Here is a 101,989-nt window from a genome sequence, read left to right on the forward strand (position 1 = left end):
TGAAAGTGTTGGGGAGCGTGACCTGCCCTCACTTGGAAAAACAAATTAGCCCTGATGAGTGCATCAGTTTTCGTGAACGTAATGCACCTACTCAGAACCCTGCTGAAATGCGTCACTGGAGAGCATGTCAACAATGTCCACATGCCTGCATTAGAAAAAGAATTACCTAGGAGTGACTATGGATATTAATGAGATTGTCTGGACAATTTGCGGAACGTTAATAATTTTAGCAATTATTTGGAAAGTATTGTGATGGCTGATTTAGCAGATATAGCAAGTGAAATTACAGATGAGCGATTAGCTCAAACGCTAAGTAATCGAACGTCTTACGACATGGCAAGTGAATATGAATGTCTTGAATGTGGAGAAAAAATCCCTGAAAAGCGTCGTGCTCTTGGTGGTGTAACACGTTGTATTGGTTGCCAATCGGCAATTGAAATAAATAATAGACTCTATCGTTAATGGGAAAAAAATGAACGCAATTATAGAAATTCCAGAAGGTTATCGCCTTGATGCTAAAGGTCGTTTAATACCAAGTGATCAAGTTAAAGCAATTGATATTGAGCGTAGTGATCTCGTTGAGCGTTTAATTAAAGATGCTCAACAGCTACAACAGCAAATGCTGGCATTTAAAAAGCTATCTTTTGAAGATATTGCTGCCTTTATCCAACTCTCAGCAGAACAACACGGTGTTCATCTTGGTGGAAATAAAGGAAATGTCACTTTATTTAGCTTTGATGGGAAATATAAAATTGTACGTCAGAGCCAAGAAAGCATTCGCTTTGATGAAAGTTTACAAGCTGCAAAAGCTTTAATTGATGAATGCATATCTGAATGGGCAGCAGATTCTAACGATAACATTCAGGTATTAATTAATGATGCATTCCAAGTGGATAAGGAGGGGAAAATTTCAACAGGTCGTGTTCTCAGCCTACGTCGTTTAGATATTCGGGATGAGAAATGGCTAAGAGCAATGGATGCCATTAGTGACAGCATTATTGTCACTGATAGTAAGAATTACATCCGCTTTTATCAGCGTGATGAAGATGGCAAATATCAAGCAATTTCGCTCGATTTTGCAAATGTTTAACACCCCCTAAACCTATTTTAATTGGATATAAAACCATGAACAAATCTGAACTTATTAAACACATCGCAACAACTGCTGGACTTACTCAAGTACAAGCTACAGCAAGCCTTCAAGCGTTAGAAACTGCTGTGATTGATACCTTAGCTAATGGTGGAGCAGTAGAGCTAAAAGGCTTCGGTACTTTCAAAGCAACTGATCGTGCTGAACGTCAAGGACGTAATCCTAAAACTGGTGAAGCAATCACTATTGCAGCTTCAAAAAACCCGACATTCAAAGCCAGCAAAGCATTTAAGGATGCTCTGAATTGATGAGATTTTCATCATAAGGTTTCACAAAAAACAAAAGGCCCACCTTTTGGTGGGTTTTTTTTGACCCAAATTTTAGGAAAAACAAGTAAATGAAAAAATGTACTTTAGGTGTACGCCATAAATGGGAACACATTAAAAACGTTCAAGTCACTAGCAGAACGACACGTACCGTATCTATTAGCCTGAAAGGTTTCTACAAATGTGCTTGTGGCGCAAAAAAATTAGGATTTATGAAATGATCAACCGTGAAGATTTAGACAAATTACCACCTGAAGTGATTATCAGCATTGGGGAAACATCATGAGTTTAAGCAAAGAACAAAAGTCATTAGTAATAAACGAATTGGAAATAGGCAACCGTATAGAGCTTAAATGTGATGATTATGAAATCTCACTTCGTATTCAACGGCATAAAATGAAATTAGTGGTTGGTGTATTTGTAGATGGCACTGTTAAAGGTTGCTGGTGTACTAAAAGCAACCAATATCCTGAAGCGAAATATTTAGCACCATACTTCGTGAATAAATATAAACCTTCCTTTAAAAATAAGCTTTTAAAGCTATATGGCAAGCGAAAAGCCTATCAAGAATATCCAGATTTGGATGATAAACATGAATATCGCTTACCTTATTTTTCTAATGTCACCAAAGCGATTAATCACCTCATCAAGGTGAGCCACTCAATTGAACTTTTGGGAGAGATGGCCGCATGAAAAAAGCTTCTCGTAACCAACGCCTAGCAGCCATTCATATGGGTAAAAAGACATTAGGTTTAGATGAGGATACTTACCGTGACATGCTTGAGCATGTTACTGGTAAACGATCTGCCAAAGATATGAGTATGGATGACCTGCTCAAAGTTATTCAGCATCTAGATCATCTCGGTTTCTCTAAGCGTAATTTTGGTACAAAGCCTAAAGTGAAGCTTTCAAAAGAAGCTTTAATCAACAAAATTGAAGCCCATTTAACGGAACACAAACTACATTGGAATTACGCAAAAGGTATTGCTAAACAAATGTTTCAAAAGGAAGCGTTAGAATTTTGTACTGAAAATGAACTATGGCGTATAGTAGCAGCATTGGAGTACAAATCTAAGCGAGCTGACAATGAAACAAGACGAGTATCTAGATAAATTACCTGAAAATTTACGACTTATTATTCAATTAACCGACTACAGAACTGCCATGATTTTGATTAAACATTATGGTGGTTCTGATTATAGCTTCCCTCCTCTTAAATCCATTTCAGAAAGCCATGAACTCGCAGAGCTTCTTGGCTTCAACAACCTTAAAAAACTATGCCAGTTTTGGAGTGGTGGTACTGTTTATATTCCTAAGTCTGATCGTTATTTAGGTATTTTACGTGACAAGCGGATTGAGCAAGACTTAGAAGAATTAGGAGCTGACTCTAAAATTCAACGTGAACTTGCTAAAAAGTATAATGTTACGACTCGTTGGATTCGTTCTGTCCGTAAAAATCAACTACAACCCTCAGCCAAACCCAAATTTAACAACCAACTCGATATGTTTGCATAAGCTTAGAAATTGTCCTCCACCGCCTTCGGGCGGTTTTTTTATGGAAGTAGTTCCGCAACGATAAAAATTATAAATAGTCAAAACTAATAAGATGTTAAATAAGAGTTCATTCAAATGTCTTTAAGTTTTGAAGAGGTTTTTGAGCGACTAATCGGTCATGAAGGTGGCTATGTCAATCATCCTAAAGATCCTGGGGGAGAAACCAATTGGGGAATCACTCTAGGCACAGCACGAGCAAATGGTTATTTAGGTTCAATGCGCTCTATGAGCCGTAATCAGGCAAAAGAAATCTATCGAAGTGCCTATTGGGATCGTGCTAAGTGCTCACAATATGATGCCGCTATTGGTTATCAAATGTTTGATGCTGCTGTAAATCATGGCATTGGTAATGCAATTCGTATGCTTCAACGAGCTGTTAGTGTCGCTGACGATGGGAAAATTGGCTCATTAACTTTAAATGCGATTAAAGCAAAAACTGTCGATGATGTTTTGGTTTTATTTAATGCCGAACGGCTTGAGTTTTATACGAAGCTGAACACCTTCCCTACATTTGGTCGGGGTTGGACTCGTCGTGTCGCTGGGAACTTACGCTATGCCGCTGGAGATACGCCATGAGTCATAAAAAATCAAAAGTACCCCATGCCTTAATTCAATCTCGTATCCAACAAGGGGTTCAAGTGCAGCTTGAAAAACGTGGTAATGCCGACTTTAAAAATGGCTATGAAACAGGTCAAAAAGACTTACAAGCGTTAGTGAATATCAAAAAGTCTGAAACCATTCAGAAATTACAGTTATCTGTTTCTAACGCTGAAAGCCAGTTAGATCATCAAGCTCTAAAACTGAGTGATCAAAGTCGCTTACTGTCGGAAGCTAAACAAAAAATTCTAGATAAGAATGAAATCATCACTGGTCTAAATCAACAATTAGCCGATGTGAAAGTGACTTTAGAAACAACTAAAAGCCAAGTGGCTCAAGGTTGTGGGGATAGAACAATACTCGTGAATAACTGGCAAGAATCTTGGAAATGGATCAGTAATTGGTGCTTTGGCTTAATCGTATTTTTTGCAACAACGCCAATACCACCAGAACTATTGTCTGTCCTTCCTAGTGATTTCCGAACCTACTTAATTGCCTTTACTGCTTTTTGTGGTCTTGTTGGTCGTTATATCAATCAATCGAAGAAATAAGGAATAACGTTATGTCAAAAGTTACATTTTCAAAAACTGCGATTGTGAGTCTTGCTGACTTTATTCTAAAAAACTATGGGCATATTAGTGAAACCGTAGAAGCAGGAATTGAGCTGACTAAAAAAACCTTTAGTAATGTGAAACTAACCTCTTTAGCCATATATGACATGTTTCAAACAACAGCTAAATATATGCAAGCTGTTGAAAATGAGGGTGTCTTAAAAGGCTTACAAAAAAAAGAAGCTGTCCTTGAGTTCATCATTAAAGAGTACTTAGAAGCTCATGCTGAAATTAAAAGAATCTGGGCAGACTGGCGTACTACTGTTTCATGGTTCATTGATCAGCTAATCACTATGTTGAATAGTGGCCGCTCAGTTCTGCAAACCTTTGCAGGTTAAGGAGGTAGTGTGTCGATTCAGCTTGAAGCATATCAATGGATCATGATTCTAATCACGATTATTACCACTGTTGTAACGACAATAAAAATACTTTGGGGACGTATTGAAGAGAACTTAAATAGCAACTTTCAAGTTGTGCAAAACAAGCTTGAAGATGTTTCTAAGCAGTCTGAACAGAACCAATCTGAGATTCGTGATTTAGAGCGAAAATTCTATAAATTTCAGATTGATTTACCCCATGCATATGTTGCTCGTGAAGACTACATACGAGGTCAAACCGTCATTGAAGCCAAGCTCGATGCTTTGGCTTCAAAAATAGAAAATGTTCAAATTCGCCAAGGGATGAATAAAGAATGACTGATCTGGTAAAAGCACGTCGTGAAAGCATGCGTTGGTTATTGTTAAATGCTTTGAACAATGCTCGGCCATTGGGTGCGATGGATGTATTAGTTTTAACTGTAGTACAAGCAATTTACCCTGATGCAACAGCAAATGAACTCCATGCTCAACTTGCATATTTAGAAAATAAAGCATTAATTGATATTACTCGAAATCCTGATGGGCATTGGCATTCAACGCTTAATTCTAATGGGATTGATATTGTTGAATATACAGTGAATTGCGTTGCTGGTATTGCACGTCCTACAAAGTACTGGGGGTGAGCATGGCAAAACCATCTGTAATTGATCAGCTTAATCCTGAAGACAAAGCATGGCTAGATGCTCGTTTTAGGGATCATGGTTTTTGTGGTTATGTAGAAATAGCAGAACTCTTAGCAGAACGTGGTTATAACGTCAGCAAATCAAGCATCCATCGCTATGGTCAAAAGCTAGAGCAAAAAATGGCTGCGGTTCAAGCCAGTACTCAGGCCGCAATGCTTATTGCAGATGCTGCACCTGATGATGCAGATATGCGTTCACAAGCGGTTATTTCATTAATGCAAACGCAACTTTTTAACAGTTTAATTCAACTGCAAGAAGCTGGTGATGAAGCCGATCCAGCTAAACGTTTAGCGTTAATTGCAGGTTCTGGTAAAGGTATTGCAGAAATTATGAAAGCCTCTGTAAATCAAAAGAAATGGATGTTGGATGTCCGTGATCGTGTTGAAAAAGCTGCTCAAGCGGTTGATAGCATCGTGAAAAAAGGTGGTCTATCGGCGGAAGTTGCTGCTGATATTCGTGCTCAAATTCTAGGAATTTCTAAAACATGACAAGTAACCCTGTTGATCTGTTAGAACCTGACTTTGACAGTACTGTTCCAGCAGTACTCCTACCTTATCAGCAAGAATGGATTGCAGATAAAAGTCCGCTAAAAATTGGGGAAAAGTCTCGTCGTATTGGTTTAACTTGGGCTGAGGCTGCCGATGCAGCGTTAGAAGTGGCTAGTGATCGTTCTGCTGGTGGTCAAAATTGTTATTACCTTGGTTATAACAAAGATATGACCGTTGAATTTATTCAAGCCTGTGCAATGTGGGCACGTGCTTATAACCTTGCTGCTGCTGAGATGGAAGAAGGCATTTGGGAAGATGGTGATAAGGAGATTAAAACTTACATTATTCGTTTTCCTAATTCGGGCTTTCGTATCGAAGCACTGACTTCACGACCTTCTAACTTACGTGGTCGGCAAGGACGTGTCATTCTTGATGAAGCAGCATTCCATGAAGACTTAGATGAGCTTTTAAAAGCAGCTATGGCTTTATTAATTTGGGGTGGTTGCGTCCGTGTCATCAGTACTCATGATGGTGAAGATAATCCCTTTAATGAATTGATCAAGGAAATTCGTGCAGGCAAACGGAAAGGCACAGTACACCGTACAACATTTAATGAAGCTGTCGCACAAGGCTTATATAAACGTGTCTGTTTACGTAAAGGCATTCCATATAACCCAACTGAAGAACAAGCTTGGATGAATGATGTCTATAGTTTTTATGGTGATGCAGCCGATGAAGAGTTGGATGTAATTCCAAGTAAAGGCGGTGGTCGTTGGCTCAGTCAGGCATTGTTAGAACAACGACAAAAAGAAATTCCTATCATTCGTTGGTCTGCACCTAAAGGCTTTGAAAAATGTTCTGAAGAAGCACGACATGAAGAAATTAAGGTGCTTTTTGAGACAGTCATTCAACATTTAATTGATTCATTACCCAAGAAAGTAAAAAGTTTTTATGGTCTAGATTTCGCTCGTCGTTCTGATCTTTGTGTGTTTTGGCCTTTGGTTGAACATCAAGACACTCGGAAGCACTGCCCTTTCGTTTTGGAGCTTTCTAACATGCCATATAAACAACAAGAGCAGTTGTTCAAGCTGATAGCAAAAGCATTACCTAACTTTAGCAAAGGCGCACACGATGCAACTGGTAATGGTGGTTATCTTGCTGAAGCAATGCAACTCGCTTTTGGTGAAAAAATTGAAGCCATTCATTTATCTGAAGGTTGGTATCGTGAGCATACGCCACATTTTAAGGCAGCGTTAGAAGATGGGGATATTGTTGACATTCCAAAAGATAAAGATGTTTTGGATGATCATCGTGCCTTTATCTTAGTCAATGGTGTAGCACGTATCCCACAAAAGAGAGCGACAGGATCAGATGGTCTTAAGCGACATGGCGATAGTGCAATCGCTCATTTACTTGCTGATTACGCAAGTAAGAATCCAAGTGCCCCTATTGAATTTATTGCTATTCCGAGTCGTGAAAGTAGTGCATCTTCATTCGATGAGAATATGAATACAGGTGAGCGTAACTTTATTTAACAGCTTGAGTTTGTCCTCAAAGTGTTGTTGAATCAACCATACTTTTGGGGAAATAAGAGTAACATCATGACTGAATATAACGAAAATAAAACCAATCCTATTGCATATATTGTTTGTGTGATACTTGCATTCATTGCTTTTTTTTATGGTTCTCAAATCTTTTCTAATTACAACATGATGAAAAAAGCCAATGATAAAGTTGAATTCTTACAACAGAACAATGCCCCACAATATGAAGTATGCAGAGCTTTGAGCTGGGCTTTAAGTGTTTCCAAACAAATTCAAAACCAAAAACAATTCGATGTGATCACAGCAAAAATCCGTCAGGAATGTTAGGAAGTACTTCCACACCTAATCCATAGAGAAGTAAACCAAACTAAGCACAGTATCCGTATTGTGCTTTTTTATTATGGCTAAAAAGATAAATCTCAGAAACAAGCGTTAGAAACGACTCAAACTGCTGATGTCACTTGGCTTACTAATCAGTGGCAAGAACACCCAGTAATCGGTTTAACCCCTGCTCGACTGCATCAATTGCTTATCAGTGCTGAACAAGACAGTTTCTCTGATTAGTCAGATTATTAGGAACCAAGACTATGGAAACACGCTTAGATCAAACAGCTAAACTTGGAGAGATGAAATGACAAACTTAACTCCAGAACCGAGTTGGGCTGATGTTCGTGAAATAGGAGTAGAATTTGCTACTGGTGGCCCGAATGGCAACATGAATGAACAAGCTAGAGCTTTAGTTGCGAGAACTGAATTCCTAAATGAGGAAAAAGCAAATAAAGATTTCTCTAAAAAAAATAATTACGTGTTACAAGGATATTTAACAAAATTCGAGTTTGTATCATCAAGTAATTCTTATTTAATCAGTCATACTAATTTAATTTTACGACGAGGTGGGGGTCGTGGGTATGTACTTGTCGAAGCTGTCACTGACTTACTTATTCCGGCAAACTGTGCGTATTATATTGATCTAACTGACGTGCCTGTTAGTTCAACAAATCAAACAATTTCAGCACAAATAGCTACAGGTTGGACAAGCGGAAACTATGGAACTGGAGCATTTGTAGATGATTTAAAATATCCGTTAATTGCATGGAATGACAGCCAAAGCCGTGTAGGTGGTTATTTATTTAAGCAGGGACTATATAACGTTATTAAACCAGTCACAGATTATTTAGATTTACGACTGAATGTAAATAATTATGTGTTGCAGGGATATTTAACAAAATTTGAATACTCAGGCAGTAACAGCACATACACAATTAGCCATACAGATTTAATTTTACGACGAGGTGGGGGTCGTGGATATGTAAGAGTTGAAGCAGTAACGGATCTTATTATACCTGCTAATTCTGCATATTATATTGATCTAACTGACGTGCCTGTCAGTTCAACAAATCAAACTATTTCAGCACAAATAGCTACAGGTTGGACTAGTGGAAATTACGGGACTGGTGCTTTCATCAGCGATTTAAGATATCCATTGTTTGCGTGGAATGACGTTAAAGCTCGAATCGGTGGGCGACTAATACAAAATGGTCTTATAGCGACGTTAGATACCAAATTTTCAGATTTAAAAATTCAAGATAGAAAAAATAGTTATGTGGTCTTGGGACGTCTATCAAAAGCAGTTTTCGACTCAACAAACATTCAGTATACGATTTCACACAGTGCTTTTCGTGTTTTTTTAGGTGCTGGACTTGGGATGATTACTGTACAAGCTCAGACAGATTTAATCATTGCAAATAATGCATGCTATTACGTAGATCTCGGCTCTGCAAAAGACGGTGATACGTTAGTTGGTCAAGTTGCTACAGGTTGGACAAGCGGAAACTATGGAACTGGAGCATTTGTAGATGATTTAAAAATTGCAATGTTTACATTTCGCGGAACAGCAGGTACAAGCTATGGCGGTAAACTTGTGCAAAACGGTATGCCGCAGACGAAATTTGATACGTCAAATACAATCAAAGTTGTTAAGACAGAAAATAGATTAGAGTTTTTTATTAAAGGAACTGGCAGTAATTACCTGCGTTACCTAATGAGTTATATCAATAATCCTGCATTAGAACTAACAAATAAGTATGGTCACATTAAAATGTGGCGATTTACGAGAGTTGATGAAGTTAATTCAAGCTTTTTTTCAATTTTAAATAGCATTGTTGGTAACGGTGAAAGTGAACTGGCAATTGCTGGAGGTTGGTCTGATGCTGTTGGAGGATTTCATGGTGATGAAATTCAAACTAAGGATGCTATTTTTATAGCGGACGGTAAGTACTACGCTCAAGACTCAGTATTTAGTGGTGACTTTAAAGAAATTCGCTTTATGCAAGAAACTGATGTATTCATTTGTAATACAGAGACCGTTTTTGCAAAACATATAAAAGATTATATTTTTAATAAAGACGGATTATTCGTTAGACAGCAATTGAAATTCACTCAAACAATCCAACTGACAAATGTTTATTTTGGCATGCTGTGTTGGGGGCGTGTTGTTAGCTCAAAACAAGTCAGTAAAACAGCAATTTATCCAGATCTTACGCTTTTGGACGTAACAACTAATGACTTCACTAGATTGCCAAGATCAATATCAAAAGGAGAATCTATAACACTAACAGGTGATATGGGTTTATCAGCAGAAGTTAAAGTGCTTGATACAAATCTTTATGATTATCATGTTCATATTAGTAATCGTGAACAAGACAACAAGATATATTTTACAGCGACTGAATTTTTTGCAAATGATGAAAATGATAAAGTTTTTGTTGAGTATAAAAAAGGTCAGATTCTAGAATCCACATTGCATTATAAATTGAATACTACGAATTAAACGCCCAACAACCCTATACCCCGACTTTTAATAAAGATCATGGTTTACCCACAGTAGTAGATATTTGGAAGTACTTCCATACTTAAACTTGTTAAATGACATTCAAACTAAGCACAATATCCGTATTGTGCTTTTATTATGGCTAAAAAAGATAAATCTCAGAAACAAGCGTTAGAAACGACTCAAACTGCTGATGTCGCTTGGCTTACTAATCAGTGGCAAGAACACCCAGTAATCGGTTTAACCCCTGCTCGACTGCATCAATTGCTTATCGGTGCTGAACAAGGAAATCTACAGGCACAAGCAGATCTATTCGCAGATATGGAAGAACGAGATGGTCATATTTTTAGTGAAATGGATAAGCGCAAAAAATCTGTTAATAGCCTAGATTGGGGAATAAATCCTCCTAAAAATGCATCAGATCAAGAAAAAAAAATAGCTGAAGAAGTTAAAGAATGGATAGATGAAATCCAAGATTTTGAGATGTTTCTTTTTGATGCAATGGATGCAGTCGGTCATGGTTATAGCTGTCAAGAAATCAAGTGGCAACGCTATGGATCACTTTGGTTGCCTACAAGCTTCCAACATCAGCTTGCACGAAACTTTATGACACCTGTTTCTCAACCTAATGAACTACGTTTAAATACGGGCTTATTAGATGGTGCAGAACTTTGGGATTTTGGTTGGTTTGTTCATTACCATAAAGCAAAATCGGGTTATATCTCTCGATCTGGATTACATCGTGTTTTAACATGGCCTTTCCTTTTCAAGAACTATGGTGTCCGTGATGTTATGGAGTTCTTAGAAATTTATGGCTTACCTATTCGTATTGGTCAATATCCAGAAGGTGCGACAAATGATGAAAAAATGACGCTATTACGTGCTGTCATGAGTATCGGTCGTAATGCTGGAGGAATCATTCCCAAAGGTATGAGTATTGAATTTGAGAATGCAGCCAATGGTGATACAGATAATCATATGGCAGTCATCAAATGGTGTGAACAAACTCAATCTAAAATCATTGTAGGTGGAACACTACTCAGTCAAGCGGATGGTAAAACCAGTACCAATGCTCAAAGTAAAACCCATGAAAATCAATTTGAAGTCATTGCTAAGTCTGATGCTAAACAATTAGCACGTTCTATTAATGACTCACTTGTTACCCATTTAATGCGCTTAAATTATCCTGATATATCATCAGATCGCTATCCTAAGTTCTATTTTGATTTAACAGAAACAGAGGATTTAAAAGCATTTAGTGAGTCAATTAGTGCGCTTGTTGATAATGGAATGAAGATTCCTTTACGTTGGGCACATGAACGTACAGGTATCCCTTTACCAACTGATGATCAGGATGAAATTCTACAAAAGCAGGTTGTTCAATCTAGTCAGACTATTCCTCACCTAGCAGCAAATACTTTTTCACCTCAGCTTCTAACGCAAAAACTAGCAGCAAATAATCGTAATATTCCATTAGAAGATCAGGCAATTCAACTATTGCTGAATGAGCAAATTGAAAGTAGCCAAGCAATATCAGAACAATGGATGTCAGGATTAATCAATAAAATACAGACAGGAAAAGAAGAAGATGTCTTGTTACTTTTATCAGAGTTAAATCCAAATGATGATGAGCCAGCACTTCAAGAAAAGCTAACTCAGCTTATTTTTGCATGTGAAGTATTTGGCCGCTTAAGTATTGAAGCAGAGGTTGAGTAATGCCTACACCGCATAGACCAGAGCTAAATGCCCTATTTCATAAGCCACCGAAAGAGGCAGTTCAGTACTTAAAGAGTAAAGGTTATAAGTTTGGATGGGATTGGCATCAAACATTAGATGATGCCCATAGTCGAGCATTTACCGTTGCTAAAGTTGCAAAACTCGATCTTCTTCAGGACATCAAAAAATCACTCATCACCGCTTTAGAACAAGGCCAAAGCTTTGAAAGGTGGCAAGCTGACATTACCCCCATACTACAAGAAAAAGGTTGGTGGGGTAAAAAGACTGTTGTGAATCCAGCTGGACAAGAACAAGAAGTTCAACTTGGATCTCCAAGACGATTACGCACGATTTATCATACGAATATGCGTTCTGCATTTAGTGCTGGTCGTTATAAAACCATGATTGAGTCTATGGATACACGCCCTTATTGGGAATACCGCCATATTACGATGACTAATTACCGTGAAGAACATAAGGCTTGGAATGGTCGAATTTTAAGGGCAGATGATCCTTTTTGGACAGTTGCCTATCCTCCTTCTAAATTTGGATGCAACTGTCGTGTCATTGCTAGATCAGAAAGGGAAATAGAAGGAAAAGAGATTTTAAGTAGTCAAGGTTATCAAAGCCAATATTCTGAAAAAATTGGTGTAGATAGCTTTACGGGTGCAGATATTTATGCAACTCGACAGCAGTTTGATATCCCGACTAAAGATGGTGTGCTGACTTTTAGTCCAGCCGCTGGCTTTAATAACTCCCCTGCCACCAGTTACACAATAGATCAAGTCCTCACTGAACGGGCACGAAAATATATAGGTGATGCTGAGGGTCTCAAGCAAGTTCAACAAATTTTAACGGCTCCACTTCGTCAAAAATCACATCTAGCCTTTGTTGAAAACACCATAAATTTTAGTAAGGCACAAGGTAAAACCACTACCGTTGGTGTACTTCAGGCGAAAGAGATCACGTTTTTATTGAACAAAGGACAGAGCCTTGAAAGTCCGATCATGATTATTGATGATCGTTTACTCATTGGTAAGAAAGCAAAGCGTCATCAAGAATCTGACAATGCACTGAGCATGAGCGAGTGGCAAGAATTACCGCTTCTTGTTGCCCAGCCTTTGCATGTGCTTTGGGATGCTAAAAATGAAAGTATTCTCTGGATCACTTCAAGTTTAAATACAAATAATCATCAAGAAGTGATTAAATTGGCCGTTCGCCCAATGAATGGCGTAATGCAGATTGTGAGTGTTTTTAAGGTTTCACTCAATTCAATACTTGGCAATGTGAAGTCTGGACTATATGAAACAATTCAAGAAGAGTGAGATGGTGGACGACTTGCACGTCATAATGCCAAGACTGATGTCCCGCAACCTTTCTATTTGGAAACTACCATCTCAAGGATCAGTATAGATTATGAGCATTATACAAATCAACAACCATGAGTTGGTTCAGCGACTTACTCAGGTTGCTACAGGATTGAATCAACCTAAGGAACTGAGTTCAGCGATTGCTGGTAGTTTTTTGACGATTGTCGAGGATAACTTTGATGCTCAAGGTCGCCCAGCTTGGGCAGGACTTAGCCCTGTAACGGAGGCAAGACGTAAATCAGGGAAAATTTTAAATCAATCAGGTCAGCTACGTGACAGCATTCAAACTGAAGCGAGTGATACTGAAGTCAGTATCGGTACATCTGATCCTAAAGCTCCTACACATCAATTTGGAGCAAAGCAAGGCCAGTATGGAAAATCTTCACGTGGTGGCCCTTTACCTTGGGGAAATATTCCTGCTCGACCTTTTATGCCTGTAGATGAAAATGGTAATTTGCAACCCGAAGCAGAGCATTCAATTTATGACGATGTTGATTATTTCTATCGAAGGTTGTTTGATTGATATAAATATAGCGTTAGATAGGCGTTAGATTGTTTTAAATCTGCTTTTAAAATTATTACCGATGAATCTTATAACTTATATTTTAAATCGCTTATAACGAATTACAAAGCCAAATAGAAAAATCATAAAAATAAGGAAGTTCTTCCAACTCTCAACCACTGAATTTTTTTTCATACTCAAAACTCATTAGTTAGATGCAGAAGTATGAACCGCAAACTATTAGTTGCTGCTTGCTCTATGAGCTTGATAGCGCAATCAGAACATTTTGTGATTATACCTGAAGGTGAATTCAAAGGCATTGACGGTCGTCCTACGGATGCACCTGCATGGATTCTAACGCCAGAAAATGGTCAACAAATTGTTGCTGCATTGAATCAACGTACTGTTGCCATGGTGATCGACTATGAACACAGCACTTTAATTGCTAAAGAAAAAGGTGAACCTGCTCCTGCTGCTGGATGGTTACAACCCAGTGGATTTATCTATGTAGAAGGAGTTGGAATATGTAGTACTCAATTTGAATGGACTGATAAAGCAAAGGATTTTATTGAGTCGGATGAATACAAATATATTTCCCCTGTTCTCTTTTATGACAAATCAGGTGCAGTTCTTGGGCTACATAGTGTCGCTTTAACAAATACTCCAAATTTAGACAGCTTACCTGAAGCCAAGCTTGCAGCAGCTGCTCAAGAATTTTTATCAACATCTCAGGATTCAGAAATGAATGAAGAATTATTAGAACGCTTGCGTTGGATGTTGAATCTGCCTATTTCAGCAACCGCTGAAGATATTATTGCAGAACTCAACAAGTTGATTGTTCAACTCAATGAAAAAACAGGTACAGCAATTGCTGCAAATAGTCAAAACTTATTTGATGCAGTGTCTGCAATTGAGAATCTTAAATTAGCTGCAAATGGTCAAAATGAACCAGATCCTATGCTCTACGTTCCAATGGCAGTGCATAAAGAAGCTCTCTCGCAGGCAACGTCAATAAGTGCGAATGCTCAAGCAAAAGAAATTGATGATTTAATCGTTGCTGCTTGTTCAGATGGTCGTCTAACAGGTAAGGCAACAATTGATTGGGTGAAGAATAAAGCGCAATCCAATCCAGACTTTGTTAAATCATATTTAGGCGATTTACCAAAAATTGCAGCACTGAGTCAACAACAAACCCAAACGCTGAATATTACAGCCAACCATCAAAAACAAACCGTAGAAGTAGATGCAACACAAGCAGCTATTGATTCTCAATTCGGTCTATAAGGGGTAAAACAAAATGGCTAGAGCTGATGTGGCGATTGTCACTGAAATGAAAGATGCTGAACTCATTCATATCCCTTTAAAAGCAAATGCAGTTGTATTACATGGCACATTCGCCCTTGTTGATGCAGCAGGTTTAGCTGTTGCCTACAACACAGCGATTGTAGGGACACAAAAATGTTTAGGTGTTTGGGATGCATCATATGACAACACGGGTGGTGCTGATGCTGATCGCTTAGGTCTGGTACGTCGTAAAAAGGCGTTTTTATTTAAAAACTTGTCTTCTGATGCTGTTGTACAAGCGGATATTGGTGCAAGTGTTTATGTTGCTGACAACCAAACTATTGCAAAAACACACAATACTAATGCACGTCCAATTGCAGGTACGTTCTTAGGTTTTGATACTCAATTTACTGATCATGTTTGGGTGGAGATCGCATAATGATTTTTAATGAAACAAATGCACAAACCGTTCTTACAGCGATGTCTACAAGCATTAAAAAAGTTTTTGATGCAGCTTTTGAAGCAGCTGAAAGTAATTGGAATCTAGTCGCTATGGAAGTGCCTAGTAATGGGGCTTCAAACTCATATGCATGGATTGAAAAGTTCCCTCGTCTACGTAAATGGATTGGTGATAAGACTGTTAAACAATTAAAAGGTCATGCTTACACACTCCAAAATGATGACTTTGAAGCGACTGTTGAAATTGATCGTAACGATATTGAAGATGACAATCTTGGTATCTATAAGCCACAAGCTGAAATGGCTGGTGAATCATCAAAACAATGGGCTGATGATCTTGTCTTCCAAACCTTAACAAAAGGTTTTGAAGAAAATTGTTATGACGGTAAAACTTTCTATGCAACAAATCATGTTGTTGGGGATGGAAAAGGATCTAAATCAGTTTCTAATCGTCTAAATGTAGCTTTAAGTATTGAATCTACAGCAGCTGCAAAAGCAAGTTATGGTACTGCACGAACCATGCTTAAAAGTATTAAAGATGATGAAGGTCGTCCTTTAAATCTTAAAGGTACGTTATTAGTTGTCCCTCCAGCACTTGAGGATGTAGCCAATGCGTTAATGACCAATGAAAGACTCGAAGATGGAAAACCTAATCCATATAAAGGTACAGCAAAAGTCTTAGTATGTGGTTGGTTAGCAACTGATACTGAATGGCATTTGTTGGATACAAGCAAAGCTGTGAAGCCAATTATCTTCCAACCACGAAAAAAACCTGTATTTGTTCAGCAAACTGATACGTCAAGCGATGCAGTATTTATGCGTAAAAAGTTTAAGTTTGGTGCGGAAGCTCGTGGTGCAGCTGGCTATGGTTTATGGCAAATGGCTGTCGGTTCAACTGGCGTATAAGGACTTAGAATATGTTTGCAACCGTTCAGTCTATGCTTGAAAAATTTGGTGAACGTGAGTTGATTCAACTTACAGATACACAAGAACCCTATACCGATCAAATTAATTTGATAAAGATGCAAGCTGCGCTTGATGAAGCGAATAGTGAAATCGAGGGTTATATTGCAGGTCGCTATTCTTTACCGTTGCAAACTATTCCCCCTTTTCTTCAATCCTTAGCGTGCCATATGGCACGTTACCATGCCTGCACTGGGGCAATGTCTGATAATGATCCAATTAGAACACGATATGAAAATGCCATTAAATCTTTGAAAGAAATTTCAAAAGGAGCGATTGCGCTAGGTGGCTCACCTGCTGGCGAAAGTGAACCTTTAAAAACTGCCAACAATAGTGTTGTGATGACGATTGGTCGGCATGATTTTGGAGGAAAAGGATGGTGAATCTTGATCTAGGCACGATTGAACAAGCCATCAAAGCAGCAATGGCTGAACAAATTAAAAATGGGCACTGGCGTTGGGTGAAAGAAATCAAAACATATGGTGGTGAATTTGATGATGACCTACTAGAGATCGTCAAGATTTTTCCTGCAATTTGGATTTCATTTGTTGGCTCTGGATCACCAGAGAAAATCAGCTATAACAAAATACAGTACCCTATTACATTTGTTGTTTTAGTTGGCTCAAGATCAGTCAGAAATGAAGAGTCACGTCGTCATGGTGCTGGTACTGATATTGGTACTTATACCATGCTGAAAAATGTTCAAGAACTTCTGATTGAAAATGATTTGTCATCTCAAAATATCCAAGGCCTAGCACCGTTAAAGCTCGGTAAGACCAAAACCATTTTTAACACCAAAACTCGTGGTCAATCTATCAGTGTCTTATCTCAAGAATTTACCACTCAATATGTGATTACAGCATCTGAAAGAGATAGAGAAGAAGCACTTACCGATACCATCATTGAAAGAATTAATTTTGACTATGTCTTTGAACAATCAGGTGTACCTATTGCAAGTGATTTAGTTGAATTAAAAGAAGGAAACTAATATGTCATCAAGCGTTCAAGCAGGTATTCGTACTCCTGGTATTTATACTGCTGTTAATATTAATACACAACGAACAGGCTTAATTCCAAATGAACAAAAGGTTTTATTTGTAACCAGTGATAGTGCTGCGTTAGATCAGCCGATTGCGATTTATGATACTGCTGATGCCGATGAAAAAATCGGTACAAATAGTAAAGTCACTCGAATGATTAAAGCAGCTGTAAAAACCAATCGTTTGGTTGATGCTTATGCCTTGCCTATCATTATTGATAAAACAGTACCAGCTTCGCCAATTGCAGATATTGATGCAACTTTAGAAATCATTGAGCCGTTAGGATTTACCATCCTTGCTACAGATAAAGCACCTGAATCACTTGATACTGTATCTGCATGGATTGATCATCTCAACTTTGTGAGTGACGCAATTGAGCAACGCCCTGCGATTTTAGTGGTTCCTTTTACAGATATCGACGAAGCCATCGCTTTTACAGCACAAGCACCTGTTGAAACAAGCTATCGAGTGATTGCGACTTGCTATCATGGTGCTACAGGTCAAGAGGCTGAAATTTCGGGTGCAATGGCTGCTGCACTTGCTGATTCTAATGACCCTGCTGTCCCATTTAACGGAGTTAATCTCGGTGGTGTTTCACCTGTTGAGAATAAGTATAAACTCACCTTTGAACGCCAAGAACGAGCATTAAAAGCTGGCGTATGTGTCATCGCAACAGGTGCAGATGGTAATCCTGAAATCATACGTGCTGTTTCAACTTTCCGTAAAAATCCAGATACGGGTTTAGCTGATGACATTATGTTAGATATTAATGGTGCTTTAGTTATTGATTATGTACGTAAGGTAATGCGTACTGCTGCATCTAAAGAACGTCGTCGTAAAAATACAGCCGCACAACGTCGGAATCTACGTTCAATCTTTTTAGCTGAAGCTAAGAAATTAGATGATGCTGAGATTTTACAAAATGTTCAAGAAACAGCAGATCAACTTGTTGTAGAGCAAGATGATACTGATCGATATCGTGTTAATGCAACCATTCCTGCTGATTGGGTACGGGGTATGCATATTGTGGCTGCAACTTTAAATGTCTACTGAGTTTTTATAATTCAATTTCCCCCTTAATTGGGGGATTTTTTTTGGAAGTAGTTCCGCATCATCTTCTCGTACAATTGTGCAAAATTAAGTCATCTTTAATAAGAGGCTTAAATAATGGCTGAAGTAGCTGTTGGAGCAATCGTACTCATTGTCGATGGCAATGAGTATGATTGTATTAGTTGCGAAGCACAAAAAGGCACTGGTCGTAAGCCTATCGCAACAATGAATCGTAAACGTGAAAATAAATATCGAACTCAAGGGGTTAAATCTTATTCCCTCAATGTCACTGTTGTCATTCCAAATGGTAAAGACACAATTGACTGGGATAATATCGAAGATGCTCGTATTACCGTTGAAAATCCTGAAGGTGGTTTTCGAGAAACCTATTTAGATTGTAGTTCAACTGAAGTAAGTGACTCTTTTTCTGTTGAGGGTGAAACTCGTCGTAGTTTATCTATGTTTGCACTTAGCATGATGAAGGAAACCATGTAATGGATCGCATATATGTCGAAGGTGAATTACCTGTTGCACTCAAGCTGATTGTAGGTCAAACAGAACATGCCATCAAAAAAGTGATGATGCGGCAAATGACAGCAATTGAATATGTTCAGTCACAAGCTGCATTAGAACCTGATTGCTATATCGGTATTGCAGATGTGGCTGCGATGACCAAGTTAATCGATGAAGATAATCATGAACACATCATCACTTATGACATGTTAGGAAATTCTAGTCGTTCAAACTTAGACTACTTAAATAAATTAAAAAATCAGCTTGAGGCAAAGGAGAAAGCCGAGAGCTAAAGCGGAGGGCACGATTAATTCGTGCTCTCATGCATATTGGAATCCCTTATGCAGATGCCTTGCAAATGCCATTGTATTTAGCAGTGGCATTACTTAGTGATGAGCGGCCAGAGAATAATACTCATCAAAATACAACCAAAGAACCTAATATCTCATCATCAAGACCACAGCATTCATCTGAAAATGTGAAGAAATATGTTTCTACAGTAAGACGAAATTCAGGAAAATAAGATCATGAGCACTAAAAATACGACTGTATCCCTTACCCTGCAAATCAAAGGTACAGCTGGTCAGGAATTAAAGCGTATTTCTGATGATCAAGTCCGCTCTACATTAAAACTCAATCAACAATGGACGCAAGTTCAAAGTACTCAAACGAAATTTACGCAAACTGCAAAAGCAGGTCATCAAGCAGTACTTTCAACTGCTCGTGTAGGTGATCAATTACTAAGAACTAATCGAATGCTTGATGGGGTGTTACGCCAACAATCATCACAAACCAAATTACAATCACAGCAACTAAAAAACCAAGCAACATCAGCAAAAAACATCGCTGACTCTATGAGAAAAGTTGAACAATCAAGTCGAAAAACGACACAAGAATCTGGACTTACAGTATCTAATTGGCAAAAAGTCGCAGCATTAGGCGGTGCTGCTATTGCTGGTGGAGCTGTCGTCTCAAGTGCTCTTCAAAAACCTCGTGACTACCAACAACTTATGACTTATATCACCTCTACTGCTACTGGTGGTCAAGGATTGAGTACTGCTCAACGTCAGGATCAAGGAAATTTACTTCACCAATATGTAAAAGATGCTGTTCGTAATGGTGGGGGTACACGTGAAGATGCAGCAGCAGCTTTAAATGAATTAATTGCTTCAGGTAAGTATGATGTTTCCGATGTTGCACCTGCTCTAAATGCATCTACACGAACAGCGTTTGCAGCAGGTGCTGATAGCGTTGATGCTGCCAAAATGACACTGGCAATGCAGAACTTTGATGTAAAAGACTTATCACTTGCTCAAGATAGAGCACTCAGAGCTGGGCAAGTTGGCTCATTTGAATATAAGGATATGGCTAAATTTCTACCAGAACAAATGGCAATGGCTCGTGCCTCTGGTTACAGTGGAGATGATGGACTCGTTAAACTACTAGCACTGAACCAAATTGCAAAAACTACTGCATCTGATAGTGCTACAGCTGGAAATAACGTTGTGAACTTACTGCAAAAACTGTCTAGCCGAGAGTTTAGCGATTCAATGGCAAAATCAGTAGAAAATACGCAAGGTTTACCGACAAAAGGAATAAAAAATAAAAAAGGGAAAATTGTTGGTCAAGAATTTGACTGGTCAACGTACTCCATTCAGCAACGTGAAAAAGGTGTTTATGGTGTAGAAGCATTTGTGCAAATTTTAGAGCGTCAATTAGCAGGTAATGCCCAATATACAAACCTACAGAAACAAGTTCAAAATGCTAAAACAAATGAAGAACGGAAATCTTTACTTTCTGATATGAGCAATATTGCGATGGGATCTGAAATGGGTCAAATTATTGCAGATCGACAAGCATTAATGGCGGCTATGGCAGCCGTCTATAATAAGAATGAAACTAAAGTCCTTGAAGGGAAAATTAGCAATGCCAAAGGTACAGTATCTAACGAGTTAGATTATGTGAAAACTCAAGAATGGGTAAAAGATCAGGCGATGAATCAAGAGAAGCTATTTTCTCAATCAAAAGCCTATGATGCTGTATCCGAATCATTAGGCAACGTTAAAGATAGTATTACTGAATGGGCACAACAAAACGAAGCTTTAGCAGCCTCAGCATATGGAGCATCTGTCGCATTAGCAGCTGTCGCTACAGCTGGCGCAGTAGGTACACTTCTTGGTGGTAAAGGCGGTACTATAAAGAATAAAGTTGGTGGTGGCTTGGCAACTGCAACAAATGCAGCAGCACCGATTGCTAAAACTGTTGGTGTTGCGGCAGCAGCATATACAGGCTATGAACTCTTCAAACCTGTAGATGATTATTTATATGGAAAAATTTCTAAACTTTTTGGGGGTTTTGGTGATCGACCAGACTTTTTACAACAAGCGATTGATAAAAATATTGAGCAACAAAATCAAAAAAATAATGAATTAATCGCAAAACAAGAACAAAGTAATCAGTACAGTAGAGAGCTAATCAGTAATATCAAAACATTAATTGGTGTTACTCAGAATAATAAACCCATCATTAATTTTCCTATGCCGACCATACAACAATCAATATTAGGTACTCCTGCTCAAGAGGAAAATAGACACGGTGCAATTCCACCATTTTTACAACGTAAGTAAGGAAATCATTCCCAGATTCATGATGCCCAATTATTGAAAAAATAATATTTCTCATATTTATGGAATAAGATCATGCCTGTAAAAGATAGCCGTTTAATTGTAGAAATTAATGGTGAAGTCGTTTTTTCACAATTTGATATAGAAGGTCAAACAGGTGGTGTAAACACCCTAGATTATGATGTTTTATCTCAAGTAAAAACTTTATTAGAAAATGCCATTGGCTTCATTGATCTATGCCCTATTCATAGATCAGAAAAAGCCCCCTTATAAGGAAACTTTTCCACATCAATTTAATGCACCTTTATCTAATAATCACCTCACAATACGTGGGGTTTTTTTATGGCTTGGGAAAACGAATTACAGGATGCAAGTTTTAGAGGTGTACTTTTCGAATGTATTAGTACTGATGACACGCATTCTAAAACTTTAGCAATTCATCAATCCCCTTATTCAGATGATGCTGAAATTGAAGATATGGGTAATGATCCACGTAAGATTTCAATCCAAGCTGTATTTGCTGGGGACTCCTATCTTTCAGACTATTACAAATTGGAAGCAGCATTAAATGAACGAGGCTCTGGTGAACTGATTCATCCAATTTTCGGGATAATGAATGTTCAAGTTATTAATCATACAGTACGTCATGATGAACAAAATTATGATAGTTGCATGATATCGATTGAATTCATCAAGGCCAAAACTGAAAAAAAAGAAGTCTTTTTAGATACTGAACTTACTGAAGAAATTGACTTAGAAAGTGTTTTAACCAACCCCACAACAGCGTTAGATTTAGCATTAGAAAAGTTAAAAATACTCGATAACAATAAATTCGTATCAACCATCAATAACATTCGTACCAGTCTACAAAATGTTTATAAACACATGGGGATTGGAAAGGGATTTATTGAAAATATTCTATCACCACATACTTGGGCTGTCGGTCTAATTGATGACATTACTAATATTTTATCATTTGATACGAATATTTCAGCAATGTCCAAATGGCGTGATCTGAATAATCGAACTAAAACAATTAGCTCTTTTTTTGATTCGGATGACGATACACCCAATGAAGTCAAGGATTTAGCAACGACATTAAATACGGTCAGTTCAATAGCAGTAACACAATCTGTCATTAAAAACACTCAGCGTGAAATGACTGAAAATAAAACCAATACATCTAGCAATAATACATCCTCAGACACTTCAAACACATCCAATAAAGAAACAAGCCTAACAGCGGAAGATTTAGCTGTTGTTCGTCAGCAAAGTCGTAATGCGATTAATGAGCTAATCAGCTATGAAAGATCAAAAATCAATAGTATGGAAGCTGTTGCTCAAGTTAAGGAATTAAAAACATTAGCTGATCAAGTTCATCTACAAATTCAGGCTCTCATAGACATTCGACCAAATTTAACCAAAACCACAATATTAGTCCCTTGTACGGTACATTGGCTTGCACATTATTTATATGAGGATATGAGTCGTGCATCTGAAATTAGACGCTTAAATCCATTGATTCGAAATCATTCTTTACTTGAAAATGGAATGGAGGTAGCCGTCTATGCAAGATGAGGAAAAAGTCATTCGTTTAGTCATTGGCGGTGTTGAAATTAGGTCATGGGACAGTGCCTCTATTGATTCCTCAATAGATACACCAGCTGATAGTTGGAGTTTTTCTTTATTTAGCGAACAAGACTTATCACTTCCTGATTCAGTTAGAGCAGGAGCAAAAGTTCAAGCCTATTATGGTGATGAACTTATTCTAACGAGTGTTGCAGATGCAGTGAATGAGAGTTGTGATCGATCTGGTTACGGGCTAAAAATTTCAGGACGTGATTTGGCTGGACAGCTCATTGATTGTTCTGTTCCTATCTTCAATGGTCGTCAAGTCAATCTTGATGTATTGCTCAATCAATATGTATTAGGTGGTGAGCTAAAATCACTATTCCCTAAAATGCAAATTCAAAATAATGCATGGCTCAAGAATAAAGTTTCTGTTGAGCCTGGTGAATCACTCTGGGATGCAATTACCAAAGCTGCAATGGTAACAGGTCAACACGTATGGCTAGATCCTGATGGAACAATTCGTGTCGGTGATCCATTTGCTTCACCTATTTTGGTGAAAACTGCCTTAAAACTTCACCGTGATGGTTTAGAAAATAATGTATTGGATGCCAGTTATGATGAGGATATTTCTAACGTCTTTTCTGATATTCGTCTTCTTAGCCAAGATTCAAAAGCACAAAATATTCTTTCCTCTACCAAGGCAGAAACGCAGTTTAATTTTAATCGACTTAAATTAATTACCCTTCCAGATGCAGAAACTAAAAGTGAAGCAGATGCAGCGTTAGAAAAGATAAAAAAGGATAACAACTTACAAGCCTACGCCTTGATGATTAACACGTCTGGATGGGATATAGATAACAGAATCTGGGCAACAGGTATGTATCTTAATTTTGAAACAGACCGTCTAAATCGAGCTACAGCAAAATGGGCTGTTTACGGTCGAAAGTTCACGTTTTCACGTATGGCAGGGAAAAGAACAACACTTAAACTTCATCGGCAAGGCGACTGGGCACAACCTTTAAAACATAAGGAAAAAACAAAACCTATTGCGAAAAAGTCGAAGAGTAAAACATCAACTTCTAAGGTCAATACCAATGAGTAATATGGTCGGTGCAATTCGGTCTCAAGTTGCCAAAGGACTTGGACAAGTACGTCAAGCATTTTTTGGAATTGTGGCTCGTGGCAGTTCCAAAGCTTTACAGCTAACAGGTTTCGCAGATGAAACATTACAAGAAGTTGAAATTATTCAACAGGTCGGCTTCTCTTCATTCATACCTAAGAATGCAAAAGTTGTGGTCATTCCATTAAATGGAAAAACAGCCAAATCTGTTGTTGTGGCAACATCTAATGGTGCAATTTCAATCGAAGTTGGTGAAGGTGAAACCTGTATCTATGATCAACATGGTCATAGCGTTTGGCTTAAAGCAGATGGTACTCATGTTAGCAGTGACTTATTTGTGGATGGAAAAATTATAGCGACACAAGATATTCAATCTACAAGTGGCGATATTTCTGATCAGACAGGGAGTATAGAGAAAATGCGTCAAACCTATAACGTCCATACTGGTCATGGCAGTGGTGGTACACCATCACAACAAATGTGAGTTTGCTATGGGAATCATAACTGCTGAATCAAACAAAGACTACATTCTAAAGAGTCTTGATGATGTCTTTACCCAAGATGAAGTTCAATGTGTTTATAACCGTTTAAGTATTGAACGATACCAATATTGGGCAAATACAAATTTAGGAAGCCGACTATATCTCTTAAAGCGTTCAAAAGATGTAAAGCGTAATCACTTACTGGCAAAACAATATGCTGAGGAAGCCCTTGCAGACTTGATTCCACGTCGTTTTGAAAGTTTAGAAGTTACAGTTCAGCAAAATGAAACTGGCCGCATAGAACTATTAATTGAAATAACACGCCTGAATGGTCAAATCGGCAAAATATTATATTTTGTACCCGTTGGAGGATAACGTATGTACCCAATTCCATCATTTAATAAACTTTATCTTACGATTGTTCAAGAAATACGGAGCTTAACGGGTCTAACCATTACAGATGATAGTGATGCTGGTATTCGCGCATCAGGCACAGTCGCCATTGTTGAGGGCTTATATCATCAACAGCAATATATTCAAAAACAATTATTTGTTGCAACTGCCGATGAGCCATTTTTATATATTCATGCTGAAGAAATTGGACTTCCTCGACAAGGTGGTACTTTTGCATCTGGTCAAATTCAAGCAATCGCAAATGAAAACCTAAGTATCGTTGCAGGCCATAAATTAACAAATGGTAAAGGCTATTACTGGACAGTTGTTGAAGATATTCTTTTACAAGAGGATATTCAAACTGTAGTCAGCGTTGTTGCCGATCAAGCAGGTACATCATGGAACATGACGGATGGCTCACTCCTTTGGGTCAGTCCACCAGCTGGTCTTGATGGTTCAGCCACTGTTATATCGATTGGTGGAGGCACTGATCAAGAGCAGTTAGAAGTTTGGCGTTTACGATTACTAGAAAGAAAACGTTTAGGGGAATATAAAGATCGTCGTGATGATATTGAATTTATGGCACGTTCAACAGGTGATGTAGAGCATGTCTATCATTACCCTAAACGACGAGGTTTAGGCTCTTATGATATTGGTATAACAGCAAAAGGTACACCTCCAACTGTCCCCTCGCCTGACTTGCTTCAGGAAGTACAAAGTATCATGGATGCATATATTGGTGATCTTACGGATTGTCGGGTATTCAGTCCTACTCCACAGCTTGTGAATATCAGCGTTGTACTCACTGGCGGTAACATTGAGGATGTTAAAGAGCTTATTAACAATTATTTTGCTGAATTAGCACCGTCAGATCCTTATCAATATGCGATTCTATTATCACGAATCATATCCATTGGTGGCGTAACAGATGCCACTCTCACACCTAACTTCAATATTGTTCCTGAAGTAACTTGGCAGCATTTATATTGGTTGCGTCTTGGTAGTTTGGAGATTTCTAACGCATGATGAATCTCCAAAAACAAACTGAAAAATATACAGGGGTACTCCTTCAATTATTACCTCAAGGCTTGTATGACAATGCTTTAGGAACAAATATCGCTAAAGACATACAAGCACATGCAAAAGTATTAGCTCAAGCCGATTATGATGCTCAACAACTTTTGGAAATAATTCCAAGTGTACAACCTGAACTAATCGAAGAATATGAGGTAGATTTCGGCTTACCCCTAAAATGTACTTTATCAACGACACGTCCTATTGAAGAACGTATTCGTATGGTGAAGTGGGTTCAAACTAAATTACGTGGTCTGGAATATTATCGTGAACTTTTTTCATTCTATGGAATTGAGTTAGTTGACTATATCAAGCCCAAACCATTGCAATGTATTCAAAGCTGTAATGTACCAGTCAATACAGAGCTATTAAGATTCAAGATTAAGTTAATTGTCTATAACCCCGAATCTATAGATACGGAATGTATTATTAATAGTTACTTTCCTGCATTTTTTGAAGTTAATGTCATTAAAGAATCCTTTACTGGATTCCTTTTAGATGGCACAACAAAATTAGATGGAACAACTAAATTTGGACGGATTAAATGACACATACAATCCCACAACAACGTTGGGCTGATGTTCGTGAAATAGGGATAAAGTTTGAGACTGATGGCTCTGATGGGGATATAACAGAGCAAACAATAGATGACACAGAGGTTTAAATGAAACGTATTGATACAACTAATGTTCGTGAAAACCTCTTTGGTGCAGGTAAGCATGGTTTTCATGATAATGCTGATTTACCAGGACACGATGCAACATATTTAAGCCCAGAGTGGTTTAATAACGTTCAAGAGGAATTATGCAACCTTTTAGAATTAAATGGTATTTCACTAGATACAACCTCAAAAAGACAAATCTATGACCTCTTAACTACACAAGTTGATCTAGAAGCTCTAGCTAGTGAAATTGAAACTAATTTCATTCGTAAGAACCAAATTGTTGATGACTTAACAACAAGTGATGCAACTAAGCCAGTTTCTGCAAAACAAGCAAAATATTTACAAGATAATAAATTAAATAAAGAAGATCTAAAAGATTCAACCACTACACAAAAAGGTGTTGTTCAACTCAACAATACGTTAAACAGTAACAGTACTGCTCAAGCTCTAACTGCTATTCAAGGTAAAATTTTAAATGATCAGGCTTTTGGTATAAGGCAAACTTGGAAAGATATGTCATCAAATCGTGTATTAGGAACTACATACACAAATACATCAGGAAAGCCGATTCAACTATATGTATCAACATTTAATACAAGATCTGGTGTATCTGCTGAGGGGTTGAATGTAACTATTGATGGTGTAGCAATGTTGTTTCAGAGCGGTGGTCTTGATGTCGATGGTGCTGTAAAAGAAGCATCTGCTAATATTGTCATACCAATCGGCTCAACATACTTAGTTACATCTTTAACGAATGGGACTAAACGAATGTGGTGGGAGTTATCATAATGCAAAAATATCTTAAAAAAGATTTATCAGAATCACCACGATACTTTGAAGATGATATTAATATCAGGGATTGGATTGATTTAAATGAATATCGTTTAATGACAGAAGATGAAATTGATCGTCATGAAAACCCTATTAAATATTGGACACAAGAACAAATTGTAGACTATGAGCGTAGTTTTTTACCACCACTAACTAAACGCCAGTTCTCCTTATATCTTTTTGATATTGGTAAATATGATCTAGTAATGAATGCTTTAAATACCAACCCACGGTTTAAAATTGAATTCGATACAGTTTCAACTATTGAACGCAGCAGTCCAATAGTAAGTACTATGGGACAAATACTAGAGTGGGATGATCTTGTAATTGATGAAAAATGGAAACAGGCTATAGAACTTTAGTGCAAAATAACTGCAAATATTTAAGTGCAAAATAAAAAACAAAACAGTGCAAAATCAGCCGAAAACTTACATACTCTTTGTCTTTTTATTTAATCTTCTTCTTTTTAATTTTATAACCCGATCTTGACTGAAGAAGAGCATTAAATATACAAATCATCTAAGTACTAATTCACAAGCAATAAGCTAAAAAATAGCTCATCAATAAGAATCTGATTATTTTCATTTTTTAAAAACAAAAAAAGACCACATTTAGGAATGTGGTCTATAAAAATGGTGGCTATGACGAGACTTGAACTTGTGACCCCCGCATTATGAGTGCGGTGCTCTAACCAACTGAGCTACATAGCCGTAAACTGTGCGCGCATTATCTTATCTATTCAAAACAACGTCAAGACTTAATATGCACTGTTTGTACAAAATTTAGTGAAGTGAACCGATAAGCCGGGTTCTGTCGTGAACGATCATTCCTCTAGGCGCACAATCACTCATGCGCTCAAGCGACCTACCCGAATCCAGTATGGGCCATACCTAAAGGATTCCTATTTGGTCTTGCTTCCAGTGGGGTTTACCATGCCATGAACTGTTACCAGTCATGCGGTGTGCTCTTACCACACCCTTTCACCCTTACCTTCTATTTCTTAAAAAGAAATAATAATGAAGGCGGTCTACTCTCTGCTGCACTTTCCGTCGGCTTACACCGCCCAGGCGTTACCTGGCACTTTGCCCTATGAAGCCCGGACTTTCCTCCCCCACTTCAGTCACGAAGACCTCCACAGCAGCGATCGTCTAGTTCACTCCGTGGGCGCATCTTAACAAAAAAATAAATTAATTGCTCGTATTTTTTTGAGCAATTATTTTTTTATACTTTTCCATTAAGTCTTCATCTGTCTCAACATGATCTGGATCGAGAGGAATACAATCTACTGGACAAAAAATTTGGCATTGAGGCTTATCAAAATGCCCAACACATTCGGTACATAAATCTGGATGAATCTCATAAATTAATTCACCCATAAATATTGCTTCGTTTGGACAAACAGGTTCACAAACATCACAATTAATACATTCATCAGTAATATATAACGACACGCTACCAACCTTGTTGATGTTTATACTCAAATGCAGCGACAACGGCAGGAGGAACAAATTTTGTCACATCACCTTTTAAACGCGCAATTTCACGTACAAGCGTTGAAGAAATAAATGAATATTGCTCCGAAGGTGTAAGAAATACAGCTTCAAATTGTGAATCTAATTGACGATTCATATTTGCCAATTGAAACTCATACTCAAAGTCTGAAACAGCACGTAATCCACGCAATACCGCAGTTGCATTTTGTTCATGAAAAAAATTAACCAATAATCCATCAAATCCAACAAATTCGACATTTGGCAGATGTTCCAAAGACTTTTGAGCTAAATCAACACGTTCAGCCAAAGTAAACACAGGATTTTTATGGTGCCCAATCGCAATGGCAACAACAACTTCATCAAACATTTTTGCTGCACGAGTAACTAAATCAACATGACCATTGGTAATTGGATCAAATGTACCTGGGTAAATCACACGTGTTTTAGACATCCATTCTTCTCTGGTTTAATTGTATCAACCTACATTTTAGCAAAAAGTTGTTTTTTTAGTGACTAATAGTCGCAAATTTATCTGAAATTTCTGTAAATATCTTAAATATTCACGACATAACATTTATCAATTGTCTTTAAACCTCTATTTGAGGCACAATATGCCTAAGTTTGGAAGTATTTAATTATGGCGAAGGCAATAGTAGTTAAAAAAAATACCAGTGGTACGATTGCGCAAAATAAACGCGCTCGACACGATTATTTTATTGAAGAAAAGTTTGAAGCTGGTCTTTCTCTACAAGGCTGGGAAGTTAAATCTTTACGTGCAGGTCGTATGACACTCACTGAAAGTTACATTACTTTCAAAAACGGTGAAGCATTCTTATTTGGTGCTCAGGTTCAGCCCTTACTTAGCGTATCTACGCATGTTGTGCCTGAAGCAAGACGTACACGTAAGTTACTCCTCAGTCGTCGAGAAATTGAAAAACTATTGGGTGCTGTGAATCAAAAAGGTTATTCATGTGTCCCCTTAGCGTGTTACTGGAAAGGTCCTTTAGCAAAACTAGAGATCGCATTAGTTAAAGGTAAACAGTTGCATGATAAACGTGCAACTGAAAAAGATCGCGATTGGCAACGTGATAAAGCTCGTATTTTTCATAAATAAATTTAAATTAAAAACCTCCCGTAATTGGGAGGTTTTTAATTTAAACAGAAAATTATTCACAGAAAGCGTAAATGATCAATTTTATCTCAGCTTATTTACGCAAACCGCATTAAAATATCCATTGCCGAAACACGCTCGCCACATGTTAAGTTACGTACATTAAACTTAGCTTACTGACTTAAAAAAACAAATGTTGCCATTCTTCCTGTTTGTGCATGACGCCGATATGAAAAATATTCATCATTTTGCAGGAATGTACATTGATCTCCGCCTAAAATATTGTCTATTCCATGCAATTTTAAAATAAGGCGTGCAATAGCATATAAATCTGCATAGAACTTTCCTGATTTTTCACCTGCTTTAAATGCCGTTTCAAGTTCTGGATATTTACAACAGAATGTGTCTTTCACTTCTGCACCTATTTCAAAACATGGCTGACTAATTGCAGCACCTAACCATGCCCACATCGGTTTTGTTTTCATTTCTATAATCGTATTTTCTACAATTCCATGCGCTAAACCACGCCAACCTGCATGAAGATTTGCAACTTCTGTTCCCTCAGCATTGCCCAATACGATAGGTAAGCAATCAGCAGTCATCATCATCAAGGCATGACCTTTTTTCTGAGTAACTAAACCATCCCCTTCTTGTGCATGAAAATTCATTTGATCATTCACTGTCAGACAGATTGTGCTATGGGTTTGTGTCATCCACGTCATCTGTTTTACACCCAATGACCGAAAATCTTCGAGCAGTCGAATACGATGATGCTGGACGCGAATTGGATCATCATTCACATGCAATGCCAAATTAAATCCAGTTAATTCGGCTGTTGGTGAAGGTTCAACCTGTTCATGAAAAACTTTTGTTTGTCCAACATAAATACCTTCAGGTAAACCTTCAACAAATTGCATATTTAATCTCAAAATTAATAAGCTGCATTTTCACTACGTAACACATTGACCAATTCAGAGAAATCTTCTGGCCATGGTGCTTCAAACATCATCTCTTTTCCAGTTTTAGGATGCTGTAAGCCAAGTTGAACAGCATGTAAAGCTTGACGTCTGAAGCCACGTAATGTTTCATTTAATAATTCGCTTGCACCAGCAGGTACACGCACGCGTGGCATATAAACTGGATCACCCACCAAGGCATAACCAATATAACTAAAATGTACACGAATTTGATGCGTACGACCTGTTTCTAAACGTGCTTGAACACGTGTGAAATGCTGAAAACGCTCTTTTACATTATAGTGAGTCACAGCATCTTTGCCGCCAGGTAATACCGTCATTTTAACTCGGTCTACTGGATGACGCTTAATTGGTTCATCAATGGTGCCGCCTGCAATAATATTGCCATAAACCACCGCATCATAGACACGATATACCGACTTCTCTTCGAGTTGTTTGCTCAGTGCAAATTGAGCTTCTAAGTTTTTTGCAACAACTAAAAGCCCACTGGTATCTTTATCTATACGATGTACTAAACCAGCACGTGCCAATTCAACAGATTTTGGATAATGGAATAGCAAGGCATTAACCAATGTTCCCGATGAATTTCCTGCACCAGGGTGAACAACCATTCCAACTGGCTTATTAATGATGATAATATCATCATCTTCGTAAACAATATTTAATGGAATGTTTTCGGGTTGACTGGTCGTTTGTGCTTCCAACTCCACATCTAATGTGAGAAGTTCAGTACCTTCGCACTTATACTTCGGTTTAACAATTTGGTCATCAACACGTAAATGTCCATCTTTTAACCATTGCTTAAGCTTTTCACGAGAATAGTCATTCCAAACCAAGGCTGCGACTTGGTCGATACGTTGTCCTAAAAATGTATCATTTAACTGAAATTGCAACGACAAACGTGTTGCAGTAGAGTCCAAAGTATGGTTATCTGCTTCCTCGGAATCTTCCAGTAAGTGAAAGTCAGTTTTAGGGATATTTGAATCAGAAGATTGTGCTTGGGTCATTTGATCATTCAGACAAAAGTGGTTTAATAGCGCAATTGTAGCTCATTGCCCGCAATAACAGAGGAATTTTTATGTCGCTACCACGTTATAAAATTACAGTACTTGCTCTAGCGATTGGTTTAGCAACAACATTCGTTGGTTGTAGTAGTAATCCAAAAAAAGAAGTGGTCGATAAAGGTCCGCAATCTAGTGAAGAAGTGTATATTCAAAAAGCAGAAAAAGCACTAGCTGATGGACATTATATAGATGCAGCAAAAAACTTAGAAGCAATTGAAACATATTTCCCAACTGGCGAGTATGCTCAACAAGCTCAGTTAGAACTCATGTACGCCAAATTTCAACAAAAAGAATATGAAAGTGTTATCACGCTTGCTGATCGCTTTATTCGACTCAATCCACAAGCTGCAAATGTCGATTATGCATACTATATTCGTGGTGTTGCCAATATGGAGCAAAATTACGATGGTTTAATGCGTTATACATCATTAAAGCAATCACATCGTGATGTAAGCTACCTAAAAGTTGCGTATCAAAATTTTGTTGACTTTGTGCGTCGCTATCCCTCGAGTACTTATGCTGTAGATGCTGCACAGCGTATGCAATACATCAATACTGAACTTGCTGAAGCTGAAATAAATGTCGCACGTTTTAATGTAAAGCGTAAAGCATGGGTTGCAGCTATTGAGCGTGCGCAATGGGTCATCGAACACCATCCAAATGCAATACAAACGCCAGAAGCATTAGCCATTATCGCTTATAGCTATGACAAGCTTGGGGATAAAGCAACAGCTCAACAATATATTGATGTCCTTAAGCTCAACTATCCAAATTTAGTGAAAGCTGACGGCTCTGTAAATTTACGTGCTGCTCAAAAAGAAGCGAGTTGGGTAAACAGAGCAACTTTAGGTTTATTTGGTCGTGATGATACAGCCAAGCAGAAGAATAGTATTGCAGCACCTGAAAGTATTCAAAAGCGTAGTTTGTCAAATCGCTTGAGTTTCGGCTTACTCGATAAACCTGAAAAAGAAGAAAAATAAGAGCAATCTGTATTCTACGCATCCACCTATCACGTAGAATATTCGCATTTTTTGAAAGGGCAAGTTATCATACTTGCCCTTTATACATGCTTAGACGTTTAATCTCTTGGCGCAAACTTCAGATGAATTGCTCGATAAACTGTGTTGATATTAAAAACACAAAGCAATTATGATGATATTTCTGATAAATTTACATTCAAAGCAGACTAGAAATTAAGCACTATGGCGATTCCTCAGCATACAATAGATCAAATTTTAGATCGCACAGATATTGTCGATTTAATTGGTCAACGTGTGAAGTTAAAAAAGTCAGGCCGTACTTATTCAGGCTGCTGCCCTTTTCATCAAGAAAAATCTCCTTCTTTTCATGTCTACCGCGATAAACAGTATTATCATTGTTTTGGCTGTCAAGCCAATGGAAATGCAATTCGTTTTCTAATGGACATCGATAGTCGAAATTTTGTCGATGTAATGAAAGATTTAGCGAGCCAAACAGGCATTGAATTACCTAAAGATAATCAAAATACCAAAAAATTAGTTTATAAACGAGAAGCGAAAAAAACTACCCCAACGGTAAGTGATGTATCAACACCTTCATCTGAAACGGTTATCCCACCCCAAACTTCTCAACATTTTGATCCTTTTGAGGAGTTTCAAAATCAAGATGATCCATTTTTAAATTTTGAATCTTCTGCTTTTTTGACTGAAGATGTAGTTCAAGATGGAAATTTATTCGACTTATTGGAAAGTATTGCACAATTTTACGAACAGCAATTACCCAAAAGTCAAACGGCTCAAAAGTACTTTAAGCAACGCGGCTTAACAGATCAAACACTACAATTTTGGCGACTAGGTTATGCACCTGATGATTGGCAGCATTTAGAAAAAGCCTTTCCTCAAGATATTGAAGGATTAAAACTCCTCGGTCTTATTCGTACAAGTGATAGTGGGCGCGATTTTGATTTACTCAGAGATCGAGTCATTTTTCCCATTCGAGACAATAAAGGAAGAGTGGTTGGTTTTGGTGGTCGTGCCTTAAATGATGACATCAAACCCAAATATATCAACTCTCCAGATTCTGAAATTTTCCATAAAAACCAATTACTTTACGGTTTATACGAAGGTCGTAAACAAAAAGCTCAAGATTGGCTCATGGTGGAAGGTTATATGGATGTCATTGCTTTACAGCAATATGGCATATATGGGGCTGTTGCAACATTAGGAACTGCAAGTAACACTGAACATTTAAATATTTTATTTAAACAAAATCATCGAATTACCATTGCATTTGATGGAGATATGGCTGGTCAAAAAGCAGCGCGGCGCACATTAGAAATCGCACTCCCCCTGCTCAATGATGGTCGGGAACTTAAATTCTTTGTATTACCGAATCATCATGACCCTGACTCGTTAATTCGCAGAGAAGGTGTTGAAAATTTTCAAAAACTGCTCAAAGATGCACCATTACTTTCTGATTTTATTTTTGCGTATATTAGTCAAAATCATAATATTGCAACGCCTGAAGGTAAAAGTCAGGTCATGGCTGAATTACGCCAACTGACAGAGTTATTACCCAAAGTCGGCTCTTATCGATATCTATTACAGCAGTTCTTTAAAGAAAAACTTGGCTTCAATCGTAAGTGGCAGCCTCATGCCAATAATGATGCGTCATTAAGCTTTAGTACTAAAATTGATGCTGAAGAGTATGCCATTGCCATTTTGATTCACCATCCTTATTTGTATATACACTTTGAGCCACTACGCGCTCTAATTCCACAAGATCTGCTACTTTTTAAAATTTTAAATACATTTAATCATATTTTTGAAAATTTACCCGATGATCCTGAACAAGCAAAATACTATGTACTTGGCGCTTGTGCATCATATCACTACGATCTACATCGGATTTTATTACAATCGAATGTGAGTGATTACACGACATCCCCAGAAAAAGTTGAAAAATTAGCTCAAGACTTTTCAATTAAACTTCAATATGATTTTTTAACCCTAAAAATGCGTTCTAAAAAGTTTACTAGCATTGCTGAAATGACGAACTTAAAACATCAACTCTATGAAATGGATAAAAAACGTTCTTTAACATTAATTGAAGAGTAACTATATTTTTATTTTAATATTTTCCGTAATGAACAGTTAAATAAAATTCATTTAAGGTTTTAATTTACGCGTATGTTGAGCAACATCTTCTAATTCAATTTGTATCATTTCTAAATAAGTTGGATCTTCCACTTTTGCAGCCTGTCTTAATAAAATAGAGGTTGGATGAAGAAGCTTTTGAGTAAGACGATGTGCAAACGTTTTTAAAATATCCTCTGCATTTTCACCACTTTCAAGTTGACTTAATGCCAATTGTAATTCATCTTGCGCCAAGCTTTCCCCATGTGCTCGATAAGCTTGTATGGTATGCCCTGCACCTTTTACTCGTTGCTGAGTCATTAACTCGGTTGCTAATTGGTTCACCATGATTTCAGCTTCAACAGCGGCTTGTCGTCGCTGAGATAAATTCTCTTCAATCACAGATTGTAAGTCATCAACACCGTAAAGATAAACACCGTCTAAGGACTCTACTTTAGGATCAATATCACGAGGTACAGCCAAATCAACCAATAACATTTGTTGATAGCGTCGTTTTTTTAATGCGGCTTTAACATCATTAAAATGAATGACCTGATACAAACTTCCCGTACAACTTGAAATCACATCAGCACGATATAAGTTTGCAGCCAATTGATCAAAATCAATAATTTCCACATCAACACGATGAGCAATTTCTTGTGCTAAGTTTTCAGCACGCGCCCGAGTTCTATTACAAATTAAAACTTTTCCCACACCCATTTCGGCTAAGTGTTTAGCCACCAAGCTATTCATTTCACCTGCAGCAACAATTAAAATCGTTAATGTTTCAGGTTTGCTAAACACCTGTAGTGCGAGCTGTGCAACCGCATACCCCATTGAAACTGCATGACTTCCTACTGCTGTTTCCGAACGCACACGTTTTGCAGCATAAAAAGCATATTCAAATATTTTGTTTAATTCAGACGAAACAGTATGTGCGTCTTTGGCTAAAAATAATGCTGTTTTCACCTGCCCCAAAATTTGAGGTTCGCCCAACATTAATGAATCTAAGCCACTTGCAACACGCATTAAGTGTGTTATCGCTTGTGCATTTTCATAACGATAAACATGATTCGATAACTGTTTTACATCAAGACCATTTACATGAGCAAGCCAATGCAGCACGATATCTACATTTTCAGACATCGCATAAACTTCAGTACGGTTACACGTAGATACAACCACCAGATCATTTAAACCCTGATGATGGCTTTGTTGTTGAAGCAACTCACTTAACTTTTCAGCGTTAAATGCAATTTGCTCTCGCAACTCTACTGAGGCTGTTTGATGGTTGACACCCAATGCAAAGAAAGACATATCAGATCATCATTTAGTTAAATTTATGTTATTGTGCATTATCGGTGTCATAAAAAGCATTACTTGGATAAAGAAAAAATTGCGTCAAACGATTAGCCGACTAACAATTAGTTCGACAATTAGACTCTATTCTACCACATTCTTACTTGTTGGTAGCATCTCATCTAGCGCTCATATTCTAGCAGCTGGATTAAACACTTATACACAAAATAATGTGAATAATAAAGCGATAGAACTCAGTATGATTGCTGAATTTGCTCTTGCATACAGAGAACCAGAATTAGCACTTAAAAATTACACCACGCTTGCGACCCAAAGCAACTCCACAATGGTTAAACAACGTGCATTAAACATTGCTATTGAGCTTGAAAATATACAATCTGCGTTAAATATTGTCACCAATTGGGTTCAACAAGAACCTAAAGATGTTCCTGCTTTATTTTATTTATCACATATTGCCTTAAAAGCACATGAATACGAGCTTGCTGCTGAAACATTAGATAAAATCTTAAATTTTGACCCTAATGCAGATTTAGAAAAAATATTAGCAGGTATTTCCCCAGAAACAGCAGAAGATCGAAGCTATTTAATCAATGCTCTACGTACCAGCAAAGAACAAAATAATCCTTCTATCTTAGTGCTTGTTGCAGGTTTAGAGGCACAAAACAATCAATTAAAACAAGCACTTTCAACCATTAGCTCCGCTCTAAAAATCAGACCAAGAGCAACCAGTTACATCTTAATGAAGGCTAATTTACTGAATGCGTTAGGTGATACCAAGGAAACACTTAAATGGTACGAAAAAGCCAGTAAAAAAAATAAAGACAATGTTGAAATACGTTTGTCTGAAGCTAAGTTTTTAATTAAACAAAATCAATCTGAAGCAGCACTTCAAAGATTAGAAAAAATAATAGACAAATGGCCAAAAAATGAAGAAGCATTGTTTATTGCAGGCTTGACCAGTATTGACTTAAAGCAATATGAAAAAGCAGAAAAATATTTAGTTGAACTCAGAAGCTCAGCTCAATATCAGAATGAAGCTTATTATTATTTGGCTGTCAATGCAGAACGAAAAGAACACTATGAAACAGCAAAAGCTTATTATCGTTTGGTCGATGGCAGCCTCTATGCCGTATCACGTAAAAATATGATTGCTATTTTTAATAAACAAAATCAACTTCATGATGCTTTACGCTTTTTAACTCAAGAGCGTGTGAATTACCCGCAATATGCAAGTTTTCTATACCAAATACAAGCCAATATACTGATTCAAATGAATAATAAACGTGCAGCAATTCGTTTACTTGATGAGGCGATTCAAAATTTACCAGATGACCCTGAGTTAATTTATACCGAAGTCCTCTTGCTTGATGCGCATATTGATAAAGATAAGCTCAATGATCGTCTTACGACTTTACTTGAAATTGAGCCCAATAATCCAGCTTATCTCAATGCCTATGCTTATACTTTGGCTTTACAAAACCGAAATCTAAAAGATGCAAGGAAAGCTGTAGAATTAGCGTTAGAACTGGCACCTGACCAAGCCTCAATTTTAGATACACTTGGCTTTATTACCTATTTACAAAATGATTTTGAAGCATCCACGCAGGCTTTAGAAAAGGCATATGCGCAAAGCAATAGTGTTAAAATTGGGGTTCGTTACGCACGTTCCTTATACATGTTAGGCGATATTGAAAAATTCAATCAAGTATTGCTACAACTTAAAACTAGTTTCCCAAATGACCCTCAACTCGATTCTTTAAACTCACTCTTACTGAATAAACAATTGAAAAAGAGTTAAATAACTTATGCATTTCTACCCTAAACAAAGTCTCATCGTACTCTGTTCTAGCATGATGATTTTAACAGGTTGTCAGTCTTTACCTATATCGCAAAAATTGCCTCCCCTAGTAGAACAAAATATAAAAAATACAACAACTTCAAGTACAAACCAGTTTAATCTACAAGGTAAAATTGGCATAAAAACACCACAGCAATCTGGCAGTGCTTTTTTTACCTGGGTACAACAGCAAGATCAATTTGATATTGAATTAAGCGGAATTTTAGGCATCGGTAAAACACAAATTACGGGTGAACTTGGTAAGGTAGAATTAAATAGCTCCCGTACAGGTTTAATCAGTGCAGAAACGCCTGAAGAGCTTCTTGAAATTGCCACAGGCTGGCAAGCACCAATTACTTACATTATTGACTGGGTTCAAGCAAGACCAGCAACGTCTCAAGCTGAGATATCAACAGATAGCTCAATGCGCCCCACGCAATTTATTGAAGAGGGCTGGGTGGTCGATCTAAGTTATAAAGATCAAACAAATCTCCCGAATCGTCTTGTGTTAAAACAAACACTTGAATCAGGAAAAGAAAATCGTATTACTATGGTCATTCAAAATCGTTAATTCATCAAATGGTTCAAATCTATGATTCGTGTTCCTTCGCCAGCTAAACTCAACTTGTTTTTGCATATTACAGGCCGTCGTGAAGATGGATATCATGAATTACAAAGTATTTTTCAGCTTATCGATTTATATGATTGGATGCAATTTGAACAAACAGATTCAAATGAAATTCAAATTAACGGCTTAAACCAAATCGATTTACAACACAATCTTATTTTTCGTGCAGCCGAACTCATTAAACCATTTGCAAAAAGTCCAACAGGAATAACGATCAATATTGAAAAAAATATTCCAATGGGAGCAGGTTTAGGTGGAGGTTCATCGAATGCAGCGACCACACTGATTGTGCTCAATCAATTATGGCAATGTCACTTAAATAGTCGCCAACTTGCACATTTAGGGATCAAGCTTGGTGCCGATGTTCCCATTTTCATTTATGGAAAAAATGCTTGGGCTGAGGGTATTGGTGAACGTCTAACATTCATAGACTTAGATCAAAAACAATTCATTGTGCTAAAACCTGATTGTTTTATCAGCACTCAACGCCTTTTTTCACAAAAAACATTGACAAGAGACACGAAGCCTACTAAATTTTGCGCCTATCAGTTAACGCCATCTAATTTTAGAAATAACTTTGAGCCTTTAGCAAGAAGTCTTTATTCTGAAGTTGATGAAGCGATGCAATATTTAGATCAGTTCGGTAATGCAAAGCTTACAGGTACAGGTGCTTGTGTTTTTATTGATGTAAATGAAAAAATGAATATTTGTGATATTCTACGAAATGCACCATGTAAAGCTTATATGGTTAACAGTTTGAAAGAATCACCATTACTTCATTTTAAAATTTAATAGGGGTATCGCCAAGTGGTAAGGCACCGGGTTTTGATCTCGGCATCCGTTGGTTCGAATCCAGCTACCCCTGCCATTTTCACCTGTAGATGTATGTATTAGGGGTATCGCCAAGTGGTAAGGCACCGGGTTTTGATCTCGGCATCCGTTGGTTCGAATCCAGCTACCCCTGCCATCTTACATCATCCAATAGGGGCGTCGCCAAGTGGTAAGGCACCGGGTTTTGATCTCGGCATCCGTTGGTTCGAATCCAGCCGCCCCTGCCATTTACTAAGTACAAGACAGAGCATTTGTTTACTAACTTCATGTTAATTCAACTTGACAGAAAGGCGTAAAAATATTAAAGTTCTGCCGCATTAGGGGCGTCGCCAAGTGGTAAGGCACCGGGTTTTGATCTCGGCATCCGTTGGTTCGAATCCAGCCGCCCCTGCCATTTATTTCCATACATTATCAACCGCCAAGGGTGCTTCATGCCCAATCTTGTCGTTTTTAGTGGAACCGCGCATCCACAATTCGCCCAAAAAGTCGTAAGCCACTTGCATATCCCTCTGGGAGCTGCTGCTGTAGGTAAATTTTCTGATGGTGAAATCACTGCAGAAATTACTGAAAATGTGCGTGGTAAAGACGTGTTTCTCGTACAACCTACTTGTGCCCCAACGAATGATAACCTAATGGAAATCTTAGTGATGGCTGACGCATTGCGTCGCGCAAGTGCAGGTCGTATTACTGCCGTGATTCCTTACTTTGGTTACGCTCGTCAAGACCGTCGCCCTCGTTCAACTCGTGTACCAATCACAGCAAAAGTTGTTGCAGATATGCTCACAACTGTTGGGATTGATCGTGTTGTAATGATCGACTTACATGCTGACCAAATTCAAGGTTTCTTCGATATCCCTGTAGACAACATTTATGGTACGCCAGTATTACTTGCTGATTTGCGTCAACAGTCTTATGACAACTTAATGGTTGTTTCTCCAGACGTTGGTGGTGTTGTCCGTGCTCGTGCTGTTGCAAAACAAATGGGTGATATCGATCTTGCGATTATTGATAAGCGTCGTCAAAAAGCAAATGAATCACAAGTGATGCATTTGATTGGTGATGTTAAAGATCGCGACTGTGTCATTGTCGATGACATGGTTGATACCGCAGGTACCTTATGCAAAGCAGCTGATGCATTGAAAACTTTCGGTGCTCGTAAAGTAGTTGCTTATGCAACTCACCCTGTTCTTTCAGGTAAAGCACTTGAAAATCTTCAAAATTCAGTCATTGATGAATTAGTCGTAACAGATACAATTCCATTGTCTGATGAAGCATTAAAACTGGGTAAAATTCGTCAAGTTTCAGTTGCAAGCATGGTTGCTGAAACAATTCGTCGAATTAACAATGAAGAATCTATTAGCGCGATGTTTGATTCTTATCTATAATTGATCGCTAAATTTCAAGACCCTGCCCCTAGGCGGGGTTTTCTATCACTGAACTGGTCGCAAGTTCAGTCTATCTAACTTAAATAGGATGTCTATCATGGCAAACTTCGTATTAAATGCAGTAGCTCGTGAAGAAGCAATTCAAGGGAAAGGTTCGAGCCGCCGCCTTCGTCTTCAAGCTAAAGTTCCAGCAATCATCTATGGCGGTGAAGCTGCTCCTGTTGCTGTAACACTTGAACTTCGTGAGCTTGTTAAAGCTTTAGAAAACAATGCTTTCTTTGAAGAAGTAATTGAAGTTAAAATTGGTGATAAAGTAGAAAGCGTTAAAATCCAAGCTTTACAACGTCACCCAGCAAAAAATACACCAATGCACGCTGACTTTAAACGCGCTTAAGTGTTAAATGGTGTAAATTAGTGTCAAAAATTTCACTGATTATTGGTTTGGGCAACCCTGGTAAAGAGTATGCTCAAACCCGCCATAATGCAGGTTTTTGGTTCGTTGAACGCCTTGCAGAACAATATGGCATTTCTCTCAAAACTGATCCTAAATTCAATGGAATTAGTGGTCGTGGCAACATAGAAGGGCAAGATATTCGCCTTCTCTTACCAACAACATTTATGAATCTTTCTGGTAAGAGTGTTGTACCTTTCGCCAAATTTTATAATATTCCTCCTGAAGCAATGCTGATTGCGCATGATGAACTAGATATGAACCCTGGTATTATTCGCCTTAAAACAGGCGGTGGTCATGGTGGTCATAATGGTTTACGTGACATTGTTCCTCATACTGGTCCTAATTTTCATCGTTTACGCATTGGAATTGGTCACCCTGGTTCAAAAGAACGCGTATCAGGCCATGTATTGAGTAAAGCTTCAAATCAAGAACAGAACCTAATGGATGATGCACTTCATCACGCATTAACTCAGGTCAAACTTTTGGTTGAAGGCAATACGCAACAGGCAATGAATCAGATCAATGCATATAAGCCCAACTAAAAACCTACTGGTTAAGTGATTCTGCTTGCAATCTTGTATATTACAGATCAAAATGCAACGCTTTTTGAAATATGTTCAAAGATGCAATTGATTTAACACAAGATAAAAATCTTAAGTCAACTAAAGGGACGCAATTCATGCTATCTCGTTTACTCAAAGCAAAAATTCATCGTTGTGTTGTTACACAAGCAGAACTTCATTATGAAGGCTCATGTGCAATTGATGGTGTATTACTAGATTTAGCTGGTATCCGTGAATACGAAGAAATTCACATGTGGAATGTGACGAATGGTAAACGTTTCACAACGTATGCAATACGCGGTGAAGAAAATTCGGGCATTATTTCTGTCAATGGCGGAGCTGCTCTTCAAGCAGATGTTGGTGATTTGATGATTATTGCAACGTTTGGTGATTTTACCGAAGCAGAAGCAGATGCGCACCAACCACGTTTAGTTTATGCAAATCCAGATAATACAGTAAATCACACGGCAAATTGTATTCCTGTACAAGTTGCTTAAGCATTAAAAAAAACTCGCTTAAAGCGAGTTTTTTAACTCTATTAAAAACTTCTACTGAACACTTGTCCTTGATAGTTTAAACAATCTTCTACACGAATTCGTTGCACTGCTGTTAATTCACTTAAATTAAACCATTTAAATGCTGAATGTTCTGCACTTAACTGAAAAACTTCTGACTCATCTTTTATTGAGCATCTAAAAATAAAAGCATGTGATGTAACTGCTGCATGAAAATAAACTCCTGATAGATACTCAACTTGAATATGACAGTTTAACTCCTCAAAACACTCTCTAATTAACGCTTGATGAATTGTTTCCCCCATATCCAGTGCACCACCAGGTAAACCCCAAACACATTCAGCATAATTGGCTTTTAATAATAAGACTTGATTTTGCACATTCGTAATAACCGCATGTGAACTTAAACGATATAAATCATGAAATGCCATTTCACTTTAACTCAAAGAGAAAAGTCTTATTAAAATTCAATGTCTCATTGAAATCAAAAATTAATATGACTTTTCTAAGTTTTGTGGAACAGAAATATGCTGATGTGCTATTTTCCATTTTCCATGATTTTTTTGAAAACATAATGTTGTTCTACACCAAGGTAAATTTAAGAGCTTATCTGACTCAGCATGATCAACTTTTGCATAGCAATGCATAAAGGCTAAATCAGATTCTACAAAAATTTTAATTTCTTTTCGGTATACACGCACATTATTCGCAAAATATGGCTTATATTCCTGCCATAAATTCTTAAACTCACTAACCCCTTCAATTTGTGAACTTACATCAAATACTTGCATATTTCGTTCACATAGATCTGAAATTGCATATATATCTAACTTCGCAATTGCATCATCCCATTGCTTTATTTTGAATAAAACTTCCTGTGCTAGATGCTCATCACCAATAAATACGACAGACATAGCCCTTTCCTTGAAATGATTGACCTACTTTATACACTTATCACTAAACTTCATTTATAATTATACATATTAATATACACTATTTTAATAAAAATGATAAATAAATCACACTTTTATTATAAAATATCATTTATCTTCATAACTGTATGTCAATTATTTTCCATTTTAGCCACTGTGGTTCCAGCAAGACGTTAATTGAATGTGTTTGATTGACGTCAATCATCACGGCAAATTGATTCCAAGAAAAAAAATTCCCATGTACGGTATTCTCTTTATTTACCTCAGTACTGGTTACTTTCTGAGATGAAGTATTTGTACGACTTTGCTTCTCTAAAGAGAATAAACCAATATCTTTTTGATACTTATTCACTAAATCTGATTGATATAATGCTTTTCCTTGTAAGAGCAAACCAATTGTGGCTGGCGTAACAACCGTTTCAATTAATTGTGCTGAAATAACTTTATTTAATTTTTTTCCTAAAATTTCCGAATGATGATTTAAGTTATTCAAGCCCATATCTTGAGCAAATTTTTTCTCAAGTTGGATTTTTAAGCTTTTTTGAACACGAGGGAAATCTATATATCTTGCAATTTTTTGCTCATCATTTTGTTCAATGGCTTGTTTAATTTGATAAATAGACCAATAAGCAGAGCCAACCCAACAAAGGGCAAAAACAACACTACATAAAAGTATAACCGTTATAAATTTTTTCATAAATTACATCTAAAAATATTAAAATCAAGAATACAGCGAATGCTATAAAATCGTTCTACAAGCATTCTATGAAAAATAAATTCTTTTGATGGTTAAATCTTGTATCAGAATGAAAGATTAACTTATTTGATAACTTATTTTATTTTAATGATCTTCGCTTAAATTCAAGCTTCTATATGATTTCACAAAAGTTTTAAAAATTGTTTATTCTATGTTTTTAAAATTCTAAAAATTTTAATTTGTACATTCGCTTCAATTTTAATCACTTCAACTCAAGCTTTAATCTATTTCAAAAATGTCGTATAGCATTTTACTATACGACTTTGAATATTATGCTTTTTTAACATATTCCGATTTTAATTTCATTGCACCAAAACCATCAATTTTACAATCAATATCATGTCCATCCGCAGCATCAAACAATAAACGAATATTTTTAACTTTCGTTCCCACTTTAACTACAGATGATGAACCTTTAATTTTAAGATCTTTAATTACGGTGACTGTATCACCATCCGTTAAAACATTACCATGTGCATCTTTAATGATTTCATTTACTTCTTGCTCTAAAATCTCTCCCTCTTTCCATTCATATGAACATTCAGGGCAAATTAATAATGCTCCATCTTCGTAAGTATATTCTGATTGGCATTTTGGACAATGTGGTAAAGACATAAAAACCTCAAAAAAGGCAAATAATAGAAAATAAAGATTGAACTATAACATGATTTGGATATCCTATAAAAAAACCATATTTTAAATATGGTTTTTAGTATTAAACATCATAAAGTCTGTTTGATCGTTTCTTTTATTTTAAATTAAATAGGTTGTTCATTTTCATCTAAATCATCATCATAAACATAGGCCATACATCCCCAACCGTCATACTCTCCTTGGAATTGAGTCGCGATTTTCGTAAACCAATCTTCTAAATCAACAATATCTTCATATTCTGGTTCCATATAGACATAAATGGTAATGAACCACTCATTGGTATCTTCATCTTGAAATAACGTAATTTTTTGTTCTTCACGTAATAAAAATAAAGCACATGTTTCAGCATTTTCTTGATTTTGAAATGCAATCGAATATTCAATTTCATGTGCTTCGGTTAAATCATCGCCATCTTCATACATTTGCCAAAGTACATTACCATTGTCATCATCTGGAAATTGTTCATAATCACGTGTCATCATTTTTCCTTGTTTTTGGTTCCATATTGCTTTAAGAATAAACTAGCTTAAAATTATGTCAATTTAACGATAATCTCTCCAGAGATCAATACAGATTAGTAAATCTCACTATCCATATGTTTTTATTTAAAATAATTTAAATCTTTCATCATAATTTATATTTTAAAATGGTACTTGAATATTAATTTCAACTGGTAATCCACTTAAAGGCTGAGTGAATGCTAAATAATTAGCATGAAGCGCCATTCTATTTAATCGACTCTGCTTTGGGTCTGGATGATAAAGTTTATCCCCTGTAATTGGATGACCAATATGCATCATATGCACACGAAGTTGATGTGATCGTCCAGTTATTGGAGTTAATAAAACACGTGTAATCGCTTCAATGTGATTATATTCTAAAGCTCGATACAAAGTTTTTGCAGGTTTTCCTAATTCATAATGCACGATTTGCCTTGGTCTATTTTCCCAATCTGTAATTAAAGGTACTTCTACACTTCCCTCATTTTCAAGTTGCCCTTGTACCAATGCCGTATAATTTTTGCTTACAGTCCGTGCTTGAAACATTTTACTAACTGCAACCTCTGCATCTCGATGTTTTGCAAACATCAAAATGCCTGAAGTTGCCATATCTAAACGATGAGTGATTTTTGCCAACGGATATTTTTCTAATACTCTTAAATAGGCACTATCATGATGTTCTGGTAAACGTCCTGGTACTGACAATAATCCTGCTGGTTTTTCAATGACAACCAAGTCTTCATCCTCATAGATAATTACTAAAGGTTCTTGAGGTGGCATATACACAAAATGATCATCTAATGACATGAAAAAAACAGCATAAAATAGAAAGATGGCAAAGTATCAAGAGCATGAATGCCTGTCAAATGAAGAAGTAAAAAACATGGTTTTAGAGGAAATATAAATTGATATTTTAAAAGTAGATATGTTGTTATAAGTAGTTAATTTTTAAAGGTGTTGGGAAAAACGTTAAATTTGTTTACTTCAACTATCATCACTTTGTAAGTTATGATCCTATTGCCTATAAACTTCTGGTTTATAGCGTTCTAAGCCGAATCGAGACCTTTTGGGTAAGTACTGCTCTCGCGTTTTGCGCCGCTCACAGCATGCTACTCTTTTCGATTCCCGTCACACCCTTGAGATATATAATAACGAGAGTCGATTGGAATTAATTACCGAAGATTTAGATTTTTTTGTTTTTTTTAATATTTTTTTCCCAAAAAAATAAATATTGAAGAATTATTTTTCATATTCAAAAGATATTTAATAATATTTTAGATATTATCGCTCATTTAAAGAAATTTTATTCAAAAAAAATTAAAAGCCCTATGGGATACATAGGGCTTTAATTGAAAAACAGGATTTCTGTTTTTTTTATTCGTGTTATTTAAGCAACCATATTTTTATATTGAGTGCATAAACATTTGGTACACGGCGGTAAGCGGTCTGTACCAATTTCTAGGTAGACACGATGTCCACATTTCACACAAAAATAAAAGCCTGTTCCGGGTCTTTCGCCAGCAGTTACCATCTTTTTTCTCCATGTGGTTTAGAAATGGTAGAGCTAGTATATATAATTTATGATGAATGTCTATTGATCATTTCGACAAATGATAATGAAATTTCGGCTAAGTACTATTTCGTAGAGAAATTAATCTATCAGAAAGCTTTTTAGATATAAACTAAATAAAAAACCAAATACTACTCCTCTCATGTCCCCCATATTAAAAAAAACATATAAACCACTACAAAAAAAATAAAGCCATATTCAAAAGATATGACTTTATGCGTGTTATCAATAATACTATTTATAATTAATCAATACTTCCTTCTAAAAAATCTTGCGCGAAGCGTTGCAATACTCCACCTGCTTCATATACATGTACTTCTTCTTCCGTATCCAGACGACAAGTCACAGGAACTTCAATGATTTGGCTTTTCCCATCTTCCGTTGAACGCTCTATCACCAATGTTAAATCTGAACGTGGTGCAATATTTCCAATGACACTATAAAGCTCTGTACCATCTAATTTTAATGTTTTACGATCTGTACCTATTTTAAACTCTAGTGGCAATACACCCATTCCAACAAGATTCGTACGATGAATACGCTCAAACCCTTCTGCCACAATAACTTCTACCCCAGCTAAACGCACTCCTTTAGCTGCCCAATCTCGACTTGAACCTTGACCATAATCTTTCCCTGCAATAATAATTAATGGCTGTTTGCGATTCATATAAATTTCAATCGCTTCCCACATTCGCATGACTTCACCTTCAGGCTCTACACGTGCTTTAGAACCTTGTTTTATGGTGCCATCCGAACGAACCACCATTTCGTTATAAAGTTTTGGATTGGCTAAAGTTGCGCGTTGTGCAGTTAAATGATCACCCCGATGTGTTGCATATGAGTTGAAATCTTCCTCAGGAACTCCCATTTTCGCCAAATACTCTCCCGAAGCACTATCCAATACAATTGCATTTGATGGCGATAAATGGTCAGTGGTAATATTATCGCCCAAAATAGCCAATGGCCGCATATTGGCTAAGGTACGTGGTGCAGCCAAAGCGCCCTCCCAATAAGGAGGACGGCGAATATATGTACTTTGAGGTCGCCAGTCATATAGTGGGCTTGCTGCTTTTTTATTTTGCCCTAAATCAAACATTGGAATATAGACTTTACGAAATTGCTCAGGTTTTACTGAGGTCTTAACCAGAGCATCAATCTCTTCATCAGATGGCCAAATATCTTTTAAATAAATAGGCTGACCATTTTGATCTGTGCCCAATATATCATTTTCAATATCAAAACGAATTGTCCCCGCAATCGCATAAGCAACAACCAATGGTGGAGAAGCTAAAAATGCTTGCTTGGCATAAGGGTGAATTCGACCATCAAAATTACGGTTACCAGAAAGTACGGCTGTTGTATATAAATCACGATCGATAATTTCTTGCTGAATTTGTGAATCAAGTGCACCAGACATCCCATTACATGTGGTACATGCATAGGCCACAATGCCAAACCCAAGGCGTTCTAAATCTTTTAATACTCCTGCCTCTTCTAAATACAGAGCAGCAGCTTTAGAACCAGGTGCAAATGAAGACTTGACCCAAGGTTTACGTATCAGTCCAAGTGCATTCGCTTTACGTGCCAATAAACCAGCCGCAACTGTATTTCTTGGATTAGAAGTATTCGTACAAGACGTAATAGCCGCAATAATAATTGCGCCATCAGGCATTAAACCATCTGTTCGATTTTCTACAATTCCTGCGATGCCGTTTGCTTTTAAATCTGTAGTAGATACACGTGCATGTGGATTCGAGGGACCTGCAATATTACGAGTTACAGTTGATAAATCAAAACGTAATATTCGTGGATATTTTGCTTGAGTCATCTGACTTGCCCAAAGCCCAATTGTTTTCGCGTAAGTTTCAACTAATTTTACTTGTTCAGCATCACGCCCTGTTAGCGTCAAATAATCGAGCGTATTCTGATCGATATAGAACATAGCTGCAGTTGCACCATATTCTGGGGTCATATTCGAAATTGTAGCGCGATCACCCACAGACATACTTTCAGCACCTTCGCCAAAAAATTCTAAATATGCCCCGACCACACGTGCTTTACGTAAAAATTCAGTCAATGCTAAAACGATATCCGTTGCAGTAATTCCTGCTTGTCTTTGACCAATTAATTCGACGCCTATCATATCTGGTAAACGCATCCAAGATGCACGTCCAAGCATCACATTTTCTGCTTCCAGTCCACCAACACCAATGGAAATAACACCAAGTGCATCCGTATGCGGCGTATGCGAATCAGTCCCTACACATGTATCCGGAAAGGCAATACCATCGCGACTTTGTATCACAGGAGACATTTTTTCTAAATTTATTTGATGCATAATCCCATTTCCAGCAGGAATCACATCTACATTTTCAACTGCTGTTTTGGTCCATTCAATAAAATGAAATCGATCTTCATTACGACGATCTTCAACAGCACGATTTTTTTCAAAAGCCTCGGGATCAAACCCACCATACTCAACAGCTAAAGAGTGATCTACAATTAACTGGGTAGGCACCACTGGATTGACCTTCGCTGGATCTCCACCTTGATCGGCAATCGCATCACGTAAACCTGCTAAATCGACCAAAGCAGTTTGACCTAAAATATCATGGCATACCACACGAGCGGGATACCATGGAAAATCATGATCCTGCTTTTGATAAATCAATTCTTTTAATGATTGCTCTAAAATTTGAGAGTTACAGCGACGTACTAATTGCTCAGCAAGAACCTTTGACGTGTAGGGAAGTTTCTCATATGCGCCTGGTTGAATATCTTCAATGGCTTGATGGACATCAAAATATTCTAACTGGGTTCCTTGCAGTGGTTTACGGTAATTGTTATTCATAGCTTTCCTGCCCTCTATTCATCAAAGTTTGATGTTCACTATTTTTGTGACTCAAGCAGAATACTACACTGCTCAAACAACATTTCCCAAATTATATATATTTCAAATAGTTATTATATTTTTTCATTACTTTGAAGCTTTATATGTCCTAAATAATAAAAAAATCATTGAAAAACTGTATTTTTTTTTAAAATAGCGGAAAATAGATTCCATTCTTTAGTATTAGATATCGTGATAGAGATTAAAAAATGAGCGCACTCACATTTTCTTCGTTTACTCTGCAAGGTGTAGATGCACAAAAATTTCTTCAAGGACAAGTAACCCTCAATGTGGAACAACTTGCTGAAAATGAAACACGTTATACTGGTATTTGCAATTTAAAAGGTCGTTTACAATTTGGATTTTGGTTAAAAAAAATCAATGCTGAACACTTTGAAATTATTTCAGTCTCAGACTTAGCTGAAGAACTCGCTAAACATATTAAAAAGTTTGGCGCATTTTCCAAAATGAAACTTGAAGAATCTGGATTCGTCTATCCTGTCATTCAAGGTTTACACACCGAATTCTCAGCAACCCAAACTGATATTCAACATTGGCAATTACAAGCGATTGAATCTGGTCAAGCATGGATTAGTGCAGTTACTTCTCAAGAGTTTCAGCCTCAAGAATTACGTTTGCACCAACGAGAAGGTGTACATTATGACAAAGGCTGTTATTTAGGACAGGAAATTGTTGCTCGACTTTGGTTTAAGGCGAAACCAAAACACTGGCTACACCTGATACAAGCACAAGGTGATGCTCCAACACCTGCAACAAAGTTAAGTAATGACGTTGAAATTGTAAATAGCATTTCAATTGATCATGGATATAAAGCACTCGTTATTGCAAAACCTGCTGCGCTTGAAGCACTTGATTTACAAATTTTAGATTTACCTGAAGCCTTAAATGGTGATGTTGCAAGACCACAAACTTAAATTAATCACAATCAATGAAGCAATAATGATTTTTGAGATATCATTATTGCTTTTTTATTTCACCACCATTTTCGCACATCAATCAGTATAATTTCACTACGCCCACCATAAGGTAATCAATCCACTAGCTACAATGAAACCTAAAATTGTACTCATCAATAAGGGCGTTAATGCTTTTTCATTTAAACCATACAACTGCCCCAACATTGCAAAAATCGTTGGCATTGGTAAGGCTGCAATTAATGTCCCTGCATATACCATTTCCAAGCTGACATCGGTAAGATAATAAAGCCCTAAAAATACCAAAAGTGGCATCATAATATTGTTTGAAAAAACAATGTAACAGCTCTGTAAGTTCACATATTTCAAAGACAATCCTACAATTCCACCACCAATAGAAAAAAGTGCCAAGGGGGATGCCGTTTTACCCAGTAAAGTTAAAACTTCATCTAAATAATGTGGAATGTGTATTTTAAAAATGGCACATAATATTCCAAGTACAACACCCATAAATAAAGGATTTTTGAGCAGCGTTAAAAATGTATTTTTGACAATTGCAATAAAATTAGTCTTTTCTTTAGTACCTGCCTCCGCCAATATCAAGACCAAAGGAATGAGCAAAACACTCTCGATAATGACAATTAGCGAAGTATACATCATCGCTTTTTGTCCCATCAATAGTGTTAAAACAGCAGTTCCTAACAACCCCGTATTAGACATAGAAGCGCCTAATGATAGTACAGAGGTTTCGGAAATATTATGTTTGAAGTGCTTAAAAATGATTAGAAATGCAGCTGCATACAAACTAAATGTCACAGTTGCATAGACCAAGAAATATTCAGGAAACCATATCTCTGCTAAATCTTTTGAGGCCAAAGATTGTAAAAATAATGCAGGTAAAGCAATTTTAAGAACAAATGCACCGATTGTTCCCACTTGAAATTGGTTCAGTAAAGATAACTTTACCGATAAATATCCCAATAACAGTAAGAGAAAAATAGGAATAACGACAGCCAATACCATTAAAATGGAATCCTTAAAAGAAGCTAAGTATTAATCTACGTTTAACTTAATACTTGACTAAAAAAGCTTAAAATGCAGTAAATAAATCTTTAACCCCATGTGGCTGACTTCTCAAATACTGAGGGGCAATCTGAATTTTTTCACCTAATGCTGCTGCTGCATGCCATGGCCAATTTGGATCATATAAAATTGCACGTGCCAGTCCAATAGCATCTGCCTGTTCATTCTGTAAAATCTCTTCAGCTTGTATCGCGTCAGTAATTAAACCAACAGCAATAACAGGAATTTGCACATGTTGTTTTATGGCTTGAGCAAAAGGAACTTGATAACTACTTTGTATCTTAATTTTTTGCGCTATATGTAAGCCTGCACTGGATACATGAATATAAACAGCACCTAATTGTTCAAGTTGTTCAGCCAATTTAATAGAGGATTGCACATCCCAACCTCCTTGTTCATCCATCCAATCTGTTGCCGAAATTCGAACACCAATCGGGAAGTTTTGAGGAACTGCGTTTTGAATTGCCTTAAATACTTCTAATGTTAAATGTAATCGATTTTCAAGGCTTCCTCCATATTCATCATCTCGCTGATTTGATAAAGGCGATAAAAACTGATGAAGCAAATAACCATGTGCTGCATGTATTTCAATTAAGTCAAAACCTGCATCTACAGCACGTTTTGCTGCTGTTGCAAAATCAGCAATCACTTTTTGAATATCTGTATTATCTAAGGCTAGTGGCGTAACATCTTCTGAACGAAATGGAAGATCACTTGCAGATACTGTTTGCCAACCTTTTGTATCTGTCTGTGGAATTTGTTGCCCACTCTCCCATGGCTTACTGACCGATGCTTTTCTTCCTGCATGAGCAAGTTGTACCGCTATTGGCATTGGTGAAATAGATTTTACTTTTGTGATGATTGCTTTAATTTTATTCGCCTGAAAATCATTCCAAAGTCCTAAATCTGCATAACTGATACGACCTTCAGGTTGTACTGCCGTGGCTTCAATAATATACAACCCTGCCCCAGACAAAGCATATTTCGACCATTGTTGTTCATGCCAAAAGGTTGGTTCGCCTTGTTCTGTTGCAGAATATTGACACATGGGTGCAATAATAATTTTATTGGCCAATTGAAGCTGTCCAAATTGAATCGGTTGAAAAAGTAATGCCACAGAATTTTCCTTATTAAAAATTTCCTATTGTTATAAAGTCACTTAATGGTTTTATTTAAGTCACTTCATACATAGATGATATGTGATATATTTACCATAAAGAAGTTTACTTTTCTTATTAATTATACAGATAAGTAAATAGACTACATTAAAAGCATGAAATAAATACCCACTCTTTAATATCCCAATCACCATGTCGCAAATTAAATAATTGACTTATCTGCCTGTATTTTATCTTCAACTCATCATTGCTTAAAAATGTATAGGTTAATCTCTTGTATTTATAATGTAATAACCCGATATTATGGCTAATACTGACGATATGCCTATTTATTCATTATGCCCGAGTTACCAGAAGTTGAAACCACCAAAACCAGTTTACTTCCTCTTTTAAATGAAAAAGTACGCAATGTAATTGTCCACCAACCCAGTTTACGCTGGCCTATTCCAGATAATATTCAAAAACTGGTTGGACAAAAACTTCTTCAGCTTTCCAGACGATCAAAATATATTTTGGCTGAGTTTGAACAAGATACAATGCTCTGGCACTTAGGTATGTCTGGTAGTTTTAGAATTTGTGAGTCTACTGAGGCAGTACGTAAACACGATCATCTTATTATTCAATTTGCAGATATTGAACTACGCTATCATGATCCACGTCGTTTTGGCTGTATTCTTTGGTTAGATGATCAATCTCAAACAAAATTAATTAATACCTTAGGGCCTGAGCCTTTAAGCCCAGAATTTAATACCGAATATTTAGCAAAGAAATTAAAAAATAAAAATACTGCTATTAAAGTGGCAATCATGGACAATCATCTTGTCGTCGGTGTTGGAAATATTTATGCAACAGAAAGTTTATTTAATCTAGGGATTCATCCTGCTCTTCCTGCATCGTTATTAACATATCAACAAATTGAAAAATTAGTGATAGAAATAAAACGAATTTTAAAGCAAGCCATAGATTTAGGGGGTTCAACACTGCGAGATTTTAGCAATGCCATCGGTGAGAATGGTTATTTCCAACAAACCTTATTGGCTTATGGTCGTGTGGGTGAAATGTGTGTGAACTGTGAAACAACTTTAGAAAATATTAAACTGGGACAACGTGCTAGTGTCTTTTGCCCTGAATGTCAAAAAATACCAAAGAAACCTGCACTTCTACGAGGTAAAAAATGAAAACTGCTATTGTTCGCCATATATTGGTGAAAGATAAAGATTTCGCAGCCCAGCTCAAAAAGAAAATTAAAGATGGTGCCGATTTTTCACAAATTGCCAAACAACACTCAACCTGTCCTTCCGCTAAAAAAGGAGGAGAATTGGGTGAAGTCAAAAAAGGGCAACTTGTTGCACCTATTGATAAAGCTGTATTTTCTTTAGCTGAACGTGAATTACATGGCCCCATTAAGAGTCAATTTGGTTGGCATTTATTAGAAATTAAATTTCGTATGGATTTTTAAAACCTATACACAATCTATGTTTACCTTTAAGGGAAACACTTAAAGATTAATCATCTAAAGTAATGTTATCTTGATTTTGTTAACGATATATTTCTCATAAAAACGGTGCTAATGCACCGTTTAATTTTTTCACTTATGAGCGTTTTTTCAATTCATCACGAATTTCACGTAATAACTCAATGTCTTCTGGTGTTGGTGTAGCTACTGGTTCTACAGACTCTTCCACTTTTTCACGACGTAATTTATTCATAAATTTCACAAGGCAGAATACAACCCAAGCCAGTAAAATAAAATTAATTAAAATTGTAATAAAATTACCATATGCGAAGATATTTAAACCTGCTTCTTTCGCAGCGACCAAATTCGTAATATTATTTGGATTATCACCTAATACCCAGAACCAGTTTGAAAAATCAACTTGCCCCCCTAAAATCCAAGAAACAAATGGCATAATTAAATCTGCAACTACAGAATCTATAATTTTTCCAAATGCTCCCCCAATAATAACCCCTACAGCTAAATCCATGACGTTGCCTTTAACGGCAAATTCTTTAAATTCTTGAACGATACTCATGTTTTCTCCAGTATTAACTATGGAATAGATCACTATCTATTTCACATTTTTATTCATAGTTTCAATCATATGAATCTACTTGGTTTAATTCATTAACTAAATACATTTCAAATAATTAATACAAAAAAACGCCAACCTATTGTTGACGTTTTTTATTGTTTAATTATGCAATTTATTTGCTACGATTACGCTTACGTTCGTTTTCAGTTAACCAACGCTTACGAATACGAATTGATTTAGGCGTTACTTCAACTAATTCATCATCTTCAATAAATTCAAGTGCTTGTTCAAGCGTAAATTCAACAGCTGGTGTTAAAGTTAATGCTTCATCTGTACCAGATGCACGTACGTTTGTTAATTGTTTTGCTTTAGTCGGGTTAACAACCATATCGTCTGAACGAGAGTTCATACCAACGATCATACCTTCATAAACTTCTAACTGTGGTTTAGCAAACAAACGACCACGATCTTGTAATGTGAATAACGCATAACCAAGACATACGCCTTGAACCATAGAAATCAACACACCATTTTGACGTTTCGCAACAGTACCTTGTTTAGCAGTACCGTAATGCGCAAAACTTGAAGTCATGATGCCTGTACCAGAAGTCATTGTCATGAATTCTGAACGGAAACCAATCAAACCACGTGAAGGAACAGTTGCTTCAATACGGATACGACCTTTACCGTCAACTTCCATATTGGTCATTTCACCTTTACGATGACCCATTTGTTCCATTACAGAACCTTGATGCTGTTCTTCAACATCAAAAGTTACATTCTCGTAAGGTTCTTGTAATTCACCGTCAATTTCTTTCATGATCACTTGCGGACGAGATACACCCATCTCGAAGCCTTCACGACGCATTGTTTCAATTAGAACTGAAAGATGAAGCTCACCACGGCCAGAAACTTTAAAACGATCTGGACTGTCAGTATCTTCAACACGTAGTGCAACGTTATGAATTAATTCACGATCAAGACGCTCACGAATGTTACGTGAAGTCACAAATTTACCTTCTTTACCAGCAAACGGTGAATTATTGACCTGGAAAGTCATCGATACTGTAGGTTCATCTACAGACAATGGTGGTAAAGCTTCGACTGCTTTTGGATCACAAATCGTGTCAGAGATGTTTAATGCATCAATACCTGTGATACAAACGATATCACCAGCACTTGCTTCATCTACATCAACACGCTCTAAACCGTGATAACCCATAATTTTTAAGATACGACCGTTGCGTGTCTTACCTTCTTTATCAATAACAGTCACTTGAGTGTTTAATTTCACTGAACCGCGTTGAATACGACCAACACCGATAACACCAACAAAACTATTATAGTCAAGTGAAGATACTTGCATTTGGAATGGGCCATCTACATCAACAGCTGGTGGTTCAACAATGTCTACAATTGTTTGGAACAATGGAGTCATGTCTTCAGCAAGCTCTTCTGGAGAAGGACCAGCAACACCACGAAGACCTGATGCATATACAACTGGGAAATCTAACTGTTCATCACTACCACCAAGATTATCAAACAAATCAAAAACTTGATCAATAACCCAATCTGGACGTGCGCTTGGTTTGTCTACTTTATTAATAATAACAATTGGTTTCAAACCACGTGCGAACGCTTTTTGCGTCACGAAACGAGTCTGTGGCATTGGACCTTCTTGTGAGTCTACAAGAAGAAGTACACAGTCAACCATAGACATAACACGTTCAACTTCACCACCGAAGTCCGCGTGTCCTGGGGTGTCCACAATGTTAATACGGTATTCTGTATCGGTACGTTTATCTAACCATTTAATTGCTGTGTTCTTAGCAAGAATAGTAATACCACGTTCTGACTCTAGCGCGTTAGAATCCATGACACGCTCAATCTCGCCCGCTCGGTCACCGAGAGCACCTGATTGTTGTAAAAGTTTATCTACAAGAGTAGTTTTCCCGTGGTCAACGTGCGCAATAATTGCAATGTTACGGAGAGTTTTAATATCTGACATGTAAATTCAATACGCTTTAAATTTGAGGCAAGATTATATAGAAAAATATGAACTTTTTATAGTGGCTATTTATTGACAACATCATTTTTTTATTTAAGTTGTGCTCTTTTCATTTTATAAATCATCTAATCAGATTAGAATACAGCCATCTAGCCTCAATTTTCTGTAACTCATGTCAGATTTAAATCAATCTCCCAATCCAAAAGACCAACTTGATCTTGTCTATGGATTAAATGATCGTCCATCACCATTTATTGCATTTTTAGCCGCATTTCAACATCTTCTGGCCATTATTGTACCGATTGTAACGCCCGGCTTACTCATTTGCTTAGCATTAGGCGTTTCAAAAGAAGATACCAATATGATTTTGTCTATGTCATTGGTGATTTCAGGCATTGCGACTTTCTTACAATGTAAAAAAGTGGGTCCATTTGGTGCAGGTTTATTAATTGTTCAAGGAACAAGCTTTAACTTTATTGGTCCAATTATTGGAATTGGGTCTGCAATGGTCGCTGCGGGAACCCCTGTTGAATCTGTCATGGCTGCAATTTTTGGTGTTGTCATTGCCGGTTCTTTCATTGAAATGGGTGTTTCACAAATCTTACCGTGGATTAAAAAGCTCATTACACCTTTAGTCACAGGGATTGTCGTACTGTTAATCGGTCTTACTCTGATTAAAGAGGGCTTAATCAGTATGGGTGGTGGTTATCAAGCAATGAGCAATAATACCTTTGCAACGGCAGATAATCTCATCATGTCGTGTACAGTATTGGCGCTCATTATTTTACTTAACCGTATCCGTATTACTTGGGTAAAAAGCTCTGCCATTTTAATTGCACTTGTTGCAGGCTATATTCTAGCAGGCTTTATGGGACATTTAGATTTCTCTGGCCTACAAGACTCCCCTCTTGTTCAAATTCCTATGCCTATGCATTTTGGTTTAGACTTCTCATGGAGTCTATTTATTCCTATGGCATTTATTTATTTAGTCACCTCTTTAGAGGCGATTGGAGATATTACAGCAACATCGAAACTGTCGAATCAACCTGTAGATGGGGCTAGTTGGATGCAAAGAATCAAAGGAGGGGTACTCGTCAATGGTGCCAATTCTTTCCTTGCAGGAATATTCAATACTTTTCCAAGTTCAGTCTTTGCCCAAAATAATGGTGTCATTCAATTGACAGGCGTAGCCAGTCGTTATGTTGGTATTTGGATTGCAGCTTTACTTATTATTTTAGGTTTACTGCCTGCTGTTGCTGGCATTATTCAAGCGGTTCCTCAAGCCGTTCTGGGTGGTGCAGTTATGGTGATGTTTGGTGCAGTTGCAGCATCAGGCATTAACATTTTATCTGGTATTCAACTTGATCGCCGCGCATTATTAATTATTGCTATTTCATTGGCACTCGGTCTTGGGGTTGCACAAGTTCCACAAATTCTAGAGCATCTACCTGAATTATTTAGAAATATTTTTAGCTCAGGGGTCGCAACTGGCGGTATTACAGCGTTAATTCTAAATATCGTTCTTCCTGAAACAAAGAAGTAATTTCATTTATAATAGAACACTGTCTAATTTTCCTTAGACAGTGTTTTTTCATGTGAGTTCAATATGGATCCAAGAAGTGAAGTCGTCATTCGACAAAAAGATCATCTTCAAGGTCGAGTATTATTTATTAATGCCCCAAATGATCAATTACTTAATCATTTAGATTCTGACATACAAAGTTACATTTGGACTTGGAATTATGCAGATTATCTTTCGTTTGAAAAAAATAGTTTTAATAGACATTTTGGTATTGAATTACCTGAAGAAATTTTTGATCAAGTTATTGTCTTTATTCCAAAATCAAAAGAGCTTTTAAATTACATACTCGATCAAATTTCAAGTAATTTCCCATTAAATACACAAGTATTTCTTGTCGGTGAAAAAAAAGGGGGCATAGAACGTGCTGCTAAACAATTACAAGCATTTGGAAAATGTATTAAGCTAGATAGTGCTCGTCATTGTCAACTTTGGCAGATGAGCTTAGGGATAATAAAAGAAAAAACTTCTTTAGAAAAATGGACTAAAAACTATGAAATACAAATAAATAATCAAATAATTAAAATTATTGCCTTACCTGGAGTATTTAGCCAAGCAAAACTTGATGTTGGCACTGCTGTTCTTTTACCATACTTAGATCAAGTAAAATCGGGTAAAATTGCTGACTTTGGTTGTGGATCAGGAGTTATTGCTTGTTACTTAGCAAATCTCAATAAACAAAATTATGTTTATGCTTTAGATGTTGATGCGTTTGCACTACGTTCTACACAGTTAACTTTTGAACATAATAGCATTGACTCTGCTCAGTTTACGATTCTTCCGGTTGCAAATTTTAGTGATGCGCCTACTGAACTTGATGCCATCGTGAGCAATCCTCCTTTTCATCAAGGAATTCATACTCATTACGATGTAAGCGAAAATCTTTGTAAAAAATCAAAGCAACATCTTAAATCGAATGGTGAATTATGGGTTGTGGCAAATCGCTTCCTCAACTACCCCATTTTAATTGAACAAAATTTTGGTCAATGCAAAGTTTTAGCTGATCAAAATGGTTTTAAGGTGCTTTATGCCTGTGTTTAATCATATAAAAAAGGAAACACCATGAGCGAAACTCAATCTGCTCACTTAAAGCGAAAGCTTAGCGCACGTCATTTGAATATGATCGCCATTGGTGGTTCCATTGGTACTGGTCTTTTTCTTGCATCTGGCGCAACCATTGCCAATGCAGGTCCTGGCGGTGCATTACTGGCTTATTGCCTTATTGGCGTCATGATCTATTTCTTAATGACAAGTTTAGGCGAATTAGCGACTCACAATCCAACTTCTGGTGCTTTCTTCACATATGGAACTAAGTATGTTGAAGGTGGGTTTGGCTTCGCGCTGGGTTGGAACTATTGGTACAACTGGGCAATTACTGTTGCCTTTGAACTTGTTGCAGTCCAATTTATCATGAAATTCTGGTTTCCTGATATTCCAGGTTTTTATTGGAGCGCTATTTTCCTCATTATTATTTTTGGGATTAATGCACTGACCGTTAAAGGCTTTGGAGAAAGTGAGTTTATTTTCTCTTTAGTTAAAGTTTTAGCCATTATTGTCTTTATCATTATTGGTATCGCCACCATTGTAAAAATGATGCTCACTCCAAATGTTGCAGCATTTGGAAATTGGACGATAGGTGAAGCTCCTTTTGTTGGTGGCTTATCTGCTCTTATTGGTGTTGCAATGATTGCAGGATTCTCGTTTCAAGGAACTGAAATGGTCGGTGTTGCGGCAGGAGAATCAAAAGATCCTAAGAAAACAATTCCTGTTGCAATTAAACAAATATTCTGGCGTATCTTATTATTCTATATCGTATGTATTTTTATTATTGGGACATTAATTTCCTATAATGATCCATTATTATTACAAGCAGCTGAAACAGAAAATATTACCTTATCCCCTTTTACATTATTGTATGAAAAAGCAGGTTTTGCTTTTGCAGCCAGTATTATGAATGCTGTCATTTTAACCGCTATTCTTTCTGCGGGTAACTCTGGGATGTATTCATCTACGCGTATGCTCTTTGATATGGCACGTAAAGGAAGTGCACCTAAAATTTTCGGGCGATTAGATACACGTGGTGTACCAATGAATGCACTGTATGCGACCACAGTGATTGCTGCTCTTTGTTTTTTAACTACATTTTTTGGTGAAAAAGATGTATTTAATTGGCTTTTGAATATGTCAGGCATGTGTGGTTTTATTGTTTGGCTAGGTATTGCTATTTCCCATTATCGTTTTCGCAAAGGCTATTTAGCACAAGGCTATAAACTCAATGACCTCGCATATCGTGCCAAGTTTTTCCCATTTGCACCTTGGTTTGCTTTCATTCTGTGTAGTATTGTCGTTTTAGGTCAAGACTATAAATCTATCTTAGATGGAAATTGGCTCTCTGTACTTTCAACATATATTGGTATTTTCTTATTTTTAGCAATTTGGCTTGGATATAAATGGAAATTCAAAACAAAGCTCATTTCATATCAAAAAATGGATGTTAAACCGATGGATCTTAACCAAGATTAATCACTTTCTCATGTTTATTTTATAAAAAGCAGCCTAAGGGCTGCTTTTATTATTTCTATATCGAAATTATTTAACATAGACTGTCGCAGTCACTCGCCGATTATTTGCCCGCCCTTCTGCTGTCTTATTATCATACAGAGGATTACTCGCCCCCAAACCAATGGTCATAATTTGATCTGGATTCACATGATATTCCTTAATTAGTTTATCTTTAACCGCATTCGCACGCTCTAAGGAAATCCTTTTATTTATACCAGCTAAGCCAACATTATCGGTATGGCCTTCTAATCCAATTAGTAAGTTAGGTTGAATTTCTAACATATGGGCTGCGGTTTTTAAATATAAATTATATTTTGTCTCAATTTCACTTGAACCTGTATCAAAGTAAATTGATACACCATTTTGTAAGTCTGAAATTGCTTTTGAAGTTTCTTGGTTAATGATCTGCTCTTTCGTTGCTGTAGTAAGAGAAGGACGTGTAGTACACCCGACCAATAAAAATGCCAACATACTCGCTAAACTTATTATTTTAATCATTTATTTCTCTTTCGTATAATAATTTAATGCGAATCATATCACAAATTTTAAAAATAAAAAAACGACCCCTTAGGATCGTTTTTTATAAAATTATAAAATTACTCAGCTACAACACGGCTACCAGTAATTGTCGCGAATACACGACGGTTCATAGCACGGCCTTCAGCTGTATTATTGTCTGCAATTGGTTGGAACCAAGCAAAACCTTTCGTTGTTAAACGAGAAGGATTAATGTTGTATTCATTTACAAGTGCAGTTTTAACAGAGTTAGCACGAGCTAAAGATAAACGCTCATTCAATGCTAATGGACCTGTATTATCTGTGTAACCATCAATACGTGCAGTTGCATTCGGGAATTCAACTAATGCTTCAGCAACTTTAGCAATTTCTGGTTGATATTGCGGTTTGATGTTTGATTTGTTCGTATCGAAGAATACGCGAAGTTCCATTTGAAGATCTTCAACTTCTGCTGGAACAACTACTACAGGCTCAACCACTACAGGCTCAACGATTACAGGCTCAACAATTACAACTGGTGCAGCTGGCTTTAAGTGACCACCAAGAACTACGTTAAGACCAGCTAAAGCTGTGTAATCCCAGTTTTTTACTGCTTCGTTATATGATGCACGAGCTTCAGTACGTAAAGATAAAGCATCATTTAAACGCCAGAAAGCACCAAGACCCGCGTTCGCGATTGTACCTTCAGATGAACCATAAGCTCCATCTTGTCCTTTAACTTTAGAATGTCCAGCACCTAACAATACATAAGGCTTAATTTTGCTGTCATAGTTTTTAGTGATTAAGTCAGATGTAACATAGAAGTTACCCGCAATGTTGCTTTGCTTATACTTACCAACTTTATCAAAATCACGAGTAGTCGCTGATTTTTCTTCTAAATCACCTTTAATTTGGCTATATTCAGCTTCAAAACCTAACCATGGAGTCAATTCAACACCAAGTGCAGCACCTACAAACACATCGCCTTTAAGTTTTAAATCAGCACCTTCGCGCTTATTATTAAAGTCTTTTAAAGAGTCTTGAAAAGTATAACCAAGTAATAGTGGAGTTACAGTTACACCTGCATTTGCAGCAGCTAAAGGTGCAGCTACGAGCATTGCTAAAGCAATACGACTCATTTTCATGGATTTATCCTCCAGAGATAACATTATTGTTCAAGTCCAAGCCTAAATAAAATCTATCCAGAGATAGGCTTTTACCCCAGTTCATTAAAACTAGTCACTGTGAATGATACAAACACTTTCACAGTTTTCCAAGTGCTTGATAATTTTAATCATGCAAATTATTGACAAAATTACTTACAATTTCCGTTGTAATTGAGTAAATAATGCTAATTTTTTTACAGCGAATAGCTTATCCTTTTTGATGGCTTAATTCTAACATTTTTTACACACTATTAAGCAAAAATATTTATAAAATCACTCTAACAATTATTTAAAAAAATAAAATTATGCATTACAAAAAAAATTTTGGCTTCAGTTTAGTTGAAGTTTTGTTCATATTAACAATATTCTCTATAATTGCTAGTATTTCTATACCTTATTTTAGTAATTTTTTTGCACGCCAAGAAACAAAAAAAACATTACAAATACTTAATAGCTTTCTAAAATCTGCAAAAAATGAAGCTGTAGTACGACATACAAATATTGTTATTTGTTCATCCACCAATGGAAATCAATGTGAAAGTAATCAATGGGGTAACTACCTCTTACTCTTTGTCGATTTAAATGCCAATCGTAAAATCGACGCGAATGATTTAATACTTTATTCTGAACAACTTAATTTAAAATATGGTCAATTAACTTGGAAAGGTGCACTTAACTCTCCTAGTATCGTCTTTAATAAAGAGCTTGGTCTACCCATTGGATATAATGGTAGTTTTTATTATTGCAATACAACAACATTGACTTCTCATAAAGTCATTTTAAGCAAAATGGGACATATACGATCAGAAACCACACCATTCTGTTAGAACCCAACAGTCTAAAATTCAAAAGCATTTGAACTGTATTCCTTATCATTTTTTCATATACTATTTTAAGGTACAAATCAAAATAGCAATAAATTGGAGATAACAAATGACTGATATTGTGATTGTTAGTGGTGCTCGAACAGCAATGGGTGGTTTTCAAGGAAGTCTAACAAATGCCACAGCCCCAGATTTAGGTGCAATAACAATTAAAGAAGCAATTACTCGATCAGGTCTTCAACCATCAGATATTGAAGAAGTTATAATGGGCTGTGTTTTGCCTGCTGGTTTAAAACAAGGACCTGCACGTCAGGCTATGCGTAAAGCAGGTCTACCAGATTCAACTGGAGCCGTCACTATTAATAAACTATGTGGCTCTGGCATGAAAGCAGTAATGCAAGCTGCTGATACGATAAAAGCTGGTTCAGCTGAAGTCATTGTTGCTGGTGGAATGGAGTCTATGTCTAATGCTCCTTATTTACTTCCCCAAGCACGTGCTGGCTATCGTATGGGTCATCGTGAAGTCAAAGACCATATGTTTTTTGATGGTCTTGAAGATGCTGAAACTGGTCGCTTAATGGGCTCATTTGCACAAGATATGGCGAATCATAAAGGTTATACACGTGAGCAAATGGATAATTTTGCTATTCAATCATTAAAACGTGCCCAAACTGCAATTACTGAAGGTTATTTTGCTGAAGAAATTGTTCCAGTTACAATCTCAACGCGTAAAGGTGATCTTGTCATCGACAAAGATGAACAACCCTTTAATGCAAATATTGATAAAATTCCTCATTTACGCCCAGCTTTTGCCAAAGATGGTACGATTACTGCCGCAAATGCTAGTTCTATTTCTGATGGTGCTTCTGCACTTGTCATTTCATCAGCAACTCATGCAACAGAAAAAGGTTTAAGCCCTTTAGCTAAAATTATAGCTTATGCATCAAATTCTCAACATCCGTCTGAGTTTACCATTGCACCTGTTGGCGCGATTCAAAAAGTTTTAAACAAAAGTGGCTGGAATATTCAAGATGTAGACTTATGGGAAATCAATGAAGCATTTGCCATGGTCACCATGTGTCCAATTGATGAGTTTAAACTTGATCCAGAAAAAGTAAATATTCATGGTGGTGCATGTGCACTTGGACATCCTGTTGGCTCTACAGGATCACGTATTATTTTGACACTGATTCATGCTTTAAAACGTACAGGAGGAAAAAAAGGAATTGCCTCTTTATGTATAGGTGGTGGAGAAGCAACTGCAATCGCGATTGAAATTTTATAAAAGAATTTAATTTTGAACTCTCTATTTGTTTAGTAGAGTTCAAAATTTACGTTGGAGCTTATGCATCGTGAGTAAAGCAAAAAAATATAAATAAACTTTCCTGTTTTCCGACTTAAAATTTATAAAATAAACTGCTAAATTAAAACTTGATTACTTTTTATTATAAATAAATGCAGAAGGATACTCATGCAACTTAATCATTACTTAAATTTTAGAGGACAGGCTTATGCTGCCTTCTCTTTTTATCAAACAGTTTTTGGTGGTGAGTTTAGCTTTATAAAATATTATTACGAACTTAGCGATATTCAAGTCCCAGAAGAAGAAAAAGACTATCTTATTCATATCTCGCTTCCAATCAATACATATACAACTCTCATGGCTTCAGATATTACTAAAACTTTCTGTAACACCCAGACACCATTCATTATTGGCTCAAATCATTATATTTCTATCAATTTAGAGGCACATGAAGAAACCGAAGCGCATCGCTTATTTAATGAGTTGTCAGTCAATGGTCAAATAGAAAGTTCACTTCAAAAAACTTTTTGGGGTGCACTCTATGGCGCTTTTACCGATCAATTTGGTATTAAATGGATGATTAATTGCCAATTAGAAGCTCCTACTTCTTAAATTTAACAATATAAAAAAGCCTCCTTTAGGAGGCTTTTTTATATTGTTAATATTCTCTATTACGCACCTGTTTGATAATGTGCTTTAGGTACAGCAGTCGAAGCTTGATATGGATGAGTAAAATCGCTCAATCCTGCTGCAGCTTCAGTAATATCTTTACCTTCTTTAATGACAAAACTATCAAAACCTGAACGTTTCATATAGTTTAAAACATCTTTAAAAACATCACCTGTTGCACGAAGCTCCCCAGCGTAACCTTGTCTGCGCAATAATGCAGCAAAAGAATACCCTCGCCCATCATTAAATCCAGCAAATTCAATAAAAATAGTATCGAATTGCTCAAGTGGAAACTCGTGTGTCTCTGGCGAAGCATCAACTGTTAGAAATAATGCTTTTTTACCAATAACATGGGGCAACTGCTCCAACTGATCCACAGTTAAAACAACATCACTCTGTGGCAAAATACCATCTTCACCAATCAGTTGATAAGTATTATCTAAAACAGTGCCATCTTTAAAAAGCACTTGTAATGCGGGATTAAGCATAAGCACGTTCCTTAAATGGTTGAATACCAACACGACGATAAGTATCAATAAACTCTTCACCCTCAGAACGAAGATCAAGATAAGTATTTAAAATCTCTTCTACAATGTCTGGAACAATTTCAGCTGCAAATGATGGTCCTAAAATATCGCCAATAGAGGCATCATGATCAGCATTTCCACCTAAGGTAATTTGATAAAATTCTGCGCCTTTTTTATCAACGCCTAAAATACCAATATTACCAACATGATGATGTCCGCAAGCATTCATACAACCCGAGATATTTAAATCCAGTTTACCCAAGTTATAAATGGTATCAAGATCATCAAAACGACGTGAAATTGCTTCAGAGATAGGAATTGATTTAGCATTTGCCAGTGAACAAAAATCCCCGCCCGGACAGCAGATAATATCGGTAATAAAACCAATATGTGCACGTGCAAGATTATTTTTTTCTAAAATTGTCCACAACTCAAATAAATCTTTTTGCGGGACATCGACAAGTGAAATATTTTGCTCATGTGTCGTACGAAGTTCACCAAAAGTATACTGATCTGCTAAATCAGCAATTAAATTCATTTCGTCAGAAGACATATCCCCTGGTGCGACACCTGTTCTTTTAAGTGAAATTGTAACAATACGATACCCTTTCACTTTATGTGCATTCGTATTGATATTAAACCATTGCTTGAACTTTGGATATTCTGAAAATTGTGCAGTAAAATCTTCGTTTGAATAATTTTGATAATCAAATGGTGTAAATTCTTCATCCAATTTTTTCAAAATTTCAGGTTGGATTTTTAAACTTTGAATTGTGTGTGCAAATTCTGCTTCTACTTTTTCTGCAAAAACTGCAGGTGTCAAAGCTTTCACTAAAATTTTGATACGTGCTTTATATTTGTTGTCACGGCGACCATGTAAATTATAAACGCGAAGAACAGCCTCTAGGTAAGCGATTAAATCTTCACGTGGTAAAAATTCACGAATAAAACTACCTATGACTGGAGTACGACCTAAGCCACCACCCACTTTAATTTTATAACCAATTTCACCTGCTTCATTTTTGACAATATACACACCAATATCGTGAAAAGAAGTTGCCGCACGATCTGTTTCTTCAAGTGCTGAAACAGCAATTTTAAATTTACGTGGTAAAAAAGCAAATTCTGGATGAAATGTTGACCATTGACGGATCAACTCACATGTTGGACGTGGATCTGCGATTTCACCTGCCACAACACCAGCATATTGATCTGTAGTAGTATTACGAATACAGTTACCAGATGTTTGGATAGCATGCATTTGAACAGTTGCCAATTCTGCCAACATATCTGGAACATTTTCTAATGCAGGCCAGTTAAACTGAATATTTTGACGAGTTGAAACATGGGCATAACCACGATCATACGCAGTCGCTAATTCAGCAACTTTACGTAATTGCTTAGAATTCATTAATCCATAAGGCACTGCAATACGCAGCATAGGTGCATATCTTTGAACATATAGACCATTTTGCAGACGAAGTGGACGGTATTCGTCTTCAGTCAATTTTCCGGCTAAATAACGTTCCGTTTGATCACGGAATTGTGCAACACGTTCATTAATCAGTTGCTGATCGAAATCAGTATATAAATACATGGCGTACAGCTAGTAGTTTCTATTATATCAACGCAAGAATAGCGAGAATTGCACTATCTATAAAACACATTTTTTACATATTTTATAGCGATTTTATTGATAAGCCAACTTCCCCCCCTTTAAAACTAAAGCTTTCAAACGATTTTGATTCATTTTTTCTGAATTAATATATTTTATTCAATTGTTATCATAATTATTCATAAGAACTATTCTTATTTAAACTAGTACCTACTTCAATTTATAATTCATTTTAAATACGTTATGTTTATTCATTGTATTATTTTAGGTTTCAACGTCTTTATACAGCTACATTGTCAATTTAATATAGATGCTCATACATAAATAAGTTTTATTCATTCACATTGGCATTTTAAATGTGTCTCCCTCTTCTCATTTTTTATTTTCTGGGTTCTCATGATATTAAATCATCTATTTTTACTGAGAGATATTTCTTAGATTACAACATTTACACATCTGCATGATTTAATATATACACCTTCACCATTTCTACTTTTCAGTAAATATCCAATATGGAATCTATAAATATAATAGTAAAAACTATTATTTTCAATAAGATATAAATATAAAAACTCTTAAAAATCAGCATCTTTAGTTTACAATTCAACCAATATAATCATTAAAATTATCATCACAATGTAATCTTAAGCCATTTACCTTGATCGTTTCGGCAATTTACCATGTACTAAATTGGTAAAATTACTCATGTAAATCGCCAAAATAATATTTTTTAAGTCATTTGGGTCAAAAATACGTGAATATAAACTTTAAAGAGACTGAAGGGTTAATCGTGAGTAGAGATACTATTAGCATCCATTTCGTCAATGCCGCTCTTACTGGCGTAAAACGTCTTGGTATGGATGTCGAAACACTCTTGTCTCATGTTGGCATTGAAGCTGAATTACTGCGTCAGCCAAAGGCACGTATTTCACCAGAACAATATACACGTTTTATCAAAATGCTATGGATGGTCACTCAAGATGAGCATGTTGGCTTTGATACTCAACCACGAAGATTAGGTACATTTGCCATTATGTGTCAATTGATTGTTCATGCAAAAACCCTAGGTGATGCACTTGAACTTTCAACTCAATTTTATAAATTATTTGGTGATGAATGGTGCGTGACCATAGAGCGTGATAAACATGAAGCGCGCCTTGTTCCATTAGTACCGCAAGCAATGGACCCTGATCATTATATTACTGAAAGTATCTTAATGATTTGGCATGGATTAGCATCATGGTTAATCGATCGCAGATTACCGCTAGAACGTGTACATTTTGGCTATGAACGACCAAGTCACGCAGATGAATATGATGCTCTCTTCTTTGCTCCCGTCATGCAATTTGATGCGCCAAGAACAGAAATTACATTTGCAGCAGACTATCTAGATCTACCCATTCGACAAACTGAAGAAACACTTGAGGAGTTTTTAAAGACTGCACCAGCACAATTATTGGTTAAATTTAAAAATACTAATTCATTAACATCACGTATTCGGGACGTATTAAAAAGCCAAATTGGTGAAGAAATGCCAACGCTTAATGATGTCGCATCAATGCTCTATTTATCGCCACAGACTTTACGTCGTCGTTTAGCTGCTGAAGGTAAAAGCTATCAAGGCGTGAAAGATGCATTGCGTCGAGATGCCGCCATTCATTTACTCCTTAATCCACAGCTAACGCTTGAAGATGTGGCGCAACAAGTTGGATTTAGTGAAACCAGTACATTCCACCGTGCATTTAAAAAATGGACAGGTGTTACGCCAGGTTTATACCGACAATTACATGGTTATCACTAATACAATCACCTATAAAAAAACCCCATGAATCAGGATGGGGTTTCTATTTTTAAATATTAAAAATTCGTCTTTCTTATTTTTTGCTTACTAGAAGCGTCAAATTAAAATTTAACAATATTTTAATTTTCTTATTTTCTGAATTCACTTTTTTTCACGCTATTTCATATTTTTTATGATATAACACTCATCAGTTTAAATGTTTTATCAAGATTGGTGCGTTATGACTATTGATCATTCTTCTCCAGAACAATCTCCTTGGGGATGGAAAGCTCTCATAATTTCAAGCATTTTGGGTGCACTTTTTTTAGGATTCTTCTATTTAGCTGTGACCAATGATGCAGACTATATGCCTAGTCAAAAGAATAAAGAAAATACGCAACAACATGCATTCAAAACTGCACCTGCAATGTCTCAAGAATCTTTAGAAAAAGCACAAGAAGATAAAGCTAAACGTGAGGCAATTTCTGTCCAAAATGCTACTGAAACCTCTCAGACAGAACATACAAATTCAAATGATACTCAAACGACTCAGCATGGTCATTAGTAGATAAATCATAAAAGCCCTTTTCGTTAAGGGCTTTTATTGATTATATAAAAATAAACAATTGATATTAGATTTTATTTTTCAGATAATTAATTACATAAATTGTATCTTTATTTTACATAGGTAAAATAAAACCTAAGAAATTTGATATCTTATAATCCATTTTCACGCCAACTCAATTGGTCGCATATTAACTCACCTATGCCCTATATTTTATGGACACATAAACATTAAAAAATTAGGAAAAAATATGAGTACTCCTAAAACAACAGTACATTATGTTGAAGATAAAATTAACAGTTGGCAAACACGCTCCCCATTCATTATTCTTTTTCTTGCAAGTTTAGTTGGCGTTGCAACAGGTCTGATTGGTTCTTTATTTCAAATCGGAATAGCTCATATTATTTCTTGGCGAATGGGAATTGCAGATTCAGAGTTTTCAAATATTTATATCAAATGTTTGGTCATTTTTCTCATTACTGCTGCAATGGGTGCTTTTTCATATTATCTCGTAAAAAAATATGCACCTGAATCTGGTGGCTCAGGTATCCCAGAAGTTGAGGGTGCCCTTTTAGATCTCAGACCAGTAAGGTGGAAGAGAGTTTTGCCTGTAAAATTTTTTGGTGGGCTGACTGCTTTAGGAAGTGGGATGGTATTAGGCCGCGAAGGTCCTACTGTACAAATGGGATCTAGTCTTGGGAAAATGCTTGCAGATACGACTAAAATAAAAAATAAAGAATCTCAACATACATTGATTGCGACAGGAGCTGGAGCAGGTATTACGACTGCATTTAATGCTCCTTTAGGCGGTATTCTATTTGTTATTGAAGAAATGCGTGGAGAGTTCTCTTATACGAAGTCATCTATAAAGGCTGTCTTTGTTGGTTGCATTTCTGCATGTATTGTTTATCAACTGATTATCGGTTCATCTCCGATTTTAAATATTGGTACATATATTTCAGTACCTCTTAATTCAATTTGGATATATATTTTTCTCGGAATATTTGTCGGAGTGATCGGGGCTTTATCTAATTTTCTAATTTTATCTACTCGAAAGTTTTTAGATCTGTTTTATCAGAAAAAAGAGTATTTTTTTGTCCTTACTGGTGCATTACTTGCTGGTTTCTTTGGCTTACTTACGATATTTCTCCCTGATATCACTGGTGGTGGTTTTTTAATTATTCCGAATGTCATTGATGAATTATATAGTTTTTATCCATTGCTCATTCTATTCTCTCTTCGCTTGATTGCAACCGTAATCTGTTTTGGGTCGGGTGCACCCGGAGGTATTTTTTCACCCACAATTGCTTTGGGTGCAATTTTAGGTGTTTTATTTGGAATTTGTGCGAGAACTATTTTCCCTGAATATGATATTCACTTAGGTACCTGTGCCATTTTAGGCATGGCAGGCTTATTTGCAGCCAGTATCAGAGCGCCTCTCACAGGAATTGTGATTGTCATTGAAATGACCAGTAGCTATATATTAATTCTTCCATTAATTTTAACCTGTGTAACAGCTACATTTATTGCTCAAACCTTAGGTTCAACATCCTTATATTCAGAGATTCTTAATAACACACTAGATAAGCTAGGCATTCAACGTAAATAATGACTGTTATTGATCATAAAATATTTCGACCATTCATAAAATAATATGCAATGGTCAAAAAAAGCTCCACAATGTGGAGCTTTTTCAAAAATAATTAGCGTTTTGGTAAAGGTATAAATTGTTTATTTGTATCATTGGTCACTTTTTTGAGCTCACCAATAACAACTTCTCTAATCGCTTCTTGATTTCCACGTTTTACCAAAATTGATGCTTTACTATTCGGTGCTTGCTGCGCAATATAATTTCTTAAATGAGAGGGTGACGTAATCACTTCTTCATTTACTTTTAAAATAATATCACCCTTTTCTAGACCACCTAAATCCGCAGGTCCTTGTGACTGTACCTCAGCAACTTCAACGCCAATTTGTTTTGGTGTTAATAAATTTTCATTTTTGATTGCCTGTAAGCCAATTCCTAGCCAACCACGAACGACACGACCATCTTTTAAAATAGAATTTAATACCTGTTGGCAAACCTTTGCAGAAATCGCAAAACCGATACCCATTGAACCACCAGATTGAGAAAATATTGCCGTATTTACACCAATCAAATTACCTGAAACATCAATTAATGCCCCACCAGAATTACCTGGATTAATGGCTGCATCTGTTTGAATAAAATCTTCATAAGTGCTAATGCTTAAATCAGAACGTCCAGTTGCTGAAATAATACCTTGCGTCACCGTTTGTCCAACACCAAATGGATTACCAATAGCAAGTACAACATCACCGACTTCATTTCCACTCAATTTGAATGGTAATACAGGTAATTTATCTAAATTGATTTTAATAACAGCTAAATCTGTATCTGGATCTGTACCCACCACTTGTGCTTCTGCCGTACGTCCATCATTTAATGCTACAATAATTTTATCAGCTTGGGCAATCACATGATTATTCGTTAATATATAACCATCTGGTCTTACAATTACACCTGAACCTAAACTATTTTGATCTGGTCCATGCTGAAATTGTTCTGGTAGTTGATCACCAAAAAACTGTCTAAATGCTGGATCATTTAATAATGGATGTTGAACATTTTGAATACTTTGCGTGGTATAAATATTAACCACTGCTGGAGCTGCAACTTTAACAGCAGCATGATAAGAAACGACCCCACCCGTACGAGTTGTATCTATAAGTGGTTCAACTTTTTCAGCTGGTAACTTTACTCCATCAGGTGAAATTGGAGCTTTAGGTTTGGTCATTTGTTGCCATCCCATAAATCCAACAATCACAATAATAAGTAGTATCCAAGGCAACCAGGTAAAGGTCCTTCGCACGATTTATACCTCTATAAAAAGATTTTAATTCGTTGATGAGTAAATGATTTATTCGCTATTTTAAATGGAAAATCAAAGTTAATCACAAAAAAAACAAAAATATTTGTCTTTCTTTAGTTACAATTCAAATATGTTTTATATATTTTCATTTAATTTCGAGGAACGCTATGGCCAATCTCAATGACATTATTTTATGGTGCAATCAAACCTTGAAATCTCATGAATTTAAAGATTATGCACCAAATGGTTTACAAATTGAAGGTCAACACAACGTCGATAAAATTTTATGTGCAGTGACTGCATCTCAAGATGCAATTGATGCAGCAATTGAACAAGGTGCTGATCTACTCTTGGTACATCATGGTTATTTTTGGAAAGGTGAAGCTTATCCAATTACGGGGATGCGTGGTAAACGCATTAAAACCCTCATTCAACATAATATCTCTTTGGTTGGGTATCACCTTCCTTTAGATTCACATCCAAGTTTGGGTAATAATGCTGCTATTGCAGACTTACTTCAATTAGAAAATATAGAAGCATTAGATCCAACCGAAAAGCACCCAATTGGAAATATTGGATATTTATCTGAAAGTTTGTCACCTGAAGAATTCAAACGCTTGTTAACCCAACGTTTAGGTTTCAATACAATACATTTAGCTGCTGAAAAAAAACAAATTCATAAAGTCGGTTACTGCACAGGCGCCGCTCAAGACTTTATTCTTAAAGCGGCTGAACAAAATTGCGACGCTTATATTTCTGGTGAGGTTAGCGAGCGCACTTTTTACGAAGCAAAAGAGCTGAATATTCATTATTATGCATGTGGTCATCATGCAACTGAAAAATATGGCGTACAACGCTTAGCTAAAGCAATTTCGGAACAATTTGGTATTGAATACAGTTATTTTGAGTTAAATAATCCAATTTAAATTGAAGTTTCAATATTTTTTGTTTGCTTTATCTGTATAAATTCGAGCTTTATTCTGTAATGTTATTTACAACTAATATCCAAATTAACGCGAGAATCTATTACAATAGAGCCACTTAATGTTATAACCCAGCACAATGCAAGGAATTGAAATCATGACAACGATTACATTACCAGCTTTACCGTACGGCTACGAAGATCTTGCGCCACATATCAGTAAAGAAACTTTAGAGTTTCATCATGACAAACATCATAATACTTATGTTGTTAACTTGAATAACCTGATTAAAGGTACAGAGCTTGAAGGTAAAACTTTAGAAGAAATTATCACGACAACTGCTGGTGATACTGCTAAAGCTGGCGTATTCAATAATGCTGCTCAAGTTTGGAATCACACTTTCTATTGGAACTGTTTAGCGAAAAATGGTGGTGGTAAGGCAACTGGTGCTTTAGCTGCTAAAATTGATGAAGCTTTTGGTTCTTATGAAAAATTTGCTGAAGAGTTTGCTGCTGCTGCGACAACTCAATTCGGTTCAGGTTGGGCATGGTTAGTTGCTGATCAAGTAAATGGCAATCTTTCTATTGTTAAGACATCAAACGCTGATACACCACTTGCACATGGTCAAGTTGCTGTATTAACAATTGATGTATGGGAACACGCTTACTATATCGACTTCCGTAATGCTCGCCCTAAATATATTTCTACGTTCTTAGAAAGCTTAGTAAATTGGGACTATGCAAATGCAAAATATGCAGGTCTTGAAGCAGGTGTTGAAAAGTAATTCGTTATTTTTCTAAAAGAATCACCCGATAAGGGTGATTTTTTATTAACTCAAATATTGTGCGTCTTTGCAGAAAAGTTCACCATAAATACGCTGTGTAATTTTTACCTTTAGCGATAAAAAAATAAAACCGTATGTTCGATAAAAATTTATATTTTTTTTCATTCTAATTTTATTTGTTATATTTCAATTTTTCAGTTATCCAAAATTTAAAATTCAAACAATATATAAACATTTTTTAAATATTGCCTAATAAAAAAACATTTAGTTATCTTTTCCTTCAAATAGACTTGACCACTTGCACTTTCACCCCTAGAATGCGCATCAGATTCTCCAATAGCTCAGTCGGTAGAGCGACGGACTGTTAATCCGCAGGTCCCTGGTTCGAGCCCAGGTTGGAGAGCCATTCTTCCATAGCTCAGTCGGTAGAGCGACGGACTGTTAATCCGCAGGTCCCTGGTTCGAGCCCAGGTGGAAGAGCCAAATTTTTAAAAAACCCACGCATCATGTCGTGGGTTTTTTATTAGATAAATATAATATTTCGAACAGTTAAGCGCTATTTAAGAATATTTTTTAAATTTAACCAGATCTTTACTTCGTTATCATAATTTTATAAATCACAAAGATTATTTCCAATATATCAGTCTTAATGCTGCATTTAATGGAATAAACAACGATATTTACTTTACTTTACCCACCCAACTGCGTAAGAATTTAAGCCTTGAGATCATACCTTTTCGTCAAGATTATAGATTTTGCACGTTTAATTTTACCGATCAGCCTTAGATCAGTTTTTTGGAGTTTTGAATGAAAAAATATCAATGCATCGTTTGTGGATGGATTTATGATGAGGCTGAAGGTTGGCCACAAGATGGTATTGTGGCTGGTACAAAGTGGGAAGATATTCCAGATGATTGGACTTGTCCAGATTGTGGTGTGACTAAAATAGATTTTGAAATGATTGAAATCTAATGAATTTTAAAAGACCATTTTAATGGTCTTTTTATATATGTGACACAAAATCATTATGGAGAAATGAATATGCACCCTATCGTCATTATTGGTTCAGGAATGGCAGGCTATACGCTTGCGCGTGAATTTCGAAAATTAAATACGGAATCTGAACTTGTTATGATTAGTGCAGATGATGCGATCAACTATGCAAAACCAACACTTTCAAATGCATTAGTTGGAAAAAAATCACCTGAGCAAATCGCTTTAGGGGATGCTGAAAAAATGAGTGCTCAACTCAATATTCGCATTGTAAAAAATACTTGGGTAAAATCTATTGATTCACATACTCAAACGCTTACCCTTGAAAACAATCATGATCAATCTACCCAACAATATTCCAAACTTATTTTAGCGATAGGCGCTCAACCAATTCGTTTGGCGATTTCTGGCACAGGTAGTGATGATATTCATGTGATCAATCATATTGATGACTATCAAGCATTTCGAAAACAACTCGAACAAAAACAAAATAAACGTGTTGTAATTCTAGGTGCAGGACTAATTGGGTGCGAGTTTGCCAATGATTTACAAAGTACCCAACATCAAGTCACGGTAGTTGATTTAGCAGAACAACCACTTGGGCGACTATTACCAAAGCATGTTGCAGAGAAATTTAAAAGTAATTTAAGCAATGCTGGAATTCACTTTGTATTAGGTACAACAGTAGAGAAAGTTTCAAAAACTGATACGAATGCTTACATTATTTCATTGACGAATGGTCAGTCTTTAGAAGCAGATGTGGTTTTATCTGCAATTGGTTTACAACCGAATACATCTTTAGCACAGCATACGGGTATTCAGACCAATCGCGGTATTATCAGTAATGGTTTATTAGAAACTAACATTCATCATATCTATGCGATTGGAGATTGTGCCGAAGTTAATGGCACACTTCTTCCTTATGTTATGCCCATCATGCAGCAAGCACGTGCACTTGCAAAAACATTAAATCATGAGATTACTCACGTGCATTACCCAGCCATGCCTGTCGCAGTAAAAACCCCCTCTTCACCATTAACTGTTTTACCTGTTCCCAATGGCATTGAAGTAACTTGGCAAACAGAAGATTTAGAAGATGGTCTAATTGCAAAAGCATTCGATCGTGATAATATTCTACGTGGCTTTGTTCTACTCGGTGTTACTGCAGGAAAACAAAGACTTACTTTAACAAAACAAGTTCCAGACTTGATTCCAATAAATAATTAAGGTTTTAATAGAAAGGACGTTTTTAGCGTCCTTCTTTTTAGAGACATCAGATGAATAGTGCCTTAAAATTTCAGGATTCACCTTATACTACCTTTATGCAAGAAACGAAAATTACTTTAAGTAATGGTCTTGAATTGCATGTTGAAATTGGCGGAAAAAGTACAGATCCAACCATATTATTAATTATGGGTTTAGGTGCTCAAGTTCTTTATTGGCCAGATTTTTTTTGTAAATCTCTGATTGATCAAGGTTTCCAAGTCATTCGTTTTGATAATCGAGATATTGGTTTATCCAGTAAGATTCATCATGCAGGTCCACGATTAAATACCTTTAAAATGATGGGTCGTTTTAGTCTTGGGCTCAAAAATCAAGGTGCTCCATATACACTATATGATATGGCTGAGGACTGTGCTTTACTGATTGATCAACTTCAACTTGGTAAAGTTCATGTTATTGGTGCTTCTATGGGTGGAATGATTGCACAAATTTTAGCGGCAGAATATCCTGAAAAAGTTCAACGTTTAATTTTATTATTCACGAGCAATATTCAGCCGTTTTTACCTATTCCTCGACCTAAACAATTATTTAGTCTGATTGGCAAGCCTAAATCTAATGATGAAAATGCGATTATCAATCATACTTTAAAAGTTTTTCAAATAATTGGCTCACCAGGCTTAGTCAATCCAATAGAAACTTTACAAGTCGCAAAAAAATTATATCAACGAAGTTATTATCCAATGGGTATACTTCAACAATTTTTAGCAATATTATGTACAGGTTCTCTGCTACAATTAGATAAGCGAATTAAACAACCGACTCTCGTTGTTCATGGCGCATGCGATCGTTTATTACCACCTGGACATGGTAAAGCGATTGCAAAAGCAATCCCAGGTGCTAAGTTTGAATTAATTGAAGGAATGGGGCATGATATCCCTCCGCATTTTATTCCATATCTTAGCGGACTATTTGCACATCATTTTAAATCGTAAATATTAGGACACTATGGCTGCACTACCATCCCTAAGACAGCTGTCATATTTAGTAACACTGTCTGAAACGCTGCATTTCACCGAAGCAGCTCGCCGATCTTTTGTCACTCAGTCAACTTTGTCTGGTGGTATTATGGAGTTAGAGCGACTTTTGGGTGGCGTACTCGTTGAACGTGATCGCCAAAACGTACGTTTAACTCCTCTAGGAGAACAAGTTGTTGCTCGAGCCCGTGTTCTTTTAGCGGATGCCCAAGATTTGATGCGCCTAAGCCGTGAAATGAGTGAACCACTCACTGGTGATTTACATCTCGGTATTATTCCAACCATTGCGCCCTTTATTTTGGCTCAATTATTAAACGAAGTACATAAACAATTACCAAAAATTCAATTACATTTACATGAAGCTCAGAGCGAAAGGATTGTAGAAAGACTTGAACATGGTAATTTAGATATGGTTGTGCTGGCATTACCATTTGATACCCGTGGTTTAAAAGTTGCTGAAATCAAAAAAGAGAATTTATTCTTGGTATGTCATAAATCTGACCATGTTTCCATGAATGCAAACTCTTTAGATCAACTCGATCTTTCACATTTGATGTTGCTCGAAGAAGGTCATTGTTTACGTGATCATACTTTAAGTGCATGTCCTATTGGTGAACGTAAAAATGATCATCGTTTAAAAGCAAGCTCATTACCTACGTTAGTTGAAATGGTTTCTGCAAATCTTGGTTTTACGTTATTACCAGAAATTGCGTTACATACCAATATGATAAAAGCCAATCCAGATTTAGTCATAAAATCGATTAACTCAGCACCAAGTCGTACGCTTGCTTTAGTTACCCGTAAAAGCACGCCACTTCATAGCGAATTTGATGTTCTTTTACAAATTTTGCAAAAAATTACGCAAGATTTATAAATACAAAACGAAAAAAGGAGTCAATATTGACTCCTTTTTTATTGTTTCATTTTTAAAGAATTGTATCTAATAAAACGCGTTGTGCATTATGTGGTTTTTGACCCTCTGCCACTTCAGCTCGAATCCAGCTGCCATCACTTTGCAATAACCATGCTTGCTGATTATCTTCTAAATAGTTAATTAGTCCTTGTTGATAAATCCGTTTTTTCAATGCAACATCTTGAATTGGAAAACATGATTCAACGCGATTAAATAAATTACGATCCATCCAATCTGCACTAGAACAATACACGCGAGCATCGCCATTATTGCTAAAATAGTAAACACGAGTATGTTCTAAAAATCTGCCCACAATTGATCTTACGCGAATATTTTCAGATAAACCTGGTAAACCTGGGCGTAAGCAACAAATAGATCGAATAATTAAATCAATTTGCACGCCTGCTTGAGATGCTTCATAAAGTTTATTAATTAATTGCACTTCAGTTAATGCATTCACTTTCACAATAATTCGAGCTAACTTACCTGCTTTCGCATTGGCAATTTCATCATCAATAAAGTTAATTAGCTGTGCATGAAGGGTAAATGGAGCATGAAGAAGCTTTTTGAGCTTCGCCATTTTCCCCATTCCTGTTAATTCTTGAAAAATACGATGAACATCTTCACATAATTCTTTTTCAGTTGTCAGCAAACCATAATCTGTATAAATACGAGCATTACCAGCATGGTAATTCCCTGTGCCTAAATGGACGTAGCGAACCAACTTATTATTTTCACGACGCACTACCAAAATCATTTTGGCATGGGTTTTATACCCCACAATGCCATAAACAACAACAGCACCTGCTTCTTGCAATACATTTGCAACTTCAATATTGGATTCTTCATCAAAACGTGCACGAAGTTCAATCACAGCAGTCACTTCTTTCCCATTTCTGGCAGCTTCCGCTAAAACTTGTACAATTTCTGAATCTGGTCCACTACGATATAACGTTTGCTTGATCGCTAGTACTTGGGGATCACGTGCGGCTTCACGTAATAAATTAATAACTGGAGCAAAAGATTCAAAGGGATGGTGTAATAAAATATCTTGCTTCTTCATCGCACTAAAAATATTTTCAGATTTTTTAAGTACTTTCGGAATCACAGGAATATGTGCATCATAACGTAAATGAGGACGTTTAAAGTTAGACAGTAACCGAGCAAGATTTACAGGGCCATTAACTTTATAAAGCTGTTCTTCATCTAAATCAAACTCATCCAGTAAGTAACGATAAATATGTTGCGGACAATTTTCTGTTACCTCTAAACGTACAGCTCGACCAAAACGACGAGAACTCAGTTCACCTTTTAATGCTTTCGCTAAATCCTCAACATCTTCATTTAGCGCTAAATCAGCATTTCGTGTAACACGAAATTGATAACAGCCTGTTGCGGTCATACCTGGAAACAAGTCAGATACATGTTCATGAATAATCGCAGACAGCATAACATGATGCTCTTTACCATCGGTAAGCTCATCAGGTAAACGGACTACACGTGGTAAAGAACGCGGTGCTGGCACTACCGCTAAATCGATTTGACGCCCAAAAGCATCTTTCCCTTCCAACGTCACAATAAAGTTTAAGCTTTTATTCACTAAGCGAGGAAATGGATGTGCTGGATCTAAACTAATAGGTGTGAGTACAGGTGCAACTTGTTCCTGAAAATATTTCTTAACCCATGCAGACTGTGCAGGTGTTAGTTCACCTCTGCGAAGAAAGCAGATATCTTCTTCGCGTAATTTTGGCAAAATTTCTTCATTTAAAATACGGTATTGTCTTTCAATTGCAATATGCGCAGTTTCCGAGATTTTTTCTAAAATTTGTTTTGGTGTTAAACCATCTGGGCTACGACTTTCATTCCCCAACCCCAGTTGCTCCATAACCCCAGCAACACGAATTTCAAAAAATTCATCTAAATTTCTAGAAAATATAAGTAAAAAATTCATCCGTTCAAGTACTGGATGTAAAGAATCTACAGCTTGTTCTAATACACGTAAGTGAAAATCTAATATAGATAACTCACGATTAATATAGCGATCGTTATAGGTGTATTCCGCTTGCAATGGAATTGTGCTAACTGCATTATTCATAATTCACCTAGATATTAAAAATATTCGTTATATACCTAAGTATGCTTCAATTTAATGAAAAATTCATAAAAAAAGCCCAATTTTTTGGGCTTTTTCAATCTTTTATTTGATTATTCAGGAATACGGCTATAACGCATATATTTTTGTACAATCCGTTTTTTATATGCCAGTTTACGATCATTTCTATTCTTTTGATAATACTTAGGATTCGTTAAAATAGCGGCGAGGAATGAGGCTTGTTCTTTACTTAAACTTTTAGCAGATTTTCCAAAATAATACTGAGCCGCAGCTTCAACACCATATATATGATCACCAAACTCGACCGAATTTAAATACACCTCTAAAATACGCTGTTTTGACCACATCTTTTCCATCATCCAAGTGGCAATTGCTTCTTCACCTTTTCGAATGAATGATCTTTTATTATATAAGAATAAATTTTTTGCCAATTGTTGAGAAATCGTTGAACCACCAGCAACAACGCGACCTTTATCTTTATTTCGTTCTAAAGCAAACTGTACACCAGCCCAATCAAAACCATGATGTTGCAAAAACTTACCATCTTCAGCGGCAATTACTGCTCTTTTTAAATTGTCACTAATTTGGTCATAATTCCGCCATTCATGCTGAATAGGTTGTGATCGATCTGAAAAATATGCAATCCGCATAAACATCGTCGTATCTACCGGATGTGTCCGCCACCATGCTAAACTTGCAAAAATCCAAACTTGTACCAAAAGGAATAATCCCACCAGTATCATTAAGACGCGAACAATAAAAGCCTTCATATGGGAGACTGACCCCTAATTAATCTTTGCTTGACCATGTTAAAATTTACCGAGCAAGAAAAAAAGTCTTTCCTGTCATTTTTAAACGTAAATATCAATTAAGAAGTATTATGACAACTCCAACGCCTACTTTTGTAAAATCTAAATTTGATCTGCATTTATGGTGGGTAACTGCGCTGCTCATTACCATTAATGTAGGATTGTTTGTTTGGCAAGTATTGCATGGCATGAATATTAATGCACCACATACTTCTGACGCAATACATTGGGGCGCAGATTTTGCCCCTCTCACCTTTTTAGCTGAGCCAGAACGTCTATTGACCAGTATGTTTTTTCATTTTGGCTTAGTACATCTTATGTTGAATATGTGGGCGCTGTATATTTTTGGTAGTGTTACTGAACAACTTTATGGTCGTGTTTATTTTCTAGGGTTATATATTTTAGCGGGTTTAATGGGAAGTTTACTCAGTGGATATATAGCCATTCAAGACAGTTATGAAATTCTTCAACGTGGTCAAGTCGAACAAAATCTTTTGCCAAGTGTAGGGGCGGGCGCATCTGGCGCAGTTATGGGTTTAGGTGCGTCATTAACTATTTTAGCAATTCTTCCACAACTACCACAGCAACGCTTCTATTTAGATCGTAAAACGCTCATTATTGTCATGGTACTCAACCTTGCGATAGGTTTTACCATTAGTGGTATTAATAATGCCGCTCATGTGGGCGGCATAATCATGGGTGTTATTCTAACCCTCATTTGGTACATAGGTGAGAAGTTGAAGCTATCACCTGTATTTAAAACAATTGGAATACTGACAGGAGCGATACTTTGCTATTTCTTCTATCAATATTGCCAATCGCTCATTGTGAATATTCAACCTTTCTGGCAAGAACTGATTCAATGGATGATTAAAGAATAAAATTCAACCAATCAATAGCTCATAATGAATCAAGATTGATTCATCTCTCTTAAGCTTTTTAGTGGTGGAATATGACTTAAATATCCTAATCGATAACGACCAATGAGCATACATAAAAGCGTCATACAAATTGGTAAAATAAACCAGATTTCCCCGTGTAATTGAATAGGTAAATCCATTCTATAACTTGCAATTGCACTCACAACTTCAGCAAAAACACATGAAACAATCCCTGCTATAAGTCCCATTAAACCAATCTCGAAGGTCATCATATTTTTGAGTTGACGTTTTGAACCACCAAAGGAGCGTAATAAAGCCACTTCTCTTTTTCGTTCATCCATCAATATATTTAAACATGCAATAAGCACTAAAACTCCAGAAATGCTCACCAATACTGCCAATAGACTGATAATTTTGACTAAAACGCTTACTAAACTTTTTATTTCATCTAGAATAAGGCTAACATCAATAAATACAGTATTAGAAAACTGTTGAATAATAGGAATGAGCTGATTTTTATCAGACTCTGGAACATAAAAGCTGCCTAAATAACTACCTGCATTTTCATCCATTGTCATCGGTGAGAAAATGAAAAAGAAATTGGGACTAAAGCTTTCCCATTCAACTGTTCTCAAGTTTATAACCTTTGCATTGAGTATCCCTTCAGGCAAACTAAAGCTCAACTGATCTCCTATTTTGATTCCTAACTCTTCTGCAGTTTTAGCCTCGACTGACACCTCTCCCAATCCTTGAAAATTTGATCTGCCCTCTACAATTTGATTGTTTTCAGGATATTCATTGGCTTGGGTTAAATTAAGTTCACGACGCAGTGAATTATTTTGTTTAATCAATTCATCAGAAAAAGGTTGATCATTCTTTGCAATTAAACGCCCTTTAACATTTGGATATAAAGGTGTACTTTTCCACTTCTGCGCTACAATTTTTTCTTGAAATTCAGGCATATCAAAAGATGGTAGTCCATACACAAATTGGTTTGGCGTTCCTTCAGGAAGTTGTTGCTGCCAACGTTCCATTAAATCTGTTCGTAAAACCATTAATACGGTAATAAGGCTTAATCCCAGTGCTAAAGCTGTAATCTGAAAAGCGGTTTGATAAGGCACGCGAACATAAGTCGAAAGTTGTGATTTTCCTGCCCGAATTAATTTTAAGATGAACCAAATCACAATATATAAAGCAGCACACAATACAATAATTGAGCCAATAACCAATATACTTAAAACTAAATTTTCAGTTAAAACAACACTGAATATAATCAGACTTATGGTACCTGTCAGCAGCATCCATAACCATGAACTCGCTGATTTATCTTGCTGACGAATCACACGAATCGGTGCAGTATTCAACAACTGTAATAAACTTGGTAAAACAAATCCGAGTAACACAATTGTGCTGGTCAGTAATGCAATTGGTAATGGCCCTAACAATAAAGCCGCTGCGGAAAACTGCAATTGTAAATGGGGTATAAGTTGCAGCATTAACTGCAATAAGGCATAACCTAATCCAATACCAACAACAGATCCAATGAACATAGCGATAATTAACACTAGACCCAATAACGCCAAATATGCAGTTAAAATTTGCGATTTTCTAGCACCAGTACAACGTAATAATGCAATATGATCTTGATTTTGTTGTACATATCTTTGTGCTGTTAATGCAATTGCAATTCCACACAGTAAAATCGTTAAAATATTAGCAAGCTGTAAGAATGTATCTAAATTCTCAATTGGCTTCATCAATCGAGTGTTACCCTGATTCGCATTTCTAATTTTTAAACTACTTTGCTCTTCAATTTCGTGCCCATCTACTTGTGCAATATGTGGATGTTGTTTGAGATAAGTTCTAAAATTTCGTTCAAAAGATTGCAGCTGATCAGATTCACCAGACAATAGTAGTCGATATTCAATACGGCTTCCAATTTGAATAGCATTCGTGATTCCAATATCAGCTTGAGAAATAATAACTGTAGGAGAAAATGCTGAAAAACCTAGTTCTTGGTTAGAATCTTGTTCAATCACTGCTGCAACTTTAAATTGACCATCTGCAATATGAAGAACATCGCCAATCTTGACTTTTAATAAATCCATTGCACGCTGACTCAGCCACACATCACCCTGTTTGACTGAATTTTGCTGTGGGCTTACTTTAATTTGACCACGTAAAGGAAATGCTTGATCTACAGCCTTAACATTGACCATCACAAACTCATCATCTGTGTGTGCCATTGAGCCAAAAACTGTGACTTTAGATTGCTTTAATGATGCTTCATCTGCCTTTTTTTTCCACAATGAATCGATTGGTTGATTATCATTAATGACTAAATCTGCGGCTAGCATTTCGGCAGCTTGTAATGCTACAGCATGTTTAATTTGCTCATTACTAAACTTCAATGCCGTTGTCGCACTAATGGCTAGCGTTAACGCAATAATAAGTAAATAAACACCTGTTGTTCTAAAGCTTTGCGTAAAAATCGGACGAAATAAATGATTCATTTCATCCTCCTTGCTGATGTTCAATCAATTGCCCATCAAGCAACTCGAAATGTCGCTGACAATGCTTTGCCAACTGTTGATCATGGGTAACTAAAATCAGTGTAGTACCTAATTCGCGATTTAGCTGAAAAAGTAATTGTTCAATTTCTTTCGCTGTTTCACCATCTAAGTTTCCTGTTGGTTCATCAGCAAAGATAATTTTAGGCTGACTGATTAATGCACGTGCAATTGCAACACGTTGTTGTTCTCCACCAGATAAAACCTTAGGTGTTTGTTGAACTTGTCTTTCAAGTCCAACCTTTTTTAATAATTCAATCGCGGTTTGTTCAGCTTGCTTATAATTAAATTTTGCCTCTAAACGCAAAGGAAGCATGACATTTTCTAATGCACTTAAATGCGGTAACAATTGAAAAGACTGAAAAACAAATCCAATATGCTTCAATCGTATGAGTGCTCGTTGCTCTTCATCTAAATGCTGAACGTCTTCGCCACAAACCGTTAATTGTCCACTGCTCGCTTGATCTAGCGTTGCTAAAATCCCCAATAAAGTCGATTTTCCTGAGCCAGATCTACCTGTAATTGCAACTTGATCGCCAGCATAAATTTCAAGACTCAAATTTTTAAAAATAACCAACTCTTTATTGGCCAGTGGAATCTTTTGTGTCAAATGCTGGGCAGATATAATTGCTTGTGGCATGATTAAGTCGTCATTATTAAATGTGGTCATAGCATCCTTATGCAAAAAAGCAATCTCTTAAAATCTAAATTCGTGTGTTGTCTTTTATTCTGCATCGGCTTATTTCCAATGCTAGTGTCTGCCAAAACCATTATGATTCTAGGCGATAGTTTAAGCGCAGGTTACGGAATTCAAAAACAACAAGGTTGGGTTCATTTATTACAAAACAGATTAGACCAACAGTATCCCAAACAGCATAAAGTGGTCAATGCAAGTGTCAGTGGCGAAACTACCAGTGGTGCTGTTGCACGCTTACCTAGGCTTTTACAAACACATAAGCCAGATGTTGTCGTGATTGAATTAGGCGGTAATGATGGGCTTCGTGGTCAGCCACCTCAAATGATTCAGAAGAATTTAGCCCAATTAGTCCAACAAAGTCAAAACAGTAAAGCTACTGTCATACTTTTTGGCATGAAAACTCCACCAAACCTAGGCACAGCCTACAGTAAAGCATTTGAAAATACCTATAAAACAGTGAGCCAACAATATAAAATCAAGTTACAACCTTTCTTTTTAGAGGGTGTTGCAGGACATAAAAATTTGATACAAGCTGATCAAATTCACCCGAATGCAGAAGCACAACCTATTCTTCTAAAAAATGCTTATCCTTATATCAAAGAAGCACTGTAATTTTTTGTAATTCGTAAAATAAAAAGCCAGCAATTGCTGGCTTTTAAATCATGATGTCTTTTAAAAGTCGTAAATCAGTACTTCACCTGTTTCTAATGAATATTCAGCACCAACAACTTGTAATCGTCCTTTTGCAATCAAGCTTTCTAAAACAGCTGATCCATGACGTAATTGATTGACTGATGCAAAAACATTGGATCGTACGGCATGTTTAGATAATTTTTCTAGATCATCTTTCAGTTCTGTTTGCATTAAAATTTCAACAGATGGGCGCACACGATTAACGATGGACATCAAGTTTGCAGAAGATGGCTGACTTGGGTTCATTAAAGCATTAATCGTTGAGTGAATTGCACCACAATGCGTATGACCAAGCACCACAACAATAGGGCAATTAAAACTTTCGGCAGCAAATTCAACACTACCAACTTGAGATGGCGCCACAATATTACCTGCAACACGAATCACAAATAAATCCCCCAACCCTTGGTCAAATACCATTTCAGCAGGTACTCGTGAATCAGAACAACCTAATACAATTGCAAATGGCTCTTGATTTTCTGCCATTTCCGCACGCTGAGCATGTGTTAAAAGCTTAGGATGATTGGTATCTCCATTAACAAAACGTTGATTTCCCTTCTTTAAACGTTCTAAAGCTTCTTCTGCTGTAAGCATTTTATTCACCTTAATTGGAAGTTGAAATATTTTAATCCTTGTCTTGCAGAATGTCACTTGCAAATAAATAAGTGATTGATTATTTTCTTTAAATGAAAAGTATTATAATACTTTATGTTTTTGTGCTTAATATCACGCTTTATATTCATGTATTTATACGTAATATGAAAAGATTTAGTGACATTATAAATAAAATATTTAGAATGTAATCAATAACATTTAATTCATTATTTAACGATTTTCGCTTATAAAAATAAACTAATGAATTCTGTAATTTATAACTGTTAAGGAAAATGAAATATGGATCAATTATTACAACGTCTTAGTGTTTTTGGCAAAACATTATGCCTTGGATTGGTCTTGAGTATTTCTACCCCCCTTCTTGCAATACCCAGTATAATTCCTACGAATAATAGTTTTTCAGCTTTGCAAAATTTTTTAGAACTCGAACGTCAAAATGCTGGGTTAAAAAGTAAAGCACTGACCATTGGTAATGTCACTTGGAAATATAGTGAAGGCGGCTCCTCCCAAAAACCATCGGTACTCTTAATTCATGGTTTAGCTGGAAACCGTGATAATTGGAATAAAGTAGCGCAATATCTCACTCCTTATTACCATGTCATTATCCCAGATTTACCGACCAATGAAGATATTCAAATTCCTAAAAAACTTGATATGTCTGTGCCAAGTGTCTCATCAGAACTCAGACAATTTGTTGAAGCTATTCATATAGAAAATAATTTAAATATTGCAGGTCACTCATTGGGAGGGTCTATTGCGACTTATTATGCCTCACAATATCCTTTTGATACTCAAAGCTTATTTTTATTAAGTAGTGCGGGTATTTATAAAGAAGCAAAAACTAGCTATGCATTAAATCCATCCACACTTAAAAATTTAGTGATTACTAAACCAGGTGACTTAGATCATGTATTATCCAAATTAATGCAATCCCCTCCTCGTGTGTCTGCAGATATTAAATCGGCTCAAGAAAAGCTCCTTATTTCACAAGCTTTACAAACCACACAATTGATTGATCAAATTATTAAACTGAATCAAATTTATACACCTGAAACTTTTGCTCGTTTAACACGTTCAGTTGAAGCACCCACATTAATTTTATGGGGAAAACAAGATCAAATTATTAACTATGAGGTTGCAAATGAACTACAACATTTATTTAAACGCGCTGAAACACCGATTATTTTAAATAATGTGGGACATATGCCAATTTTGGAAGCAGAAAATTTAGTCGCTCAATCTTATTTACCTTTTCTTTCAAAGACACAGAACCTAAAAAACCCACTTGCTGATAAACTAATTCCTTTAAACTAATTCTTGAATATCATATGCAGAAAATAGATCAGATTGAACAACTCATAGAAGCTCATCTTCATTTTTTAGATCAAGAATTCTCTCACCCACAAACAATAAAAAATGAGTTTATTCATTTTTATCAGTGGTTTCAAAATAAAACATTACAAGATATTTGGACATTTGAGCAAATCAATCAACTCATTCAGCAGCAAGTTTTATCTACACCTGCCAGTGATTTTCTCATTGAACAAATTTCTGAACAGCTACATTTTGCGTTAGTTCATGACCTTAATGACACCACAAAAATAGCAGATATTATTCCTGTCTTAACCATTGATAAAATTGCACAATATGTTGCAAGTAAAAGTGGGCATCGACAACGTTTAATCAGAACAATAGTGAATAATCCTGCTTTTTCAGCAATGATTACTCAGTTAATTCAACATTCCATTCAGGATTATTTAGACAATTCCGTCATGGTTAAACACGTTCCAGGTGTTTCAAAATTCATGAAAATGGGGAAGTCAGTGCTTGAATCTGTGGCTGATTCCAATTTAGAAAATACCATTCAAAATTATCTTCAAAAAAATATTCTAAAACTCAGTCAAATGAGTGAACATGTTTTAAATCAAAATTTTAATGAGCAAAAGCTTTATCAATTTCAAGCAACCCTTTGGCATAAAATTAAAGACCTTCCACTTTCTGTATTAAAAAATTATATTGAAGTTCAAGATCTTCCCCAAACCGTAAATTTAGCAAATGAAATTTGGGAACATGTGAAACAATCTGAATATACACAAAAGCAAGTCCATGATGGTGTCTATACATGGTATATACGAAACCAAGAACGAACTTTTAGCCAACTATTTCGTGATTTAAACATCAACGAGGCTTTAATTGAAAATGAACTTCAAAACTTGCTTGAACCAATTGTGCAAAGTATGGTGAGTTCAGAATATCTACGTCAACGCACTCGTTTATATTTAGAGAAATTTTATTATTCTGAACAAGTCACTCAAATTCTTCGTATTCAACATTAATATCCTTTATAAAATAAAAAGCCGCTTTACGCGGCTTTTATTTTTACGTTAGAAGCTATATTTTACATTAACGTAATATGCACGACCCGGCTCATTATATGTTTGGTTGATTAAGGTATCACGTAATTTCTTTTCATCAAACAAGTTACTTATACCAACACGAGCACTTACATTTTTCGTAAATTTATACCCTGTATTAATGCCTGCAATACTATAACTCTTTACTGCCGTTGTATTTAAAGTTGTATTACGTGTTTCAGCAAATTCGCGTGGTTTTTGACGTCCATATTGGGTATAAACAAAATTAACATCCCAATCATCGGTCAAATTATAGTTGAAAATCGAGTTAATCGTATAATCTGGTACGATGGATAATGGATTACCCGTTGATTTGTTCTTTGAATCCTTCATATACGTAAAATTGTTTGTCCAACTTGCATTATCAAATGTAAGTGTAATACTCCCCTCAAACCCTTGAATTAATGCTTTTGGAATATTCACCCACTCCAAGACATGATAAGTTTCCGCCCCAACCTTGGTTGTACCAATGACTTCATCTCCAGACGTAATTTTATTTTTATAATCATTACGGAACCAAGTTAAACTTGCATTTACCATATCTTTTTCAAATTGGATTCCCAATTCTTTATTGATTGATGTTTCTGGTTTTAAATGATCATTTCCGACTAAATAACAACTTCCATTTTGCGTTAATTCAGTATCTGGACAACCATTCCCTTTTGTAAACAGCAAGTAGCCTTCTGCATTTTGGTACATATTCGGTGCTTTATATGCTTTGGCAACACCACCTTTTAATGTCCAATAATCACCTATTTGTTGTGTCACAATTAAACTTGGACTCCAACTCGAACCTGATTTATTGTGATCATCAAAGCGTAAACCTAATACCAAATCTGTGGAATCCGTAACTTTAAGATTATCTTCTACATATACCGATCTGATCTCAGACTTCATGCTTGAACGGTCTTTCGGTAATTTAATAATTCCTGATGCATCTGCTTGAACTGTAGATGCCGTATCTTTAAAGTCATCTTTAACCCATTCAGTACCCACAGTCACGTTTTGTGGTATAACCACTTCAAATGGAATACTCGCTTCTGCATTAAAGCGATACGACTTTAAATCTGAAACTGGTCTGTCTTGGGCAGAACTAATACTCCCTTCTGGACCGCCAGCTAAATCTTCTTTTAAACGTTTATTTTTAGTTCGATCATACTGCGCCACAATTTTACTACTTCCCCATGACCAAGAACCGTCATGAGTAATTGCATAACCATCGCGATACATCGTATTAGTTTCTTTGCCTAGCAAACTGTTTAATAACTGTGTTTTTGAATCTGTTGCATTATTATTACTCGGATCGTAATTGCTGTTTTGTGTATCACCAGTGTAAATATTTCCTTGTCTGCCAGATGAAATATCAAAAGTTAAGCTTTGTTCATCATTAACTTGCCAAGCTAAACGCCCACCAATATCTTTATTTTTTACGCCTTCACGACCTGCAGCTCGTTTTCCCGCTGCTGTCGGAGGATTAATATCTGCTGCATCTGCTTTTGTTTTATTATAATTTCCATATAAACGATAAGACAAAACGTCTTTAAGAATTGGACCACTTAAGTTAAAACTTTCACGATGACTACTGCCTTCTTTTGAGTTCTCTGGCTGATTCATGAATGCTTCAAAAGTACCATGTGTTTCATTGGTTACTTTTTTCGTCTTAATATTGACTACACCACCCATCGCGCCTGAGCCATAACGTGCTGCTGCTGGACCACGCAGAACTTCTATCGATTCAATAGCATCTGCTGGAACCCAATTGGTATCACCACGTGTATCACGCTCCCCACGCCAACCATAGCGCACTGAGTTACGTGAATTGACGGGTTTACCATCAATTAAAATTAGGGTGTTTTCTGGCCCCATACCACGAATATCAATTTGCCGATTATTTCCTCGTTGCCCTGTTGAGCTATTGCCCGTTAAATTAACCCCAGGCATACGACGTATATATTCCGCAACATCATTGACAACAGGTAACTGTTCTAATTCTTTTTCTGTAATGATAGAGACACCCAGTGCCTGCTTAATTTGTTCTTCTGCCGTCAATACAATTGTTTCTAACTTTGTTGTATCTTGTAGATTACTTGGTGATGAAACGTCATTTGCATGTGCAATGCTGCCTAATATCGAAATAACAGCAAATGCCAACGAATTTTTTAAAAATATTCTATTCATAAAATAACCTACGAAGAATAAGTAGATGATGTATCTAAATTGTTGCCAATTGTAACCAACACAAATGTTATTGCAATACATATCAATAATTATTCTCATTACTATTAGTTGTTAATATTATTGTATTTTTTAATGAAATAAATTTATTCATTTGAAAAACATATATATTTTATTAAAAATTATTTATTACTTATATCTTTTTTTATTTATTTCAAGCTTATATATCTAAATTAAATATATAGAAATCTTTAATATTCATTAGAGTTCTGAAAGTTTTTCATTTTTTTATTGATCAATGACAATTATCTACAAATTGTGAAGAAAATGTGAATTTACTACTATATGGCGAATTATATTGAATAAAAATAATAGATTTCTTTCATAACTCATTTATTACCCATTGCCATGTTGTAAATTTCAGCAATTGAATTGAAAGTTAAATCGAGTTTTTTACCTCAGTTTCAAGCATATTCAGTAGTTATGGTATATCGCTTAAACTGTATTTCAAAAAAAGATTTTTTGATTCGATATATTTCATCTGCATATTATGATCCTCTATTATCCCTCTTTGAATTAAAGATCACCTAGGTATCTCCCAGTTAGTCAGCATCTCAATGAAATCTACGCCAAACTCTACGTAACCACGTGAGTATATAATATTCTTTTGAATAAAATAAATACAAAAAATAATAGCTGTAAATACGTTCTGGCCATCTATGAAATATTAAAATTTAGTTTATATCTTTTTAAAGAAGATATAGTGCAATTTGAATATGAGCTTGAAGAACCATATTCAGCTACTTTATTTATCATAATCTGTAAAGCTTCAGATGTAAAACCTAAAAATAATTGAAATTTCTTTTTGAATTCGAATTCATTGGTTTATTTTTAAACAAAAACACTTAATCCTGAAAATATAATTCAACTGATATATTTAGATCTATCTAAAATTAATTTTTAAGAATTCATGTATAATTTGTTATCTAAAGCTTAAAATTAAATACGATCAAAAGAGATATTTTGAATATTGTTTCTTATCTACCATGATCTCAATGCATTTTAATTATTAAATTTATATTTCATCAAATAAATTTGATACATAACCGCCTTCTTGTCCTTTTAATCTAAATCAAATTAAAAAAAGTGACTTACTTATTCTCAGTAAATTGTATTATTAAATAATCTCGATTGAATAAAAAAAGCAGAGAACGAATCTCTGCTTTTAAATTATGCGAATACAGGAGTGATATTAGAAGCTATATTTAGCCATTAAACCAATACGGTCATCTTTGAATTTATCGCCAGCAAAGGTTTTACGTTCACCATTAATATATTCAACACCTAAGTCAACAGGCTTAACAGGTGAATATACAAAGTTGATCCAAGCTTGTTGAACAGTTTTGTTCGCACCTTGAGTTGCTTTTGCATAATCACTGTCTTTATCTGCAAATAAAGCACCATAACCAATAGTTGTTTTCAAGTTTGGTAAGATACTGTAGGTTGCGCCAGTTTGAACACCCCAAACCTCATTTTGTTCAATCTTCTTATTGATAGTATCAGCTACATATGCAGCTGTTGCACTAGTACCATATAAATACTTGTTATCACCTTTCACATAAGAAACATCTGCTGTAAGTTTTAACGGCTCAATCACATCATAAGTGACACCGCCCGCTAAACCCCAACCAGTTTTGCTCTTATCAATCGTATCTGATTTATAGTATTCAAGTAACGCACGACCAGAAGCACTACCTTTACCATCAGCAAAATCTTGAACAACTTTTGCAGTTAAAGCAGGTACGCTATATTTAATTCCAGAACCAGTACTATCGCCTTTTTCAGCTGCAAGGAATAATTTCGTAGTTGGTGCTAAATTCAAACCATAACGAACCATTGGGATACGTGCTGTACCACCACCAACGTTTGTACCATAGTCAATCATAAATGGAGCATGGCTTGATAAGAAGTTCGATGTTGTTTGACCAAACAACCAGTTATTATAGGTTAAGTATGCATGACGTAAACGTAGCGTATCATTTGAGCCCGCTGCACCTGCAAAGTCTGCTTCAATTTTACCGCCAACATCTGCACCTTCAACTTTGGTCTTAAAATCAAAACCAATACGCGTTGTTTTTGCAGTTGCGCGGAGTTTATCTTTAGTAGTACCTTTAGATGTCGCTACTTCGTTAAAGTCACTATCAGCACCTTCAATAATATAGTTTGCATCACCGCGTACAAAACCATAAACCTTAAATTCTGCTCCGCCTTTAGTCGTCAAAGCCGTTGGAACTGTAGATTTGCTTGCAGCAGGTTGAGCCTTAACTTGCTCAATTTGTACTGCTTGAGTTTGCTGAACTTGATGTTGTTGTAAAACAAGCGCTTTTAGTGCTTCTATTTCTTTGCGTAATTCTTGAATTTGTTGTTGTTCAGCAGCTGCAGCATTTGCACCAACACTAAACATTAACGTTGAAACTGTAACCGCCAAACTTTTCACTAAAAATTTCCCTGTAAGAAATTGACTCATTAAATTCTCCAAATTTTTAATATGCATCTGTGTATTTAGTCCCTTAAGCTAATTTTTCTTCCAAGTCCAAAGCTACACATCTGCTTTAAAATACCCAAGCATTCACTTGGTGATAAAAAAATATATTCAAAATTGTAAAAAAATATTTGAATACCTACATAATCTATCAATTTCTGCTTAATATGAAAATCATTTTTATTGAATATTTTATAATAAAATATCAATTTTACTTATCTTCCTTGCTATATCTTTCTTTTTCATAATATTAATATGTGAAAATTCATCTCTGTTTAATTCATTATCTATTCCCTCATTTCCTGTATCTTCTTAAAATTAGAGATGAATTTTAAAAATATTGATAATGTAGTAGATAAGTAAATTTAATTTATCAGTTAATAAAATCATCCATTAAAGAATCTTTTCATATAAAATAATTTAATAGTTAGTATTAATATTTATCAAGTATCTTTAAATAAAATTCGACTAAAGTTTAAATCTCTTTATTGAAAATAAGACTTATTGTCTTCTACTAAATGATTTTTTTCACTCACTTAAAATTACTTTTAATGAACAATATAAAAAAATTATGAATTTTATCGACTAAACAAAGACAATATTCAATGTCCATAGTATGATTTAAATTAAAACTCTTCCCTTCATTTTTACGATGGATAACAATTAAAGGCTTATTTTGAAATCTTGGTTAAAGCGTTTACAACAAATCACGTATAACACAACATTCATGTATAACCTTCGAATGATTATTGCATTTGCAGGTACAGCTTTTGTTCCATATTTTTTAGGCAATCAACTCGCAACCATTCCTTTAACCTTAGGTGTCGTTGCAGCAGGAATCAGCGATATTGATGATCGCTTTTCAGTTCGAATTTTAAATCAACTTTATACTTATATTGGTTTTTTTATTACCGCAGTATCTATACAAATTTTATTCCCGCATCCTGTTTTATTCGCATTCGGATTAATTATTTCTTGTATTGGCCTTATTCTGTTAGGTTCCTTAGGTCGTCGCTATGCCACCATTTCTTATGGTTGCTTAGTCATTTCTGTTTACGCGATGTTGGGCGTAAATTTATTTGAACAGTGGTATATGCTGCCCTCTTTATTGGTCATTGGTGCAGGATGGTATGGTTTAATTTCAACCATTAGTTTTTTATTATTTCCAGTGCGTGAAGTTCAAGATCGCTTATCTTATTGTTATTCATCGTTAGGCGATTTTCTCTTTTCAAAATCGAATTTATTTGATGTTGATATGACAACTAAAAGCTATCAACAAAGCCTAATCGATTTATCATTAGAAAATGGCAAATTGATTACTATTTTTAATAGTATGAAAACAGCTTTGCTGACACGTCTAAAAGGCGATCGAGGACAAAAAGATACTCGACGTAGTTTACAATATTATTTTGTTGCTCAAGATATTCATGAGCGTGCTGATTCTGCACATATCGATTATCCAAAACTTGCAAAAATTTTTGAACATAGTGATATTTTATTTAGATTTCAACGAATTTTGTCGCTACAAGGAAAAGCATGTAAAGATTTAGCCGAAAGTATTATGAAGCTAAATACCTATAAACATAATTTAAGATTTACCCATGCTTTTCAAAATTTAGAAAATTCGCTTCATAAATTACGTCATGAAAATCGTTACGATATTGTTTGGGTCAATGCCCTCTTTGCCCTCTATCAAAATTTAAAATCTATCGATGCCCAACTACGCAACCTAGAAACAGAACGCCATATTAAATTTGATAAATCTAAACATATTGAAAATCAATTAAAAGATGATGACCTAAAAGGTTGGGCAGATATTGTAATTCGAATCAGGCAAAACTTAACTCCCGAATCAGTTTTATTTCGCCATGCAATTCGCTTATCTTTCGTCTTACTTTTGGCTTATATTTTTGTTCAGGTCACTCAAATTGAACATGGTTACTGGATACTTCTAACCACTTTATTTGTTATTCAACCTAACTTTAACGCAACTAAACGTCGTTTAAGATTACGGATCATTGGAACCTTAATCGGCATACTTGTAGGTTATGCCATTTTATATTTCATTCCCTCAATAGAAGGTCAACTATTATTACTGATCTTGAGTGGTGTTTTATTCTTTGATTTAAGAAGTAAACAATATGCACAAGCAACTGCATTTATTACGATTTTAGCACTTATTAATTTTAATTTAGATGGTCTAGGCTTAGAAGCGGGTCTACCACGCATGATTAATACCATTATTGGCTGCGGATTTGCTTGGTTTGGCGTCAGTTATATTTTCCCTGATTGGAAGTTTCGTCGCCTACCAAGAACAATATCTCGTTCGTTGCATGCCCAGTGCCAATATTTAGCAGAAGTAATTCAGCAATATAAAACAGGTCGAAATCATGGCTTAAATTATCGTATTGTACGTCGAACAGCGCATAATACTGATGCTGATGTTGCATCACTCATTTCAACCCTTGCAACAGAACCCGATTTTGACCCAACACAAAAAGCCCAAGCATTTGAATTTTTGTGCCTAAATCATACATTACTCAGCTATATTGCTGCTTTAGGTGCGCATCGAGAGCAAATTTATGATCCAGAAATTTTAGATGTTTTAGATAAAGCGCTTGATGATATTCAAGGTGCGTTATTGAGAGATGAGGTTCCTGATTTGACAGCACAAAATATGCTCCAAACAATTCGTCAAAAGCTCAACTTAAATAGTGATGATGATCAACAACCATTCATTATTTTACAACAACTCTCACTGATGTTAAGCATTTTAAATCAACTCAGTCATTTAAAGCAGAGTTTAAGTTATGAGTATGATCAGCAATCAACCGAACTCGGATCATTATAATTCGGATGAATATGCGACAATATACTCCTGCAATCCTTTAAATAATGCTACACTTTTTCCAGTTTCAATTTGTTGTTTTCACTATGACCGCTAAAAATCTATACGCTTATACTTTACAGCCTGTGAACTATGAAATTTCCGAGGCTGAGCAACGCCACGCACAACTTGTAATCTGGCGCAGTACCAATAAAATTGGAACCAAAGCTTGGCTCATTATGGGTGCCGTTATTGCCCTAGCAATCTTAGGTATTGTTTTATTAAAAGGCTATTCAACTGCATTTTGTTGGGTCGCTATTGCTAGTGTCGTACTTTACTATTTAGTTCGTAAATTTGGACTAGAATGGTACGTCAAACGTAAAATGAATGAATATCCTGTTCAAGAAATTAAAGGAGTTCGTTTAGGGGTTCAACCTCACGGCATTGTGATGCGCCAACAAATGGGTGCCCAAGAAGGTGTCGGTGCAATTGCATGGAAAGACATTTATGAATGGTATAATACACCTGATTTCATGTTGCTTAATTTTAAAGTTAAAGGACAACAGGGAGCTTATATTTTACCTAAGCGCCTAGACTCTAAAAACTTCCCATTCAAAACTATACGTGAGCATTTAAAAGAAGCAGTTGGTGCTGCAAAAACAATTTAAGTGCATCATCCTAAAACCTCCTTTATGGAGGTTTTATCTTATTAAGATTAACCACCTTTATAAAAGATAATAAGAATTAATATTATTTAGATTCTACATACTAATTTCTTATTCTTGATTTATAATATTCCTTAACAAATTTCCTTCATCTTCTTTAACCGTTATGTTAAAAAAAATCTTTTTTCAGATTCATTGGTTTCTAGGTATTACAGCAGGTTTAATTCTTGCGTTAATGGGTGTCACTGGTGCAATTTATTCATATGATCAACAAATTTTACAATGGATAAATCAAGACAGTTATACGGTACAAGTTGAAAATAAGCCCAAGCTAACACCTGTTCAAATTTTTCAGCACTTTCAAACGAAATCGCCCGAATTGCAAATCAATAGTATCACGGTTGCTAAAGATGCCGCCTCTTCATCTTCAATTAACATTGTCAAAGAAGGTGCTCGGCGCGGTAAAAATATAATGATTAATCCTTATTCTGCTGAAATTTTGCCAGAAATTAAAGGACAAGCATTTTTCCAATTTATTCAACAATTACATCGTAATTTAACCGTAGGTCCCGTAGGTAAACAAATTACGGGTGCATGTACACTCATTCTTATCTTTTTTGTATTAAGTGGTATATATTTACGCTGGCCTAAAATACATACAATAAAGCAATGGCTTGCAGTAAAACCTCAGCTTAAAGGTCGTAATTTTATTTGGGATTTACATGCTGTTGTCGGTACATGGGTCATTATTTTCTATTTACTACTGGCATGTACGGGTCTTTATTGGTCTTATGACTGGTGGCGTGAGGGAATGTTTAAAGTTTTAGGAGTAGAACGCCCTCAAACTCAGATGCAAACATCTGGACAAAATCGATCAGAAGGTTCGCGTGGTGAACACGCAAATCGAGAGCAAACACAAGGCAATAGACCGGAAGGTACACATGGAGATCGACCAAACAGAGAATCCTTCCAAGGAGAACGACCGAATAATGAAAATTCAGATCGCAGACGTAATAAACATAGTGACGAGCATCAAGAATTAACCCTTGCAACCACACAATTCGCATTAACTCAATCTTGGTCTAATTTTAATCAAAAAGTTGGACGTGATTATTCTAGTGTTACATTCAATCTTCCTAAAAATAATGATAATACAATCGAAATTGGTTTTATAGATCCAATTCCTCAGCATGAACGTGCGCGCAATAAAGCTATTTATAATTATCAAACAAATGAAGTAACAACATTAGAATTATATGAAGATAAAAAGCTTAATGAAAAAATAATGAGCAGTATGTTACCAGTACATCGTGGTAGCTTTTTTGGACCGATTTACCAATTTTTTGCAATGCTTGCATCTTTAGCTATGCCTTTATTTTTTGTCACTGGTTGGATGCTCTACCTCAAACGTCGTAAGCAAAAAAAATTAACGCAGGCTGCACGTAATGCTCAAGCTGGACTCACGATTGATCCGAATGCAAAACCTTGGCTAATTGTTTATGCCACCCAAACAGGTGTATCTGAGCAATTAGCATGGAACACAGCAACCAGCTTACAAGAGGCTCATCAACCAGCAACGGTCAAATCGGTACAAGCACTCACATTAGAAAATATTCAACAAGCTGAACAAATTCTATTTGTTGCAAGTACATATGGAACAGGTGATGCTCCAGACTTAGCAAATACCTTTGCAAAAAAAGTTCTCACTGCAACAATCGACTTATCTCATCTTCACTATGCTGTACTCGCTTTAGGCTCTAAAGAATATCCTGAAAGTTTCTGTAGCTTTGGTCATCAGATTGATCAATGGCTCAATGCAAATGGTGCAAAATCATTATTTGATCTTGTTGAAGTTGATAATGCAAATCAAGCTGATATCTTACATTGGAATACTGAACTTGCTAAAGCAACAAATTTAGAGTTACATGCGAAGACCTTAGATAAAGTCTTTGATCGCTGGATTTTATCAAAACGCACATTACTCAACCCAAATAGCTTAGGCGCACCTGCATTTAATATTGAACTCACAACTCAATCTGATATTTTATGGGAAGCTGGTGATATTGCAGAAATTCAACCAGGAAATAGTATTGAGCGAATTCAAGTCTTTTTAAATCGACACCAAATTGCTGAAAATACACAGATTGAACAGTTAAATATGAGTATTCAAAGCGCTCTTTGGAATAAAGACTTAACGACTGCAATCAAACCATTTAATCATATAGATCAATTACTTGAACAATTAACAGATCTCCCTGCCCGTGAATATTCAATAGCAAGTATTCCAAGTCAACAAGTCCTACGCTTAGTTGTTCGTCAACAATCTGATGCCACAGGCGAACTTGGTTTAGGATCGGGATGGTTAACGCAGCATACACCGTTACATTCAGAAGTTGCATTACGTATTCGCAAAAATGAATCATTCCATTTAATTGATGACAATCGCCCAATTATCTGTATTGGTAACGGAACAGGCATTGCGGGCCTACTTAGCTTATTACATACCCGTGTTCGTCATGATTACCGTCAAAACTGGCTTATTTTTGGTGAACGTCAGCAAGCACATGATTTCTTCTTTAAAGAAACCATTGAAATTTGGCAAAATATGGGAATTTTAAGCAAATTAGATGTTGCTTTCTCTCGTGATCAATCTGAAAAAATATATGTTCATCATAAAATTCGCGAGAATGCCAAAGAACTTCAATCTTGGGTTGAAAGCGGTGCAGTTATTTATGTTTGCGGCAGCATACAAGGAATGGCAAGTGATGTCGATCAAGTCTTGACTGAGATTTTAGGAGAGACTCAAATGGACAGCTTGCGTCAAAACGGTCGTTATAGACGAGATGTTTACTAACAGTTCACAGATAAATTAAAAAACCGAGCTTAAGCTCGGTTTTTTAATGCTGATCTTTAGCTATCTATTTTTCTCAGATCGATTTCAGTGATCAACTGCACCCAAAAGTGCAGTCAGACATGATCAGTATTTCACAACTGTAAATATTAATATTTTAATGAAATGGACGAACACGTACTAAGAAATGAGATCATCTGAAATATTCAATCTACATGCCATACATTCAAAGATTTATGCTGATTTAGAAGAGAGTTTATAAATAAAATTAAGCTATCAACATCCATAATCAAAATTTAAAAGTAGCTTAACGAGGATAAATCAAAACATAAAACATGAATTGTAAAATAATAAAAATTTAAATTAGAAAATAAAGAGAATATATGGTGGGCGCTGACGGGATCGAACCGCCGACATTCTGCTTGTAAGGCAGACGCTCTACCAACTGAGCTAAGCGCCCTTATAGGGTAAAACTATAATTCTTATTATAATGGCGCAGCGGACGGGACTCGAACCCGCGACCCTCGGCGTGACAGGCCGATATTCTAACCAACTGAACTACCGCTGCATAGGTATTACACATATCCAAAGATATGGTGGGCGCTGACGGGATCGAACCGCCGACATTCTGCTTGTAAGGCAGACGCTCTACCAACTGAGCTAAGCGCCCTTATAAGAGTGAAACTTTAATTTTTAATGGCGCAGCGGACGGGACTCGAACCCGCGACCCTCGGCGTGACAGGCCGATATTCTAACCAACTG

At 36.2% G+C, this 101,989-nt stretch carries 101 protein-coding genes, 10 tRNA genes, 1 other RNA gene and 1 pseudogene (1 of these 113 cut by a window edge); 79 read left to right on the top strand and 34 right to left on the bottom strand.

The annotated features are described in order from the left end of the window. The 38 genes from B9T31_RS04050 to B9T31_RS04235 all read left to right on the top strand — a co-directional run. Window positions 1–170, top strand: the end of a protein-coding gene (locus B9T31_RS04050; protein WP_086180678.1) for a LysR family transcriptional regulator. The gene continues 172 nt to the left of window position 1, outside the view; the window shows 170 of its 342 coding nt (coding positions 173–342); its start codon lies off the left edge, out of view; it ends in the stop codon at window positions 168–170. 82 nt (window positions 171–252) lie between these two features. After that, window positions 253–462: a TraR/DksA C4-type zinc finger protein gene (locus B9T31_RS04055; RefSeq protein WP_086180679.1), complete on the top strand. Its 210-nt coding sequence runs from the start codon at window positions 253–255 to the stop codon at window positions 460–462. 10 nt (window positions 463–472) lie between these two features. After that, a complete protein-coding gene (locus B9T31_RS04060) occupies window positions 473–1,090 on the top strand; it encodes a DUF3164 family protein (RefSeq protein ID WP_086180680.1) in 618 nt (205 codons plus the stop codon). 35 nt (window positions 1,091–1,125) lie between these two features. Continuing rightward, window positions 1,126–1,398: an HU family DNA-binding protein gene (locus B9T31_RS04065; protein WP_086180681.1), complete on the top strand. Its 273-nt coding sequence runs from the start codon at window positions 1,126–1,128 to the stop codon at window positions 1,396–1,398. 300 nt (window positions 1,399–1,698) lie between these two features. Continuing rightward, window positions 1,699–2,109 carry a hypothetical protein gene (locus B9T31_RS04070; RefSeq protein WP_086180682.1) on the top strand — a complete coding sequence of 137 codons (411 nt, stop codon included), beginning with the start codon at window positions 1,699–1,701 and terminating at the stop codon, window positions 2,107–2,109. Further along, the gene (locus tag B9T31_RS04075) at window positions 2,106–2,528 is read left to right on the top strand and encodes a gp16 family protein (protein WP_086180683.1); all 423 of its coding nucleotides are present in this window, start codon (window positions 2,106–2,108) and stop codon (window positions 2,526–2,528) included. Before B9T31_RS04070 ends, B9T31_RS04075 begins: the two co-directional genes overlap by 4 nt. Then, window positions 2,503–2,931 carry a Mor transcription activator family protein gene (locus B9T31_RS04080; RefSeq protein ID WP_086180684.1) on the top strand — a complete coding sequence of 143 codons (429 nt, stop codon included), beginning with the start codon at window positions 2,503–2,505 and terminating at the stop codon, window positions 2,929–2,931. The genes B9T31_RS04075 and B9T31_RS04080 overlap by 26 nt, the downstream gene beginning before the upstream one ends. Window positions 2,932–3,045: 114 nt before the next feature. Then, window positions 3,046–3,546, top strand: a complete 501-nt coding sequence (locus B9T31_RS04085) for a glycoside hydrolase family 108 protein (protein WP_086180685.1) — start codon at window positions 3,046–3,048, stop codon at window positions 3,544–3,546. After that, complete coding sequence (locus B9T31_RS04090) at window positions 3,543–4,118, top strand: hypothetical protein (protein WP_086180686.1); 576 nt, start codon at window positions 3,543–3,545, stop codon at window positions 4,116–4,118. Before B9T31_RS04085 ends, B9T31_RS04090 begins: the two co-directional genes overlap by 4 nt. An 11-nt stretch (window positions 4,119–4,129) precedes the next feature. Beyond that, entirely contained in the window at window positions 4,130–4,516 is a 387-nt protein-coding gene (locus B9T31_RS04095) for a hypothetical protein (RefSeq protein ID WP_086180687.1), read from the top strand. Window positions 4,517–4,525: 9 nt separating this feature from the next. Next, window positions 4,526–4,873, top strand: coding sequence for a hypothetical protein (locus B9T31_RS04100; protein ID WP_086180688.1), 348 nt, complete (start codon window positions 4,526–4,528; stop codon window positions 4,871–4,873). Further along, window positions 4,870–5,178 carry a hypothetical protein gene (locus B9T31_RS04105; protein WP_086180689.1) on the top strand — a complete coding sequence of 103 codons (309 nt, stop codon included), beginning with the start codon at window positions 4,870–4,872 and terminating at the stop codon, window positions 5,176–5,178. Before B9T31_RS04100 ends, B9T31_RS04105 begins: the two co-directional genes overlap by 4 nt. Window positions 5,179–5,180: 2 nt before the next feature. Further along, entirely contained in the window at window positions 5,181–5,726 is a 546-nt protein-coding gene (locus tag B9T31_RS04110; RefSeq protein ID WP_086180690.1) for a DUF3486 family protein, read from the top strand. Further along, window positions 5,723–7,261 (top strand): hypothetical protein, encoded by a 1,539-nt coding sequence (locus B9T31_RS04115; RefSeq protein ID WP_086180691.1) that lies wholly within the window; start codon window positions 5,723–5,725, stop codon window positions 7,259–7,261. Before B9T31_RS04110 ends, B9T31_RS04115 begins: the two co-directional genes overlap by 4 nt. Window positions 7,262–7,327: 66 nt before the next feature. Beyond that, window positions 7,328–7,597 (top strand): hypothetical protein, encoded by a 270-nt coding sequence (locus tag B9T31_RS04120; protein ID WP_086180692.1) that lies wholly within the window; start codon window positions 7,328–7,330, stop codon window positions 7,595–7,597. A gap of 304 nt (window positions 7,598–7,901) precedes the next feature. Next, window positions 7,902–10,100 (top strand): hypothetical protein, encoded by a 2,199-nt coding sequence (locus B9T31_RS04125; protein ID WP_086180693.1) that lies wholly within the window; start codon window positions 7,902–7,904, stop codon window positions 10,098–10,100. Between the two features lie 138 nt (window positions 10,101–10,238). Continuing rightward, window positions 10,239–11,816: a DUF935 domain-containing protein gene (locus B9T31_RS04130; protein WP_086180694.1), complete on the top strand. Its 1,578-nt coding sequence runs from the start codon at window positions 10,239–10,241 to the stop codon at window positions 11,814–11,816. Then, window positions 11,816–13,141, top strand: a complete 1,326-nt coding sequence (locus tag B9T31_RS04135) for a phage minor head protein (protein WP_086180695.1) — start codon at window positions 11,816–11,818, stop codon at window positions 13,139–13,141. Before B9T31_RS04130 ends, B9T31_RS04135 begins: the two co-directional genes overlap by 1 nt. 91 nt (window positions 13,142–13,232) lie before the next feature. Next, entirely contained in the window at window positions 13,233–13,709 is a 477-nt protein-coding gene (locus B9T31_RS04140; protein WP_086180696.1) for a phage virion morphogenesis protein, read from the top strand. A gap of 204 nt (window positions 13,710–13,913) precedes the next feature. Continuing rightward, window positions 13,914–14,972 (top strand): phage protease, encoded by a 1,059-nt coding sequence (locus B9T31_RS04145; protein WP_086180697.1) that lies wholly within the window; start codon window positions 13,914–13,916, stop codon window positions 14,970–14,972. Window positions 14,973–14,985: 13 nt separating this feature from the next. After that, window positions 14,986–15,411, top strand: a complete 426-nt coding sequence (locus B9T31_RS04150; protein WP_086180698.1) for a hypothetical protein — start codon at window positions 14,986–14,988, stop codon at window positions 15,409–15,411. Continuing rightward, on the top strand, window positions 15,411–16,337 hold the full coding sequence (locus B9T31_RS04155) for a Mu-like prophage major head subunit gpT family protein (protein WP_086180699.1): 927 nt from the start codon (window positions 15,411–15,413) through the stop codon (window positions 16,335–16,337). The genes B9T31_RS04150 and B9T31_RS04155 overlap by 1 nt, the downstream gene beginning before the upstream one ends. 11 nt (window positions 16,338–16,348) lie before the next feature. Then, window positions 16,349–16,777 carry a gp436 family protein gene (locus B9T31_RS04160; RefSeq protein ID WP_086180700.1) on the top strand — a complete coding sequence of 143 codons (429 nt, stop codon included), beginning with the start codon at window positions 16,349–16,351 and terminating at the stop codon, window positions 16,775–16,777. Further along, window positions 16,771–17,382, top strand: coding sequence for a phage protein Gp37 (locus B9T31_RS04165; RefSeq protein ID WP_086180701.1), 612 nt, complete (start codon window positions 16,771–16,773; stop codon window positions 17,380–17,382). Before B9T31_RS04160 ends, B9T31_RS04165 begins: the two co-directional genes overlap by 7 nt. Window positions 17,383–17,683: 301 nt before the next feature. Further along, complete coding sequence (locus tag B9T31_RS04170) at window positions 17,684–18,487, top strand: phage tail sheath C-terminal domain-containing protein (RefSeq protein WP_416202518.1); 804 nt, start codon at window positions 17,684–17,686, stop codon at window positions 18,485–18,487. A 114-nt stretch (window positions 18,488–18,601) separates the two neighbouring features. Then, window positions 18,602–18,979 (top strand): hypothetical protein, encoded by a 378-nt coding sequence (locus B9T31_RS04175; RefSeq protein ID WP_086180702.1) that lies wholly within the window; start codon window positions 18,602–18,604, stop codon window positions 18,977–18,979. After that, window positions 18,979–19,290 carry a hypothetical protein gene (locus B9T31_RS04180; RefSeq protein ID WP_086180703.1) on the top strand — a complete coding sequence of 104 codons (312 nt, stop codon included), beginning with the start codon at window positions 18,979–18,981 and terminating at the stop codon, window positions 19,288–19,290. The genes B9T31_RS04175 and B9T31_RS04180 overlap by 1 nt, the downstream gene beginning before the upstream one ends. A 29-nt stretch (window positions 19,291–19,319) precedes the next feature. Continuing rightward, entirely contained in the window at window positions 19,320–19,520 is a 201-nt protein-coding gene (locus B9T31_RS04185; protein ID WP_086180704.1) for a hypothetical protein, read from the top strand. A gap of 4 nt (window positions 19,521–19,524) precedes the next feature. Beyond that, entirely contained in the window at window positions 19,525–21,624 is a 2,100-nt protein-coding gene (locus tag B9T31_RS04190; protein WP_086180705.1) for a phage tail tape measure protein, read from the top strand. A gap of 72 nt (window positions 21,625–21,696) precedes the next feature. Next, the gene (locus tag B9T31_RS04195; protein WP_086180706.1) at window positions 21,697–21,894 is read left to right on the top strand and encodes a hypothetical protein; all 198 of its coding nucleotides are present in this window, start codon (window positions 21,697–21,699) and stop codon (window positions 21,892–21,894) included. Window positions 21,895–21,963: 69 nt separating this feature from the next. After that, a complete protein-coding gene (locus B9T31_RS04200) occupies window positions 21,964–23,199 on the top strand; it encodes a DNA circularization protein (RefSeq protein WP_086180707.1) in 1,236 nt (411 codons plus the stop codon). Continuing rightward, complete coding sequence (locus tag B9T31_RS04205) at window positions 23,189–24,295, top strand: phage baseplate assembly protein (RefSeq protein ID WP_086180708.1); 1,107 nt, start codon at window positions 23,189–23,191, stop codon at window positions 24,293–24,295. The genes B9T31_RS04200 and B9T31_RS04205 overlap by 11 nt, the downstream gene beginning before the upstream one ends. 1 nt (window position 24,296) lies before the next feature. Continuing rightward, entirely contained in the window at window positions 24,297–24,797 is a 501-nt protein-coding gene (locus B9T31_RS04210; RefSeq protein ID WP_086180709.1) for a phage baseplate assembly protein domain-containing protein, read from the top strand. A gap of 7 nt (window positions 24,798–24,804) precedes the next feature. Next, window positions 24,805–25,170, top strand: coding sequence for a phage GP46 family protein (locus tag B9T31_RS04215; protein WP_086180710.1), 366 nt, complete (start codon window positions 24,805–24,807; stop codon window positions 25,168–25,170). Between the two features lie 3 nt (window positions 25,171–25,173). Continuing rightward, complete coding sequence (locus B9T31_RS04220; RefSeq protein WP_086180711.1) at window positions 25,174–26,214, top strand: baseplate J/gp47 family protein; 1,041 nt, start codon at window positions 25,174–25,176, stop codon at window positions 26,212–26,214. After that, window positions 26,211–26,810, top strand: a complete 600-nt coding sequence (locus B9T31_RS04225; RefSeq protein WP_213033216.1) for a hypothetical protein — start codon at window positions 26,211–26,213, stop codon at window positions 26,808–26,810. The genes B9T31_RS04220 and B9T31_RS04225 overlap by 4 nt, the downstream gene beginning before the upstream one ends. Before the next feature lie 116 nt (window positions 26,811–26,926). Beyond that, entirely contained in the window at window positions 26,927–27,715 is a 789-nt protein-coding gene (locus B9T31_RS04230; protein WP_086180712.1) for a phage tail protein, read from the top strand. Continuing rightward, entirely contained in the window at window positions 27,715–28,119 is a 405-nt protein-coding gene (locus B9T31_RS04235) for a hypothetical protein (RefSeq protein ID WP_086180713.1), read from the top strand. Before B9T31_RS04230 ends, B9T31_RS04235 begins: the two co-directional genes overlap by 1 nt. 271 nt (window positions 28,120–28,390) lie before the next feature. On the opposite strand, the gene B9T31_RS04240 is transcribed toward B9T31_RS04235, so the two are convergent. The 4 genes from B9T31_RS04240 to coaD form a co-directional block, all read right to left on the bottom strand. Further along, window positions 28,391–28,467, bottom strand: a tRNA-Met gene (locus B9T31_RS04240). A 73-nt stretch (window positions 28,468–28,540) separates the two neighbouring features. Further along, window positions 28,541–28,917, bottom strand: an RNA gene (gene rnpB / locus B9T31_RS04245) — RNase P RNA component class A. A 27-nt stretch (window positions 28,918–28,944) separates the two neighbouring features. Beyond that, complete coding sequence (locus B9T31_RS04250; protein ID WP_086180714.1) at window positions 28,945–29,208, bottom strand: YfhL family 4Fe-4S dicluster ferredoxin; 264 nt, start codon at window positions 29,206–29,208, stop codon at window positions 28,945–28,947. A 1-nt stretch (window position 29,209) separates the two neighbouring features. Then, entirely contained in the window at window positions 29,210–29,701 is a 492-nt protein-coding gene (gene coaD, locus B9T31_RS04255; protein ID WP_086180715.1) for a pantetheine-phosphate adenylyltransferase, read from the bottom strand. A gap of 186 nt (window positions 29,702–29,887) precedes the next feature. Here coaD and smpB point away from each other — a divergent pair, with 186 nt between their 5' ends. After that, window positions 29,888–30,364, top strand: a complete 477-nt coding sequence (gene smpB / locus B9T31_RS04260) for an SsrA-binding protein SmpB (RefSeq protein WP_086180716.1) — start codon at window positions 29,888–29,890, stop codon at window positions 30,362–30,364. A 170-nt stretch (window positions 30,365–30,534) separates the two neighbouring features. On the opposite strand, the gene pgeF is transcribed toward smpB, so the two are convergent. Beyond that, window positions 30,535–31,278, bottom strand: a complete 744-nt coding sequence (pgeF, locus tag B9T31_RS04265) for a peptidoglycan editing factor PgeF (RefSeq protein ID WP_086180717.1) — start codon at window positions 31,276–31,278, stop codon at window positions 30,535–30,537. 14 nt (window positions 31,279–31,292) lie between these two features. Next, complete coding sequence (rluD, locus tag B9T31_RS04270; RefSeq protein WP_086180718.1) at window positions 31,293–32,345, bottom strand: 23S rRNA pseudouridine(1911/1915/1917) synthase RluD; 1,053 nt, start codon at window positions 32,343–32,345, stop codon at window positions 31,293–31,295. A 71-nt stretch (window positions 32,346–32,416) separates the two neighbouring features. Between rluD and B9T31_RS04275 the strand changes: the two genes are divergently transcribed. Both B9T31_RS04275 and B9T31_RS04280 read left to right on the top strand, forming a co-directional pair. Further along, entirely contained in the window at window positions 32,417–33,382 is a 966-nt protein-coding gene (locus tag B9T31_RS04275) for an outer membrane protein assembly factor BamD (protein WP_086180719.1), read from the top strand. Window positions 33,383–33,604: 222 nt separating this feature from the next. Beyond that, a pseudogene (locus B9T31_RS04280) lies at window positions 33,605–35,270 on the top strand (DNA primase); the annotation flags it as partial. Window positions 35,271–35,548: 278 nt separating this feature from the next. On the opposite strand, the gene hemA reads toward B9T31_RS04280, so the two are convergent. Then, window positions 35,549–36,832, bottom strand: coding sequence for a glutamyl-tRNA reductase (hemA, locus tag B9T31_RS04285; RefSeq protein ID WP_086180721.1), 1,284 nt, complete (start codon window positions 36,830–36,832; stop codon window positions 35,549–35,551). Window positions 36,833–36,911: 79 nt separating this feature from the next. Here hemA and B9T31_RS04290 point away from each other — a divergent pair, with 79 nt between their 5' ends. The 11 genes from B9T31_RS04290 (at window position 36,912) to panD (ending at window position 43,030) form a co-directional block, all read left to right on the top strand. After that, on the top strand, window positions 36,912–38,633 hold the full coding sequence (locus B9T31_RS04290; protein WP_213033217.1) for a tetratricopeptide repeat protein: 1,722 nt from the start codon (window positions 36,912–36,914) through the stop codon (window positions 38,631–38,633). 7 nt (window positions 38,634–38,640) lie between these two features. Next, window positions 38,641–39,243: a lipoprotein insertase outer membrane protein LolB gene (gene lolB, locus B9T31_RS04295; RefSeq protein WP_086180723.1), complete on the top strand. Its 603-nt coding sequence runs from the start codon at window positions 38,641–38,643 to the stop codon at window positions 39,241–39,243. A 21-nt stretch (window positions 39,244–39,264) separates the two neighbouring features. After that, the gene (gene ispE / locus B9T31_RS04300) at window positions 39,265–40,092 is read left to right on the top strand and encodes a 4-(cytidine 5'-diphospho)-2-C-methyl-D-erythritol kinase (RefSeq protein ID WP_086180724.1); all 828 of its coding nucleotides are present in this window, start codon (window positions 39,265–39,267) and stop codon (window positions 40,090–40,092) included. A 1-nt stretch (window position 40,093) separates the two neighbouring features. After that, window positions 40,094–40,168: transfer RNA gene (locus B9T31_RS04305), tRNA-Gln, on the top strand. A gap of 24 nt (window positions 40,169–40,192) precedes the next feature. After that, window positions 40,193–40,267 (top strand) — tRNA-Gln (locus B9T31_RS04310). Window positions 40,268–40,283: 16 nt separating this feature from the next. Next, a tRNA-Gln gene (locus B9T31_RS04315) sits at window positions 40,284–40,358 on the top strand. Between the two features lie 92 nt (window positions 40,359–40,450). After that, window positions 40,451–40,525 (top strand) — tRNA-Gln (locus tag B9T31_RS04320). A gap of 37 nt (window positions 40,526–40,562) precedes the next feature. Then, window positions 40,563–41,516, top strand: a complete 954-nt coding sequence (locus B9T31_RS04325) for a ribose-phosphate pyrophosphokinase (RefSeq protein WP_086180725.1) — start codon at window positions 40,563–40,565, stop codon at window positions 41,514–41,516. Window positions 41,517–41,613: 97 nt separating this feature from the next. After that, on the top strand, window positions 41,614–41,910 hold the full coding sequence (rplY, locus tag B9T31_RS04330; RefSeq protein ID WP_086180726.1) for a 50S ribosomal protein L25: 297 nt from the start codon (window positions 41,614–41,616) through the stop codon (window positions 41,908–41,910). A 20-nt stretch (window positions 41,911–41,930) separates the two neighbouring features. Next, entirely contained in the window at window positions 41,931–42,512 is a 582-nt protein-coding gene (gene pth / locus B9T31_RS04335; protein ID WP_086180727.1) for an aminoacyl-tRNA hydrolase, read from the top strand. A gap of 137 nt (window positions 42,513–42,649) precedes the next feature. Next, on the top strand, window positions 42,650–43,030 hold the full coding sequence (gene panD, locus B9T31_RS04340) for an aspartate 1-decarboxylase (RefSeq protein WP_086180794.1): 381 nt from the start codon (window positions 42,650–42,652) through the stop codon (window positions 43,028–43,030). Window positions 43,031–43,071: 41 nt separating this feature from the next. Here panD and B9T31_RS04345 read toward each other — a convergent pair whose 3' ends face one another. From B9T31_RS04345 to acnD, 8 genes are all read right to left on the bottom strand, one after another. Then, entirely contained in the window at window positions 43,072–43,479 is a 408-nt protein-coding gene (locus B9T31_RS04345; protein WP_086180728.1) for an NUDIX hydrolase, read from the bottom strand. Between the two features lie 60 nt (window positions 43,480–43,539). Beyond that, window positions 43,540–43,962, bottom strand: a complete 423-nt coding sequence (locus B9T31_RS04350) for a YybH family protein (protein WP_086180729.1) — start codon at window positions 43,960–43,962, stop codon at window positions 43,540–43,542. A 136-nt stretch (window positions 43,963–44,098) separates the two neighbouring features. Continuing rightward, window positions 44,099–44,677 carry a DUF2939 domain-containing protein gene (locus B9T31_RS04355; RefSeq protein WP_086180730.1) on the bottom strand — a complete coding sequence of 193 codons (579 nt, stop codon included), beginning with the start codon at window positions 44,675–44,677 and terminating at the stop codon, window positions 44,099–44,101. 330 nt (window positions 44,678–45,007) lie between these two features. Continuing rightward, the gene (locus tag B9T31_RS04360) at window positions 45,008–45,352 is read right to left on the bottom strand and encodes a zinc ribbon domain-containing protein YjdM (protein WP_086180731.1); all 345 of its coding nucleotides are present in this window, start codon (window positions 45,350–45,352) and stop codon (window positions 45,008–45,010) included. 143 nt (window positions 45,353–45,495) lie between these two features. Beyond that, window positions 45,496–45,870 carry a ribonuclease E inhibitor RraB gene (locus B9T31_RS04365; protein WP_086180732.1) on the bottom strand — a complete coding sequence of 125 codons (375 nt, stop codon included), beginning with the start codon at window positions 45,868–45,870 and terminating at the stop codon, window positions 45,496–45,498. Between the two features lie 162 nt (window positions 45,871–46,032). Continuing rightward, window positions 46,033–46,698 (bottom strand): pseudouridine synthase, encoded by a 666-nt coding sequence (locus B9T31_RS04370; protein ID WP_086180733.1) that lies wholly within the window; start codon window positions 46,696–46,698, stop codon window positions 46,033–46,035. A 580-nt stretch (window positions 46,699–47,278) separates the two neighbouring features. Next, window positions 47,279–47,422 (bottom strand): zinc ribbon-containing protein, encoded by a 144-nt coding sequence (locus tag B9T31_RS04375; protein WP_086180734.1) that lies wholly within the window; start codon window positions 47,420–47,422, stop codon window positions 47,279–47,281. Between the two features lie 283 nt (window positions 47,423–47,705). Then, complete coding sequence (gene acnD, locus B9T31_RS04380) at window positions 47,706–50,312, bottom strand: Fe/S-dependent 2-methylisocitrate dehydratase AcnD (protein WP_086180735.1); 2,607 nt, start codon at window positions 50,310–50,312, stop codon at window positions 47,706–47,708. A 248-nt stretch (window positions 50,313–50,560) separates the two neighbouring features. On the opposite strand from acnD, the gene B9T31_RS04385 reads away from it, so the two are divergent. Further along, window positions 50,561–51,286, top strand: a complete 726-nt coding sequence (locus B9T31_RS04385; protein WP_086180736.1) for a YgfZ/GcvT domain-containing protein — start codon at window positions 50,561–50,563, stop codon at window positions 51,284–51,286. 96 nt (window positions 51,287–51,382) lie between these two features. Here the strand turns inward: B9T31_RS04385 and B9T31_RS04390 are convergent, their stop codons facing one another. Then, the gene (locus B9T31_RS04390) at window positions 51,383–52,309 is read right to left on the bottom strand and encodes an AEC family transporter (RefSeq protein WP_086180737.1); all 927 of its coding nucleotides are present in this window, start codon (window positions 52,307–52,309) and stop codon (window positions 51,383–51,385) included. Window positions 52,310–52,376: 67 nt separating this feature from the next. After that, on the bottom strand, window positions 52,377–53,486 hold the full coding sequence (locus B9T31_RS04395) for an NADH:flavin oxidoreductase/NADH oxidase (RefSeq protein WP_086180738.1): 1,110 nt from the start codon (window positions 53,484–53,486) through the stop codon (window positions 52,377–52,379). A 339-nt stretch (window positions 53,487–53,825) separates the two neighbouring features. Between B9T31_RS04395 and mutM the strand changes: the two genes are divergently transcribed. Both mutM and B9T31_RS04405 read left to right on the top strand, forming a co-directional pair. Next, a complete protein-coding gene (mutM, locus tag B9T31_RS04400) occupies window positions 53,826–54,665 on the top strand; it encodes a bifunctional DNA-formamidopyrimidine glycosylase/DNA-(apurinic or apyrimidinic site) lyase (protein WP_086180739.1) in 840 nt (279 codons plus the stop codon). Then, the gene (locus tag B9T31_RS04405; protein WP_086180740.1) at window positions 54,662–54,946 is read left to right on the top strand and encodes a peptidylprolyl isomerase; all 285 of its coding nucleotides are present in this window, start codon (window positions 54,662–54,664) and stop codon (window positions 54,944–54,946) included. Before mutM ends, B9T31_RS04405 begins: the two co-directional genes overlap by 4 nt. A gap of 133 nt (window positions 54,947–55,079) precedes the next feature. On the opposite strand, the gene mscL is transcribed toward B9T31_RS04405, so the two are convergent. Together mscL and typA are read right to left on the bottom strand one after the other, a co-directional pair. After that, window positions 55,080–55,520 carry a large conductance mechanosensitive channel protein MscL gene (gene mscL, locus B9T31_RS04410; RefSeq protein ID WP_086180741.1) on the bottom strand — a complete coding sequence of 147 codons (441 nt, stop codon included), beginning with the start codon at window positions 55,518–55,520 and terminating at the stop codon, window positions 55,080–55,082. A 172-nt stretch (window positions 55,521–55,692) separates the two neighbouring features. After that, on the bottom strand, window positions 55,693–57,528 hold the full coding sequence (gene typA / locus B9T31_RS04415; protein WP_086180742.1) for a translational GTPase TypA: 1,836 nt from the start codon (window positions 57,526–57,528) through the stop codon (window positions 55,693–55,695). A 172-nt stretch (window positions 57,529–57,700) separates the two neighbouring features. Here typA and B9T31_RS04420 point away from each other — a divergent pair, with 172 nt between their 5' ends. From B9T31_RS04420 to B9T31_RS04430, 3 genes are all read left to right on the top strand, one after another. Then, the gene (locus B9T31_RS04420) at window positions 57,701–59,071 is read left to right on the top strand and encodes a uracil-xanthine permease family protein (protein WP_086180743.1); all 1,371 of its coding nucleotides are present in this window, start codon (window positions 57,701–57,703) and stop codon (window positions 59,069–59,071) included. 63 nt (window positions 59,072–59,134) lie between these two features. Next, the gene (locus B9T31_RS04425; RefSeq protein ID WP_086180744.1) at window positions 59,135–60,148 is read left to right on the top strand and encodes a class I SAM-dependent methyltransferase; all 1,014 of its coding nucleotides are present in this window, start codon (window positions 59,135–59,137) and stop codon (window positions 60,146–60,148) included. 21 nt (window positions 60,149–60,169) lie between these two features. Then, window positions 60,170–61,630, top strand: a complete 1,461-nt coding sequence (locus B9T31_RS04430) for an amino acid permease (RefSeq protein WP_086180745.1) — start codon at window positions 60,170–60,172, stop codon at window positions 61,628–61,630. Window positions 61,631–61,696: 66 nt separating this feature from the next. On the opposite strand, the gene B9T31_RS04435 is transcribed toward B9T31_RS04430, so the two are convergent. Both B9T31_RS04435 and omp38 read right to left on the bottom strand, forming a co-directional pair. Further along, window positions 61,697–62,167 (bottom strand): OmpA family protein, encoded by a 471-nt coding sequence (locus B9T31_RS04435; RefSeq protein ID WP_086180746.1) that lies wholly within the window; start codon window positions 62,165–62,167, stop codon window positions 61,697–61,699. Window positions 62,168–62,265: 98 nt separating this feature from the next. Beyond that, window positions 62,266–63,309, bottom strand: a complete 1,044-nt coding sequence (omp38, locus tag B9T31_RS04440) for an outer membrane protein Omp38 (RefSeq protein WP_086180747.1) — start codon at window positions 63,307–63,309, stop codon at window positions 62,266–62,268. 326 nt (window positions 63,310–63,635) lie between these two features. Between omp38 and B9T31_RS04445 the strand changes: the two genes are divergently transcribed. The 3 genes from B9T31_RS04445 to B9T31_RS04455 all read left to right on the top strand — a co-directional run bounded on the left by B9T31_RS04445 (window position 63,636) and on the right by B9T31_RS04455 (window position 66,069). Then, the gene (locus tag B9T31_RS04445; RefSeq protein WP_086180795.1) at window positions 63,636–64,157 is read left to right on the top strand and encodes a GspH/FimT family pseudopilin; all 522 of its coding nucleotides are present in this window, start codon (window positions 63,636–63,638) and stop codon (window positions 64,155–64,157) included. 106 nt (window positions 64,158–64,263) lie between these two features. Then, window positions 64,264–65,439, top strand: a complete 1,176-nt coding sequence (locus tag B9T31_RS04450) for a thiolase family protein (RefSeq protein WP_086180748.1) — start codon at window positions 64,264–64,266, stop codon at window positions 65,437–65,439. A gap of 186 nt (window positions 65,440–65,625) precedes the next feature. Next, window positions 65,626–66,069 carry a VOC family protein gene (locus B9T31_RS04455; protein ID WP_086180749.1) on the top strand — a complete coding sequence of 148 codons (444 nt, stop codon included), beginning with the start codon at window positions 65,626–65,628 and terminating at the stop codon, window positions 66,067–66,069. Between the two features lie 59 nt (window positions 66,070–66,128). Here the strand turns inward: B9T31_RS04455 and B9T31_RS04460 are convergent, their stop codons facing one another. Further along, on the bottom strand, window positions 66,129–66,614 hold the full coding sequence (locus B9T31_RS04460; RefSeq protein ID WP_086180750.1) for a DUF934 domain-containing protein: 486 nt from the start codon (window positions 66,612–66,614) through the stop codon (window positions 66,129–66,131). Beyond that, on the bottom strand, window positions 66,607–68,250 hold the full coding sequence (locus tag B9T31_RS04465) for a nitrite/sulfite reductase (protein ID WP_086180751.1): 1,644 nt from the start codon (window positions 68,248–68,250) through the stop codon (window positions 66,607–66,609). Before B9T31_RS04465 ends, B9T31_RS04460 begins: the two co-directional genes overlap by 8 nt. An 808-nt stretch (window positions 68,251–69,058) precedes the next feature. Between B9T31_RS04465 and B9T31_RS04470 the strand changes: the two genes are divergently transcribed. The 3 genes from B9T31_RS04470 (at window position 69,059) to clcA (ending at window position 72,222) form a co-directional block, all read left to right on the top strand. Beyond that, the gene (locus tag B9T31_RS04470) at window positions 69,059–70,069 is read left to right on the top strand and encodes an AraC family transcriptional regulator (protein WP_086180752.1); all 1,011 of its coding nucleotides are present in this window, start codon (window positions 69,059–69,061) and stop codon (window positions 70,067–70,069) included. Between the two features lie 220 nt (window positions 70,070–70,289). Beyond that, entirely contained in the window at window positions 70,290–70,613 is a 324-nt protein-coding gene (locus B9T31_RS04475; protein ID WP_086180796.1) for a hypothetical protein, read from the top strand. A 250-nt stretch (window positions 70,614–70,863) separates the two neighbouring features. Beyond that, the gene (clcA, locus tag B9T31_RS04480) at window positions 70,864–72,222 is read left to right on the top strand and encodes a H(+)/Cl(-) exchange transporter ClcA (protein ID WP_086180753.1); all 1,359 of its coding nucleotides are present in this window, start codon (window positions 70,864–70,866) and stop codon (window positions 72,220–72,222) included. 94 nt (window positions 72,223–72,316) lie between these two features. On the opposite strand, the gene B9T31_RS04485 is transcribed toward clcA, so the two are convergent. Then, window positions 72,317–73,504, bottom strand: a complete 1,188-nt coding sequence (locus B9T31_RS04485) for a trypsin-like peptidase domain-containing protein (protein WP_086180754.1) — start codon at window positions 73,502–73,504, stop codon at window positions 72,317–72,319. Window positions 73,505–73,671: 167 nt separating this feature from the next. On the opposite strand from B9T31_RS04485, the gene B9T31_RS04490 reads away from it, so the two are divergent. The 8 genes from B9T31_RS04490 to oxyR all read left to right on the top strand — a co-directional run bounded on the left by B9T31_RS04490 (window position 73,672) and on the right by oxyR (window position 79,336). After that, window positions 73,672–74,430 carry a Nif3-like dinuclear metal center hexameric protein gene (locus tag B9T31_RS04490; protein WP_086180755.1) on the top strand — a complete coding sequence of 253 codons (759 nt, stop codon included), beginning with the start codon at window positions 73,672–73,674 and terminating at the stop codon, window positions 74,428–74,430. A gap of 154 nt (window positions 74,431–74,584) precedes the next feature. Further along, a complete protein-coding gene (locus tag B9T31_RS04495) occupies window positions 74,585–75,211 on the top strand; it encodes a superoxide dismutase (RefSeq protein ID WP_086180756.1) in 627 nt (208 codons plus the stop codon). Between the two features lie 330 nt (window positions 75,212–75,541). Next, a tRNA-Asn gene (locus B9T31_RS04500) sits at window positions 75,542–75,617 on the top strand. A 1-nt stretch (window position 75,618) separates the two neighbouring features. Further along, a tRNA-Asn gene (locus tag B9T31_RS04505) sits at window positions 75,619–75,694 on the top strand. A gap of 324 nt (window positions 75,695–76,018) precedes the next feature. Then, window positions 76,019–76,183 carry a rubredoxin RubA gene (rubA, locus tag B9T31_RS04510; protein ID WP_086180757.1) on the top strand — a complete coding sequence of 55 codons (165 nt, stop codon included), beginning with the start codon at window positions 76,019–76,021 and terminating at the stop codon, window positions 76,181–76,183. A 69-nt stretch (window positions 76,184–76,252) separates the two neighbouring features. Beyond that, the gene (locus B9T31_RS04515; RefSeq protein ID WP_086180758.1) at window positions 76,253–77,431 is read left to right on the top strand and encodes an NAD(P)/FAD-dependent oxidoreductase; all 1,179 of its coding nucleotides are present in this window, start codon (window positions 76,253–76,255) and stop codon (window positions 77,429–77,431) included. 50 nt (window positions 77,432–77,481) lie between these two features. Next, entirely contained in the window at window positions 77,482–78,420 is a 939-nt protein-coding gene (locus tag B9T31_RS04520) for an alpha/beta fold hydrolase (protein ID WP_086180759.1), read from the top strand. 13 nt (window positions 78,421–78,433) lie between these two features. Continuing rightward, on the top strand, window positions 78,434–79,336 hold the full coding sequence (gene oxyR, locus B9T31_RS04525; RefSeq protein WP_086180760.1) for a LysR family transcriptional regulator OxyR: 903 nt from the start codon (window positions 78,434–78,436) through the stop codon (window positions 79,334–79,336). A gap of 52 nt (window positions 79,337–79,388) precedes the next feature. Here the strand turns inward: oxyR and ppk1 are convergent, their stop codons facing one another. Together ppk1 and mtgA are read right to left on the bottom strand one after the other, a co-directional pair. Continuing rightward, complete coding sequence (ppk1, locus tag B9T31_RS04530; protein WP_086180761.1) at window positions 79,389–81,470, bottom strand: polyphosphate kinase 1; 2,082 nt, start codon at window positions 81,468–81,470, stop codon at window positions 79,389–79,391. 110 nt (window positions 81,471–81,580) lie between these two features. After that, window positions 81,581–82,258: a monofunctional biosynthetic peptidoglycan transglycosylase gene (gene mtgA / locus B9T31_RS04535; protein ID WP_086180762.1), complete on the bottom strand. Its 678-nt coding sequence runs from the start codon at window positions 82,256–82,258 to the stop codon at window positions 81,581–81,583. Between the two features lie 110 nt (window positions 82,259–82,368). Between mtgA and B9T31_RS04540 the strand changes: the two genes are divergently transcribed. Continuing rightward, a complete protein-coding gene (locus tag B9T31_RS04540; protein ID WP_086180763.1) occupies window positions 82,369–83,178 on the top strand; it encodes a rhomboid family intramembrane serine protease in 810 nt (269 codons plus the stop codon). 29 nt (window positions 83,179–83,207) lie between these two features. Here the strand turns inward: B9T31_RS04540 and B9T31_RS04545 are convergent, their stop codons facing one another. Beyond that, on the bottom strand, window positions 83,208–85,691 hold the full coding sequence (locus B9T31_RS04545) for an ABC transporter permease (RefSeq protein ID WP_086180764.1): 2,484 nt from the start codon (window positions 85,689–85,691) through the stop codon (window positions 83,208–83,210). Between the two features lies 1 nt (window position 85,692). Then, on the bottom strand, window positions 85,693–86,418 hold the full coding sequence (locus B9T31_RS04550) for an ABC transporter ATP-binding protein (RefSeq protein ID WP_086180765.1): 726 nt from the start codon (window positions 86,416–86,418) through the stop codon (window positions 85,693–85,695). 9 nt (window positions 86,419–86,427) lie between these two features. Between B9T31_RS04550 and B9T31_RS04555 the strand changes: the two genes are divergently transcribed. Then, complete coding sequence (locus tag B9T31_RS04555; RefSeq protein ID WP_086180766.1) at window positions 86,428–87,057, top strand: arylesterase; 630 nt, start codon at window positions 86,428–86,430, stop codon at window positions 87,055–87,057. Between the two features lie 60 nt (window positions 87,058–87,117). On the opposite strand, the gene B9T31_RS04560 is transcribed toward B9T31_RS04555, so the two are convergent. Continuing rightward, complete coding sequence (locus B9T31_RS04560; protein ID WP_086180767.1) at window positions 87,118–87,732, bottom strand: carbonic anhydrase; 615 nt, start codon at window positions 87,730–87,732, stop codon at window positions 87,118–87,120. Window positions 87,733–88,032: 300 nt separating this feature from the next. On the opposite strand from B9T31_RS04560, the gene B9T31_RS04565 reads away from it, so the two are divergent. Together B9T31_RS04565 and B9T31_RS04570 are read left to right on the top strand one after the other, a co-directional pair. Further along, window positions 88,033–89,067, top strand: a complete 1,035-nt coding sequence (locus B9T31_RS04565) for an alpha/beta fold hydrolase (RefSeq protein ID WP_086180768.1) — start codon at window positions 88,033–88,035, stop codon at window positions 89,065–89,067. A 14-nt stretch (window positions 89,068–89,081) separates the two neighbouring features. Beyond that, window positions 89,082–90,089, top strand: coding sequence for a hypothetical protein (locus B9T31_RS04570; RefSeq protein WP_086180769.1), 1,008 nt, complete (start codon window positions 89,082–89,084; stop codon window positions 90,087–90,089). A gap of 48 nt (window positions 90,090–90,137) precedes the next feature. Here the strand turns inward: B9T31_RS04570 and B9T31_RS04575 are convergent, their stop codons facing one another. Next, a complete protein-coding gene (locus B9T31_RS04575) occupies window positions 90,138–92,345 on the bottom strand; it encodes a FepA family TonB-dependent siderophore receptor (protein WP_086180770.1) in 2,208 nt (735 codons plus the stop codon). 1,249 nt (window positions 92,346–93,594) lie between these two features. Next, entirely contained in the window at window positions 93,595–94,869 is a 1,275-nt protein-coding gene (locus B9T31_RS04580; protein ID WP_086180771.1) for a DcaP family trimeric outer membrane transporter, read from the bottom strand. Between the two features lie 691 nt (window positions 94,870–95,560). Here B9T31_RS04580 and yccS point away from each other — a divergent pair. The 3 genes from yccS (at window position 95,561) to B9T31_RS04595 (ending at window position 101,230) form a co-directional block, all read left to right on the top strand. After that, on the top strand, window positions 95,561–97,735 hold the full coding sequence (gene yccS / locus B9T31_RS04585) for a YccS family putative transporter (RefSeq protein WP_086180772.1): 2,175 nt from the start codon (window positions 95,561–95,563) through the stop codon (window positions 97,733–97,735). An 83-nt stretch (window positions 97,736–97,818) separates the two neighbouring features. Continuing rightward, on the top strand, window positions 97,819–98,379 hold the full coding sequence (locus tag B9T31_RS04590; protein WP_086180773.1) for a YcxB family protein: 561 nt from the start codon (window positions 97,819–97,821) through the stop codon (window positions 98,377–98,379). Between the two features lie 163 nt (window positions 98,380–98,542). Beyond that, window positions 98,543–101,230, top strand: coding sequence for a PepSY domain-containing protein (locus B9T31_RS04595; protein ID WP_086180774.1), 2,688 nt, complete (start codon window positions 98,543–98,545; stop codon window positions 101,228–101,230). A 381-nt stretch (window positions 101,231–101,611) separates the two neighbouring features. Here B9T31_RS04595 and B9T31_RS04600 read toward each other — a convergent pair. The 3 genes from B9T31_RS04600 to B9T31_RS04610 all read right to left on the bottom strand — a co-directional run bounded on the left by B9T31_RS04600 (window position 101,612) and on the right by B9T31_RS04610 (window position 101,897). Further along, window positions 101,612–101,687 (bottom strand) — tRNA-Val (locus tag B9T31_RS04600). Window positions 101,688–101,718: 31 nt separating this feature from the next. Continuing rightward, window positions 101,719–101,795, bottom strand: a tRNA-Asp gene (locus tag B9T31_RS04605). 26 nt (window positions 101,796–101,821) lie between these two features. Then, a tRNA-Val gene (locus B9T31_RS04610) sits at window positions 101,822–101,897 on the bottom strand. Window positions 101,898–101,989 lie beyond the last annotated feature (92 nt).

It is taken from the genome of Acinetobacter sp. ANC 4558, assembly GCF_002135375.1.
Taxonomy (GTDB): domain Bacteria; phylum Pseudomonadota; class Gammaproteobacteria; order Pseudomonadales; family Moraxellaceae; genus Acinetobacter.

Excerpts from the sequence above, each read along its gene's own strand:
- B9T31_RS04430 (WP_086180745.1), top strand. The coding sequence starts at position 60,170 with ATGAGCGAAACTCAATCTGCTCACTTAAAGCGAAAGCTTAGCGCACGT.
- rluD (WP_086180718.1), bottom strand. The coding sequence starts at position 32,345 with ATGACCCAAGCACAATCTTCTGATTCAAATATCCCTAAAACTGACTTT.
- B9T31_RS04370 (WP_086180733.1), bottom strand. The coding sequence starts at position 46,698 with ATGTCATTAGATGATCATTTTGTGTATATGCCACCTCAAGAACCTTTA.
- B9T31_RS04455 (WP_086180749.1), top strand. The coding sequence starts at position 65,626 with ATGCAACTTAATCATTACTTAAATTTTAGAGGACAGGCTTATGCTGCC.
- B9T31_RS04165 (WP_086180701.1), top strand. The coding sequence starts at position 16,771 with ATGGTGAATCTTGATCTAGGCACGATTGAACAAGCCATCAAAGCAGCA.
- B9T31_RS04195 (WP_086180706.1), top strand. The coding sequence starts at position 21,697 with ATGCCTGTAAAAGATAGCCGTTTAATTGTAGAAATTAATGGTGAAGTC.
- B9T31_RS04140 (WP_086180696.1), top strand. The coding sequence starts at position 13,233 with ATGAGCATTATACAAATCAACAACCATGAGTTGGTTCAGCGACTTACT.
- B9T31_RS04145 (WP_086180697.1), top strand. The coding sequence starts at position 13,914 with ATGAACCGCAAACTATTAGTTGCTGCTTGCTCTATGAGCTTGATAGCG.
- B9T31_RS04200 (WP_086180707.1), top strand. The coding sequence starts at position 21,964 with ATGGCTTGGGAAAACGAATTACAGGATGCAAGTTTTAGAGGTGTACTT.
- B9T31_RS04425 (WP_086180744.1), top strand. The coding sequence starts at position 59,135 with ATGGATCCAAGAAGTGAAGTCGTCATTCGACAAAAAGATCATCTTCAA.
- B9T31_RS04445 (WP_086180795.1), top strand. The coding sequence starts at position 63,636 with ATGCATTACAAAAAAAATTTTGGCTTCAGTTTAGTTGAAGTTTTGTTC.
- B9T31_RS04135 (WP_086180695.1), top strand. The coding sequence starts at position 11,816 with ATGCCTACACCGCATAGACCAGAGCTAAATGCCCTATTTCATAAGCCA.
- B9T31_RS04090 (WP_086180686.1), top strand. The coding sequence starts at position 3,543 with ATGAGTCATAAAAAATCAAAAGTACCCCATGCCTTAATTCAATCTCGT.
- B9T31_RS04560 (WP_086180767.1), bottom strand. The coding sequence starts at position 87,732 with ATGCTTACAGCAGAAGAAGCTTTAGAACGTTTAAAGAAGGGAAATCAA.
- mscL (WP_086180741.1), bottom strand. The coding sequence starts at position 55,520 with ATGAGTATCGTTCAAGAATTTAAAGAATTTGCCGTTAAAGGCAACGTC.
- B9T31_RS04075 (WP_086180683.1), top strand. The coding sequence starts at position 2,106 with ATGAAAAAAGCTTCTCGTAACCAACGCCTAGCAGCCATTCATATGGGT.
- B9T31_RS04460 (WP_086180750.1), bottom strand. The coding sequence starts at position 66,614 with ATGCTTAATCCCGCATTACAAGTGCTTTTTAAAGATGGCACTGTTTTA.
- B9T31_RS04595 (WP_086180774.1), top strand. The coding sequence starts at position 98,543 with ATGTTAAAAAAAATCTTTTTTCAGATTCATTGGTTTCTAGGTATTACA.
- B9T31_RS04175 (WP_086180702.1), top strand. The coding sequence starts at position 18,602 with ATGGCTGAAGTAGCTGTTGGAGCAATCGTACTCATTGTCGATGGCAAT.
- B9T31_RS04495 (WP_086180756.1), top strand. The coding sequence starts at position 74,585 with ATGACAACGATTACATTACCAGCTTTACCGTACGGCTACGAAGATCTT.
- B9T31_RS04475 (WP_086180796.1), top strand. The coding sequence starts at position 70,290 with ATGACTATTGATCATTCTTCTCCAGAACAATCTCCTTGGGGATGGAAA.
- B9T31_RS04060 (WP_086180680.1), top strand. The coding sequence starts at position 473 with ATGAACGCAATTATAGAAATTCCAGAAGGTTATCGCCTTGATGCTAAA.
- B9T31_RS04095 (WP_086180687.1), top strand. The coding sequence starts at position 4,130 with ATGTCAAAAGTTACATTTTCAAAAACTGCGATTGTGAGTCTTGCTGAC.
- B9T31_RS04570 (WP_086180769.1), top strand. The coding sequence starts at position 89,082 with ATGCAGAAAATAGATCAGATTGAACAACTCATAGAAGCTCATCTTCAT.
- B9T31_RS04540 (WP_086180763.1), top strand. The coding sequence starts at position 82,369 with ATGACAACTCCAACGCCTACTTTTGTAAAATCTAAATTTGATCTGCAT.
- oxyR (WP_086180760.1), top strand. The coding sequence starts at position 78,434 with ATGGCTGCACTACCATCCCTAAGACAGCTGTCATATTTAGTAACACTG.
- B9T31_RS04235 (WP_086180713.1), top strand. The coding sequence starts at position 27,715 with ATGCAAAAATATCTTAAAAAAGATTTATCAGAATCACCACGATACTTT.
- B9T31_RS04155 (WP_086180699.1), top strand. The coding sequence starts at position 15,411 with ATGATTTTTAATGAAACAAATGCACAAACCGTTCTTACAGCGATGTCT.
- B9T31_RS04185 (WP_086180704.1), top strand. The coding sequence starts at position 19,320 with ATGCATATTGGAATCCCTTATGCAGATGCCTTGCAAATGCCATTGTAT.
- B9T31_RS04520 (WP_086180759.1), top strand. The coding sequence starts at position 77,482 with ATGAATAGTGCCTTAAAATTTCAGGATTCACCTTATACTACCTTTATG.
- B9T31_RS04205 (WP_086180708.1), top strand. The coding sequence starts at position 23,189 with ATGCAAGATGAGGAAAAAGTCATTCGTTTAGTCATTGGCGGTGTTGAA.
- B9T31_RS04575 (WP_086180770.1), bottom strand. The coding sequence starts at position 92,345 with ATGAATAGAATATTTTTAAAAAATTCGTTGGCATTTGCTGTTATTTCG.
- typA (WP_086180742.1), bottom strand. The coding sequence starts at position 57,528 with ATGTCAGATATTAAAACTCTCCGTAACATTGCAATTATTGCGCACGTT.
- B9T31_RS04110 (WP_086180690.1), top strand. The coding sequence starts at position 5,181 with ATGGCAAAACCATCTGTAATTGATCAGCTTAATCCTGAAGACAAAGCA.
- B9T31_RS04065 (WP_086180681.1), top strand. The coding sequence starts at position 1,126 with ATGAACAAATCTGAACTTATTAAACACATCGCAACAACTGCTGGACTT.
- B9T31_RS04125 (WP_086180693.1), top strand. The coding sequence starts at position 7,902 with ATGACAAACTTAACTCCAGAACCGAGTTGGGCTGATGTTCGTGAAATA.
- B9T31_RS04080 (WP_086180684.1), top strand. The coding sequence starts at position 2,503 with ATGAAACAAGACGAGTATCTAGATAAATTACCTGAAAATTTACGACTT.
- B9T31_RS04105 (WP_086180689.1), top strand. The coding sequence starts at position 4,870 with ATGACTGATCTGGTAAAAGCACGTCGTGAAAGCATGCGTTGGTTATTG.
- B9T31_RS04385 (WP_086180736.1), top strand. The coding sequence starts at position 50,561 with ATGAGCGCACTCACATTTTCTTCGTTTACTCTGCAAGGTGTAGATGCA.
- smpB (WP_086180716.1), top strand. The coding sequence starts at position 29,888 with ATGGCGAAGGCAATAGTAGTTAAAAAAAATACCAGTGGTACGATTGCG.
- mutM (WP_086180739.1), top strand. The coding sequence starts at position 53,826 with ATGCCCGAGTTACCAGAAGTTGAAACCACCAAAACCAGTTTACTTCCT.
- B9T31_RS04210 (WP_086180709.1), top strand. The coding sequence starts at position 24,297 with ATGGTCGGTGCAATTCGGTCTCAAGTTGCCAAAGGACTTGGACAAGTA.
- B9T31_RS04215 (WP_086180710.1), top strand. The coding sequence starts at position 24,805 with ATGGGAATCATAACTGCTGAATCAAACAAAGACTACATTCTAAAGAGT.
- clcA (WP_086180753.1), top strand. The coding sequence starts at position 70,864 with ATGAGTACTCCTAAAACAACAGTACATTATGTTGAAGATAAAATTAAC.
- B9T31_RS04220 (WP_086180711.1), top strand. The coding sequence starts at position 25,174 with ATGTACCCAATTCCATCATTTAATAAACTTTATCTTACGATTGTTCAA.
- B9T31_RS04545 (WP_086180764.1), bottom strand. The coding sequence starts at position 85,691 with ATGAATCATTTATTTCGTCCGATTTTTACGCAAAGCTTTAGAACAACA.
- B9T31_RS04405 (WP_086180740.1), top strand. The coding sequence starts at position 54,662 with ATGAAAACTGCTATTGTTCGCCATATATTGGTGAAAGATAAAGATTTC.
- B9T31_RS04130 (WP_086180694.1), top strand. The coding sequence starts at position 10,239 with ATGGCTAAAAAAGATAAATCTCAGAAACAAGCGTTAGAAACGACTCAA.
- ppk1 (WP_086180761.1), bottom strand. The coding sequence starts at position 81,470 with ATGAATAATGCAGTTAGCACAATTCCATTGCAAGCGGAATACACCTAT.
- B9T31_RS04085 (WP_086180685.1), top strand. The coding sequence starts at position 3,046 with ATGTCTTTAAGTTTTGAAGAGGTTTTTGAGCGACTAATCGGTCATGAA.
- B9T31_RS04055 (WP_086180679.1), top strand. The coding sequence starts at position 253 with ATGGCTGATTTAGCAGATATAGCAAGTGAAATTACAGATGAGCGATTA.
- B9T31_RS04515 (WP_086180758.1), top strand. The coding sequence starts at position 76,253 with ATGCACCCTATCGTCATTATTGGTTCAGGAATGGCAGGCTATACGCTT.
- hemA (WP_086180721.1), bottom strand. The coding sequence starts at position 36,832 with ATGTCTTTCTTTGCATTGGGTGTCAACCATCAAACAGCCTCAGTAGAG.
- B9T31_RS04580 (WP_086180771.1), bottom strand. The coding sequence starts at position 94,869 with ATGAGTCAATTTCTTACAGGGAAATTTTTAGTGAAAAGTTTGGCGGTT.
- mtgA (WP_086180762.1), bottom strand. The coding sequence starts at position 82,258 with ATGAAGGCTTTTATTGTTCGCGTCTTAATGATACTGGTGGGATTATTC.
- B9T31_RS04375 (WP_086180734.1), bottom strand. The coding sequence starts at position 47,422 with ATGGTAACTGCTGGCGAAAGACCCGGAACAGGCTTTTATTTTTGTGTG.
- B9T31_RS04590 (WP_086180773.1), top strand. The coding sequence starts at position 97,819 with ATGACCGCTAAAAATCTATACGCTTATACTTTACAGCCTGTGAACTAT.
- B9T31_RS04225 (WP_213033216.1), top strand. The coding sequence starts at position 26,211 with ATGATGAATCTCCAAAAACAAACTGAAAAATATACAGGGGTACTCCTT.
- B9T31_RS04420 (WP_086180743.1), top strand. The coding sequence starts at position 57,701 with ATGTCAGATTTAAATCAATCTCCCAATCCAAAAGACCAACTTGATCTT.
- B9T31_RS04275 (WP_086180719.1), top strand. The coding sequence starts at position 32,417 with ATGTCGCTACCACGTTATAAAATTACAGTACTTGCTCTAGCGATTGGT.
- B9T31_RS04180 (WP_086180703.1), top strand. The coding sequence starts at position 18,979 with ATGGATCGCATATATGTCGAAGGTGAATTACCTGTTGCACTCAAGCTG.
- B9T31_RS04355 (WP_086180730.1), bottom strand. The coding sequence starts at position 44,677 with ATGAAAAAATTTATAACGGTTATACTTTTATGTAGTGTTGTTTTTGCC.
- B9T31_RS04555 (WP_086180766.1), top strand. The coding sequence starts at position 86,428 with ATGCAAAAAAGCAATCTCTTAAAATCTAAATTCGTGTGTTGTCTTTTA.
- B9T31_RS04550 (WP_086180765.1), bottom strand. The coding sequence starts at position 86,418 with ATGACCACATTTAATAATGACGACTTAATCATGCCACAAGCAATTATA.
- B9T31_RS04230 (WP_086180712.1), top strand. The coding sequence starts at position 26,927 with ATGAAACGTATTGATACAACTAATGTTCGTGAAAACCTCTTTGGTGCA.
- coaD (WP_086180715.1), bottom strand. The coding sequence starts at position 29,701 with ATGTCTAAAACACGTGTGATTTACCCAGGTACATTTGATCCAATTACC.
- B9T31_RS04190 (WP_086180705.1), top strand. The coding sequence starts at position 19,525 with ATGAGCACTAAAAATACGACTGTATCCCTTACCCTGCAAATCAAAGGT.
- B9T31_RS04115 (WP_086180691.1), top strand. The coding sequence starts at position 5,723 with ATGACAAGTAACCCTGTTGATCTGTTAGAACCTGACTTTGACAGTACT.
- B9T31_RS04350 (WP_086180729.1), bottom strand. The coding sequence starts at position 43,962 with ATGTCTGTCGTATTTATTGGTGATGAGCATCTAGCACAGGAAGTTTTA.
- B9T31_RS04490 (WP_086180755.1), top strand. The coding sequence starts at position 73,672 with ATGGCCAATCTCAATGACATTATTTTATGGTGCAATCAAACCTTGAAA.
- omp38 (WP_086180747.1), bottom strand. The coding sequence starts at position 63,309 with ATGAAAATGAGTCGTATTGCTTTAGCAATGCTCGTAGCTGCACCTTTA.
- B9T31_RS04120 (WP_086180692.1), top strand. The coding sequence starts at position 7,328 with ATGACTGAATATAACGAAAATAAAACCAATCCTATTGCATATATTGTT.
- acnD (WP_086180735.1), bottom strand. The coding sequence starts at position 50,312 with ATGAATAACAATTACCGTAAACCACTGCAAGGAACCCAGTTAGAATAT.
- ispE (WP_086180724.1), top strand. The coding sequence starts at position 39,265 with ATGATTCGTGTTCCTTCGCCAGCTAAACTCAACTTGTTTTTGCATATT.
- B9T31_RS04435 (WP_086180746.1), bottom strand. The coding sequence starts at position 62,167 with ATGATTAAAATAATAAGTTTAGCGAGTATGTTGGCATTTTTATTGGTC.
- B9T31_RS04465 (WP_086180751.1), bottom strand. The coding sequence starts at position 68,250 with ATGTATTTATATACTGATTTCGATCAGCAACTGATTAATGAACGTGTT.
- B9T31_RS04325 (WP_086180725.1), top strand. The coding sequence starts at position 40,563 with ATGCCCAATCTTGTCGTTTTTAGTGGAACCGCGCATCCACAATTCGCC.
- B9T31_RS04070 (WP_086180682.1), top strand. The coding sequence starts at position 1,699 with ATGAGTTTAAGCAAAGAACAAAAGTCATTAGTAATAAACGAATTGGAA.
- B9T31_RS04160 (WP_086180700.1), top strand. The coding sequence starts at position 16,349 with ATGTTTGCAACCGTTCAGTCTATGCTTGAAAAATTTGGTGAACGTGAG.
- rubA (WP_086180757.1), top strand. The coding sequence starts at position 76,019 with ATGAAAAAATATCAATGCATCGTTTGTGGATGGATTTATGATGAGGCT.
- B9T31_RS04345 (WP_086180728.1), bottom strand. The coding sequence starts at position 43,479 with ATGGCATTTCATGATTTATATCGTTTAAGTTCACATGCGGTTATTACG.
- pgeF (WP_086180717.1), bottom strand. The coding sequence starts at position 31,278 with ATGCAATTTGTTGAAGGTTTACCTGAAGGTATTTATGTTGGACAAACA.
- B9T31_RS04450 (WP_086180748.1), top strand. The coding sequence starts at position 64,264 with ATGACTGATATTGTGATTGTTAGTGGTGCTCGAACAGCAATGGGTGGT.
- lolB (WP_086180723.1), top strand. The coding sequence starts at position 38,641 with ATGCATTTCTACCCTAAACAAAGTCTCATCGTACTCTGTTCTAGCATG.
- rplY (WP_086180726.1), top strand. The coding sequence starts at position 41,614 with ATGGCAAACTTCGTATTAAATGCAGTAGCTCGTGAAGAAGCAATTCAA.
- B9T31_RS04150 (WP_086180698.1), top strand. The coding sequence starts at position 14,986 with ATGGCTAGAGCTGATGTGGCGATTGTCACTGAAATGAAAGATGCTGAA.
- B9T31_RS04360 (WP_086180731.1), bottom strand. The coding sequence starts at position 45,352 with ATGTCTTTACCACATTGTCCAAAATGCCAATCAGAATATACTTACGAA.
- B9T31_RS04565 (WP_086180768.1), top strand. The coding sequence starts at position 88,033 with ATGGATCAATTATTACAACGTCTTAGTGTTTTTGGCAAAACATTATGC.
- B9T31_RS04365 (WP_086180732.1), bottom strand. The coding sequence starts at position 45,870 with ATGACACGTGATTATGAACAATTTCCAGATGATGACAATGGTAATGTA.
- B9T31_RS04390 (WP_086180737.1), bottom strand. The coding sequence starts at position 52,309 with ATGGTATTGGCTGTCGTTATTCCTATTTTTCTCTTACTGTTATTGGGA.
- panD (WP_086180794.1), top strand. The coding sequence starts at position 42,650 with ATGCTATCTCGTTTACTCAAAGCAAAAATTCATCGTTGTGTTGTTACA.